The organism is Chryseobacterium jejuense (assembly GCF_900100075.1).
GTDB lineage: Bacteria > Bacteroidota > Bacteroidia > Flavobacteriales > Weeksellaceae > Chryseobacterium > Chryseobacterium jejuense.
On the sequence record NZ_FNEG01000004.1, the window covers coordinates 519,042 to 634,384 of the forward strand.

The window sequence follows — 115,343 nt, forward strand, 5'->3', positions numbered from 1 at the left end:
AGTTCAGATTAACACGCCTGAAAAGACAATGCCTTTTTCAGACCAGATCGGAAACTATCAAAGAAATAAAGGAATCCCTTTACAATCTTACGAAAACAGTAAAATCTATATCGTTGGAAGCGGGATTGCAGGAATGTCTGCAGCCTACTATTTCATCCGTGACGGCCATGTTCCCGGTAAAAATATCATCTTCCTCGATCAATTGAATATCGAAGGGGGCTCTTTAGACGGAGCCGGAAATGCAAAAGATGGGTATATCATCCGTGGCGGACGTGAAATGGATATGACTTACGAAAATCTTTGGGATATATTTCAGGATATTCCTGCCCTGGAATTACCTGCACCTTACAGCGTTCTGGATGAATACCGCCTTATCAATGATAATGATCCAAATTATTCAAAAGCAAGATTAATTCATAATCAGGGAGAGATTCAGGATTTCAGTAAGTTCGGGTTGGAGAAAAAAGATCAGCTGGCTATTGTGAAACTTTTATTGAAGAAAAAAGAGGAACTTGATGATCTCAGCATTGAAGACTATTTCTCAGAATCATTCCTGAACAGCAATTTCTGGTTCTTCTGGCGTTCTATGTTCGCTTTTGAAAACTGGCATAGTTTATTGGAACTGAAGCTGTACATGCACAGATTCCTTCACGCTATTGATGGAATGAAAGACTTTTCATGCCTTGTATTCCCCAAATACAATCAGTATGATACCTTCGTTACTCCGCTAAAAAACTTTTTAGTAGAAAAAGGAGTACAGATTCAGTTTGATACTCTGGTAAAAGATCTTGATGTTCATATCAACACAGAAGGAAAAACAGTAGAAGGGATCATTACTGAACAAAATGGAGAAGAAGTGAGAATACCAATCGGTAAGGATGATTATGTGATTGTAACTACCGGATCTATGACAGAAAGTACTTTCTATGGTGACAATACAACCGTTCCTGAAGTTACTATAGATAACAGCAGCGCCGGACAAAGTGCAGGATGGAAATTATGGAAAAATCTGGCAGCCAAATCTGAAGTCTTCGGGAAACCTGAAAAGTTCTGTAGCCATATTGAAAAGTCTTCATGGGAATCTGCAACGTTAACATGCCGTCCTTCAGCATTTACTGAGAAGTTAAAAGAATTGTGTGTGAATGATCCTTATTCCGGAAAAACAGCTACCGGAGGTATTATCACGATTACAGATTCTAATTGGGTGATGAGCTTTACCTGCAACAGACAGCCGCACTACCCTACTCAACCGGATGACATTCTTGTAGTGTGGGTTTATGCTCTACTGATGGATAAAGAAGGAAATTACATCAAAAAAACAATGCCAGAATGTACCGGGAACGAAATTCTTGCAGAATTATGCCATCATCTTGGAATGACAGACCAACTTGATAACGTTATTGAAAATACAATCGTCCGTACAGCATTTATGCCTTACATCACCTCTATGTTTATGCCTAGAGCTCAGGGAGACCGTCCAAGAGTGGTTCCTGAAGGCTGTACCAATTTAGGATTGGTGGGACAATTCGTTGAAACCAATAATGATGTGGTCTTCACTATGGAAAGCTCTGTAAGAACAGCAAGAATAGCGGTATACAATCTTCTTAACCTCAACAAACAGGTTCCGGATATCAATCCGTTGCAGTATGACATCCGACATTTATTAAAAGCAACTCAGGCATTAAACGACTATAAGCCATTCCTTGGAGAAGGAATTCTAAGAAAAATTCTTAAAAACACTTACTTTGAGCATATATTGGTTGACCGTCCTGAAGAAAAAGAGGAACATGAGTCTTTCTTCATGGAACAAGTTGGTAAATTCCAGGAATGGATTAAAGGCGTGAAAGGTTAAAACTTTAGGCAATTAATATTGGAAAATGCAAAGGCGCAAGAAAGTGCTTTCAAATTATTTTCATATCTCTAATTCTATGTGCCTATGTGGTAAAATAAAAATTAAATTATTTTTTGAACCACATAGACACATAGCTTTTTATATAATGATTTTCAAACCATTAAGTAAATATTAATATTTTAAGGGAATTAAGAAGAGTTTTGCTGTAGGTAACCCTACTTAAAGATATCTTTGATCCTATCTTAATGATTCAAATGATAAGAATAAAAAAACAGGACCTATTTCTAAGTCCTGCTTTTATTTTTATAGATTCCTGAAGTTATTAAGGCTTATAAGAATCTTTTAGGGTTACTGTACGGTTAAATACCAACGCATCATCCGTAGAATCCTGATCTTTTGTAAAGTATCCGATTCTTTGGAACTGAAGTGGTTCTCCAACGGCAACATCTTTCAGGCTTGGTTCAGCAAAACCTTGAATTGTAGCGACAGATTCAGGGTTGATGAAGTTTAAGAAGTCTACATCTTTTTCAGCATCCGGCTGCTCTACCGTAAACAATTGGTTGTAAACTCTTACTTCTACAGGGATTGCATGTTTAGCAGATACCCAGTGAAGTGTTCCTTTTACTTTTCTTAAACTTTCTTCTGTTCCGCTTCCAGACTTGCTCTTCTCATCGTAAGTAGCATAGATGGTAGTGATTTCTCCATTCTCATCTTTCTCTACTCTTTCAGCTTTGATGATATATGCTGATTTTAAACGAACTTCTCCGCCTAATTTCAGTCTGAAGAATTTATTATTAGCTTCTTCTTTGAAGTCTTCACGCTCAATGTATATCTCTCTTGAGAAAGGAATTTCTCTGGTTCCAGCATTTTCCTGTTCAGGATTGTTTTCAGTTTCTACCCATTCTTCTTTATCTTCAGGATAGTTTTCAATCACTAGTTTTACAGGATCTACTACTGCCATCACACGTTTAGCTACCTTATTCAGGTCTTCACGTACACAGAAATCAAGCAACTGAATCTCGATAAGGTTTTCTCTTTTCGCCACTCCTACTTTATCAATAAAGTTTCTGATAGCAGTTGCAGTGAATCCTTTTCTTCTCATTCCTGAAATGGTAGGCATTCTTGGATCATCCCATCCTGTAACTACTCCTTCAGCAACCAATCTTTGCAGCTTTCTTTTGGAAGTAATCATATAGGAAACATTCATCCTTGCAAATTCTCTTTGCTTGTTTTTCACCTTTCCTTCTTCGTAAACCTGGTCTAAATACCAGTTGTACAATGGTCTGTGATTTTCAAACTCCAAAGAACAAAGTGAATGCGAAATCTGCTCAATATAATCAGATTCACCATGAGCCCAGTCGTACATTGGATAAATTTTCCAAGCCGTACCTGTTCTGTGGTGAGGTTTATTCAAAATTCTATACATAACAGGGTCACGCATATTCATGTTTGGTGAAACCATGTCGATTTTTGCACGAAGAGACATTGAACCACTTTCAAATTCTCCGTTTTTCATCCTTGCAAATAAATCTAAAGATTCTTCAACAGGACGGTTTCTGAATGGAGATTCAATTCCTGGTTCTGCAGGATTTTTTCTTTGCTCAGTAATTACATCAGATGGCTGCTCATCTACGTAAGCTTTTCCTTCTTTAATTAATTGTACTGCCCAATCGTAAAGCTGCTGGAAGTAATCGGATGCATACAAAACTTTATCCCATTTGAAACCTAACCATTCAACATCTTTCATGATAGAATCTACGAATTCCTGTTCTTCTTTTTCAGGGTTCGTATCGTCGAAACGAAGGTTTACGGGAGCATTGTATTTTTCACCAAGACCAAAGTTGATGCAGATAGCTTTTGTATGTCCTACATGCAGGTAACCGTTTGGTTCAGGTGGAAAACGGAAACGGATCTGATCTTTGTTCAAACCGTTCGCCAGATCATCTTCAATAATTTGCTCAATAAAATTGAGTGATTTTTTTTCTTCTTCCATTAAAATAGCTTTTGTTTTTATAGCAAAAAAAGTGGTACAAAGTTACGGAAAAATAAGCGTTTTTGAAAATGATAATTTTTAAGTCTTATGTATTGTAATTCAGTATTTTTCATTAATTTAGGAAAAGCTAAAACCATCGTACCAAATTATCGCTTATGGCTGTTTATATCTTAAGCAATCGGAAAATTGTCCGTCATAAAGGTGAAAAAGTAGACTCTTTTTCCAATGACGAATATTCAATTCCTAATTTCAGAATTGCAAAATGTGATTTTGATAATTATAAGGAACCTAGTCCTGCGGCCAAAAAGAAAAAAGATTACACCAACAGAAATATTCTGAATTACAAACTGTTCTCCGAACCTGAAAAGCAAGGTTATGAAGAGGTTTTGGAAGTTCTTTTGAGTGAAAAAGGGATCAAAGAATCATCATTAACAGCCAATAATCTTGGCGGAACCCAACGGCTCTTCTACGAACTCTATAAAAATATGTCTGCTACCAAAGACAGAAGCGACGTATTGATATTCATCCATGGTTATGCTTATGATTTTGATGATGAATTAAAAGCCATGATTGATCTTAAAAAGCTGTTCATTGATAATCCCTCCTCTCCTGTTGAACATATTTTATTTGTGAGCTGGCCTGCTTCCAGCAGCATTGTACCCTTAACTTATTTTGATGATAAAGCGTCCAGTATTAATTCCGGAACATCATTGCTAAGACTGTTTTATTTTTACACCCAGTTTTTAAAAGACATTTTCTCTAATCGTGATCTTGTTCCGTGTAACCAGAGAATTCATATCATGACACATTCTTTGGGAAACAGAGTTCTTCAAAGTATGCTGTACAGTCTTAAAAGGGAAAATATTCTCAGAGTGATTGACCAGGTGATTCTGCTGAATGCTGACGTTTCCTATAAGGTATTTGAAGACTCTGAAGATTCTTTCAATAAACTACCTTTGCTTGCCAACAGAATTTCTATTTATCTGAACAGACAGGATCTGATTCTGGGAATTTCACAGTACACCAAGAATATACTTACGCCTAGATTGGGTAAAAACGGGCCAAGTGACATTACTCCTTATAAAGATATCGTTTCTATCATTGATTGTACTTTCGTGAAAGATGATGTATTGAACAGCTTCAGGTACGAAGTTGGAAATCATTGGGGATATCTTTCCAGTTCACAGGTACAGAGTGATATTTTTCAGAATTTATATGGGATAGATAGGAATCTTATCAGCAATAGAACTAAGGATAACGAAAATATTTTCACAATTATTTCTTAATGATTAATTAAAAAAAACCTATAAAATCACCCCAATGTTAAAGTTACCACAGACCTGACAAATGGCATAATGATTGCCAATTCAAATAACAGAGAATTACAATTTTTTTATCATGAAAAAGATTAAAAAAAGGTTTTCTTATATTTTAACCTATATAAAGAAAGCTATTTTCGTAAAAGATGTGATTTAAATAAAAGCAACAACCCACAAAAAATACATTATCCGACCCTAAAATTACTTTAGCTTCTAAATATTTCCGGACTACCCCTAATAATTCCTCCAAATAACTTGCAGGAATATTTTCACATGACTGGTCATGGATTTTCTGGTTTAACATTTATAATGATGAGTTAATCATATAAATACATTCACAAAAATCATTATAATTATTTATAAAGAAAATAGTATTAATGATGATAATTTTATCAATAAAAACCAAATCAATGATCAATTCACGGGTCAGATATTTTATTATTTTCAAAAAAAATAAAATATTCATAATAAAATACATTGCTATGAAGTTATACAAATAGAGTATTGGAAAAAAACAAAATCTCATCGCTATTTAAAATTTACTGCAATGCGTTTGATAAAGAATTCATTCAAAAGAAGCAATTAGATACTCGGATACAATTAGTTAACAAATACGCAATATAGAATGAGATACTTTTTTGACCATAAAGTTTATTTTTGCCAAAAGTAAATTTAGAGACTGTATTTAACTATTTTATTGAAAATAGGAAACATACTTTCAGAGGGAAACAAACATAATCTTATGCACAACTAGGGATTAAATCAATAGTAATCACTTTTAAATATAAAAATATAGCATTATGAACAAAACGGTTATTAATGTTTACATTCCATCAGGTTTATTTTTATTGTATTTACCATTATTTTTATTAACCTTAATCCTTTTTTTTCTTTATAAAGAGGATGCACTTAATACAGTTGCCTATGTTGGTATTCAAGAAAATTGGTTCTTTTTTCTGAATTCAAAGTTATCCAAATATCCGAATCTTCAATATAACTTAACTCAGTTGGGAGATGCCCTAGTACTTTTGCCATTTTTATCTATTTTCGTAGTATATGTTCCAAAAATCTGGCAGTCTCTATTTTCAGCATCACTTGTATCTGCCTTATTCTGTAATCTTTTTAAAAAATTGTTTATTATACCAAGACCGGCAGCTGTGTTTAACAATGACAGCTTTGTTATTATTGGAAAAACATTAGCTGGACATAACAGTTTACCATCCGGTCACTCCATGACAATTTTTGCAACACTTACTATTTTAATGTTCGGATTTATGCCTCAAAAATTGAAATATCAAACCATTTGGTGTATTTCCCTCATTATAACAGGCCTTATCATAGCTTTTACAAGAGTTGCTGTAGGTGCACACTACCCTCTTGATGTTATTATTGGTAGTATTATTGGATATATTTCAGGACTTTTAGGTATTCTTATCAATCAGAAATATAATATTTGGGAATGGGTCAATAATAAAAAATACTATCCTATTTTTATAGCATTATTCAGCATTGGTATTATTATTCTGATAAACAAGATCATTAATGAAAATTTAATCATCTTTTATTTATCATTGATTACCTTAGTAACATCACTCTATATCATCACCTATTCCTATGTTAAAAAATAATTTGAAATTATTGAATTTTGCGCTCTTAATGAGCTCTTTTAATTTCATATTCTTTCATATTCCCTTTTTTACCTTTGTCTTCAGTAAAGTTGATTACAAAAGTTTGAACGGCGTTGCAATCATCATAAGTTTGATCATTCTCATGTTAGTTGCCAATGCTTTTGTTTTTTATCTTATATTTTTTCTATCCAGAATTGTTGGGAAAATTCTATTGATCCTTACCTTTATCATAAGTTCCATTTCAGTCTATTTTATCAATACCTATAGTGTTATTATTGATGAGAGTATGATTGGTAATATACTCAACACCAATTATGAAGAGTCAAGTAGTTTTTTTTCCATAAAATTAATTTTCTATATTATTTTTCTTGGTATACTTCCCAGTATTTATATTATCAAGGTCAAAATCATTAATGTACCGTTAAAAAAGTTCTTAATTACATCTTCGTTGACTTTGTTATTCATAGTTATTGTAGCATTTGCGAATGCAAGTAATTGGTTGTGGATTGATAAAAATTCAAAGACATTAGGAGGACTTGCTATGCCTTGGTCTTATTCTGTCAATACCTCTCTTTTTTACATTCATGAATACAAAAAAAACGAAAAGGAAATTTTATTACCACCTGCAACCATACAAAACAATGAAAAATCAGTTGTTGTTTTAGTTATCGGAGAATCAGCAAGAAGCCAAAACTTCTCGTTGTATGGATACGGAAAGAACACCAACCCATTGCTTTCCAAAGAACAAAATTTACACAGCTTTAAAGCTACATCTTGCGCAACATACACCACTGCGGGTGTAAAATGTATTTTGGAGCACACCAACACAGATGAGCTGTATGAAATTTTACCAAATTACTTATATAGAAATAATGTAGATGTTATCTGGAGAACAACGAATTGGGGAGAACCACCGGTTCATGTTAAAAATTATCAAACAAAAGAAAGCCTGTTTTCAAATTGTAAAGGTGAAGATTGCAATTATGACGGTGTACTTTTAAGCGGGCTTAAAAAGCAGATCGCAGCAAGTACAAAAAATAAAATACTAGTCATTTTACACACAAGTACAAGCCACGGCCCAACATATAGTAAAAAATATCCATCCCGGTTTGAAACTTTTAAGCCTGTTTGCAATAGCGTTGAATTAGGTAATTGCTCTCAGCAGGAGCTTATCAATGCCTATGATAATACAATTGTTTACACAGATTACCTTTTATATAATGTCATTGAAGATTTAAAACAATTAAAAGATTATAAAAGCACAATGCTTTTTGTTTCGGATCATGGAGAGTCTTTAGGAGAAAAAAATCTATATATGCATGGAATGCCTATCAGTATAGCCCCTAAAGAACAGTATGAAATTCCTTTTATAGTATGGGTATCTGAAGGTTCTAAGCAACTCAAATCTAATAAAACTTTATCTCAGAATCATGTTTTTCATAGTGTTTTAAACTTTCTCGGTATACAAAGCCCGGTTTATAATGAAGAGATGAACATTTTTAAATAATTATTGCATTCAATTCTTTTTCACAATATATTTTAAACAATCATTGTAGTCTGAAAATAGGTAAATGAAAGAAATTTTGCATCCTAAGTCTTATTATCTACATTAAAATAACTCACCATTTAGTTAAATATTCATAAAATATTACATAAAACATTGTGTAATTGAGAGTTGTTTTCGATATTTACTTATCAAACAAATTAAAATATTTACAATGAAAAACCTTAGAAAATTAAACAACGGAGAATTAAAGAGAATTAATGGAGGAAGACCACCTCTTGGATGCAATAGCTGGAATCCAACAACCAGATGCTGTAGAGCTTGGGCAGAAGGCTATTGTGGTGAGACCTGCCCAGATTCACCTCCACCATATTGCTAATCAAATTTAAAATCTTTCTATTTTGAATCAATTCCCTCTTTTTTGAGCTGTAACCGGATTCAAATTTATTTACAAATAAAGCTCCAATGCCTAAACTTTGTGGCATTGGATTTTTTATTCCATTCAAAAATCAAATCTAACTACTAAAAATATCAATCATGAAAAATCTAAGAAAACTTCAGAGAGCACAACTAAAGATGGTGAAAGGAGGAGACATTCCTATTGGCTGTAACACATGGGATAATGGAAAAAGATGTTGTAGAGAGTGGCAAAGTGAATACTGCAACAGTCCTACATGCCCGGATGCCCCACCACCATTTTGCAGTTAATCTTTCCCACCACCCAATGACAATATCAATCAAAACTAAATATCAATCATGAAAAATCTAAAAAAACTAAGAAAAGGCGTGTTAAAAACGATTAAAGGAGGAATAACTCCTCGTGACTGCATGAGCTGGGACGTAAGGTTAAGATGCTGCAGGCAATGGCTTCCAGAGGCTTCAGATAGACCTGTTTGTCCCGATAGTCCATTTTAATTTTAACCATATTGATTCTTTTCATATTCAGAATTAAACAAACCAACTTTTTAAAATATTTATTATGAAAAATCTAAAAAAACTAGAAAAAAAAGAATTAAAAGCCATTAATGGAGGAGATATCATAGAAATTCCAATGGGCTGCGACAGATGGGATTTTAGAGCCAGATGTTGTAAAGAGTGGGATGCTGCGTACTCAGGTAACAGAACCTGTTAATTCATTTCTATATTTTGAATCCGGCTCATGTCTGAGACATGAGCCGGATTCAAAATGATTAATCAATAAAGTTTAAATATCTAAAATGGATTGGATCTTTTATGAAACATCCATAGAAGTTTCTCTGCTTAATAGTTTTCATTCATTAAGCATTTACCAATTAATCAAAACTCAATATTAGCTATGAAAAATCTTAAAAAATTAGAAAAAAGAGAATTGAAAAACCATTAATGGAGGAAATATTCCGGTAGTACCTATAGGATGCCATATATGGGACGCTAGAGCCAGATGCTGCAAAGAATGGGATTGGGAACATTCAAATAATCCAACTTGCTAATTCAATTCTATATTTTTGAACCACAACAGCTCATTTCTGAGATCTAAACTGGATTCAAAATTATTAACAAATAAAGCTCCAGTGCCTAAACCTTGCGGCATTGGACTTTTTTTTGTGAAGGTATATTGCGCAATGGCATTTAAACCAATATTGCTTTCTAACGCCGATGTAATCCACCAGCCAATATTCTGTGCTTCTGCCATAGAGATCCACTCATCAGAACCGGCAAAACCACCAATTAATGCAGGTTTCAAAATGATATACTGTGGTTTTATCGTTTCCAAAAGCTTTTTCTTCTCTTCAGGATCTGTAATTCCGATCAATTCTTCGTCCAAAGCAATCGGTGTAGGTGTTTGGGCACACAATTCTGCCATATCATTCCAATTTCCGGCTTTAATAGGCTGTTCTATAGAATGGATATGTAGGTCTGCCAACTGTTGCAGAACTGTTACAGCTTCTTCTTTATTGAATCCACCATTAGCATCCACACGCAGCTCCAGCTGCTCTTTTGAAAATTTCTCTCTTAATTTCTGAAGAATAATATGTTCAGATTTCCAATCAACTCCAATTTTTAATTTGATGCAATGAAATCCTTTTTCAAGTTTATCCTGGATCTGTTCTTTCATATACCCAACATCGCCCATCCAGATCAACCCATTGATTGTAATGGCAGATTTTCCTTCAGTAAACTCACTTGGAAAATAAAGATTCCCACCTAATTTTAAGTTCTGAACAGCTTGTTCATATCCAAACCATAGAGATGGAAAATCTTTTAATTCTTCTTTCAGTAAATCCGGATTTTGGTCAATGTTTTCACACAGCCATTTTAATTTTTCTTCATAATCCGGTCTGTCATCAAAACTCAGCCCTCTGAAGATGGCACACTCTCCTATTCCTTTCTTTCCATTTTCTGAAATTTCAAGGATAAAGGTTTCCTTATCAAGCAAAACGCCGCGAGATGTTCCACTCGGGCGTTTGAATTCTAATACATATTTAAAATAGGATGCTTTCATTATTTTACGCTGTCAATACGCATAAATTCTTCTGCTTTCTCCACCATATCGATGCTTCCACAGAAGAATGGAATTCTCTGGTGAAGTTCTGTAGGTTCTACTTCCAGAATTCTTCTGAAACCATCCGTAGCTTTTCCACCTGCCTGTTCTGCAAGGAAAGCCATTGGATTACACTCGTATAACAATCTTAATTTACCATTAGGAGCTTGGGAATAAGAAGGATAGATATAAATCCCGCCTTTCAGCATATTTCTGTGAAAATCTGCTACCAGAGAACCAATATATCTGGAAGTATACGGACGGTCTCCTTCTTCCATCTGGCAATATTTAAGATAATTTTTTACGCCTTGAGGGAATTTGATATAGTTCCCTTCGTTAATGGAATAGATTTTACCTGTTTTTGGAAAAGTCATGTTGGGATGAGAAAGATAATAAGTTCCCAAAGATGGGTCTAGTGTAAATCCGTTCACTCCATTTCCTGTTGTATAAACAATCATGGTAGAAGAACCATAGATTACATATCCTGCTGCAATCTGATTTACTCCTTTCTGCAAGAAGTCTTCAAGTTGTACAGGAGTTCCCGGTTCTGTTACTCTTCTGTAAATTGAGAAAATGGTTCCTACGGAAACATTCACATCAATGTTTGAAGATCCATCCAAAGGATCAATCAACACTACATATTTACTTAAATGACCATTTTCACCACATTTAATATCAATGAAATCATCATTTTCCTCAGAAGCAATACCACAAACAACCTCTCTTTGAGATAGAGCCGTAATAAAAATTTCGTTTGCAATGACATCCAATTTCTGCTGCTCTTCACCTTGAACGTTTTGGTTTCCTGCTGCTCCTGTAATATCTACAATTCCGGCTTTATTTACTTCTCTGTTAACCACTTTCGAAGCCAATCTTATTGCACTTAGAAGACGAGAAAATTCACCTGTTGAATACTGAAAATCGTCCTGTTTATCGATAAGAAATTCTCCTAAAGTCTGTAATGGTTGATTTGACATATTTTTCTTTTTACGTTTTCCCAAATTTCGGAAAATTTATTGCATTAAGAAAATTTAATTACAAAAGAGCCTACATCTTGTATATCAACACAATACATACTAAACAAAACATAATATCAGATATCAGCCTGTGATTGTTCTTCCCATTTCGTTATCCCAGACCAATGAAAAATTCAGATTCTTTATTTTAATGGAAAGCACAAATGGAGAATGAAAAAACAGACCTGTCCTATTGTACTTATTTTGAATGAGGGTATTGGGTTTTGGCTAAAGCCAATTGAATTTTTATTTTTACTTTAAATGGGCTAAAGCCCATTTCTGGTGAATTCCTTATACTATGGATTACAATTTTAATCTCCAGTTCAAAAAATAAATATCAAATAAAAGTATGGATTAAATAGGATACCAGATTCATCCTAATTCCCTCTATTCCTGCGTTCAACCGTTGCCAAATATTTCATTCATGGGGATTTTAAGGAAATCTTAATTCCTTGGTTTCATCAGCCTATTTCATATCTCGTTGTAAATTTATAATTTTGACGTCCGTAAAAAACTCATGTAATTTTTATCTAACAATTTTATTTTTAACAATTTAATGAAAATTTTCAAGTTTGGTGGCGCGTCTGTGAAAGACGCCGACAGTGTGAAAAATGTATCCATGGTTCTACAAAGCCAGGGATTTGCCAAATGCTTGCTGGTCATTTCAGCAATGGGCAAGACGACCAATGAGTTGGAAAAAGTTGTAGAACTTTATTTCAAGAAGGATAACTATCAAACTGAGATTGAGAAGATAAAACGAAAACACATTGAGATTGCGGAGGGTCTTTTTCCTGAAAATCATGCGGTTTTTGCTGAAATCAATCTCTTTTTTGACGATATTGATTCTTTCTTAAGAAGAAATAAATCTCCTAATTACGACTTCGTATATGACCAGGTAGTAAGCTGTGGGGAAATGATTTCTACCAAAATCGTAAGTGAATACCTGAATGAGATCCAATTTACCAATCAGTGGCTGGATGCCAGAGATTATGTTAAAACTGATAATTCCTATAGAGAAGGTACTGTAGATTGGGCAAAAACTGAAGAGTTTATTTCCAATTTGAATCCTGAAATCTGCTATGTAACGCAAGGTTTCATTGGTTCTGATGACAATAACTTTACCGTAACATTAGGAAGAGAAGGTTCTGACTACTCTGCTGCTATTTTTGCATACTGCTTAAATGCTGAAGCCATGACGATTTGGAAGGATGTACCTGGAGTAATGACCGGAGATCCCAGAAAATTCAATGATGTAGCTCTGCTTTCCAATATCTCTTATGAAGAGGCTATTGAAATGGCTTATTATGGGGCAAGCGTTATTCACCCAAAGACGTTACAACCGCTGCAGCAAAAAGACATTCCTTTTTATGTAAAATCCTTTGTAGATCCTACCAAAGCAGGAACTAAAGTAGGCGCTTCAGACAAGAATCAGCAGGAGGAATCTTATATTCTTAAAGAAAATCAGGAGCTTTTAAAGATCTCTACCAGAGACTTCTCTTTCATCGCAGAAGACCATATGAGTCTGATATTCGGACATTTATCTAAATATAAGATCAAAGTTTCCCTAATGCAGAATTCTGCCATTTCATTGGCTTTATGTCTGGAAGATAAATTTAACAACCTTGAAGAGCTTAATGAAGAGCTTCAAAAAATTTTTAAAACCGAAGCAATTAAAAATGTATCTTTATTCACAGTAAGAAATGCGAAGATGGATCACATTGATAGATTTTACCATGAAAAAAATGTATTATTGGAACAAATTTCCAAGAATACTCTTCAAATGGTAACACAATAATATTAATTGCGACTAAACACACATGAGTTTAATTTCGAAAAACGATCTGATCAAAGCTTCCGGCTTAAGTAAAATTGGGTTTCTAAAGAATCCAGTAGCATCTGCTGTGATGAGCATTGCTAAAATAAATGAAGTAAATAAATTATACGACAAATTAAAAGATAAGGAAGGCAAAGACTTTTTCGACTCATTTGTAAGAGAAAGAAACCTAAGCTATGTAGCTTTTGAAGAAGATCTGGCAAAAATTCCGAAAACAGGACCGTTTGTTCTGGTTTCCAATCATCCGCTGGGTGCTATTGACGGAATTTTGATGTGCAAGATCTTATCAGAGGTTCGTCCGGATTTTAAGGTAATGGGAAATTTCCTTTTGGAAAAGATCAAACCTATGGAACCGTACGTAATCTCTGTAAACCCTTTTGAAAACAGAAAAGAAGCTTACAGCAGCTCTTCAGGAATGCGCGAAACACTGAAGCATTTACAAGATGGAGGCTGTGTAGGTATTTTTCCGGCAGGAGAAGTTTCTAACAAGAACAATCCTTATGGAGAAATTTTAGATAAAGAATGGGAAAAAACGGCACTTAAGCTTATCAGAATGGCTAAAGTGCCCGTTGTTCCCATGTATTTCCATGCAAAGAACAGCCGCCTTTTTTATCAGGTAGCTAAACTCCACCCAAGCTTACAAACGTTGATGCTTCCCGCAGAAATGATGAATGATAGGGAGAAACCTATCAGAATCAGGATTGGGAAACCAATTTCTGTAAAAGCAATGGATGAGATGGAAACCATCGAAGAATTGGGAGAATTTCTGAAACGTAAGGTTTATATGATGAAATCTTACTATGAAAAAAGAAAATCTCTTGCCCAAAGTATTAATCTTCAGAATCTATCTGTAAAATTCCCTTTGCTAAAAGAGGAAAATATTGTGCAGAACATCATAGATGAAACTCCTGTTGAAGACATTACAAAAGATGTTGACAAACTTAGAGGAACAGACAAAATGTTGTTCAGCAACGGAAACTACGAGATCTACTTTACTACTTATGAAGAAATTCCTTCCATTATGAGGGAAATCGGACGTCAGCGAGAATTGACTTTCCGTGCGGTAGGAGAAGGAAGTAATCTTCCGTTTGACCTTGATGAGTATGATAAGCATTATCACCACCTGTTCCTTTGGGATAATGGTGAGAAAAAACTGGCTGGAGCCTACAGAATGGCTCTGGGTAGAGAGGTAATGAAGAAATACGGCATCAAAGGCTTTTATACAAGCTCTTTATTTGAATTTGAGCAGGACATTCATCCTTTCTTTAAAAAGGTGATCGAAATGGGCCGTGCTTACATCTGTCAGGAGTATCAGCAGAAGCCTCTTCCACTCTTCCTTTTATGGAGAGGGATTGTGCATGTATGCCTTAGAAATCCTGACCATAAATTCCTGATGGGAGGTGTAAGTATTTCCAATAAGTTCTCTGAGTTCTCCAAATCTCTAATGATCGAGTTTATGCGTTCCAATTATTTTGATTCTGCGGTAGCTCAGTACATCACTCCGAGAAATGAGTATAAGGTAAAACTTCGTGAGCGAGATAAAAGTCTTTTCTTTGAGGAAATGGAGTCTGATCTTAATAAACTGGATAAGATCATTGATGATCTTGAACCTGAGTTGAGACTACCTGTTCTGATTAAAAAATACATCAAGCAAAATGCTAAAGTAATTGCTTTTAATGTGGATCCAAACTTTAATGACGCAATTGACGGATTGATGTATATCAGAATCAGTGATCTTCCTGAAAGTACGATTAAACCGGTATTGGAAGAGATGAGCGAGCAAATCAGAAAAGAGCAGGAAAATAATCCAACTGATAATCAATAGGTTTTTAGTTTTTATTAAAAAAAGCACGATGAATACTTGCTTTGTATACTAAAACTTCCTACTTTTGCATCACTTTAAAACAACGAAGTAAGTCAAACAAAAATATAATGGTTTCTTAGCTCAGTTGGTAGAGCAATGGATTGAAAATCCATGTGTCCCTGGTTCGATTCCTGGAGAAACCACTTTAAAACCTCTGATTAGTCAGAGGTTTTTTTGTTTTCTGAATAGACCTCAATTATTTATGATGTTTGGCCGTGTCTTCATTTAATCGTATTTATTTTTGTTGTTTTTGATTTTTAAAACGCAAAGATTATTATTCAATCTGTTTTATTTTTAAGAGAGCTAAGACTACGACTTCGTCGTTGATGAAGGTGTATGGCTAAATGATTGCTTAATTTGATGTTTGATTTTTTTAAAACACAAAGGTGATTATTCGAACTGTTTTATTTTTAAGGGAGCTAAGAATGCGACTTCGTCGTTGATGAAGGTGTATGGCTAGATGATTGCTTAATTTGATGTTTGATTTTTTTTAAACGCAAAGGTGATTACTCAATCTGTTTTATTTTTAAGGGAGCTAAGATTACGACTTTGTTGTTGATGAAAGTGTATGGTTAAATGATTGCTTAATTTGATGTTTGATTTTTTTTAAAACGCAAAGGTGATTATTCGAACTGTTTTATTTTTAAGGGAGCTAAGATTACGACTTCGTCGTTGATGAAGGTGTATGGCTAGATGATTGCTTAATTTGATGTTTGATTTTTTTTAAACGCAAAGGTGATTACTCAATCTGTTTGATTTTTAAGGGAGCTAAGAATGCGACTTTGTTGTTGATGAAGATATCTTGCTAGATGATTACTTAATTTGATGTTTGATTTTTTTTAAACGCAAAGGTGATTACTCAATCTGTTTTATTTTTAAGGGAGCTAAGAATGCGACTTCGTCGTTGATGAAGCTTACATGGCTAGATGATCAATTATACGTCATGTTTTATATTGACCTTCTATTTAGTATTCAAATCGATACCTTTATCAATATTGAATTTTAAGCTTTCAATACCACTTCCAATGAAAATAACAAGTTCATTTTTCATTTGATTTACTTTTATTTTATCCAATATTATTGATTCATCAATGATTGTAATTTCTTTTTTCCCCAGAAATTTCATACCTGTTTTATCATAAAAATAGATATAGAACAGATGTCCGCTTTCTAAAAAAGAATCAATGATGATCACTCTATTATTACGATCTCCATATAAAAAAGTCTGATATCCTAAATCATCTAACCCGGTACTATTATAATCATGAAAATTTACGCCCTTAATAGAAAAGCTACTTGATTCTTTAGAAAAAGAAATTGAAATTTTCTCTTTTTTATTACTGCATTGTTTAGCATTATATTCTTCTCCAAAACACTTCAACTCTAATTTTTGAAATTCAACATCTTTATCATGTAAACGATCTAAAGCATTATTTTTAGAGTTATTCTCTTCCTTATTTGTTGAAGGTTTTTCACTACATGAAACTGTAATAAAGAAAAATAATAATACAATTAAATTTAAGCTGTTTCTCATTTTTATCATTAAAAATTCCTTATTGCTTTTCTTTTGAAATTTTAAATCCTTTAGCTTCAGGTTTAGTGATTATATCGGAATCTATCCATTCAGACTGGACGTAAAAACTTCCATTATCTTCTGTCAAAATAAACTCAGGATTCATACTTTCTCCAAGAGTATAGCCATCTAGATTCTTTTTATATTTCAATACTAATTTATTTCCTTCTTGTGTTGCAGTAACCTCATCCTTAAATCCTATTTGATAGCCACTTCCTGATCCAACAATCTGTTCACTATTAATAATAATCTCCAGATCCCAGCCTGCATTCATCCCTCCTATTTTTCCATAATCAAAACGTGTATTATAAACTCCATACCATTTTTTATCAATATTGTCATTATGGGATATTGTGGTTTTTGATTTATTTATGATAGTAGTATCATTATAGCTGTTGTTTTTTACTAACTTATTGGGAGTAGATGTTTTGATATCTTTACATGAAAATGTAATAAAGAAAAATAGTACAATTAAATTTAAGCTGTTTTTCATTTTTGTTATTAATAATTACCCTTTCTTGTTATTTGTCAACTTAGCCAATTGGAATAACAAACATACTATTGAATGGCATTTAAAAGGTTTATTTTAAATATTCACTCTTTAATCAGAACATTTTTTTAAACTAACTATTTTTTCATATTGATTAAATGGATTTTCCTTTTCAAATCTTTCTTTTAATTCTTTATCAAATAAACCTAACCATGAGAATTTTAAAAGCCCATCATTAACTATTTCGATAGTACATACCGTTTCACTATTTAAGTAAGCTGGTGAATCATAATCCTGAGCTCCTAAGCCACTCATTTTTTCATACTGATAATAAATTTTGTTTTTTTCTCTCTTAAGTTCTTTCAATGTTATATAATATTGATTCGTCTCCATTGAAATTACCACACTTGATTCTTTAATATCTATGTTCCTTTCTGCGGGACTACAGTTAACTGACCAAAGCCCGGATAGCTGTTTTGTATTAGGAATTGCATTCTTTTTGGAGAAGAATTTTTTATCATCATTTTTTATTTTTTCATTTGTACAAAATGAAAAAGAAGTCAGAATAAAGATGGATAGAATAAAACTAGGTTTCATTTATATTTTTTTATTATCCTTTACTTTAAGGCGGACCAAATTTGTCAAATTCCTGAGCGTAAGAAACCATCTCTTTTACATTAGATAAATTATAATAATTCTCTGTTTTCAATTGACTCTGGAGCTTCACCCATAATGTTTTAGGATATACCAAATAACAAAAGCTTAGAATGTTTCCCCACATTCCTTGATGCCAATTTTCCGGTGATTCTTTCCAAAATTTCTTATGTAACGGATCAGTAGTATTAGATGCGTAAGCGATGATTTTTATTAATTGATCTTCTGTCCATTGTCTTTCATTTCTATTATAATATTGGATGATTGCATGAGTTACATATTTCTGTAATGCAATTACATAAGTATTATCTGTTGCTGTGGTATAGGTTTGAATATAATTGAGAATTTCCGTATTGATCTGAAGATTATTGTTTGAATCTTTAGTGAAAATCAATTGATCTGTAACATTTTCCGATGATGATACATTTTGCTTCATCATCTTTTCTAGCTCATTAGAATCAGAAAGTTTTGATGTATTATTTTTATTACAGTCTAAATCTAAAGAATTGATATACTGATAAGCATTTTTATTTTTATCCCAGATAATGTAGAATGAGGATGATTCGGGAATTCTTACTACTATTGTTTCTTTGCCACATACATTTTCTTTGGAAAGATAACTCCATATTCCCTCATTATATTGGTCATAAATAACTGTTTGAACTTCATCATCAGCATATTCCCCATTTTTCCGTATGATTAAAGGCTCTGGATTTCTAGATTTTTCATAATTATTGAAAACAAGAAGAAAAGCATAATTGTGATCTTTTACTTCATCATATCTTATTTTTTTACTCCTTGCCATAATAGCAATATCTTTATCGCCATTACCATCAAAATCCCCTTCCAATACTAAAGGACAGTTTTTCAATTTAGACAGAGTTTCTTTTTCTACCTTCAATTCATTTATTTGCACAAGCTCCCAAGTGGCTTTATTTACCCTAAAATAATCTGCAATAACGGAAGGAATTTCACAACTGTAATTCTGATTATCAGCAAGAGTTGCTGTATTATTAATGACAGAAGTATTATCATTTTTCTTACAACCGATAAATAGTAAGTAAAAAATTATTGAAATGGATAATACTTTCATTCTGTAATTTTAAAAATATTAATAATAAAGATGATGTTTTTCCATTTCTACCTCTAGAGATTCATCCAGATAATACAATGAATCCTTTTTAATCTTTCCATCGGGTAATATTGTACTTTGTTTGTAGGAAACAATATCCCATTGTTTATCTTTATCATAAGAGAAAAAACGAGCCTGCCATATTTTATTTGTTTTCTCATCAAAGTAAGACAAACAAGTGTATACATCTGAAGAGTATCTTATATTATTACTACTCCTGTAAAATTGAAGGGAATCTACTTTTTTATTATCAACAAAAGTATAAAGAAGTATCCGGGGATTATTTTTATCCAACGGATTTCCTTTTATCAATTTAATCGTAAGATTTCCTTTTTTAAGATTAGGAAGATTATCTTTTTCAGAATCAAAATATTTTTGCGGGTAAAGATCACTTTGTTTTTTAAGGATATTATATCCGTTCTCACCTGTAATCAACTTAAAATAATCTGATTGGGCCATTGTTGAATCACCAAAAAAATAATTGGTATTTTGTTCACTACTTTTGTCAGATATTCCATTCTTTTTACATGAAATACCTAAAAAGAACAAAAGAAAAATAGCACAGAAAAAAAGAATGTTTTTATTCATATCATCTATAATTTAAGGTGGACCAAATCTGTCAAACTCTGTAGCATAAGAAGTCATTTCCTTAAGGTATGGTAAATTATAATAGTTCTCTTTTTTAAATTGTTTTTGAAGGTTAGGCCATAAATTTTTAGGATATACAAGATAACAATAACTTAAAATATTTCCCCACATTCCATTATGCCAATTCTCAGGTGATTCTTTCCAGTATTTTTTATGAAGAGGATCTGTTGTATTGGAAGCGAAAGCTATAATTTTAATGAGCTCCTCTTCTGTCCAAACGCTTTTCTTCTCATCAAAAAATTTAGTGATTTCATTTGATACATATCGCTCAAGAGCTATTGTATATCTGTTTTCAGTAGCAGTGGTGTTTTTTTGAATATAGTTGAGGATTTCCGCACTGATATTGAGTTTATTATTTTTATCTTTTGTGAAAATTAAATAATCTGTAACTTTTTCAGGAGTTGAAATATTTTTTATCATCAAATCATTTACTTCTGTACTAGGATTCGATTTAATATCTTGATTTGAATTGGTCTCAGAAAAATCAAAATTATATTCTTTTAGTTTGTCATTTTTTCTCCTTTTTTCATTAGAACTCCAATAATTTTCTCGTATAATAATATTTTTATCATTAATAAAAATTTTTTCTATGTATGATTCTTCAGTTGTTGGAGTAAGACAAAGTTTTTTTGCTTGTTTTCCTATCTTAGTGATATATATTGCAGGAAAGAATTCCGATGATTCATTTGGAGTTACATCTTGATATAAAACAAAATCTTGTTTATTCATTGTAAATTTCCCAATAAAATATATTTTGGAGATATTGTCCTGCTTTCCTATTATATTTGAAACTTTTGCATATTCATATATATCTTTTTTTGCAAAAGATTCTTCCACAAATTTATCATAATCCTGTATTTCAATTGTATAAGGTATTTTAATTTCTTTAATAAAACTTAAATCCTTTTTTGAATCTTGACAAGAGATTAATATTATACTATATAAAAAAGTTAGAACTAGAGTAAGTTGTTTCATTTTTGAGTCGTTTGTTTTGCATTTGATTCTACATTTCTTAATTCACTAATAGTTGCTATTGGATCAAGTCTATCTAACAATCCTCTTCTGACATCCAATTTGGTTCTTACTTCAAAGTGTAAATGCTGTGCTTTGGTTGGAAAACTACTGGCATTTCCTGACTTACCTGACAGAGCAATTGGATCACCTGCCTTAATCTCCTTATTAGTATATGCTGAACCAGATAAATGAGCATATGTGAAATAATAAGTAGTCCCTTTATATTTACCTTCTAATATAATAACTTTTCCATAATCTCCAACATTCCCATCAAAAACAATCTTACCTGAAACACATGCTTTTAGTGGAGTTCCAGACACTGCCCATAAATCTATTCCCTGATGTATACCACTTTTTCTTCTTGGAACTCTTCCAAATTTACTTGCAGCAGTATCCCAATCATTATAATTAGTTCCATACCAACCTCTAATTTCCATTATGTCTAAAGGATTATGCCATTTCGTGTTTTTATCTTCATTAGATTGTATTTGAGGTTTTACTTTTGGGCATTTATCTACTTCAAAAACTACTTTAGTTTTTTTATAATGATCCTTTCTTTCTTTTTTTGAATCTGTATATCTATTAATAATATTAATAATCATATCTACAACTTCATCATCTTCCTTTTTTCCTGTATTATCCGCAGCTGAATACATATCATCTTTAAACCAATCTGCAAGCCCTGTTAACGCTGCCTCTAAAGGGGTCATGTGCCCAGCATCTCGGCTAATTACCTTAGAAGAACTGTCATATCTTTTATAAATATCCACTCCAGAGTCAGAAGCATATTCTCTTATTTTTTCCTGAATAGCTTCATAATTACTTCTTCCTGTAATTTGTAGCAACCCTCTTCCTCTAAAATTCCACCCATCATTTCCTGTATTTTTAAAATTCTTTCCTGTTTTATATTGCGTTCCATAAGCAAAATTGGCAAGAATAATCTGATTAGCTTCTGAAATTGCAGGTCTTGGCGGCCTATGCTGTCTTCCGTATTTTTGAGCAATTACTTGTCCTTCCGAAGTTGCAAATGCCTTTAAATTACCATCAAGATTATCTTTATAATAATTAAAAGTCTCTCCCTCTAATCCAGGTTCTAAAGACGATCCTGCTTCCTGAATGGACTGAGCAAAGAAGTGTGCCTTTCTTGCACATGTATCTAATTTAAACACTTTACGGTATTTGTTTAGTGCCTCAGCAAGCTGTTTTAATATCGTATCATCTTTACAATTGACATATACCTGCTTCAACTGTTCAACTGTTATTGGATCTGAACAATTTTTGCATTCACCATTTGGAGTAAGATTTTCAACCTGCTCATTTCCAACCGTCACCGCTCCCGTATAGCTCGCTTCTTTAATCAGGGTACTCTGAGGAATTAATATGGTATTGCACAGGGTCTCTGAACTGCTACCATCTAATAATTTATTTTCTTTTTCGTCATAAATAACGGCATAATACTTTTTAGTTTTCTTATTCTGTTTGGCTTCTTTAAGCTTCCCCCAATTGATCTGAACAGCCAGACTTCCATCTTCTGCTACAGTTCCGGTAGATTGCAGTTCTTTACATTCTTTATCTATGGACCAGTTTATATCTTCAAAGATTTTTACTATTAGTTTTGTTCCTTTTGGATAGGTGGTATTGGCGTAAGTCCAGCTTAAAACATCATAATCTACAGGGTTATGGCGAGCTCTTCCGTTCTGTTCCCCTATAATGGCTCTATAGACTGATTTTTTATCGTTAACACTAAGATATTTGCTTGTTTTTTCCAAAGGAGTGATGTCCTTTAAAATACTTTTTTCAAATCCTAACAGCTTTGCTTTTCCGTACAACTTCACTTCCGAAGATAATGAATTGGTTGTTCTGGTTTTCATCTTTGGAGAAAGTTCAATTCTGTGGGAGGCAAAGGTTTTATCATCTTTTCCTGTAATTTTCAGCTTATTTTCAGTATTGGAATAGCCAAAATCATCACCTGTCATATCATCAGAGTCATAGATAGCAAGTTCTATTTCTTCTCCTTCAATATTTTCCCCTTTTACACAGAAGTCTACTTTCTGTCCCCAGGCAGCCTGACTGATTTCGCTGCCGCCGAAGTCATTCCAGAATCCTTTTGTTATTTTGGCTTCTACTACATTTAATGTTTGCTGAACTCCTTTCCTGTTGTTTATTTTACATGAAACAGGAAGAGTCCCTTTTACTTTCGGAGTAATGGTGATTGATTTCCCCGTTACTTTTGAAGAAGCAACACTCCAGTGGATGATTTCATTGGGAAGAAGATCTGCAAATACCATTTTATCTGCTGTTGCAGTGATGGGTTTTCCTAATTTGGGAACTCCGCTTAGGGTAAAACTTACTACATCATTTTCTTTCACTTCAAAACGCCAGTCATCTTCCTCATCTCTTCCATTTTTCCCTGTGGCGTTCGCTGTAATACTGTAAGCTTCTATGACATATTTTCCTGGAGTCATAAGGCTGGATCCTGGAATTGTTATGTTTTTTCCTGTTCCGATAAATACTCCGTTCAAATTCCATTTAATCTGCGAGGCTTCATCAGAGGTAAGCCCATAAGGAGAATTATCCTCACCAAACTTGTATTTCATTTTGGAAACACTGAATGACATTGATGTTCCCGGCCTCACTATTTCAGCGCCATGGCTAATGCCTAACACAGCATTTCCTTCTGTTTCTCCGGAGATCTTTTTTTCAATAGCTTCTCCATTTTCATTAATATATTGGGCAATAACGGTATACTTAGCCTTGGAATTTACGGGAGTAAAAGTAAGGGTGTTTCCGCTTAACTGAACGCCCTCGGTGATGGTATTCCCTACTCCATCCTGTACGGACCATGTAAGTTTTGATTTTTCCTGTTCAGTAAGTTCCTGGATAAAAAATTTCGCTTTAAAAACCGAAGGAACTCCTTTTCTGAATTTTCTGTTTTTAGAGGGATCAATACGGGACGTAAAATCTGCTGAAGTGCATTCAATATCAAGCAGTGTATTTTGAATCACCTCAACGTCAATGGAACATGTTGGGTCACATTTATCATATTTTCCTTTTTCAAATTCAGCTTTTTTAGGTTTACCGTAGCCTTCAATCCTGAACTTCCCAAAATCGGCAAAACTTTGTGAAAATTCTACCCCGATTTGTTCTCTCAGAAAAAGTCTGTTGTCTTTTTTTCCCTGATGGTCACTGTACACTATCCATGAAGTAAGCTGTTTATTCCCGCTTTTCAGATTGGCTTTAAAGGAAACTTCTTCATATCTGCGAAGATAAACTACCTCGTTTTTATTTTTGGAATCTAGTTTTTCAAAATTGGGCCTATCTTCCACCTCTGTTAAAGAAATAGAAGTCACCACAGGATATTCTTCTTTTTTCTTGGGAGGTTCTATTGCCGGATTTACCATAGCAAGTTCTACCGGATTGGTATTGTCTGCATGAGCATTGCTTACCGCGTCCGTCTGCCCATGAGTCGCGATGGTAATCACTCCCCCCATTGTGCATTTCAATTCTGAGATTTCAGTAAGGGTATTTTTACCCATCACCTGGGTACTTTCGTATGTCTTATCCCATTTGGGAGCCGGTGTTAAGGCACAATCATAATATCCTCCGCCGGGCATAGGTTTCTTTAAACATTTTCCAAAAGTAGCCATAGGAGGAGTAAAACTTTTATCTGCTTCTGTAGCCGCAAGCTTTCCCTCCTGATCGTTCAGTACAATAATAGAATGGGAAGTGACCTGTAAATTGGCTTTTTTCTTATTAGCAGATTGGTCGCAGATACATTTTGCATTATGTACAATAAAATATTTCCCGTCATGCTCACTTTTAGAAGCCTGCTGATCTTTCTTTTCCTCATCTTCTTTTTTCTTTTCCTCGTCCTGTTTCTGCTCTGCATTTTTTTGTTCTTCTTCAGGATCAGGCAGCGGAGTTTCGCCATTCATTTCATAAATTTCCTCTTGTGGCGGCGTTAAAAGTTTGAACCCGGCATAAGGAGTAGCCGAAGTTTTCTGAGCTGAACCAGCCTGTGCATTATGATATTCCTGAAGTTTTGTCCAGTCTTTGATACCCAGTTTTTTGGCAATATCCTGCAGCGTTTCTCCGCTCTGAACAGTATATGGGATGGATGCTGACATATTGTTATTTTGTTTCGATGGTGATAGTATGCTGGTAATAAAATTTATCTTCTGCTTCTATACAGACATTGGTTTCAGCTTTTTCAATTCTTCCGGTTTTACCGGTATAGCTAATATTATTTTGAAAATCTGTATATAATGAGAGGTTCTCCTCGTCAAAACTGACGTAATATTCATGTTTATGAATGTACCTGATGATATCATCCATCATATCCTGAGCATTGTCTATTTTGGGTTCAAATGACAATGTATTTTTTTCTTTCTGATATTCTGTTTCCCCTTTCCATTCGGCAGCTCCTATTGGAAGGACTTTCCAGGAAGTTTCATACTCATTATTAGGGTTAAACTTTTGTAAACTGCATTCCAGAACTCTCATAAAATGAAACTGTCTGATAAAATAGATCAGTTTTTCATCAGTTTGTATGGCATTAAAGAAATGAGTCCGGATATGCTCTACCGCCTCTCCACTATAAAGATCATGAATCGCAATGTCTGCTTTTTGAATCCGCTTTCTGATCTCATCAATATTTTCAATGGTAAATCTATATTTGATTATTTTACAAACAATAGGAAACAGAGCTTCTATGTAAGTATTCGAGATCTCAAGAAACTTAGTGTCTATTTTCTGACCGTTAACTTTAAAATTTGACCTTTGAATTGATATTTCTTCAGCATCTTTTTTTCCAGGCTCTATAAAAAGAGTATAGGATAACTCTGCATCATGCTCTACTCCACCTATTTTCATAGTGCATTGATCCTGCACAGAATAGGTAGAAACGGGAAACAGGTCTGATACTGATTTGGTCATATTTTAATTCATTTTATTATTTTTCATAGATCTATACAGAAAAGGAATCTTCTTGTATTGGACTTTATTTCTCCGCCTCTATTTTTATAATATTATCATCTCCTATCTCCTGTGGCTCATCATTTATCATATACATTATATTTCCCCCCTGATTTTTTGACATGATTTTAAAGTCATTGATTTTGTATACGGATGTATTGATTTTTAACTCATAACTCCTATCAATGTAAAATCCAGATGCATCTTTAAAAGAAAGCAGCAGATACGGAGCTTTATTTAAGTTGTCATACTGTTTTTTCACCTCAACATTTTTGCTGTATGTTTTTATTGTTTTACCATCTTTTATCTCTGTGAGAGAAATAGTATTAACTGGTATTTTATCATTCCATTGATAAACATATATTTCATTTTTAAGATGTCTCTCCTGCGAACAGGCTGCACACATTAATGAAATAAAAAAAAGGGTGAAAATTTTATAACTAATACATTTCAATGTACCCATAATAATTACTTTTAAATGATTTGCTATTGAGCCCAGGCTTTTTTATCATGGCCTGTACATCTTTATCTGGTTCAATTTTTCCTGCGAGAGAAATATATTCACCTGACTGAGGATTTCGTCCCCAGGTGAATATCTTGAAGCTAACTGTTTCTACCTTATCCAGATCAACCGTTACATTCTGATCTGAATCATAAAAAGCAAGATCTCCTTCATACACCACCCAGTGTGAATCATTGAAAACATCCACCAATGAGCTGTAGCTGGCTTTGTTATAGATCATATCAGCATCAATCATCATGAGGATATGCCGTCCTTTTTTATGCAGGCTGTCTATGGTTAATAGTTCTTTAAAATCACTGTCGGAGAAGTAATCATGAACTCTACCGCCAATTACGGTTTTCTTATCATTAATACTGGTATAACTAAGTCCATGGGCTGTAGAATTACCGAATCCTCCTACCTGTTTACCCATTCTTGTGAGCATATCCGGCCAGTTCACGGCTTTTAGCATATCTAATTTTCCACTTTCTTTTCCTTTATAAATAAGGTTTCTCGTACTTTCTTTACTTCTTGTAGTAGCCAGAACCAGCCAATCTACTTCAAACATTCCCATACTTCTGAAGTCCTGGGTTCTCTTAGGATGCACATCATACATTTCCAGAGCAGCAGGATGCGGCGCAATGGTATAGCTGTCGAGGGTACATTCTCCGGTTCTCAGAAGATCTTTTACAATTTTCAGATAACGGTTGGGATCTTTTTTAATTAATGCGTTATAAAGAGCAGCCATTCCACATAATGAACTGCTGGCCTGTTTTATTTTCCAGGGTTCTTTGGCTCTTTCTTCCGCTTGCTTTTCTACCAGTTTTCTGTCAAAAAATCTAAATCTGTTGTGATGCCATACTTTCAGATATCCTTCTGATTCGTCGTCGTTGATATAGGCCATCACATGAATCATTCTTCCACAGATATCTTTTTCATTCAGATAAAGATTGTATTCTTCTCCGGTTACTGTGGAATTATGTTCTATCCATTTATTTTTTGAAATACTGTGGTATTTAAATTTCCATTTGATTTTTTTCTTGTCCTGAGGCGCTAGGTTGGTATAGCCATTTACGATGAACTTATATGTTTTTCCAAACACGACTCCGTCCTGGTTAAAGTTTTTTCCCGTACCATCATTATCTGAGCCTTTTTCCAACGCAGTCATTAGCTTAATACTTTTGACCTGAGTAGGCTCAATACCTTTGCGCTTGGTATCTTTTTTCTTGTCAAATTCTACTCCTGGCATAATTACGGTTTATTTAATGTTAAATCCGGTTGTATTGATTAAAAACTCAGTCTGAAATACTTCCCTTTCTGCTCGTAAATAAAAGAGAACAGCGGCTGATTTTTTTCTCCGTTTACAGTATATACGTATTGATCGGAATTCCGATGGTATCCTGCTTCATCAATTGCACGAATAATAGCTTTCAGTGTCCCTAATGTAACCGTGTTTCCTTTGATGGTGATACTCCCGGACTGTGATGTTTTACTTACCGCAGCTGCAGAAATCTCTTCCTTAGATTTTGCATTGGGAATATTGAGGCCTTTTATTTTAAAATTATCTTCATCCAATTCATATTCAACAAGAATATCATCTGTTTTAGGCTCACCGCTAAATTCTCCGGGAGCGTTATAAAAAATAATATTGCTTGCTGAAGTTGGAAGACTCTGGCCTGAAAGGTATTTTGCAGCTTCTTCTTTAGTAAAACCGGCAATTTTGGTATTGATAGAATCTGCAACCTTTTTGGAAGTCAGGATATCCTTTTCTGCAAAGTCATTGATTCTTTTTATCCCATCAGTACTGTCCTTAAAATTGAATACGTAATTTCCGTAAACATCATTAATGGAGGTGTATTTTATTTCCATATTTTTTGCAGGATGTTTCATACATGCTGTAAGGTTGATTAATAATAGTATGGCTAAAAAGTATGGTTTCATAGATCTATGTCAATTACTACGGTGAATGGTTGATATTTCGATTTGTCTGCTGCATTTTTAAAGTGTTGCAAACAGAACATGGCTACTAATCCGGGAATCCATTGTTTTTTCATTCCTTTTGCTCCTCCGTCTTCCCAGCCGGCCCCAAAGGTATCCAGGAAAGAGACTCTATCAATTTTAACTTCTACTTTCTTGCTTACCTGGTATTCATACAATTTATAACTTGCGATACAACCCTGAATTCCACCTACAAAAGTTGCAATCTCGTTCACCCAGGGATTGATTCCTTCTTCTGCTGAATAATAAGGCAGTTTTGTAGAAAACTGATAAATTTTAGTAGGACTTTCGCTGATAAATTTCTTCTCTTTATAACGTTTTTCAAGCTCGGCTTGTAATCCTGTAATGAATGCAGTTTTGAATCTGTCTGAGTCTTTTACTTCATTAGAAGGATTAGAGCCTGCAGCAAAGGTAAAGGGCTGTCCTTGTCCGGTAAAAAAATGATTCGCAATAGACCTTCCGTTTTTTCCGAATCCATCTTCTATATCTGAAAAACCAACCAATGTAGCTTTCAGTTCTGTTTCAAGATAGGCTTCAGGGTATGATTTGGTAAGATTTACATTAAAAATATCATATTTGGTCATTCCATTGGCTTTCATTACTTCTTCAGAAGGTGCATCTCCATACAGACAGTCATAACCACGGTTTCCCTGACGATTTACCATAATTGTCTTTCCATTTTCATTAATCCAGTATCCTTTATTCACAACTCCTCTGTCGACAAGAATTTTTTTATCTTCAGGATCAGCCTGACCACCATTTCCTAACCCTTGAAGTATCGCCCGTTTCTGACTGGTGAGTTCAAGGTTCTGTTTGGTAGCTTCAATAATTACTTCTCCTGATTTTTCGTGAGACACCTTGCTTAGAGAAGTGTAATTATTGGCCACCTGTATATTGATATTATCTGCTTTTTTTACAATAGCCATAATGATCTGCTTTTGTAGTTATTTTAATGAGAATTACCCTTTTCTCCACTCTGGGATTTCACCGTTTTTTCACTCTGAAGAATCATATTCTCTTTAGTACTTACTACCGTTACTTTTTCTGCATAAGAATCGCTTTTCTTAGCCTGAATATTCCTTTCATTTTCAGAGATTTCAGTTCTCATATCCGAAGATTCATGGATGTTTCCGGTGGCTGTCTGCATAAGATCTTTCCCTGCTGTATCAATCATATTTACCCCTGCATTGGACACGATATTGACATTAGCCGTTGCAAACATGCTATTCCCAGCAATGGAAGTAATATCCTGTCCTGCCGTCATTTTAATATTTTTCCCGGCTGTAAAAGTCATGTCATTTGGGGCATTTACTACAATATTTCCTTTACCGTCCATGAAATAGGTATTCCCACTAGGATCTTCAATATAGATACTGCCTTCTTCATCATTAAAGATCACTTTATTTCCGCTGCGTGTTTGTATAGATTTTATATGGTTATTAACCCCGCCGCCTAAAGCTACTGCTCCATGGAACATTCCTCCCATGGCAAAAGGAAAATCGGGATGATGATATTCAAAACCTACCATTACCTGATCGCCCACTTCGGGAATGGCTACAAAACCTCTATTCTGAGTAATAGCATCGGTTCCTCCGGCATCAGGGCTCATCATCCGGATAAAATGAGTGGTATCATTAAGCTGCCAGTCAAACTTAACCTGTATACGTCCCTGGTTTAACGGATCTGTATTAGAAACAACCGTGGCAATCTGAGGTTCAGCCTGCGGAAGACTGAATTCCGGAGTGGGAATATATCCTGTACCTTCTGCAATGGCTTCAAATTCTCCAGAATAGTATCCTCTTGAGTTTACATCATGAATAACTTCAGTAATCATCAGTTTCGTGAAATAGGAGGTTTGGCTGCTATTGGATTTTCTCATTTCAATATCTGCAATACAACCCGGATGTAAAAATGGAACAGTTGTGTTTCCTGCCACTGTAAATACTTCTACAGCAGCACTTCCTGCAGCACTTTTTTGAACATCATCTACATTCAGGAACATATTCGCATTCATTGGTGATGGGTTTAATGATCTTGTTTTGTAAATATTATCATTAAGTTCATAAGCTTTAGAAGCTAGTTGTCCCAGATGTTTAATGTCTGCTGTAGAGCTTAGTAATTTCTCATTTTTACTGCTGTTATAGCTAAAAAATTCAGGTTTTGTATGTACCGCTTTAAGCTCAATACAAATATCACTTACGTTACTTCCATAAATGAGTTTTATAGGAGGTTCCCCGGGAGGAAGCTGTCCAAAGTACAGCACTTCCCCATCATAATAAAACTGTTCACCATACGTCTCTGCTAATCGGGCAAGATAATTGTAATGGGTTTCTTTATATTGAGCACTATAGTTGATATAGCTTTTGTTTTTCGTATTTATTTTATAGTCATACTTACCGGAATTCAGGGTTTCTTTAAAGATTCTGTCTGCAATAATTGAAGTATTTACAGACTGATCTCCCCCGAAGCTTTGGGTATGGAAGGCTGAATCCATTAGAATGGTAGGGCTTTTTCCTTTTAAAACAATATTCCCTAAATTCATTTTTTCCTGGCTAAAGGCAACCTGCGTAATAAGCCCCACGAATGTTCTTTCAGGGCTTTCATTTTCGTAATCTTTATATTTGAATACAACTGTAAGACGTTTTCCTAAAAATTGCTGGGCTTCTTCTAAATTATGGTCCTGGGCGCCACCAAAGGTATCATGAGCAAGGGTAAGCTCAAAATGATGATGTTTACGAATACTTTGCTGTAAACGAAAGTGTTTAAAATACTTGATAATTTTACCTTCAATTACAATATCAAGTTTTACCACACGATTGATGCCCGGAATATGATTTTCAGATATTTTATCAGAATTCGAAATATTTTTATTCATGTTATTTTGGGTTTTTAGTGTTTTTTTATCAGTAATGAATGTTTTTCACAAGTCAACCATCTACCTATAAACAACCCATCATCATGTATTTAAAAATAAAATCACAGTCTAAAAAGAATGGAATGCCATTCTTGATACCGGATTAGTATTTTACCTTCGCTTGGTTAATATGTAAAAAGAGATCTGATCTTACAGCCCTGAAATGTCTATAGATCTTAATTTGTAGTAATAAGCTTTATAGCCTGATTCTTCCTGAATTTATTTTTGCCATGGTCATACGTTTTTATCAATTAATATTTTGTGATTGTGGTTGTTATATCACCAAATTTAGAAGTAATTATCTAACCGAAAGCACTTTTTCTATTAAATCTGAAAAAGTGTCGTAATTATACTACTAACACTTGTTAGGTTTTAATACTAATTATAAATCAACATTTTATAGAACATTGTGCTTATTTTACACCATCAGCAGTATTTAACAAAATAAGATCTTTTGAAATGTTTGGATTTTTGGGTTCATTCTCCTGATCCTCTCCCCCATCTTCAAAAAAATATTCTTTCCCATCTTTATCCAAAAGACTGATCTTAAGTTCATTATTTTTCCGAACAGCCCGGAATTCATGAGAGTTTGTCCATAGATCTGCTGAAAGGGTTGTATTTAAAGAGACAACTTTCACATATTTAATGGCATTGTTATTAAACTCATAAACAAAGTAAGTAGCATATTCTTCCGTAAAACCGGGAAACAATAAAATGCCTGACGAGGTTGCAGCATTATAAAGAAAGTGAGAATCTTTCTCTGCTATTTCCCAGGAACTGTCATAATAAAAATTGACATTACAGAACTTCCAGCCCTGGATCATTTTATCTGCATTTTTATACTGAATATAAGCTCTGTCTTCAATATATCTGATCTTAAAAGTGTAATCTTTAAAACTAAAATCAAAGCTTTGCATAGGACCTTCTGCATAATTGCTTACTTTTTTAATCTTCTTAATTTCGCTATAGAGCATTAAACCATTGTCTTCTGTCATTAATCTTTTAAAAGCACTGCTATCTGCTACAACGGTACTGGAATCTACTGCAGCAACATTAGGACTGACTTTATTCGGTTTTGATTCTTTTTTACAGGAATAAAAAATACTGATCAGGCTGATTAATACAAGGAGCTTTTCTTTTTTCATATTATTAGTTTTCAGATCGATAAACATCACTAAATATAGAGGTATTTATCTTATTTACTGGCTGTTTGAGTGGAAAGATAAATAATTGACTTATAGTTCATCCTCTTCGATTAATTCGTTTAAACAAAAACCCCTCAAAATTAAAATCTTAAGGGGCAAATATTTATAAAAATCAACAGAATAGTGTATTCTATTGTGATTCAGTAATTTCTGGCCATGCAAACCCTACTCCTCCATGGTGGTATCTTTCAGTTTCAAGATAAAAAGAATTTACTCCCTGAAGCCCAACTCCGGCATAATAAACAAATTTATCAACATGCTCTTGGTACTCTCCAAACTCACGATACTCAGCATGTAGGGCAATTAATTTTGCCAATTCTTCATTATGGATACAAAATGCTTGCTCACAGGCATCTTTTAGTGAAAGGCTATATTCTTGCTGCAAAACAAAAACCAAGTTAAAAACCTCTGTTCCTTTTGCCATTTCTTTAGGCAGAGAGTGAATATCATTTTGCCATGCAACAACCAAGGTCATATGAGATATCATTTTCTGAACAACAATATGTTCAAAAATATGTTCTGGAAGGACAAGACCTGATTCAATTTCACCTAAGATCAGATACGGACGCATAAGAACAGAATACTCACGAATTGTTTTAAAAAGTGTAAGAGATGGTGGGCGCTGTGCTATTTTATAAGGATACTCCAATTCAATTCCATATCTAAAGGATTGATAGAAATAATAAATAAAACGCTCCACCCAGATATCCGGCATTAAAGCCCGAAACTCATCTCTTATTAATGCCATATGTTGATAGAGTGCATTTTCCTCCGGTTTAGGCTGATCACCTCTAAGAATGTCTACACACCTAATCCGTAATTGTTGGATCTCTTCCAAAGAAGAGTTCTCCACCTGATCGTCAAGAGCAACATACTGAAGCATAAACCTATTACATGGAATAGTTTGTTCATAAGTTAGATCAGGCCACATCCGTGCCGTACACATATGCAGCTTCATTTTTTTATATATCTCACGCTGTTTTTCCGTCAGGAAAGTGTAGTCGTTATCAATCCATCCATCCATATCTTTTCCCATTTGTTCGGCATGTGGATTAATAAGATCAGGCCAAGGGTAATGACCATGTGGCAAATAATCTTTTGAATTATATTCTTCTGGTTTCATACTATTTTTAGTTCTTGAATTATATTGATTATAAGTTTATTTCTCTTTATATTTTGTTCAGCTTTTCCCGAAGCTCAGCAGCATTGGGAAATTCCATCATGTTATAGCGATCTAGTTTGGTAGAAATATTTTTCCATCCACTAAGTACCATACTCATGTAGTGCACCCAATTGACCACTGCTTCCTGCCAGATTCCAAAATCAGGAAGAGAAGATTGTAATTCTAAAAATTCTTTCAGGTCTTTATTATGTAGTCGCAAATCTTCAAGACATGCTTCTTTAAGAGACATTTGGCGTTCGTTCTGAATCACTTTTACAACGTTATAATAAATACTCCCTGTTGCCTCATCCTTTATTACTGATTGTACTTCATTAAAAAAAGTTACCAAATGACAGGCTAATGCCTGTAAACGTTGAATCACCGGATGGGCATGAATTTCTGGAGGAAGAGTAATACCTGTTTCCACTTCCGTAAGCTGAAGAAAAGGGTATAAACATATTGAGTTCTCACGCAGAGCAATACACTCTGACACACTGGGATAGGTTTTATTTTTCTTATACTTCAACTCAGTTTCTAACCCTAGAAAATACTTACTTATCATTTGTGTGAAACGGGAAATTGATTCTTCCGGAATAAACTGTAGCAATTCCGATCTTAGGGAAGCCAACATCTTTCCTAAAGGGATTCCTGAGTCTTCACCACTTATCTCTCCTTTTAATACAGCTATTGATTGCTCATGTACATATCCAATATCTTCAGGCTCACTTTCTTCATAAAGATCATCATTATAAAGAGTCCAAAGCATTAATCTACAAATAGGCTTGAATCGTTCGGGGGTTGCAGTAGGAAACCATTGAGCAGCAATATGTGCCGTTTTAGTTTTCTTGTATTTTTTGCGAAGATCAGGATTTTGCTCATAAAGCCAAAGGTATTCACCATCAATCCACTGATTCTCGGTAATCTCCTGCAACTGTTCAGCGTAGGGATTTTTTAATGTTGGGAACGGGTACCTAAACTCCTTGTACAGAAGTTCAAGTGTACTAAATTTTTCTGTATTCATGATTATGGTTTTTAGCGTTAACTAACTGATTACTAAGATAAAAATAATCTAAATACAATCTTAATTTATTTCACATAATATTGATATTTAACATTAAATTTTATTACATTTCCATATTTAAACATAATAAAATACGCATTAATACTCGAAAAAATATAAATACACTCACTGCTAAAATCATTGATGTTTTTTAAGATTTTGGTTTCAAAACAATCTTCTTAGAAATTAATTAAAAAATAACAATGAATTTATTTTATCTAAAAAATTTACACAAAAGCTTGCATCATATAATAAAATAGTATACTTTTGCACCACTTTAAAAACGACAAAGTAAATCAACAATATAATGGTTTCTTAGCTCAGTTGGTAGAGCAATGGATTGAAAATCCATGTGTCCCTGGTTCGATTCCTGGAGAAACCACTTTAAAAACCTCTGATTATTCAGAGGTTTTTTGTTTTATAATAATCGTTACCTGAATACCCCACTGTCTCCTTCTATTGGATAAGCCATCTTTCACAGTGAAAATATCCTGTCCATTCTTTACTTTTCTATCTTTGAATAATTGTATGTTTTTGTGAACTTTTTATTTAAAAACTTTTTTACATTTGGAAAAAACGAAAAAGTCACTACATCTTTTAAATCCTACATTTTATGAAAAATTTAATTCTCCTTTTTTTATTATCTCCATTGGTGTGCATGGCCCAATTAAATTATAAGGATCTTACTTTTTTGGCCCATAATAAAATTGATAAAAACATTGAATATATCAAACACAAAGGCTACGTTTTCAGACAAGAAAAAACAACAGGAGATGGTACAAAACAAGTTTACTATGAAAAAGGAAAGCTAAGCAGAACAATGGTTGTCATGCGCGTATTAAATAACTTAAGCGTTGTTATTTCTTATGTCCCTGAAGAGCAAAATAATTTTGAAAATATACAGAATGAAATCAATAAAACAGGGTTTAATCTGATAGATTCTACTTCAAGTGACAGAGATTCCTGTTCCTCTTATCAATCAAAAGAATATTTTACCAAGCTTTGTGAAGTACAATTTCCCGGAAGCACTGAAAAATCTCACAACATTACTTTTTACAGAAAAGATATTTCCTCAAACAATTAAATATAAAACAAGATCAATAGGATTCTTAAAAATTCAAAAAATCACACAAGTCCTTTCCATTAGGCAAATCATTGACAGATAAACCATTGCTCTATAACAAAAGACTCAATACTATATTTTTTCAAAAAAAAGTGGTTAAAACTTGCATGGTATCGCAAAATGTTATACTTTTGCAACACTTTAAAACAACGAAGTAAGTCAAACAAAAATATAATGGTTTCTTAGCTCAGTTGGTAGAGCAATGGATTGAAAATCCATGTGTCCCTGGTTCGATTCCTGGAGAAACCACTTTAAAACCTCTGATTAGTCAGAGGTTTTTTTTGTTATATATGATAAGTACTATTGATAAACAATAAGCTCCCTCAAATTAATTTGAGGGAGTTCTTATTTTGAAAAGTGTTAAATGATACTATTTTTTAATAATAGCTTTCAGGTTTTCGATTTCTTTATTCTGAGAGATAGCATAGAGTGTTAATTCTTCAATTTTCTGAAGTAATTTGATTTGAAAATCCCCTAAAGACAATCCATTATCCGTCATTTCTTTTGCAGAAGGAATTTCCGGAAGATGTTTTTTTTCTGTGATAAATTTTTCAAGATCATTAATTCCTCTTAAATTATAATCGGAAGCAAAAACATGATCTGCTGTAGGCGTGGCAGAAACAAGAAATTCTTTGGCTTCCAACTTGCCTTGAACAGCAACATTACCGCTTTCTTTCCAACTCAAAACATTAAATTCAACATCCCCTTTCTTAACTCCTAACGCTCCTCCTGTCCAGCCATAAAGAAAAGGGCCATCCAGCAGAGAGTTATCACTATTGAATCTTTTATATTTAAGACCATGAGCTAAATCATTACCACCTAACTGGATAGGAAATCCAGCAGCAATATTGATTCCTCCGGCAACATCAAGTTTAGCCTGAGGGCCGATGGTTCCAATCCCTACATTTCCAGTATCCGTAATAATCATTCTAGAACCATAATTATTTCCATCAGCAGAATAGCTCCAAAACTGTAGTCCGTCACCATATCCATCAGTCATATTATAGATTGTCCATCGTTGGGCATTATTGGGTGCTGTTTTATTAGGATTCTGTAAAACGACAGATCCCCCTTCACTACTATTGACTTTTGATGTAATTGCTCCTCTTACATCAAGTTTCTCCTGAGGATTATCTGTACCAATTCCTACGCTTCCATTATAATATACAGAATGCTTCCTCTGCCCAGCCAATGGTTTAACATATATATCCGAAAGCCTAGCCTGGTCTACAAATGCTTTATCATAAGAGAACTGTTTGATTCTTAAAGCATATGGGTTTCGATTGGTATCTGTATGATAAATGGTGAATTTATATTCATTTCTTGCTGAATCCCATACAATATCTCCAATGTAAATATTATCTAAAATAGTTCCTGCTGCTTCTACAATTCTTGACGTTGTGGGATACCAGACACCTCCATTAGGATTAAGCCCGATCTCAAATTGTTTTTTTATAATACCAACACTTGTCTGATGCATAAACGTACCTGTAATTTCAATTTCCAAACTTCCATTCAGATAATTATTTCCTAAAAGAACATCCACTGCCAAGTCACCTTGCTGATGAGGAAATTCGACATATAAATATTTATGTTTATAGTTATCAGGAAAAATAGTTTTATCTTCTAAATTGGCATAACTATCTATAAAATCTCCAAACTGACTTTCAGTTGGTCTTTTCCCTGCTTTGAAATATTCTTTTAATGCTGCAATTGTTTTTTTTGCCATAATTTTTGTTTTTTGGTGAATAGTTCCTCCTTTTTCTTACTGTAGGGAGGAACTATTTTGTTATTATTAATTGTGTGAAAGGTTAATTAAGGTCTTACAATGAAAGTTCCCTGTAAAATCATTCCATCTGTTCCGTCATGAGAAATTCCACCGACATCCGTCCATGTTTCTTCTTTGTATATCGTAAGGATCTTTTCTTCAGTACTGAACATATTAGAGGTATTCTGAGCTACCATTTTGAAGTGCTGATAAAGGACTCTTCCTTCTTCATCTTTAATCTTCATAGGATCCAGACCCAATTTTTCTACAGGAAGGAAAAACTCATTTCCAGTCATATCAAATGTTTCTGCAAAGAACCATTCTTCTTTATTGGTTGCCGGATTATTCCCATACAGATACAATTTGGCTTTTGAAGTATCTTTTTCATCTGTATCTATTCTGGCAATTTCTTTCCAGTTCCCTACAGGGCCCATTTTATACAGGTGGTATTTCCCTTTATAACAAACCTGATCCCAGGATAGGATTACCCAATTGATCACATCCGATTCTACTGGCTCAGAATGGTATCTCAACACTGGGGCTGGTGGATTATAGTTTTCTACCAGCATAGTTACCGTAGTCTTTGAAGGTAACGATGGGGCCTGTTCCTGTACATTCTTAGCAACCGGAGGTGAAACAGCATAATCTGTTGTGGTATACTCCACTTTTCTGGAGGCTACTACACGATAGAAAAGTGCATCTCCATAAGGTTTCTCATCCAGATCTTCAAATTCGTCATACACCTTCCATGATCCGTTTTCAGGATTCACTTCTACATCAGCAATCTTCACGTTTTTAATGTGTTTCATGCTTAATATGGAATCTGAATCCAGTTTGTTAGTTGCCCTGTAAATAGAGATTTCATTGATCTTGTGTACATCTGTATAAGAATTGATTTCAATTCTTACTTTGGCTGAAATTCCTAATGTTGCATTGTCTACAACCGGCAATAAACTTAGAATCTTTGGTGGTTCAGCAGGATTGGTATTAACCAGTTTAATAGGTCCCTGGAACTTACTGAACTCACCCATCTGCATTTGATTTCCTAATTCTCTTACTCCGTAGAAGTAGAAGTTATCCGAAGCACCATCAAGGGTAAAATCGGTAAACAGTGTTGAATGAGCAGTTCCGCCTTGTCCCTGACTGTATATAGCTGCCATTGGTGCCATGTCAAAGTCTTTATGATTCGTAGGCAGTAAATACCCTGAAGCATCCCTGATATTCTGCTTTTTATTTTTAGGTCTGTGTCCTTTCAGACTGTTGAAATTAAAATTATGAATCTGCTGATAAATAAGAGGCACTTCTGTAAGAGGCAGGAAACAGTTGGTCATTGCTTCTTTGATAAAATGTCCTAAACGTAATTCATCCGATTCACCTGGAACAGCTTCAATCACAATTTGTTTAATCAGGTACTCGCCATTTTTCCACTTTATTTCATCCAATTGCTTAGCATATCCGCTCTGCCCTACTTCCAGTTTAAAATGATCATTGTGATTTTTAATAAAATAATTAATGGCATCAAAGAATATTTTACTGTTCGGAAGTGGCATGGTGAATTTTACAGGACCGTCTGGTGGAAGTGCTTCAAATGTTGTTGCATTTTTATCACAAAGCATATCAAAATCCACAAAATTCATCCATCTGTCATTGAAAAACTCTTCATCATTACCTCCAAGAGCATTAAGACTGTTTTTAATTTCCTTAATCTTCTCCGGTTCATATAGGGAAGCCAGTAATACTGCATTATTTGCTCTGAAAAACTGTACTGAATATGGTTTATGATCATATTCTGTAATAAAGCTATAGGTTGATTTCCCGAATTTATCCGGCCTTGTTGCATACTGAGAACCTTTTGGCTTTCTTGGTTTCTTAGGTTCTACAATTCTATTGGCAAACATCACGGCAGGAACACTGAACTTAGATTTGTATTGAATTCCCTGCATATCCACATTGTCGTGATCTACACTTTTAAATCCAAAGATCGAATATCTTACATCTTCATTTTCAGAAGGTAAAACAGCATCCTCTACTAAATTGTTAGCTTCATTCTTATACAGGTACACCCTGTAAGAAGGATAGTAATTAACTTCCAGATCATTTCCAATAACCGGAGCTGTAGGAAGTGCAGGTGGGGCTTTCGGAAATGAAGGCAACGATGGCACGTAAGCAGGGTCATAGTCAAATACAGGTAAATGAGTATTGCTGTCTTCATGGAACCTGAAGTTTTCATCATATACATAGACTACAAGATCCTTAGGTTTTCCAATATTTTCTATTTTCACCACTTTAAAAATAGATCTGGATTCTTTAGGCTTACCAGCATTGTAATTTTCTCTGGTAAATAGCCTAACAATTCCATTCATCCATTCTACAGAGTTCATAGTATCTGAAAACTGTGCATGCTGAGCCAGCTGGAACCCTGGGAATGTTATTTTATAAACTCCCTGATGGACCATAGGATAAGGAAGTGGATATTTAATGACTTTCTCCTTACTATTCTGATATTTTTCAATTTGTTCAAAATGTTTTTCCACTTTGGCTTTTTTCCAGAACCCTCTACTCTTTTCAAGGAATCTCTGAATGGATCCGTCTGATTGCTGTGTATGAATAATCTCTCTGTGGATTTTCCAATCATTGGTTCCAATTTTCACTTTCAGTGAGTTTGGATTTTTTGGCCCCCAGGTTGGTGTATTCTGCATATTTTCAGTAGCGTTGAACAATCCTTCAGTACCGGGACTGAATGCAGGAAGTACAAGACTGCTCTGATCGATGACTGGTGAAGTACCAGAAATAATAGCGGCACTTGGTGCTTTTTTAAACACTGTAAATTTCAATCCTGAAGGTTTTACTTCAATACCGTTGATGATATAACTTTCACCATCCAATAAGAAAATACCTCCGATAAAATCATTGATCGTTGTTCCTGCCGGAATCTCTGATCTTAAAATATGTTCCGGAATTGAAGGCTGCGCAGGATTAGGAGATCCCGCAGGAATAGTTCCTCCTGAACTTGGAAGAATATAATCTACAGTTTCAATCTCTGCCAAAAGTTGATTACTTGGGTGATGCTGTATATTTGATACTTTCGCAGAAATCTCTTTCATGGTATAATTTCTGTAGAAGATCTCCACTTCATCTGCCATTACTTCTTTATCATCCGGAAAAATAGCATTCGGATCCAAATAATAGTCTTCATCCAACGTAGAATCAAATGGAATAGGATATACAATTTCATCCTGATAAATATGATGATCAAAGCCTAATCTTACCAATGTTTTATCTGTACCTCCAATTGCACCTCTGCGAATCTGCTCTCCTTCAGAAGTCAATGTTACAGGATTTTCTTTCTGGATAAGGAAAGCTGTTGTTGCCGTTGGAGGCAATAACCTGTTATTGGGTTTAATTTTGGTATCAATTGACAGTTCTTCACCTCCAACCTGTGCTCTTGAGAACCAGTTGATTCCATATCCTTTATAAAAGTAAGTTCCACTTTTATCCTGCTTATGCATATATAATGGAGCATAAGTATTCGGAATCTGAAGAGGCAATGTTTCAAAAGAATTAGCCTGGTCATCTACGTTATAATATTTTGTATCATGGCATAATTCCGGCTTGATCCAATTAAAATCATCAGTTTTTCCAGGTTCTACCACACGGTATTCAAGACCTGCATATACAGGAACCGTAAATGAAGAGGCATCAAATTTCTGAGTTGATCCAAAGAAAGCAGGGTTTACTTCAAGTTCAGGAATCTGGTGATTATAAATACTGATGTAACGGTATTTTCCATTATGAGAATATCCCTCTGCATTATACAATCCTGCAGACTGTGGATTATCAGAATCCATTCCTTTATTCAGTTTCAACAGTTTTACAGGCAAAGAAAGTCTTTCAATTTCTGTAGAAACAGGAAGAGACATAGAAAGTAACTGATAGCTTTTATCCTCCGAATTGATATCCAGATTTTTATTGGTATAATATTCTGCGATATAGATATATTCGTTTCCGAAAACTTCTTCTTTGATATCAAGATATCCTAATCCCAGCATTCTTGCTACGTGGTAATCCAGGGCAGCAATATTTAAAATATCCAGATTGGAAACCTGCATATCCCCTTCCTGAGGTGCATCTGTACTCACCTCAACCACCTGTTGAGAACCTGTAGGTGATAGGTTGATAGAAATGGTTTCATTCCCTTTTGGATTCTGCTGATCATTACTCAGCTCTATATATCTTTGAACTACTGTTTGAATATCTCTGTCTAAAGGACCGGTAGAATCATGTTCCCATTTTTTATGATAATTTTCAGTATTTACATAAGCTTTATCATTATATCTTAGCCATGCTCCATGAACAGGGTTCTCGTTAGGTAAAGGGTCTAGCCTTTCCAAAGCTACCTCTCTTTTATCAGTAAGGGAAAATTCTCCCATCAGCTCCCATGCGTTAGCCTGATTTCTACTGATGATAAAATCTGAATAGAATTCAAATTGAATTTCGGTAATCACACAGTTAGCAGCTCTGAAACGCAATGTTTTCCCGTTTTCTGCATTGAAATAGGTATGGGCAAGGTCATCAACATAAAGTGCTTTTCTGTATGAAAGCTGCTGCTGAGAGATGTTATTCGGCCCTTCTACAGAAAGTGCTTCCAAATCCACTCTTGAATTCGACTGCAGCTGATCCGTTTTAAAACTTGCAGCAAAGAAAATATCTGTTTTACACAAAACCTCAATAATTTCTTCACCATATAACTGCATGAATTTAAGAGGATCAGACATCGGATCTGCAAAAAGTCTTGCCTGTGCGTATTTTATTTTATTTTTAAAATAGACATAAAAAATTCTACTGTCATTATTAAACTTATAGACCCACATCTTCTTATTGTCATCAATAAGCTGAGGTATTTGTACAAGCTCTAAATTGAAGATTTTCCTTTCATAAGGTGCTCTGTATACATTGACAAAGTCACTAGGTTTGTTGAAATTGCTTTTGGTACCTGCCAGTTTTCCTTTAGGAAGGTGATTTTCTCCTAATTTACCTCCGAATCCCCATCTCAGGTGGATTCCTTTGGTACTGTCCTCTCCTTTGGATCCTGCAGCCTGAAGGTAGAAATTAGGGGTTTGTAATCCTGAAAATTCATTGAAAGTGATCTCTGTTCCATTGCCACCATTTCCATTACATGCATCTCCATCAGTACGTAAATTGTCTGTAATATTAAAATCAAAATCCTTTTTCTGTACATCTACACTGACACAACGATAAGGAGCATTGTTGAGTTTAAGATCTTTTTCTGACAACTGAAATTTATTATTCTGAGAAGTGTTACAGGTATTAATTGTATTGTCTACAAGTCCTGTAAAACGACCATTATAAAAACCTCTAATTGTCACTTCATTGCCATTAATTTGATCAATAATAAGCTCTCTACCATTAGCTTTTTTAACCCAGATTGGATTATAACCAGATACAGGATCTGCATATAGAGAAAAGCTAAAATTTTGCCCATTATCTACGCTAGCATAGAAAAAGTCTTTTCCAAAGGTAAATGTTGCCCATTTGCCTTCCCAGGCTCCATATAAAAACACATTCTTATTAGCTGATACCAATACAGGAATATTATTAACTCTCCCTGACATATATACCTCATATGAAATCTTAGCTCGTCTGCAATAAATTCCATTCAGTACGATAGGTGTTCCGCCTGTTGAAACATATACAGCAGTATCCACTGGGGTATTCACCTGTCCGGATAAACGTATTCCACGTTTCACTCCATCGGTAGTTTCTTCATTTGCGCTGATAAAAACCAGCTCACTGTAAGTACTAATCCCAGTAACGTCCAGGGTTGCCCCTGAGTTACTGTTATTAATAATATCTGTTCTTGACTCTATATCTCCATCCCAACCTAATAAAAGAGTTCCACAGATCCCTGTTTCTATATCTTTAAAAGTTAGATAAACCATTGAATCGACAAATACTGCAGCATACATACGGCTATCATCGGTTTTGATGGATGGAAAGCTTTTACACCATAATATTTCTCCATTTCCTTTGATTCTCATCACAACTGGAGTTGTGTAGGAAGTTAGTCCTATCACAGCAAAATCACCATCTTTGAAAGGCAGTACTTTGTGAAAAGTAGTACGTGCTGCCTGAATAGGTTGAAAGGTTTTACTCCATTGTACATTACCAATTTTATCAAGAACTGTAATCAACCCGGATACGTTTCCTGATACATTTCCTGATGTATTTATGGCTCCTACCTGCATTACATATCCCTGGTTATTCGCAGAAGAGTTAACTACTGCACTAGAACCTGAATAATTATAATTTTTAAAAAAACTCATTTTAGATTTAATTAATTGTTTAGTTTTAATTCGTTGATTGTCACTCTGCTTTCCGTAACTTCAGTATAAGCTGATCCATCCCATGATTTATACATGAACTGCAGTTTTAATTTCTGATCCTGGATCTTATTGCTTTTATGCACCACTAAAATCTGAGAATAATCTTTCGCATAGATGAGCTGGAAGTTATCATTATGCTTGTTTAAGGCATTAAGAACCTTAAGACATTCCTTCATATCATCCAGTGGAATTCTCGGATCATTAAATGGTTCCGGGTTTCTTATCAGTAAAGCGACCACATCATTATTGGAATTCACTATTTTGACAAATTCTGTATGGGTAGGAGGATTTAATGGTTTTAGTCCCATAACTCCTTCAAAAGCACGGTCAAACGGCTCTGAATAGGTATTAGATAATGCTTTTAAATTTGGATTTTCAGCACCTTCTGAAGCTAAAATATAGAGATCATTAAGCTGTTGTTGTTTAAGATCTGCTTTCACTTCATATATAGCCTCTTTCTGTCCTATCACTACGTTTTTATCATCGTATTCTTTCAGTTGATAACTTTCTACCTGCTCTTTAAAGTCCCTGTATCTTGAAGTTCTGAATACAAACTCATGGATCTTCTGGTTCTCTTCGTATACTTTTTCCGGATCTTCCGTTGTAGGGGCAGGCTGCGTCTTATACTTCCCGTCTCCATCATCATCAAAGGCATTGAAAACCATCGCTGTGTATAATTTTTCCGGATGCAGATCTGTAAGCTCTACTGAATACTTATATGATTTTGGCTTAACAGGTTTTCCCAGATCAATGCTACAAGCTATACCAGAGTTCCCTTGGTTAACATGATTCACATAGTTCAGCATCTGCTGAATACCCAACGGTAGATTTGGATCATTTTCACTCCAGTCTGGTATCACTCCTGGTACAGTTTCATTTTTCTTCCAGTCTTCAGGTAGAGGATATGGAATACTCACATTCGTTATAGGATCTTTGATCACCATATTGATGCTTCCCATAATTCCCTTCACTCCCATTTCTGGATGTTCAGACCAGTTCTTAAGCATATTATAGATATAAGGCTTGGTGAAGAAGAATTCTATTTTACATTGCTTATGACCATAGAATAATGGTTTTGACATTAAAAGATCTCCGTCTACATTAGGATATGATTTTTTTAGATCGATATATGATTTTAGAGAAGTAATAGGGTATTCATCTATATTTTTCTTTTTATTTGTCAGATTTCCATCAGCATCTTTAAGTTTTTCAATGTATTTGTCATTTTTCTTCTCAAAGTGTCCAATAGGTCCAGCTGTTTTAAAGGCAAAATAATAATCAATGATATGTGGTGTATCCCCGTTTACATTATCTTTCAGTTTAAGATTGATATAGTATACACTGTTTGGTCTCCAGACTGGCTGTACCACCTTACTCATTGCTTCCTGCATCAATTGCATATCAGCCTGTACAGCAGGTTGTGATGGGATGGTCTGCTGGTATTCATGCTCTTCCGCTGTAATCCATTTCACTTTGTGGAATAAAGTATAACAATTCGTCACTGTATTTCCAGGATCATTATTGTCATCTGTGCAACCACAATTCCCAAGATTAAAGATGATATCACTGATTTTTTTAGTCAGCATCAATGCTTCTGACATTGTAGCACCAGTTGTATTCAAATGCATCTTCAATTTTTCTAAGAGATTTTTTAATTCCGGATTATTCTCAATCAAACCATAATCGATATTTGCACTATCAAAATCATAGATATTTTTGATAAAGACATCAAAACATTTTCGATTGCTACGTAGCTCTGATACATCGTCACCTCCATAATTCTGAATACAAGTATTCAGTTGTTTCATAAGATTGGTAAGGAAATTACACAGTCTCGTATCTTTTACACATGACTCTTCCTTTGGAACACACCCACAATCAGGAGTAAATTTCAGGTTAAGAGGTTTCTGAGTCGTTCTACTCACTTTAATGATCACTGCTTTAGTAGTATCTTCTTTCGGATAATCACTTGAGTAGCAAATATCAATACCATCTGCTTTATCTGTAATTTTTGTAATAATACTATTATGCTTAATTACCTGAGAACTAAACCTGGCAGGTAAAAATAAGAAGATTACAGAATGGGTATTGAAGTCCACAAATGGCGGAGTATCTCCTCCTGTTATCATTTTATATGGAACTTCATAATCTGCCCATTTAGTTGCTACCTTAGACATGTTAAAGTTCACTACTCCATTTCCGAATCCGTTATAGTTATTTTGCACATGCATTACGTTAAAATCAAGCTCTTTACACTCAGAAATAGTACAGCCTCCTGCTTTCAGTTTTACCAATATCTCAAGAAGTCTATCATATTCCCTCTGTTCTTCCTCAGAAAGAATAATGCGGGTTACTTCACCCGTTGTATTGGCGATTGCATTGGCCCAAATCTGATCTATCTGTGCGTTGATATCATCGATCTCCTGCTGGTTGACATTATATGGTATAATTTCAATCTTGCTTACATACTGACCTCCATAATTAACTGAATTATAAGCAAGCTCTGATCCCAATTCTGCTTTAGTCTTGGTTACTTCTGCAATCAAAGCATAATTCTGATAAACCGCATTAGAGAATACATCTTTATAATATCTGATGGTCACCTTACTTGCCATAGTAGAAAGTAATAACCTTACTTCTGCAGAAGATTCCGGAAGCAGAACAACCATTGTATTTCCATTGGTCATCTTCAACGACTTCGGCTCATTATGTGGATTGGATGCATTGGAAACCACCATATAGTCTGTATCATCTGATACTGTTCCCAAGAGGTTGTAATACGCTCCATTAATTAAGTTATACGGAGCTCCTGCCGGTTGGTTATAAACCGTTCCTACAGTTTTGTCCAACACATTAGACTCATGCCATACCTTTTCTGTTTTCGTACAGAATAGAGAAGAAGCTGTAATTCCGTATTGCTCAGGAATAAACCATCCCGGCTGTGCAGAATCTAAGAATGAGAATGGTGTAGACGCCAAAATTCTGATGGTATCATACTTTCCATTTATTTTCTGCCAGAATCCTAATTTAAATTTATCAATATTACCGATATTGTTTGCCTCAGTGTCAGTTAATACTGCTCGGTAAGGATTATATTTGTTCCATGCAGTTCCCTGTTTATTAAGAATTTTAATCTCTACATCTTCAAGGGAATACTGATGTTTCACCTGTCGAAGTACGTGACCTCCCGGCTGCGTTTTATGAGGTGGGATCAAATCTGTATATTCAGTGGCTCCGCTGGTATGTCCTCCAATTTTCTCACCTGCAGCTGCAGTTGGAATAAGCCCTTTTTCAATTTTAATATCGATATAGGTATCCAATGGAATTGTAGGCAGTTTTTCGTGATCTTTAATTGCTGGCAATGGAACATTATTAACCTGTACCACAGGAAGATCAAAGGTTTCATTGGTCAACATATGAACTCCTTTCACCGCATTTTTCAGTCGTTCTACTTTAGGGTAATCAATATGTGGCGGATCTGATTCATGCGTAAGAGGAGGAACTGCGCTTGTATCTACATCAGGATTTTTCTCCCATTTGATGCTTAAATTAACTTTAAACTTAATTTTAAAGATCCCCAACCTGACTTTGAGTTCTAATTTAAGTTGTGCCAAAATCAGGAACGGTAATATAAGTTCTACTCTGAAATAAATAGAGACAAATAATGACACACTTACAATGAAAAGATTGATCTCTGCTCCCCCTTCCACGTAAATATATCCTCCTACCTGAGGTCTTTCAAAACTGATGTGAGCCCCCACTTCAATAGCGGCGTAAACTTTTACAATGATCAGATTCAGGTTAAAGTCTACCCTTGCTCCGGCTTCAATTCCTTTGGCGGCAATCATCAGATAAGATTCTGCCCGGATATTCACCGAGTCTTTAAACAGACTGGCTCTGATTGGTTTCTCTCTTGTTCCGAAATTGACATACCATGGTTTTTGGTTTTTAAAGAAGAAGCCCATCTGAACTTCAGCCTTAATGTCAATAAATGAACCGTTATTTTTGTTGAGCTGGAAGTTACCCCCTGCTCCAATTTCCAGTGAATTGTCACCTACAATTACGTATGCATAGAATGGCGGAACTTTAGGGTCATCTTCAGTCAGTCCAAGACGTTCACTGATGATCGTTAATCCGGCATCAATCGCGAACATACTCGGTACTGAAAGCAATACCATTGCACGCAATGAGGCAAGACGACCATCTAAGGTTGCCAGGGAAGCTCCTGCTCCAAAAGAGAATGGTGCGCTATACTCCTGCGTATGCTGAGGTCCGATAAATTTATCCGTATTGATTCCTCGCTGCGGATGTACATAATAGTCGTACCAGCTATTATTTTCGGTCATTCCGATGGCCTTTTTATGGGCAATATATCGGTATCCGATAAGTCCACGGAACCCAAAAATACCAAATGAACCTAATGGAATAACAAATGGCAATTCAACGCTTGCATCTACCAGGAAACCCGGATATTTAGGGTCAAAAGCCATTTCTGCAGAACCGGAAATATTCATTTTCGGCAGCTGAAGAGAAACTTTCCCTCTATATTCTGTAGATACCCCTGGCTCTGGGATGGTAAGAGCTCCTTTGATAATGGCTACTGCAGACGTTGCACTGGCCGTTCCCGGAATGACAAGATCCACTTCAAGGGTTGAGATATGGAAATAAGAATCTTTATAATCTCCTTCACTTCCTCCGTATTTCGCAACCATTTCATCATTATCAGCTGTATAATAATATTTAACGCCATTTCCTCTTACATCAAGGCCTAATGGGTTGATATTGATCCCGCCATCAAATCCGATATAATTGTAGGTACGCATTTTATCTTTATACATACGCTGTACGGTTCCCATATGGATGGCTGTAACTGCCATACGTACCGGTCCTAAGTTCAGATGAAGGTTGGTTGGAATAATAGAACTTCCACCGGCGATTTCAAATTTACCATTAGCATAGTAACGGATAGCAGGTAAATCAATTCCTTCTTTTCCTAACAGCCTTTCTCCAAATGTGTCTTCAGGGAAAGTAATTTTGGTATCTGCTTCAATATAGAAGTTGTCATTTTTCTTCCCAATTTCTACTCTTTGCAGATTAAATGTAAGGATATCGAAAAGATTCATTGGCAGACCGAAAGGCAGGATAGCAGCAGAAAGTTTGAAATTTTCTTTGCTTTCCCATTCTCCAACGACATCAATGATCATGTCCTGACCATTATAACCTTTGAATTTTTTGATTTTCAGTCCAGCATGTAATGAAGAACGCACCACTTGCCCCTGGTGGAAATCAATATCAAATTTACTGAATCCTAATTCCCATGATTTGTCGGTATCTTTTCCAAGGTTAAACCATAAGGTACGGTTATCATTATCAAGACTATCCATAGACAGACTTGCCAGGAATTTATAATAGTCTTCTTCTTTCTGGAATTCTCTATAATCTCCTGCAACGGTTCTTAATCCCATTGGATAAACAAACTTAAGTTCAGAAGGCGATGCCAAACCGTTCATGAAATTCTTCAATTCATCCATGCTATGAATAGCTGTTTCATTAGAACTGCTCATGGATTTCACTTTCAGATTAGTATAATCAAGTGTAAAAAACTTACTGAAATAATCAACAACTGTTGTCTCGGTTCCTTCAGTTTTAACGGCGTAAGTAGGTCTAATGGCAATATTCCCTGAAAGTCCTCCGGTTCCGATCAGCATATGATTGGCTGAGATACCGATGGTCTGCTGTTTATTCCCTTCAGGATTTTTCTTTTTAAACCATTTTTTCGGAAGGAAAATCTCGGTGTATTCCATATACACCCCCATAAATTCCTTGGGTCTTCCGTCTGCATCAGCTTCAGCAATATTTTCCGTTCTGCTGAGGTCAATTTTCAGGTTGTGAATATCAATCACAAAACCTGTATTACCGATCTGAGCAGGATTGCTCATATTCAGAACCAGATCCATATTATAACCGAAACCTTTTTCAGTATCTGCATAGAATAAAGCTTCACCAAAGCTTATGGTTACTTTTTTAGTATCATCTTCTATAACCTCTAAAGGGGCAGTCGGGTGCTTTAATGGATTTACAGGCTTTAAAATACTTCTTGGAAATTCGATCGCTGCAGAAAGTATTAAGGTGGCCTTAAATTTCGGAATTACCACTTCTTTGATGAACTCATCAATATCCTGCGGCATCAGGGATTTAAAGAATGTTTTTACTTTATTTCCTGTTTCCTGAAGATCACTAGTCAGAAGATACGTTGCAAAAGCAACTAATGAAGCATATTTTCCTGCTGATTTGTGAAAAATATCCTGTACCACTTCTGTAACTGTTGTAGCATTGGATGGTAATGTAAGTCCCAAATTCTGTGAAGCATTAATATCCTTCACAAATTGCATCAATGGGGTAATATTCTGATCCGAAGGTCTTACAAAAGTATTCACAAAATGGGCAATCGCCTGTTCTTCTGTTACGTTGAGCACTCTAAGCGCTACCTCGAAGATCTGTTGAGGTTCAAAGGAAAAATTTCCTAAGCTGAAATAGCGTAAATACGCCAGGATCTTCCATTGGTATTCAACCGTAATAGGGAATGCAGAAATTTTGGAATCATTGTCTTTAAGATCCGGATTCAGAACCAAAGCGATTCCTGTTCCGGGAATTTCGATATCGATTCTTTTCGAAACGATCGATAAACTGTAAAAAGCCGAGTCTCCTTTTGGCCCTTTACTATATTGTAAATCTTTATAGTAGATTGTGTCGAGGAGGTTGGTAACCCCATCTTTTATAAATCCCAGAATGTCCGGGATGTCGTCTTTTGTAACCACAGAGGATAACCTCGGGTAATACCTGTGTGTTACCGGTGTTTGATTTGACATAAAAATAGTTTTGTGTTTGGGTGAGTGGAAGGCTTTCGTTTAGGCAAACAAAAGCCTTATTAAGTAGGATTTACTTAATTTTCCCGTGGTGTTAGAATGTTTCAATCGAGTTGACAGGCTATCAATTTATGATTAGATCACCATAAAAAATAATAAAACAAGTTTTAATAATTCATTTTGTAATTTCATTATTTGATGCTATAGATTAAGCAATGTCAATTTCTATATATTCGTTTGTAGCAGTCCAAGTACCATTTAACATTTGAATAAGTGCATTTACGATTTTGATAGGACCTGAAATAGGAAAAGGATGAGTATAATAATATTTAAATTCATTATCCTCAGTTTGTATATTTTGTAATTCCTGAACAGAAATATACATTCCTTTACTATTTAGATCTAATTTCACATGTTCTAAAACCTGAATTAAAGTTTGAATATCTGAACTACTCTCTATAAGTCTTCTCCATCCCAATGACATTGATCCAGTAGTATAACCATCTATATCAAATTTCATTTCTTCTAATAATTGATTTTTATTTGTAAGATTATATTGAGATTTTATTAATTCTTTATAGATATAATGAAAAACTAATTGCATAAAGCTTTCTTCTATCCAAAAACCTTTATCTTCTTTATATGACATTTTACTAGTTGGCATAATTTAATTTTATTAATTTATTATTAAAATGAGAGAAATTTAGTGAAATAAATTGATCTATGAAATTTTTAAAGTAGTCACTTGGTTGTCCCATAGCTATTGACATTTCATCAAAATATTTATAATCAATTACCACAAAATTTAAGGCATCCTTACCAGTAATTGGGTTAGAAATTTTATTAAAATGCCCTGCAATTGAACCTAGAAAACCTTCTTCTACTTTTGTAGCTAAATCATATTCACCTAAAAATTTTGGATAAAATTTTGGATTTAAAACTAGATTACGATGTTTATGAGTTATTCCTAACGGATCTAGTGTCTTATTATGATAAATACCTCCTTGCATAAAAATATCTCCGTTTTGCCTTCCTGTAGGAGGAAAAGCTTTTCCTCCATAAGTTAACTCTACATTTATAAAGCTGTCTGTTTCATGTACTCTGTAAGTACTTGCTGTTGCTCCATCATAAAAATCTGGCGGATTTAATTCTACTCTTCTGTTATTGTAATAATCAACATTATGTGTTGCCTCTGGAAACTCTAATAACCTCTTCATTTTATTTTCTGCAGTGATAATTATTGATTTTCCTTCTTTGTTAATAACAGTACAGGTTCGTAACATTTCATATCCATAATCTGAAGCCTTTCCATATCTTTTAGATAGAATTATCAACTTATCTACATCAGTAGGAGACCCCATTTTTTTAAAAGCATCTGCTAACTCTGGATCTAATTGAAATCGCATCCATCCTTTTAAAATACTAGAATCGCTTTTAAAAGCATTAAATAATGTAGCATTTCCATTTATAATATGTGGATCATTTAATATAGACCACCTTTTAGTATATTCAAGAGGTTCTAAAATATTTCTAAGAGGAGGTTCAATATAAAACTTTTTAATAATTTCATATTGATCCTGGTTAATTAACAAATCAATATCTTTTCTATCTTTAATAGCCATATTAAATAGACTTTTCCAATTATCAATAGATACAGGATAGTCATTTAATTTTTTAAATAAATCAGGATTTGCTTTAGAAAATTCATTTAAAAAGATTTTCTGAAAATCAACACCTCCGATATTTGATAATTCAATAAACTTATCATATAGCTTGGGATATTTAGAATGCAAACTACCTTTAATTGCTGTGATAGCAGCTGCTTCGGCTCCAACAAGTTTATCAATCAACGATTTTACCTCATTGGGAACTGCATTGTAAAGAGCAGGATTAGATGCTATTTTGTTTGCTGCTTTTGTTGCTTTTGTTCTTGCATATAATGTTGCACCGGCACCTAACATTGTTAACCAAAAGAAAAGGTTTGCTAATTGCTTTGCCGCTTCACTATTACTTGTGGTTGCTATATAGTTCATAGCATAAAAGCACATTGATACTGTAATGGTAATTACTTCAAATCCAACTTCGGCTCCCCTTAGTACCAATACAGCCTCATTAGAAGCCGCGGTAGCCCTTAATGCTTTACCGATTTTAACTGCATACTTAAGATATCTCAGGTCTTTTATGACACTTGCTCCTCCGGATACAAAAAATAATAATATTTCTGTAGAAACATCAATTCCTAAAGACCAAGCTGCATTAATATCCTTAAGCCTATCATATTCTTCACAATAATAATATACAAAAGCTGGCATAATAGGATCTTTAGGAAGAACATCTTTTAAATCTTCATAATCTTTATATCCTACTATATTCACAGGCTGGTAAAGATGTAAATACATATGTTCCTTTTGAGCTGGCCAAGACTTTGGATCTCCCACTTCATTTCCTATATAAACCCCATCTTGATTAACTGAACGAAAATTATTAGTAATTACTCTTGTAATGTGAACAATTTCATTATCAAGCTTTTTATCTATATAATAATTATTTTCAATCTGCTGAGAAAGCCCTATCCCAGGGCTATCACCCGGATATTGGGGAGGAAGATCTATTGTTCCAAATTCGAAAGTGGCAAATGTCTTTTCATCTCCATCTGGTTTGTAATATTTATCTCCTTCCGAAGTTTGGAAAAAAGCATTTGGATTAGTTCCTTCTCCAGTAGGAGTTATCCCGGATGGAATATACCTAAAATCATATTTACTATTTTTCCAAATCTTATACAATGCATAAATAAAATTTCTTCTATTTTTTTTACCTTCAGCAAAAAAACCAACTACAGGCGAAATTTGTTGAATATCGTGATCATCAAACAAGTTGAATAATGCCTCAAAATTTGTTCTCTTTCCATCTTTTCTTTCCAATAAAAAATCTAGAAACTTTTCACCATCAGTGGGAGAGAGATAAAACGAATGTATAATTTTTAAAATATTGGACTCAACTTCTCTAGAAATACTCTTTTGTCCAACATAATTTTTAATTAAATTAAGCCTTTCCGTTACATTCAATAAAGAAATTGCACTTGATGGTAATACAATGCTTAAATAATCAAATCTACTTTTATCTTGTTCACTTAGCACAGTTGTGCTCCAAGTATTAGGCAAGGAGTTAGGAGCTTTAAAAAACTTTATTTCACTTTTATAAGCAAGATTTTGATAAAAGTTCACTAAAGCATTATAATAATTATGGAACGGTTTATACAATCCTTGATAGAACTGATCCATATTAACATCAAAAGGTAATTCTTTTGTATTTGCTAAGTCTTTATATCCCCAATCAACCAACAAATGAGCAATCGTCTTATCTGTTTTCGTAAAATAACTTGTCGTAATTGGAGATGCCTCATCTATATACTTATGAACATCTTTATCGGCCGGTATATTTTTTATAAAATATAAAATATCTGAAAGTTTTTCAATTGCTATAATATCTAAAACCTCAAGAAAGATTTTATTAATTCTAAAACAAATTTTAATAATTCCCTCATATAATACTTCTTTATACGAAGAAGATATATTTAATGAATCAATTCTATTTTTAAAATTCTTCGTGAAAAAGTTTCCTTCTTCTATACTTGAATATGAAAACTCCTGATCTCTATCTTTTCTAATGATTTTACAATAATTAGGACTACTAATATCTAAGTTTTCCAGTGGATATTTACTTACATCTTTAAAATCTAATTCTGTGTTATTTATTTTAAATTCATAATTTGTGTAAATAAAATATTTTTTATAATTATCTGTTTTACTCCCAATTAAATCAACTCTATCATTTTTGAATAAGTCACCTTTTTTAGCAAACTCAAAATCTTCAAACCAATTTTCAGGTTTTAATAGGTTATCAATCTGGTTTTCATTTTTCCGATAATTTTCATATGCTAAATTCTTACAATAGCCTGTTTTAAATTTCTTATGTTTACGGTGTGATTCTTCAAAATCAATTTCACCCATATAAACATAATCAGTTCCATTATAATTAAAGGTAAGCAACTCTCCTTTTATATTATATCCTGTAGGTGTTACTTGATAATTTGCACCATTTATTTGAGGAGATTTACCCTTTAGCCTGACAGGTATCCCATTTTTAATTGTTACTACTGCTGTTTCCATTTCTTATGATTTTATTTTCTCATAAACATTACTATCACTTGCTAACACGACTAAAGGCATCCATTTTGCATATTCATCAGTAGAAAAAACCAGATTATCTGTAGTTGTTACATAAATTTTTTGATCTGGGCTTACAACAGTAAGTTTACCTTCTTGTGTTTCCCCAATCACAGATAAATTATATTTTTTATATTGGATCTTTTCAACAGATGTATAAAAGGTATTTTCATCTGAAAGTTCATTTTTGAAGTAAAATTTGGGATTATTTAATTGTTTATTTTCTATGATATCAACTAACTTTTGATTTTCAAAATCAGTAATTCCCAATAATTTTTTACTAGGAAGAGTACCTTCTTCTACTTGTAAAGACAGACCATTCATGATATTACCTTCAGAATCAGTATAAATAACTTTATTCAAATAATAAGGACTTTCAGGACGATAAAAGTTGTTTATTTTGTCACTATATGTAATAGTCCCACTATTACTATTATCCTGATATGCAGTTCTACCTTGAAAGAATCCACTAACATTCTGACGAATGTTATTTAATAGTGTTTCGTATGTAACCCTCATTAATGTAGTTGAATCGTCTTTAGATACGAGGTCTTCTACTCTTTTTGTTGTTACTGTCGCGATATCCTTTCCTTTTAATTCATTATCAAAATCAATGAGTAATAAATTTTGATCAATCACATAATGGACCTCATTACTCGATTTTGATTGAATACGAGGCTTGGCATTAATTAATCCGAAAATATCATCGATATCTTTCAAATTCCAAATCTCTTTTTCGGGAGTTGTGTTTGGAGTCGAAGGAGTGATTTCTGTCAATAAAGGAATTACTTTCCCTTCATAAACTAGCTGAATAAAGGAAGCTATATTAATCCCATTTGAAGTTTTAGAAATATCAAATACAATGGGTTTGGTAAACTCTTCATCACTAACGTTTTCTTGTAAAAGATTTTTTTCCCTAATAAAATAATCTTCGTGGTTAGTAACACTATTCAAATTTCCTTGTTTAACATATAATGCAGATCCTTCTTTACTATCTGTTGTCAATTTAATCGCCAAAGAAGATACATTATCTAAAATCTGAAGAGGCCAATCTTGTTCAAAAACTTTTTCTGAAAGATTATTAATCGTTGTACCTATTTTAATATTATTACTATTATCTGGGTTTACACTATGATTCCCATAGAAGTTGTAAGATCTTTGTCTGCTACCCTGAATATATAAATACGTTGTTCGCGCTGTCAAGAAACTCTGAATCTGATTATAAATAGCATCAGGAGTTTGCAGAACAGAGTTATCACTCATATGGATCTTCCCTTTCCCTTGGGTATGCAAACCATAAAAAGCTGCAATATCCAGGAACTGGGTGGCTGTTTCTCTGATCAGTTTCTTTTGAAAAGCATTGCTACCAACAGCCTGATCTAAAACATGGTCAGGTTTGCGGGCAAAAGCCAGGTTCAATTTAAAAGGATTAGGATCGTTCGCTACTGTATAATCCCCTTCATTCAAGACGATATCAATTCCCAGCTCTCCCGAAACATTTCCAAGATGAGTTCCTCTTGGAATCATCGGCAGTTCAAAAGCTTTTTTGGAATCTACCTCAGTAGTGGTGGTTCCGGTAGTTTGAACTTTCGAGATCTTAAGGAAATAATCATCAATTAGATCTTCTGCTGACTGATTCGTTCCTGCCGGATACCCGATATACTGAGCAGTAAACGGAGGAACAGTAATTCCCAGCATATTATAGAGCCCTGTAAATTCTTTTCTGATGACATCTACAAAACCTGTTACTCCTGTTCCATTATTGATGATGAGATTATTGTCAAAGAAATCTAATCTGTTCAGACCTCTGTATACGATATATTTGATCGCTAATCCTTTAATCGGCTGACTAAAAGGCTTTAGGATCGCATTTACTTTAGTGGAATCTGTTCCACAAGGTTGTAAAAATACCTGTCCCTGGCAAATAGTATATACTTTGCCAGTGTAGTCGCTTATTTTGGAGGTGGTCCTGAATACAGTACCATTAGCTCCAAATTTTCCGGCAGAGCTTTGCGAGAACTGCTTTCCTTTCTCCAGGAAGAAGAAAGATTCCGGCAGAAGATCAGGCCGCACGTTAAGCCCTTTGCTGTCGGGAGCTGTTGGTAAGCTTCCCGATGGAATATTTTGTGGCATTTTTGTTATTTTTGGTGTTAATAAAAGATAAGACGACAGTAATGATAAGTCTGGTAAAACTGAAAAGGACTCCGAACCCTTAAGGTCAATGAAGGCTTTAAGAATAATAAGCCTGGTTATTTTTTAAGGAGCGTTTTCTTAAAAATTCAATTTGATATTTCTTCATACATCTTAACTTCTTCAATAATTTTCTTATTCAGAGTTTTTCAGATTTCTTCAACGATTCAATGAGAAGAGGTTTGTTTTTTCCGGAAAAGACAAAACCCTTCCTGTACAATCATTCCGGGTGATTGTAGTATTGATTTTCACGGTGAAATAATCCCGGGATTATTGGGTGAAAATTACATATCCGTCTTTATCTTTTGGTAAATTTTGTAAGTTTCTCCAGGATGCTTTGATCTTTCGTTCGCCTTTCCAGATGAAGCTTCGCTCAAAATGGAGCAGGTTTCTAAAGAATATTAACCATTGGGTAATTCTTACTTTTGCTCCCCCGATAAGGGCTTCATCACATTCTTTTACTATCTGTGTGATTTCTTTCCTTATCAATGGATGGAGGTTTTTTATTTTGTTTTCATTTGGTTTATCCATGGATGGTTATGATTTTGTGATTTGATGTTTGATTCTTAAGCAAAGCTATTTGGGGTTGACGCCAAAACTTGACGTGTTATATTGTGTGATAAAAAAATGTAAAATTGTTTACTACCACAGGTATGAATCTTTATCATCTGATAGATTAGAAATGGTAAACATCCTTAGGATAAGCGCGTGTACAGTCATTATAGCTTGTTATTTAATTCTGAAACAAAAGTATAGGTCCTCAACGTCAAAACTTGACGCATTATATTTTTTTCGGGAAAATTTATCAAAAAAGTAGAATTCACTGAAATTGGTTATTTAATTAGACTGGAAGAGAGAATTTGAAGGTTTCTACTCTATTGTAGAAACAAGAATCCGGCAATAGAAGAATTAATCTATTGACGGATTCAATTATTTTGTATTGCTATTCAGTTACTTCTTACATTTACTATAATCTGAAATAATCTGTATCAGGTTTTGTTCATTTTTAAGATCAAAGCTTTCCTTTTTTAATTGATCAGAGACTGTTTTACAATCTTTGAGATAATCTGCCAGCTTTTCTGAAAGTTTGTCGTTTGATCTGTTATCAAGCATTTGTCCTTTAGGCTGCAGGTCTGTTTTGATGACATACTTCTGCAGCTCTACAGGATCCTGTAGTAACATAATCTTATTCTCTTTAGCAATCAGTTTGTAGAAGTAAGAATTATTTCCGTACATACTTCCATAATTCTGCAACTTCTTCATGAATTCTCCTTTTACATCCAATCCATAATAACATTCTTCATTTCCATTTTGGGAAACACAGAAATGCACTCCTGAGTCGGCATCATATATTTTGGTTGCCATACTATTCATCCCTGGTAATCTTTTCTTCAGAGTTACACGCTGTCCAAACCGATCTGCTCCGTCCTGAGGTAATTTTTGTCCGGTTCTTTCCGGATCCAACATTTCAAACCAAACCGTAATCGTTCCTTCTGTTTTCTTTCCTGATTTCTCAACCAGATATCCAGGAACATCATATAAATTGATGCTCCGGTTCACGGCATCGTTCATTTTTGCATGATGAAGCTCCTGATTTTTATAGTAAGCTTGATGCTCCAGGGTATACCCTTCAATAAAAAGATTAGCAACAAACTCATTGATAAATGCATAATCTGAAGGGGCATAAGGTCTCGTTGCTGTAAAAGTAAATTCATTATGATCAAAGGTTCTTACCAAATACGTTTTCAATCCCTGATTAGTCTGATACATAGAAGCCACCTTCACACCGTCCAGATCACTTACTTCAAGACATGGTCCTGCATTGTTGAATCCTGCACAATTAAACGCTTTTGAATATCCAATAATTTTAGATTGGTAGCCTCCGCTATTGATAAGAATTTCTCCGTTTGACCCCATTCTTGGATTATAAAGACTTCTGATGTTATCCAGTCTACTCTTTCTTGCATTATCCTCAGCAATACTATTGGTCTTTGCAGCCAGATATTTATCCCCCAGATTTTCTCTTGGAGTGGTAAAGAATTTTTCCAGTTCTGCTTTATCAAACCCATTTTCATTGAAAAGATGGTATTTTACAGCCAATTGATGGGCTACAATTTTATCCACCTTAAATGAGGTAGTGAGTACTTCATAAGGAATCTGAGTTGTTTTTCCATCTGCAGACTTCATATCCAGATAATATAGAAACTGCTCTTTGGCCAGGGTAACTCCTTTTAAGTCGGCATCAAAAACCTTCTCATTAGCCAGATTATAAAACTCAAAATGATCTCTGTAAGGCGACTTCAGGATTCCCACTTCCTTTTCATTGAATAGAATCTTATCTTTTTTCAGCTGTATCTTTTGTGAAAATACTATGCCTGAAAACATTAAAGCAAGAAATAAGTATATTTTCATAGTTCCGTTTTTAATCAATTAGTTTTAGGTGGAAAAATACGAAAAAAAATAAAGAGAAGAGAAATTGGAAGCTGGAGGTTATTGTTGTACGGTGAACTCTTATTTGTTGTTTGATGAATCCTAATAATGGTAATTAAAAATTAATATAATGCTTGAAAATCAAGAATATAATGATACTATTGAGATTATTCGTTGGAATGAAAAAATATAAAATAGTCACAAAAGATTTTCATCTTTAGTGGTCTTTTCTGACATATTATTTTGAGCTTCTAAAGTGTTAAAAAAATAAAGCTCTTGTGCCTTTTGTGGTTAATGCAAAGATAACTGAGAAAATAATTCAGAAATATGATAAAAAAAGGAGTCACAATATTGAGATTCCTCCTTCGTCGGAATGACAAAGTGTAAAAAATTAATAAAAGACTTAATTATATACTCTAACTTCAAAAACTTCCTTCTTCCAGCATCAGGCTTCCTGTCCTCCTAGTTCTTCAGCCAGTTCAGACATTCAGCGATCTGCATTTTACTGATAAAAACCTCATCACTTACTTCAGGCTTGGGAGAAAGTTTTAATTCTACTTTCTGACTTGAATGTTTAATGATTTCTGTAATCGCTTCTTTATTGATGATAAACTTTCGGTTTACTTTAAAGAAAACCTGTGGATTCAGTTTTTGGATAATATCTTTAATGGTATCATCAAAAATATAGGTTTGATTATCCATTGTAGTAAGGAAAAGGTATTTTCCGGAAGCAAAGAAGTAGGCTGTATTTTGCTCGTCTACAGATTTCAATTTATTGCCTTCTCTTACCATGAAACGTTTCATCATCTCAGTATCTTCTCCCTGGCGCAAGGTAGAAATGGATTTCAATAAAGGTTCCGGATCGAAATTATTTCTGATGGAAACAAATTTCTGTAATGCCTGATGAAGATCTTCTTCTTCAAAAGGTTTCAGCACATAGTCTATGGTAAAATGTTTGAAAACCCGCATTGCATACTCATCAAATGCTGTAATAAAGATGATGGGAGTAAAAAGCTCTACCTGCTCAAAGATTTCCAGACTCATCCCGTCGCCAAGATGAATATCCATAAAAATAAGATCTACAGAGTTATTTTCAAAGAAGTCAATTGCCTTTTTTTTAGAACGAAGAACTTCTATTTCCGTCACGGGAATGATGCTTTGTTTATCCAAAAGATCTTTTAGATAATTAACAGCCAGCAGCTCATCTTCTATAATGGCAATTTTCATAAATACAAAAGTACAAAAAAACCGCTAGAACGGTTAAATTCTAGCGGTTTCAGGGGTTGTTAATATGAAGTATTGTTATAAATTAGGATTATTCTTCCTCGCACTCATTGGATATTCTATTGTATATCTCGGATCATTCTGCTGAAGAATATAGTCCTTACCGTTAATGGTATGTTTAATTTCTTTCTGGTTAGCTCTTCTCAGATCAAACCATCTGTGTCCTTCTGCTGCAAATTCTCTCGCTCTTTCATCAAGGATAAAATTCATGAAGTCTGCAGTGTTCATTGGAGTTATTGTATTCTGAACAACAGTAAAACCTTCCGGAGTATATCTGTTTTTAAGAACTTTTGATAAGATTTCCTTTGCTTCATCAAGTTTGTTCAGTTTTAGAAGAGCCTCCGATTTTATGAAATACATTTCTGTAGTTCTGAAGGATACTTTAAATTCTGAGCTTCCTTTTTTAATGATTTTATACTGGCTTCCATTTTTTTCAAAATAGAGTTTAAACCTTTTATCTGCAGTGTTGTTGAATTTTGACATCAGCTCAGAAGATGCAAAAGATAAGTTCTGTGCAGCACTGTCAAATACATCATCCAAAGCCATAATAGATTCTACAGACATATAATGATGAGGCAGTGTGCTGCTTGCATTCAGGTCAACCAAGTCTCCTTTCATCGCTAATGCCTGCTCTGCGTAGGATAACGCTTTGTTCCAATCATTCTGATAAAGAGCTGTTCTTGCCTGTAAAGCAACTAATGCAATCTTAGAAAATCTGTAATTGATTCCGGCAGTTTGCTTTTGTTCTACCATAAAACCTTCTGCCTTGCTCATATCTGCATGAATCTGGTTATATACTTCCTGCACGCTGGATGGTTTCAATACAGCCTCAATATCCATTTCAAGACTGATAGGAACTCCTCTGTCTGAAGAAGCTGTAGCACTATTGTATGGTTTCGCATATAAATTCACCATATCAAAATAAGCATAAGCACGCAGTGCATAAGCTTCAGCAAGGATTTGTCTCTTTTCAGGAGAGTCTGCCATTGTTTTGCTTCCTTCATTGATGATCTGATTCAGATAAAAGATCACTGAATAAAACTTCACCCATGGAAACTCTGCTGTTGCAGAATCATTGTTTGTGTCTTTCCACATTGCAATTTCACGGTATACATTGAAATCGCTAATATTTTCATTGATTGTTACCTCATCGGTACGAAGCACTGATAAAGACTTGTGAGCAGGATATTTTGCATAGGCTGATGTAAGAACTTTACGGTAATCTTCAACAGTAGTTGGAATTACTTTTCCTTCAGGTTGAATATCCAAAAATCTATCACATCCTACAGTGGTAAAACTGATAACGGCTAATGCTATAATAGTTGTTATTTTTTTCATTTTTTTAAGTTTTAAAAAGAAACATTAAATCCTACTGTAACCGATTTAGCAATAGGCTGTGCATAAATATTACCATACGTTTCCGGATCAAAAAATCCTTTATATCCATTACTGAATACAAACAGGTTACGTCCTTCCACGCTCAGTCTAAGGCTATTGATTCCCATAGGAGCCGTAAACTCTTTTGGTAATGTATAACCCAGACGAATGCTGCTGATTCTTAGATAACTTACCTCCTTAGCCCATATATCAAGCAATCCATATGTATTGGAACGGTTACCCGCAAACCATTTATTAGCCATCCAGCCATTTGGATTAGCATCCATATCCGGACTTGTAATTCCCGGTAATGAACCTCCAGCTTCGTTAACTTCTCTTGTATAATTTCTTCCTCTGTCCAAATCCATTCCTCGGTAAGAAGGGCTACGCATCACCGTCTGCTTAAAGTTGAATGTTGCAGCAATAGTCAGATCAAAATTCTTCACTTTAAAGTTGTTGATGATCCCTCCTGTAAATTTAGGATCTCTGTCTCCTACGTAAGTAAATAGGTTTCTCAGTTCTTTGTTTGTTAATTTTGTATCTACAAACTGCCCGGGAAGGAAGTCTGCATATACGTCATACAATTTGAAGAACTCTTCGGCAGATACCTTTTCATTTCCTTTCCAGAATAATGGATTTCCATAGGCATCCATTCCTGCAGTTTTTAAAGCAAACACTGCGTTTACAGGAAGACCTTCTCTGGATGGAAGCATCGCATTGTCACGAGGCTGCTCACTTAGCACATTACTCTTGTTATGAGCAAAGTTGATGGTAGTAGACCACTTGAAGTTTGCGTTGTCTATGTTTCTGGTAGATAAAGCCAATTCAAAACCTTTGTTCGTAAGGCTTCCCCAGTTCATCATGGTATATTCAAATCCCGACTCAAGCGGAGTTTCCTTCATACTGATCATATCTGTTCCTTTTCTGCTGTATACATCAGCAGTAAGATTGATACGGTTTTTAAACAACCCTAAGTCAAGACCAAAGTTGACATTTGTTGTTTTTTCCCAACGAAGTTTATCGTTTGGCGGGCTGATTACGTTAATTACATCTTCTCTCATTCCCGGAAGAATATTGGCATAATTGTATTCACCAATAAAGAATGGTGAAGTATTACGGTCAATATTTCCCTGAAGACCATAAGAAGCTCTCAGCCTAAGGTTGGAAACAGGAGTTATATTCTGCATAAAGTTTTCCTTCGTTACCAGCCATGAACCTGAAACAGCCCATATCGGAAGATATTTATATTTTTTGTTGACCCCAAATAAGTTGGTACCATCATATCTTACACTTCCAAAGAACGTATACTTCTGATCGTATGTATAGGAAGCCGTAGCAAACATGGATGCATAAGCATTCTCTACTGGTGGCATTTCACGATACGTTTCGTACTTTTTCTCTGCTGCAAAATTGGAGCTAGGGAAAGCAATCGGAGTTGCAGTTCTTGTATTTTTGTTATATCCAAAAGCTCTGGTAAGGGTTGTATTATCTTCTGTCTTACGAAGCTCTGTTCCTGCCATCAAATCAATTTCATGTACAGAATTGATTTTAGTATTGTAGGTTCCCTGTAATTTCCAGTTGTATTGGAAGAAATCATTATCCCAGTTTTGTTTAACGTCTCCGGCAGGTAGGAAATATTTATATCCTCCGTCTTTATAATAACGGGTTCCTTCCTTCATCTTTCTTGTAAAATACGTCTCCTGTCCGGCATATTTTTCCGTCTTATTGGTATCATACTGAATCCCCAACTGAGAAGTAAATTTCAGATTTTTTGAAACTTTATATTCTAAATCTAAAATAGCCTTTAATGAATGGTTTTTCAATGTATAACTTGTATTCTGTCTTTCTTCTAAGAAGTTGAAAGGAATATACGTATCTGCGAAACCATCGATATCTTTATCATATCTGTAGCTTCCATCCGGGTTGAACGGATTCATGTATGGATTGGCATTTCTTGAATAATTAATCGGGCTTGCTGCAGCATCTGCATCCGTCATAAATGATTCTTTCTCACTTTGAGTACCAAAAACAGAAATCCCAGCCGTTAACTTATCACTTAACTTATAATTATTCTTTAAAGTAAGGTTATAACGTTTAAATCCAGTACCAATGGTTGTACCTTCTTCATCATAGTATCCTAAAGAGAAATAGTAATCTGAAGTTTCTCCACCTCCGGAAATACTCACTCCATATTGTTTATTGATGGCATTTCTGTACAACAATTTACCCCAATCAGTAGTGTTATTTCTTAACGCATTGATTTGATTACGTGTGACTGGAGTTAAGGCATCAAGTCCACCATTCCTAAAATCGTTAAGCTGGCTGTTTTGAGTTAAAATCCTCATCACTTCTCCTTTGTCTGCACGGTAAGTAAGATCTGCACGTTTGGCAAGCATTAGTTCAAGATCTACTTTCTCTGATGCATTCATCAGGTTTAATTTTTCAAAATCAGGACGAGCGGTTACGAAAGTATCTGCAGAGAAATTTAATCTCATGGTTCCTTTCTTTCCTTTCTTCGTGGTGATAGAAATTACCCCATTTGCTGCTCTTGCCCCATAAATTGCTGTTGCTGCAGCATCTTTCAGAATGGTAATATCTTCAATATCATTCGGGTTTAACCCTGCAATAGAGAAGTTCTGAAGCTGATCGATATTATCCTTATCACTGAAGTTGGGCACATCATTTCCTTCTAATGGAAGACCATCAATTACCCATAGCGGATCCTGCGGACCAGATAAAGACGCTGTTCCACGGATTCTGATTTTCGCAGGTCCTCCCGGAGATCCTGTTTCCGGAGTAACCACTACCCCGGCAATCTGTCCGGATAGCATCTGGTCTACACTCGCAACACCAGCCTGGCTGATGTTATCCATTTTTACCGTAGCAACCGCTGAAGTCTGTTTACGTTTCTCTATCTTTTGATATCCGGTAATGATAACTTCCTGAATTTTATTTTTATCTGAAACTTCAGGTACCAATCTTACCGTATAATTGGTTTTATCTTCATTAATCAAAATAATACGGGATTCATATCCCGGAAAGCTTACCAGAATAGATTTTGTATCTACCGGAATTTCCAGTATAAATTTCCCGTCTTTATCGGCTACTGTACCTACTGATACACTTTCGATAATTCCCGTAAGATCCGTTTTAGTAGAAACGGATTGTGTTTCTATTTTTACAGATGCTCCTGCAATTACGCTGGAAGTATTACCGTCTTCTATCTTTCCTGTAATGGTCTTCTTTTCCTGAGCCAACGCAACCTGGGCCGCTAAAAGAGGTAAAAGGATTAGAGTTTTTTTCATTGCTGTTTATTTGTTTAAAGCCTCTTCAATACGAATAATTAAGTCTGTGTAATGCGCTCTTGAAGCGTCATCACCTCTGTATCTGGTGTTGTTCATTATATTCAGAACTTTTTGAAGCTCTGCTCTCTTGTACGTCGTAACTTCAGATACTCTCTTCATGGATGAATAATTGATGTTTCTAAGGTTTTTACCTTCTTCATGATAGTTGCAGATCATTGGCATATTCAGCGTCTGATCTGTTTTCAATGTTTTTACGGCTGTTTTTTCGAATAATTTGTTCACCGAAACAATCAATGCATCCACGTAATTCTTCTGGGCCATTTTCTCAAGCATTGTAAGGCTTCCTTTCTTGTTAAAAATGGCTGTTCTCACTTGTTCAAATAAGTTTTCTACAGTGTAGATCTTATCTTTAGAACCTGACACCTCATGCTTTAATTCGTTCTCAAGAAGTCTAAGCAATCGGTCATCCATAAACAGGGAATAGATATTGGCATACTGCATTCCTCTTGCCAGGGTATATGGCGTCTGTTCAAATGGTCCCATTGGTGAATTTTTCACCGAATAGGTCTTTTCCGTAATTGGATTAAAGAATAACCATTCCGGAAGGTGAATTGAATTTTTAACCAAATAATCAACCGCTCTTCTCTGGGTTTCAGCAGGAACTGCTTCATAGGCTTTTTTCTTGTTTCCGAAAACTGTATTGTTCAGATAAATACCACCTACATTTGCCATTACATGTCCTGTATACAGATCCCATTGTCCAATAACACCCATGTATAATTTACCTGCATCCGTATAATCTTTTCCGTCTTCATAGGTCCATTTTAAAAGATTATTAGATACAACTTTCAGGTTTTTCATTCCGTATTCGCTGGCTTTCATGGCATCATCACCCAAATCTTCCGACTGTGAGCGTGGATCTATGGTTTCAAGGTAGCTCTGCTGTTCACCATAGAAATACAATGGATCATCTTCATGTTTATCAATCAGATTTTTTAATGCTCTTTTCTCTGCGAATTCATCCTGATACCAACGGTATCCCCATTCAATAGCATACTTATCATAGATTCCAATTTTTGGAGTGATGGCTGTAACACCATCTTCCGGCTGGGCAACGTAGTTGTAACGTGCATAATCCATGATGGAAGGTGCCGTACCACCCATTTTATCTGTAAATTCTTTGGAACGAAGCGATTCTACAGGGAATGCAAAAGAAGATCCCATATTATGCTTTAGTCCGAAAGTATGTCCCACTTCATGAGATGATACAAAACGGATAGCTTCTCCCATATATTCATCACTGAATTTATTGGCTCTCGCTTTCGGATCGATAGGGCCTATCTGAATTCTCATCCATTCCTGAAGAGAAGTCATTACATTATGCCACCAGATGATATCCGCTTCAATGATCTCCCCACTTCTCGGATCCACTACAGATGGTCCCATCGCGTTAGACTTTGGAGACGCTGCATAGGTAATCACAGAATATCTTACATCATCAATATCAAAATCTTCATCTTTTTCATCCGGCATCTTAGCAATCACTGCATTTTTGAAACCTGCCTGTTCAAAAGCAACCTGCCAGTCATGAACTCCGGCAATGATTTTCTCACGCCATTGTTTTGGTGTTGAAGGATCTATATAATAAACGATCTGTTTTTTAGGCTCTACGAGTTCACCTCTCAGATATTTTTCCTTGTCTTCGTCTTTAGGCTCCAGGTTCCAACGAGTGATGAAAAATTTCTCATCCATTTTCTGCTGCTGGTCATTAAAAAACCAATGCTTTTCACTAAAGAATCCTACTCTTGCGTCTGCAATCCTTGGTTTCATAGGAATTTTAGGAAGCAATACCAGGTTACTGGTTACTCCAAGTGTTACCGGTAAATCTACTCCACCTTCATTTACAGAAGTAGTTAATTGAGATTTCACCACAAGGTTTTCCGGGAATGTTTTTACTCCATCAATAAAGGAAAGACTTGATTTTACTGATCCGCCAAGACCTACATTAGCCAACACATCATTAAAGCTTTTCTGATTTCCGTCAAAAACCTTATTCACTTTAATGGCTACCGAAGTAGAATCATTGTTCTGGGCTTCAATATCAAAAACCTCAATGACAGATCCTGAAAAGTTATCTTTAACAGATTTTGTAATGGCATCATTTTTAGGAGAAGATACCTTAGCTTCAGAAGTTCTTACCCATACCTTTTTAGCCACTCTGTCTCTGTGAAAAGAAATGATCTTATTTTCATAATTCATTCCTTTGTTCAAACCTGCCTCATTCACCTGTAATGGCACCTGAGAAAGCTTGTTCACTACCAAAAACTGGCGTTCCATCAAACTGTCAGGAATTTCAAAATAAAGGTCTGTTTTTACCTGAATAGTATTGAAAAGTCCTTTTTTATAAGTCCCTTTCTTAATCAGTTCGTCAATTTTTTTAGCTTTTTTTGATGATGAAACATCAGCTTTTTCGGTTTTGTCCTTGGTCGTTTTTACAGTATCTTTTTTCTGTGCAAGAACTGCCGGCGATGCCATAGCTAGTCCCAGATACAGTGCAAGCCTGTAATTCTTCATTAAAATAGTCCGATTCATTCCAAATAGTAAATATCTTAGTTTCAGCTGGCAAAGCTATAGGTATAGTGAATTATATAGAGTGTTTTAGGGAGTGAAAGGTGATTATTCGGGAGTGAATGGATTTTTCCATTTTATTTCATTAATGGCAAAAAACATATAAACTTTTCACCATCTACAGAAATATGAAGCGGATTTTCTCTAAAATACTCATAAACCTGATTCAAATAATCAATTCCGAATTTTTCTCCCTGCACTCCTTCCGTTTTGGGCTGATAGGTATTCTTTACTGTGATCCCTTTTCTTTCTACTTCTATTGTAATTTCCAAAGGTTGATCTATTGTCGCAACATTATGTTTTATAGCGTTTTCCGTGACAATCTGAAGAGATAAATAGGGAATTCGTTTCTTTAAGCTTTCAGGATCTTTTACGATAAGCTGGAAATTCAGTTCTTCATCAAACCTACTTTTCAAAAGCTCCATATATTTCTGAATAAAATCAATTTCCTTGGAAACAGGTACTATATTTCCCTTTGGTGGAACAATCAGGTATCTGTAGATCTTCGAAAGATTCATTGTAAACTTCTGGGCGTTCTCCTTATTAATTCCAATCAACATATATAAAGAGTTCAAAGAATTGAACAGAAAATGCGGGTTGATATTATTCTTAAGCTGCTGCAACTGGTTAATGACTTCCGCTTTATGCATTTTTTCATTCTCTATCAATAGCAGATTTTTCTCGGACTGTATCTTTTCTTTTTCCTTATAAGCTATACTGGTAGACCTCTGGAATAAAATGAAAACAGTAACAATCATAAATAAAGCCGCCAGGAATATATAAACCGTATAGGTTTTTACTTTATCGATATTTTCATCCGTAATAAAGTTGACATAATTTACCACTGCATATCCATCAAAATTGTCCGTTTTCAAAGGTTTTATAAAGCGAGTGACTTCCATTGCCAAATATTCTGAGTTGGCCAACCCTTCTGTATATCCTGATTTTACATTACTGCATAAAGTGTCTTTTGCCTTAATATCTGTAAAGTTGAAAATATTCTTCCCGATATACTTTTTTTCAGGATGGGTAATACAGACTCCTTCTTTGGTAAAAACATAAGCATAGGTATTGGAGCTTTTATCTACATTGGTAAAATATTGATGAAGATCATCCAAACTTACAGTAGAACCATAATACAGAACATTTTTCTGCGGCAATACTAGAGAGTCATAACTTACCCAGAACATACTGTCTTTACGGCTTATTAAAAGATCTTTGAAGTGACCGGAACCACTATTTTTTATGGCAATAGATCCTCCTTCTTTATTTCTCTCCTTGAAAATACCGGATAATGGATTATTACTTTCATATTTTCCTGTTTTACTATTGTCGTAATAATACCAACTATAGGTTAGCAGGTTTCTTTTTTTGTTTAAATCATTTAAAACCAGAGAATAATCTCTATAATTTTTCAATCCGTCTTTTTGAATCAACTCACGAAGCAGATATTGATAATCTTCAATATTCCTGAATTCGCTTTCCACAGATTCATATTTTCTGAAGAAAGTCTTTTTCGCAAAGTCTTCATTATTTTTACGATTATCTTCGGCAATTAAATGACTTAAAACAGCAAAAGCCACAACTGCAATCAAACAGGTGGATAAAGCGGCAACGTAAATAGATTTTTGGGATAAGGCGTGTTTAAAGCTAATATTCAATTTCTTCTGCATTCTATTTTCTTACACAGAAAACCTTAACAATGCTGGAGTAAAGCCTATATTTTTTAAGATCGCCTCTGTAGATAAATTATTCGTTTGCAAAGATATAACAAAGATCTCAGGACCATTTAGTGAATTAAAATTATCTTAAAATTTGCTCTGAATATGACTTATTTCTGATCAAAAATTCAGAAGAAAAGTAGCTTTGTTAAAAAAAACAAAAACTGTCACCATTGTGACAGTTTCAAAACTTTCAGGATTTCAAAACTTTCTACAAGCTTTTTAATAATTCTTCAGCATTCAGAACCGTTGCAAATTCTTCATTTAAATTGGCCAATGCCATAAGATGAACCAGTTCTGCATCATATTTTTCTCCATGTATTCCTATTCTATCAAAAGCAGCTGTAGCATCTGAAATAACATACGTTTCATATCCGAAGTTTCCTGCCATTCTTGTTGTTGTAGAAACACAATGATTGGTTGTAATTCCTAAAATCACTACTGTATTTATTTTCTGAGTGTCTAATTTTTCTTTCAGATCTGTTCCTATAAAAGCACTGTTGACGTTTTTGGTGATAATATATTCACCCTGTTGAGGTAAGACGTTCTCATTAAATTCAAATCCCGAATTAGACTCATGCAATTTAGATTGAGGATTGGCTGAACTGTGTCGGATATGAAATATTGGCAAATTTAATTCCCGCCATCTTTCCAGTATTCTCCCACTTATTTTTTCTGCATCTTTATTATTTCTATTGCCACCCCAATAGTTTTCATCAAAAAATCCTTTTTGAATATCTATTAGGATTAAAGCCGGTTTTTTTTCTCGCAATTTCATTTGTTTTCATTTTTATTTGAATAATTTACTCATCATAAATTTTTTATATTCATTGGTTAAAGGGCAGTCAAAAAGATCGAATACATGCACTGCTCCGGGAACCACCCATAATTCGGTAGCAACACCTGCCTGATATAAAAGTTGGGAAAACTCAATTCCTTCGTCTCTTAAAGGATCAAGCTCACAGGCCACGATGGTAGTTTGAGGCAATGCAGAGAAATTACGATAATGAGTAAGGTCTGAATAGGTAATACTCTTATTCCTATTTTCTTTCCCAAGAAAATGCTGCCATGCTATTTCAGCATACTTTCTGCTCCATAACGGTGAATCTGTAAATTCCTGCATAGATGGTGTATTCAATCCGTTATGAATAACCGGATATAATAAAAACTGATGTTTTATATTATCAATATTCTGATCAGCCGCCATCTGAGTAACTGCTGCTGCCAAATGTCCTCCGGCACTCGCTCCGGAAATAGTAAGATTTTCAGGATCAATCCCCAATTGAGGCCCGCCATTATCTATCACCCACTTTAAAGTATCAAAACCATCCAAAACAGGTATAGGAAACTTATGTTGAGGGGTTAATCTGTAATCTACCGATACAATGGTTGCCTGTAATCCATCTGCTATTTCAAACATCTGGCTGTCCACCTGCTCCGGCAAACCAAAAACATAACCGCCGCCATGAAAATAAATCAACGTTTTATTCCTGTTGAATTTTTCCGGCTGATAAATATGCAATCGTATTTCTTCCCCATCCACTGAGCTTGGAATGAAAATGTCTTTCACCTTAATATAATCCGGCCGTTTAACAGGATTAGCTTTTGAAAATTCTATTCTTTCCTTTTGGATCACTTCAGGAGCGTTCAAAAATATATTCTCATCAAGTTCCAACGAGTACGGAATACTTTCAATACTAGCTCTTAGCTCTTTATTAATTCTATTTAAATCCATAACATCATCATATAAAAAATCTATAAGAATAGGATATATATCCTATATTCTGTGTTTAATTTGTAAATTTAAATCATCAATGCTGTATAGCACAAGTGTACAAAAGATTGTATGAAGCGAACAAAAATGTTAGTATGAGTATTAAAGAATCATCCACCAATAACGAGAATAAAAAAACAATGGAATCCTGTTGTTCCGAAATATATGCCGTTAACCTGATTAGCGGACGATGGATTCTTTCCATCTGTTATCAGCTTAAACAGGAAAGGCTGAGATTTGTTGAGCTAAAAAACAGAATTCCTAATATTTCCGAAAGGATGCTCACCCTACAGCTGAAAAAAATGGAACAGGAAAATCTCGTGATAAAAACAGTGTATGCTGAGGTTCCGCCCCGAGTGGAATATGAATTATCTGAAATAGGAAAAAAATTGCTTCCGGTGCTCAGCCAGCTTGAACTTTGGGGTAAAGAACATAAAGAATCTAAGAAAAAGGACTAATCATTTTATTATGGTAAAAAATAAAATAAAGTAACTCCACTCTATTCAAAAAAAATCAGGACCTAAAGCTGGAAGTCTTAAAATTAGTTAATATCAACATTCAAATTCCGATTCCATCTTTTATATTTTGAAAATTATTTATCTTCGCTTCAAATCTTATTTGAAAATGAAGAAGATCATCTCCGGGATATCTATTGTTTGCTCTATCATCATCTCTGCTCAAGAGACTATACAGTTTCAGGAACTACCATTTAAAGAAATTATAGCAAAAGCCAAAAAAGAAAAGAAGCTGGTTTTTATTGATGCGTATGCTTCCTGGTGTGGACCATGCAAAATGATGGAAAAAAATGTTTTTCCTCAGAAATCCGTGAGAGAATATTTCAATACCAACTTCATTAATGCAAGATTTGACATGGAAAAAGGTGAAGGAAGAGATCTTGCTGCCAAATTTGGAGTTAGATCTTACCCTACTTATCTTTTCCTGAATGGTGAAGGCGAACTTGTTTCCAGAAATACAGGCTATATGGAAGAAAGTATGTTTGTAGCGATGGCTCAGGATATCAATTCACAGGGAAATAAAAAAGGTTCTCTGAAAGAAAGGTTTGCTAACGGAGAAAAAGATCCCGATTTCCTGATCAATATTATGAAGCTTAATTCTGATACGGATTACGAGTTTGCAAAAAAAGCCTCTGAAAGATATTTTGAAAACAAAAAAGCAGCCGATCCTCTTTCAAAGGAAGAAATAGGATATATGTTATTTTTCCTGAAGTCTACAGAAGATTCCAATTATAAAGCCTTTGCTTCCAGAAAAGCAGAAATTATTAAATTTCTTCCTGAAGAAACATACAACGAATTTGATGGCCAGTTAAAGCTATCAAAAATCGTAGAACAATCCATTGATGATAAAAACAAAAAAATCAATGATGGGTATTTTATGAAAATGGCTGAACCCTTGGTAGGAAAACAAACCGCCGTTACAAAACTCAGCCAGACCAAGCTTCATTACTACGAGTTAAATGCTAATTTCCCGGAATACGAAAAAGCAGCTTTGGATTACTATAAAAATCCAGAAACTTTCAATCCTGATGAGCTTTTAAGAGCCGCATGGGTATTTGCAGATCATGTACAAACACAGTCCTCTTTAAAAAAGGCAACTGAATGGGCGGAAAAGTCTGTAATGAGAGGAGAAACTTCAGAAAACACCTATATCTTAGCTAAACTTTATTTATTAACAGGAAATAAAGATATGGCAAAAAATTACGCTGAAATGTCTAGAAACATGGCCGTTCAGGCTAACCGAGATTCCAAATTAGCGGAAGAATTATTAAAGCAAATAAAATAAACACTTGATGAAATACAGAGTATTAATGGGAGCTTTGGCATTCCTGAGCATAGGTTCACTAAAGGCTCAGGAGCAGGAACAAAGCGAAGAGAAAAGTTTATATGTAAAGGGAAATGCTCTTTTTCTACCAATAGGTATTTTCAATTTAGGTATAGAAAAACAAATTAGTCCTAAATATACCCTTCAGGGAGATGTCTTTATCTCACCGTGGAAGTCTTTCGCGGGACATGAATTACAATATTATTCTGTTTCAGCAGAAGGAAGATATTATTTCAAAGAGGCTTTCAAGCATTGGTATATAGGGGCTAACCTTTCTGTTGCTGCTTACAAAGCTTCAAAATGGAACTATTGGAATGATAATATCACTCAAAAAGATGACGGAGAATATATTATGAATTCTAATCTTTATCAAAAAGGATATTCTATCATGTTAGGAGTTACGGGTGGATATCAGTTTCAATTGTCTGAACGTTGGAATCTTGACCTGTATGCTACGATAGGTACTGCACAAAGTTTTTATAAAGGATATGACAGAACCACAGGAAAACGTTATGACTCTCCAGAGAATTTTAACAAAAGTGGTGAAATTATACCCTACAGAGGAGGTGTAATGATCTCTTACAAATTTAAATAATACAATGAAGCCATTCGGAAAAAATCATATTATCATTTCAGTGATCACTTTTGTGATCCTATTTTTAATGAATTATCTGGGAAATGATCTTCCAGACAAAACACAAAGAGCCTTGTTAACTGCCTTTGCAGGTGTTGTAGGTTTAACGATTGGACTCTTTATATTAAATAAGGGCAAGAACGATAAAACTCCACCCCAAAATTTTGATTAAAAAGTTGGAAGACGGAAACTGGAAGCTGGAAGTTATTTTTAGTCATATTTTTTTGTGACCATCATAACTTCCAGCTTTCAATTTTACAAATCAATATCTCTTCTTCTGGATTGATATTTATGATTAATCTTCGTATACTACATATCGGGTTCTGATCTTTTCAAAATCTTCAAGATCCTTCTTCCATGAAGATTTAATCTCCGGAATTGATTTTCCGGCAATAATCTGCTTTCTGAATTCATCAGTTCCGGAAAGAGTATCAAACCAAAGATTTTTCAAAAAGAAATCCAGTTGAGGATTTTTGTAGTTCTGATATGCCTTAATCACCCATTCAAGGTTCAGTTCTCTTAAATCCTTAGAATAGTTGGACAGATCTTCTCCATAACATAATTTACCGTTCAAAAATGGATCTTTAGCTCCGTAACTTGGTTTTGGAGTAAACTTATAAGGAAGGCTTTCCGTCCATGGTGAACCATAAATCTGGAAAGGTTGATCTGTACCTCTTCCCACAGAAACCTGAGTTCCTTCAAAGAAGCATAAACTTGGATATAAATTGATGGCTTTATCGTTGGGTAGGTTTGGAGATGGTTTATCCAACATCGGATACCGTTGTTTTTTATGGTAATTCTTCATCTGGACCAAAGTATATTTCGCCTGAACTCCATTTTTCAGCCACTTTTCTCCATTCACCATTTTTCCGTATTCACCAATAGTAAGACCATATACTACCGGAACTTCATGCATTCCCACGAAACTTGTCCATTTCTTTTTCAAAACAGGACCGTCAGTATAGCCATCATGTGGGTTAGGGCGATCCAGAACCATTACTTCAACGTTATTTTCAGCACCCGCTTCCATAAGATAAGTTAGAGTAGAAATATAAGTATAGAATCTTACCCCTACATCCTGAATATCAAAAACCACAAGATCTATTCCTGCCAATTGTTCAGGTTTCGGCTTTTTATTACTTGCATACAGGGAAACAATTGGAATTCCGGTCTTCACATCTACTCCGTTTTTCACTTTGGCTCCCGCATCTGCATCACCTCTGAAACCATGTTCTGGTGCAAAAATAGCTTTAATCTTCACTCCGTTTTTCACTAAAAAGTCCACCAAATGAGTTCTGTCACTCATCAAACCTGTCTGATTCGTCACCACACCAATGGTTTTGCCTTCTAATAAAGGTAAATACAGCTCAGGTTGATCTGCCCCGGTTTTAAAATCCGGTTGAACTTGAGTTTGAGAATAATATTGATTGAATACTCCTAAAAAAATTAGGCAAATCAGAAGTAAATTTTTAATTTTGAAATCTAAATTCATAAGCTTGAAGTTTCCTTTATATTTCTCTAGAAAAATAGCATTTTCCAAAGATAACAAAAATAACCTTTCTCGGGTTATCATCTTCATTGGCAGGCTTTCTGTAGCACTGGGAATCATTGTTTCCCTGATTACTGTAGCCACCGGATTCGGTTCCAAAAAAGCTATTAAAGAGAGACTCGCAGATTTTAGCGGACATATCACAGTAAGATCTACCCGATCCAATTCTTCTTATAATACCTCGGTTTTGGATAATCAAGGATTAAATATTGCTAAGATTAAAGAACTTCCGGATGTAGAAACCACTCAAAAATATGTAACCGTTACCGGGATAATGCGTAATGAGCATAATTTTGCCGGAATTATTTTTAAAGGAATCGGAAAGGATTTTGACAGCTTAAGGTTTAAGAAATTCCTTATTGCCGGAACTACTCCCAAGGTAACAGAAGTAGGCTTTAATAATGATGTGGCAGTTTCACAAAAAATAGCCAATGATCTTCACCTTAAAGTTAATGACAGTATTGTTACGGTATTTTTAAAAGCCGACCAAAAACCTCTTTACCGTAAGTTTAAAATTATCGGAATCTATAGAACAGACATTAAACTTATCGATGAACAGTTTGTGATTGGAGGAATAAACCATGCAAGAAAGATTCAGGATATGAAACCTGATGAAATTGGAGGCATTGATATTTTCCTGAAAAACGTTAATGATATTGACAAGGATTTCCCGGACATTGAAAAGCTAATCGGTTATAAAAACTATGCTGAAAAAGCTACGGAGAAATTCCCACAAATTACAGACTGGATCAGTATTTTCGATACCAATATCGCGCTTATCATCATCATTATGCTGATTGTAGTGGTTATCAATATTATTATGGTTCTACTTATCCTGATTATTGAAAGAACCAATTCCATCGGTTTGCTTAAGACCTTAGGAGCAAGTAATGCACAGATCAGAGCTACCTTTATCAATTATACTCTTATCATTATGATCCCGGGGCTTTTATATGGTAATGCTATTGGATTGGGATTAATTCTTATTCAGAAATTCTTTGGGGTTATTAAACTTAATCCGGAAAATTACTACGTAAGCACCGTTCCGGTAGATCTTAACCCTATTGCCATTGTTTCCATTTCATTAGGAATTTTGGCTATATCTGCTCTTGCCTTAATTATTCCGAGTTATCTGATTAGTAAGATTTCTCCGGTGAAGGCTATTAAGTACAATTAACCTTATTATTGGTTTTTAAAAATTAAGCTTTTAATCATTTGTTTTGAGCTGTAATCGCGCATGATCTCAATACGGATAATTTTAAAAGCATTATCTTTGCACCGCATATAAAACATTTATGAAATACGCAAAAAATATCCTTGAAACTATAGGAAACACACCATTGGTAAAACTTAACAATGTACTGGGTGAAGATTTTCCAGCATTAGTTTTAGCAAAAGTTGAGACATTCAACCCTGGAAATTCTGTAAAGGACAGAATGGCTCTTAAAATGATCGAAGATGCCGAAAAAGACGGCAGACTAAAACCTGGAGGAACTATCATTGAAGGAACTTCCGGAAATACAGGAATGGGATTAGCATTAGCTGCTATCATCAAAGGTTACAAATGTATCTTTGTTACCAACTCCAAGCAATCTAAAGAAAAGTGTGACATTCTTCGCGCTGTAGGTGCTGAAGTAATTGTTTGCCCTACTGATGTAAAACCTACGGATCCACGTTCATATTATTCAGTATCTAAAAGACTGGCTAAAGAGACAGAAAACGGATGGTATGTAAACCAATATGACAACTTATCTAACAGAACAGCTCACTATGAGTCTACAGCACCTGAGATCTGGGAACAGACAGAAGGGAAACTAACTCACTTTGTAGCAGGAGCTGGAACAGGAGGTACCGTTACAGGATGTGGAACATTCTTCAAGGAAAAAAATAAAGATATTAAAGTAATTGGTGTTGATACATACGGTTCTATTCTTAAAGAATTCCACGAAACCGGAGAATTACACTACGATCACGCTTATACTTATATCACTGAAGGAATAGGTGAAGACATCATTCCTGAAAACTATGATATGTCTGTTATTGATCACTTTGAGAAAGTAACAGATAAAGACGGAGCGATCTATGCAAGAAAACTGGCTAAAGAAGAAGGTATTTTCTGCGGATATTCTGCAGGAAGTGCTATTGCATCATTGATTCAGATGAAAGATCAGTTCACTAAAGATGATGTTATCGTAGTATTACTTCACGACCATGGTTCAAGATATGTAGGTAAAATCTACAATGACGAATGGATGAAAGAAATGGGCTGGCTGGAATAAGCGAGAATACAACATTATAAAATAAAAATCAGAGCAAAATGCTCTGATTTTTTTATGATTTAATATTATCTTTTAAAATGGTCTTGAGTAAAGAATAATCTCTTTCGCTCATTGATTTTCTGGGAAACATATAGCTGTATTTTCCTTCAAGGGAAATAAAATCATGATTGCTGTCAAAAAACTCAAAGTCTTTCCATTCACTGGTTTCTTTCTCTCCATCAATATTGACTGTAAAAAAATTCTGCTCAATTCTGATTTCATAGATCTTACATTTTTCCAATGTGTTCAGGTAATGATTAACCTGTTTTTTCCATCTTGAAACCTTATTAACACTTACGGATAAGTAAACTGCACAAAGCAATAAGATAAAGCTGAAAAAGTATAAAATTCCCTGGCTTTCTTTACTGAAACTATCCTTCAAAAGCAATGCAACCAGTAAAATGATAGCTGCAGCAATTGTTGTTATTGTTTTACCTTTAGTGGTAGGAGAAAAAAGCAGACTGCCCTGATTTCCGTTAAAATAAATATCTTCAAAAATCTTTCTCTCAGGTTTTAATGTAATCACTTTTTCCTCATTCATAATACATAGTTGCTTTAAAAAGCTACAAAACTAAGCTAAATATCTTCATATTGGTCACTGATTGCTGAAAGTTTGTTCATCAACTCTCTGTTTCTTCGTTTTAAAGCCTCCAGCTTTTTCAACATATTATGAATAACTTCCAAACCCGGAAGATTAATTTCGAGATCATAATGCCAATTGGCAAATTTTTCCAGATCCGGCAGGTCTTCATACATCAGATAATGAATATCATCTTCAACATGAATAGTCAGCAGGCCATAATCGACAAGCTCATCAAAAAAGGTGATTTCTATATTGTATATTCTTACGAGTTCTTCTCGTGATATTCTTTCACTCATAGCCTAGGAATTTTTAAGTTGTTCAAAAAGGTCTTTCTGCTTATCGGTAAGATTGGTAGGCATTTTCACTTCGTAGGTTACAAAAAGATCGCCATGCTCTCCTTCTTTCTTATAGACAGGAAAACCTTTTCCTTTCAGTCTTACAGTCATTCCGCTTTGGGTTTCCGGCTTTACTTTAAGGTTAACACTTCCATCAAGTGTATTTACCTTTACGTCTCCTCCTAAAACTGCGGTATACAAATCAATAGCAACCTTGGTTTTAAGATCATCCCCTACTCTTTCAAAATCAGGATCTACAGGAATATTGAACATGATATAGAGATCTCCGTTTGGACCGCCATTCACGCCCGGATTTCCATGGCCTTTTAATTTTATTTTCTGTCCATCATAAACTCCGGCAGGAATTGTAATTCTTACTTTTTTGCCATTGATCTCAAAAGTTTGCGGATGAGTTACTGCAGCATCTCTAAGATTCAGGGTTAATTCTGCCTGTACATCTTGTCCTTTGAACTTTCCTGAAGCTCTTCCTCTCGAGCTTTTGCCAAAGCCACCTGTTCCTGCTCCTCCAAACATATTTTGGAAGAAATCTGAAAAATCTTCGCCTTCACCAAAGTCTGCACCAGAGTAACCACCATTGTAGTTTTGCTGCTGATACTGTCTTTGCTGCTGCTGTTGAGCTTTTTCATATTCTTCACCATGTTTCCAGTTTTCTCCATACTTATCGTACTTTGTACGGTTTTCCGGATTACTGAGAACTTCATTGGCTTCGTTCAGCTCTTTGAATTTTCTTTCTGATTCTTTATCATCAGGATTAAGGTCCGGATGCAGTTTTCTGGCCAATTTCCGGTAAGCCTTTTTGATGTCATCCTGGGTTGCGCTTTTATCTACGCCTAAAATTTTATAGTAATCTATATAAGCCATAGAAACGATGTTTACTCAAATTTATGAATTTTAGGTCTGAAAATTGCATAACGAAGTGTTAAAAATAAACTTATCTTTGATAAAAACCACCACATGAAAGAGGTACTGAAAAACTACTCCGGAATTATATTTTTACTCCTGGGAATCACTATAGGAAGCATTATAGGAATTGTTGCTCCTGGTTTTGTAGAATACATTAAACCTTTGGGAGATATATTTCTGAATCTTCTTTTTGTAAGTGTTGTACCTCTGGTATTCTTTGCAGTATCCAATTCCATTGCATCTCTGGAACAGCAATCTAAATTTGGGAAGATCATTCTCATCATGGCGCTTACTTTTCTGTTTTTTATCCTGACAGCTGCTATTTTCACCATCTGTGCCGTGTATCTGTTTCCGGTTTCCGGGGTTTCCGGAAGTTCTGAGATGATTACAGAAGCGGCAAATGAGGACAGCTGGGGAAATAGAATTGTAAGCTTCTTTACTGTGGGAGAATTCACTGCTTTGTTTTCCAGACAGAATATGTTGGCCCTTCTTATTTTTGCTTTTATGACTGGTTTTGCAGCCCGAAAAACAGGAGATGCCGGACAGCCTTTCAGGGTTTTTATAGCCTCTGGATATGAAGTAATGAAGGAACTTCTTTTATTGGTGATGAAGCTGGCACCCATTGGTTTGGGAGCTTATTTTGCCTATCAGGTTTCTACATTAGGACCACAACTTTTTGGTTTTTATGCTAAACCATTAGGGTTGTACTATGTTGCCGGGATTATTTATTTCTTGGTCTTCTTTTCCATTTATGCATTTATGGCGAGTGGGCAGAAAGGAGTAAAAAACTTTTGGACCAATGCGATTTACCCTACTCTTACTGCGATAAGTACTTGCAGCAGCTTTGCAACTATGCCTGCCAATTTACAGGCTGCTTCTAAGATCGGAATACCCAATTCCATTGCCAATTTGGTGATTCCTATTGGGACTACGCTGCATAAAAACGGATCTTCCATGTCTTCAATTATAAAAATCTATGTGGCTTTTTTAATTATTGGAAAAGATTTCTTTGATCCTGCCAACTTGCTTTTAGCATTGGGAATTACAGTTTTTGTAAGTATTGTAGCTGGTGGAATTCCTAATGGTGGATATATTGGGGAAATGCTGATGATCTCGGTGTATAAATTACCTCAGGAAGCCATTCCGGCAGTGATGATTATCGGAACATTGGTAGATCCTTTGGCTACAGTTCTTAATTCTGTGGGAGATATTGTCGCTGCAATGTTTGTCAACCGGTTTGTCAAGGAGTGATGATGGGTATATCCTAAAACTTATTCACTGCGTTGTACAGGCTCCAGATTTTCATATTCATCAGGCGTAAAGAGTCTGTATTGTACTTTGAAAGTCTTTCCCAGAGGAGTTTCCAATGAGAAGCCTCCGGGTCCAAAGCCATCGGTAACATCCAGGGTAAAATGGGAGTATTTCCAGTATTCGAAAAGATCGCGATCTATCCAGAATTCATGTCCGTTGATGGTTCCGATCATGGCATCATTCATTCTTGGAAAAAAGCCTCCTTTTTCGAAGCATTGCGGCTGTGTACCTTCGCAGCAGCCTCCTGCCTGATAAAACATCAGTGCACCATATTTATCTTCAAGTTCATGGATGACTTCAAGGGCTTTTTCCGTGGCAGAAAGTCTTGCTATTTTTGTTTCCATTTTTTCTTATTTACTATTATTTTTCATAAAAAAGTCCGGCAAATATGATTTGCCGGACCTGCTCACTCATCATGTCTAAATTGAGCCTGTGATTCTGTCATTGAAGTCCCCTTCATCTTTTAGCAAATTTGGGTTTCCCCATTTTATTTTAATTATTGTCAATGATTTCTTTTTTTGCGTGAGGGATAGTAAGGGCGGCGAGGCACGAGCCGGTGCGCAATGTAATGAAGCACCGAAACGAAGTGAAGCCCTGCATAGCCCGACCGTTTGCCCTGGGAAAAGCCAAGGCAATCGGGCACGTCCTACATAATATTAAAAGAAACCTAACTTATTCTTGTTATAGGAGATCAGCATATTTTTGGTCTGGCGATAATGATCCAGCATCATTTTATGATTCTCCCTTCCGATTCCGGATTGTTTATATCCTCCAAAAGGAGCTCCTGCAGGATACGAATGGTATTGGTTTACCCAAACTCTTCCTGCTTCAATCTGACGTGGAATATTGTATAGCTGATGAGCATCTCTCGTCCATACTCCTGCTCCTAATCCGTAAATAGTATCGTTGGCAATTTTTACCGCTTCTTCTTCATCTTTAAAGGTAGTAAAGGCTAATACAGGCCCGAAGATCTCTTCCTGAAAAATTCTCATCCTGTTATTTCCTTTGAAAACCGTAGGCTGAATATAGAAACCGTCTTCCAGGTCTTCTCCAAGATGGTTAACATCACCTCCTACCAGCACTTCAGCGCCTTCATCTACTCCTAACTGGATATAGGAAAGTATTTTTTCTTTTTGAATTTTCGAAGCCTGCGCTCCCATCATCACGGTTTTATCCAGTGGATTTCCTACTTTGATAGCTTTTACTCTTTCAATCACTTTTTCGATAAAAGCATCTGCGATACCTTCCTGAACCAGCAGTCTTGAAGGGCATGTACAGATTTCCCCCTGATTAAGGGCAAAAAGAACCGCTCCTTCAATAGCTTTATCAAGAAATTCATCATCTGCATCCATTACTGAATTGAAGAAAACATTAGGTGATTTTCCACCTAGCTCCAATGTTACAGGAATAATATTTTCTGTAGCGTACTGCATTACCATACGTCCTGTAGCTGTGGATCCTGTGAAGGCTGCTTTGGACACTTTAGGGTTCGTTACCAAGGCTCTTCCTAATTCTGCTCCGAAACCGTTAACAATATTAACAACTCCTGCCGGTAACAGATCTCCTATGAGTTCCATCAGGATCATGATAGAAACGGGAGTGCTTTCTGCAGGTTTTAAAACTACGCAGTTTCCAGCAGCTAATGCCGGAGCCAGCTTCCAGGTTGCCATAAGGATCGGAAAGTTCCATGGAATGATCTGTGCGATAACTCCTAACGGTTCGTGAACGATTAAGGAAACAGTGTCTTTATCCAGTTCATTGTGAGATCCTTCTTCTGCGCGGATGACAGATGCAAAATATCTAAAATGATCTATAGCCAATGGCATATCTGCAGCTAATGTTTCTCTTACTGCTTTACCGTTATCAATGGTTTCTACTGTGGCAAGGTATTCCAGATTCTGTTCTATTCTGTCTGCAATTTTATTAAGAATGATACTTCTTTCTGTAGCTGATGTATGCTTCCAGGTCTGAAATGCTTTATCAGCTGCATCTACAGCAAGCTCTAAGTCTTCTTTGGATGAATGAGCCACTTGAGTAAAATTCTTACCGTCAACGGGTGAAACTACATCAAAATATTGTCCTTTAACGGGTGGAGTGAACTTTCCGTCAATATAATTATCATATCTGCTTTTGAACTCGGGACGCTGTAACAGCGTTGTTGATCTTGGTTCTGTAAGAGTGCTCATATCAGTATTTATTTTAATTTTTTAGATACTGCCAAATTACACGGATGCGTGAAAAACCTATAGCACAATCGTATAAAAAAGGTGCAAAATAGTACACAGCACAATTTTATTATTTTATTAACAGCAACGTTGGAGCAAATTTTCTATATTTGATTTATCGGCTATCTCAAAATATTTAGAAATGAACAACAATAGTAAGATTTTATTAAATACTCCTGAATTACGCAAGGAAAACCAGCTATTAAGTCTTGTTGAAAATCAGACAAAGTTCAATCTAAACAATTGTGAATTCAGTATCTACGAAACACATAAGGCAGCTTTCGGAGTGAAGCTTCATTTTGAAAATATTGCATTTACAGCCATGTTAAGGGGTAAAAAACACATGAAGCTAGATAACAAGACCAGTTATTTTGATTATTTTCCGGGAGAAAGCATTCTGGTAGCCCCCGGTGAAACCATGGTTATTGATTTTCCTGAGGCAGATGAAACTCCTACGCAATGCATTTCTTTAAGTTTAAACCCTGATTTTATAGAGAATTCTCTTAATCATTTAAATTACCATCTTCCAAAGGTAGATGAAGCCTCCCAATGGAATATTCAGCTGGATGAGTATTTTCTTTTTAACAATCAGGCGCTGGCTTCTGCCACCAACAATATTATGAGAATAGCCATGGATGATAATTCTCAAAAGGATATTATGGCTGATTTCGCTTTGAAAGAACTCCTTATACGACTTATGCAGACACAGGCCAGAAGTATGGTGGAAAGAAATATTGTGAAAAATAAATCGAGAATTGGATTTGTTGTTGATTATATTAAAAGGAATCTGCATCAGAAACTATCTATTGAGAGTATTGCTAAGCTTGCCTATGTGAGCAAATCGAACTTCTTTAAGATGTTCAAAGATGAATTGGGCACTTCTCCGAATGATTTTATATTACAGGAAAGAATCAGTAAGGCTAAAGAGTTACTGGCTACCCAAAACAGTATTAAAGAAACAGCTTACCAGACCGGATTTTCGGATACTAATTATTTTACCAGGGTTTTTAAACAACTGGAAGGAGTAACACCGAAGAGTTATCAGAACAGGATGATTATTCGAGAGTAGTGATAGATATGAGGTTCGTGTTCCGGAACCGCTTAGTTACTTTTAAGTGAATTTCAAGTAAAATAAAGAAGAGCCCCATTTTCATGGAGCTCTTCTTATATATATTAAAAATGTTATTTCTTAATACTTATCATTCTGTTGAATGTTTGGGTTAGCCTGAACAGCATTGATAGGAATTGGCCATTGCCATAAATAACTATCTGCAGCTAAAGTCTGGGTAAGCGCTTTTGATCCGCTACCATCAGCAATATCTCCTTTACCTGATCTTTGAACAGAAAGACCTAGTCTTTTTAAGGTATACCATCTGTCATTTTCAAAAGCAAGCTCTAATCTTCTTTCTTTCAGGATAGCATCTAGAAGAGCCGTTCCAGCTTCTGTTCCAGGAGTAAATGCAGTATATCTTTCTTTTCTCAGCTGGTTTAGTAAAGTAAGAGCTGTTCCCTCATTACCTGATCTGTAAGATGCTTCTGCTACGTTCAGTAATACTTCAGCAGTTCTCAGATATTTAACTGGAACAATGTTCACTGGTCCACCGTTACCTGCATATTTTGTAATGTGATTGTACATTTTTTTGTTGTACAAAGCTGTAGTAAAATAAGTAGTTTTTCTTACGTCATTAGCAGCAAAAGAGTTGAAGAAAGCATAATCTGCAACAAATTCTGATCTGTATTGACCGTCGATTAACTGGTTATAAGCAACCCCTACTGTATTACGCTCAGGTGCTGCGTTTGAGATCTGGAATAAAACTCCGTCAGCAATTTTAGCCAATCCTTCGTTTTCTTTCCAGATACTGTTAAAGTTAGCCAATGTTGTAACACTTGGTGAAAGACCTAATGCTAGCTGACCATATTTTACAGTATTAGCATAGTCTCCCTTGTAAAGGTACACTCTTGATAATAATCCGTATACAGCAGCTTTACTGAATCTTCCTTTATCAGCGTCATTCTGAGTAATTTTATCAGCAGCAAATAACAAGTCATTAATTACTTTTGTATATGACTCATCTACTGATAAACTTCTGGATGAATTATTATTCAAAGGCTTAAAAGATTCAGAATAATAAATACCGTATTGGTTCTTTGCTGATGATTTCTGTGTAGGGATTACAGAGTAAGCTCTTAAGATATCGAAATGAGCTGCTGCTCTGATTGCTCTAGCTTCAGCTTCTATATTATCTTTTTGAGTACCAGTTACTACTCCGTTATTTAAATAAGAAAGAACAAAGTTAGCTCTGCTTACTACCGCATATGCAGCACTGAACAAACCTGTTGTCTGTGAATTATCTGAAGAGAATTCAAAGTTTGAAGCTGCAGCATTAGAGTTTCTTCCTCCATCTGAAATAATAAGGTTATCTGTAGTAAGGTCACCCATAATAAGCTGGTTACCTGTATCACTTGTGTAATAACCTACTCCTTTAAATGCAGTATAAGCTCCATCTAAAGCCTGTCTGAATGACTCAGGTCTGGTCATAGCTTGTTCTTCAGCTTCATTCACAGATGAAATCTGATCCAAATTTCTTTCACAAGACGTTAACGATACAACAACAGTCAACGCAGCTAAACTTATTTTTATTATATTCTTTTTCATAAAGCTATTCAATATTAAAATTCTAATTGCATTCCTACCATGATCGTTCTTACAGCAGGATAAGTATAAAGGTTATATGATCCAGGAACGAATAATGATGTAGATTCAGCAGATCCTACAGAAATTTCAGGTTCTCCATGGAAGCTTGTTACTGTAAATAAGTTCTGTCCCATTACATACATTCTCAGTTTATTAATTGGAGAATCATCTCCAAGAATTTTTTTATCAAATGTATATCCTAATGTAAGGGCTCTTAATCTTAAGTAGTCTGATTTCTCAATCCACTGATCAGAATCACGCAAACCGTTAGAGTCTACTCTTTGTAATACATCTGTATCACCTGGCTTTCTCCACATATTAGCAGCTGACTGCGCCATGTTTCTTCCTGCTTTAGCCTGAGTTGGATCATTAGCCAGTAAATACATGTTGTTATATGTATAACCTCCTAACTTGAATGTAAAGTCTGCACTGAAGTCGAATCCTTTATATTGAAGTGTAGTTCCGAAACCTCCGAAGCTTTTTGGGAAAGGAGTTTTATCTGTAATTGGAACTGCATTGGAAGCACTGTATGTTTCTGTAATTTTTCCGTCTTTATCGTAATATTGAGCGTTTCCGTTTGCTGAGTTTACTCCTGCAAATCTAACGTTATAGAATGCGTACGGAGATTCACCTACTTTAAGATAAGTATATCCAAGGTTTCTTTCAGTTTGTCCGTCTGCAAGTTTATCAAGAGTTGATTTCTGGAAAGAGATGTTAGCACGTACAGTCCATTGGAAATCTTTCTTTCTCATAACGTCTACGCTTAATTCAGCTTCAAGACCTTTCTGAGTCATATCACCAGCATTGATATATTGGTAATATGAACCTTCCTGCTTATCTAATGGCACTAACTGAACGAAATCTTTTCTCTTGTTTTGGTAAACTTCTACGGAACCACGAATTCTTCTCTTCCACATTGTAAAGTCAACCCCTGCGTTAGTTACCGCATTAGATTCCCATTTCAGATTCTGGTTACCAACGATGTAAACTTTTTCAGTACTGTTATAAGTTCCAGGGAATAAAGCTGCGTTATTTCCGTATAAATCGAAACCAACATTAGCTACATTGTAATAGTCAGATAATGAACCATCATTTCCGGTTGTACCGTAAGAAGCTCTCAATTTCAAGTCGTTGATGAAACCACCTTTCATGAAGTCTTCTTTGGCAATGTTCCAAGCAGCACTTGCTGACCAGAAGATCCCGCTCTTGTTATTAGCTCCAAATCTTGAAGAAGCATCTCTTCTTAATGACCCTGTTGCTAAATATTTACCTTCATAGTCATAGTTTACCATACCCGCTAAACTGAAAAGGGTATTTCTAATTTTAGTTCCAGTAAATGTATTTCTGTCAGAAGGAGTCGTGATAGATGGAACACTAAGCGTAGTAGATTTTAATCCATAAGCACTTGCATTCGCTGTTTCGGTGAAGTTATCGTTATATTCGATAAATCCTAAGAAATCAAAATTATGTTTTCCGAATGATTTCTTATAATTTAATGAGTTGTTCCATGTATAGTTAAATCCATAGAATGTATTTTTAGCCAATGAACCTGTAGGGATCTTGTTGGTAGTTAAATCCAGGTTAGATCCTTTTTTCATCCATGTAGTCCCCATGTACCAGTCATAAAGTCCGTTGAAATTCGTTTTGAATTTCAATCCATCCATGATCTTATATTCTCCGAATAAAGTTACTGGGATTCTTAATCTCTGGTCTTCTGCTCTGTTATTACGGATTTGCTCTACAGTGTTTGAACCCGCTCTCATTTTTTGATTGTAGCTTCCGTCTGGGTTATAAATCGGCTCGTAAGGAGCATATTTATACATTGCCGCGAATGGGTTCTGTGTATTGTTTCTGTCTCTGAAGTTTTCTGTAACCTGATACTGAACTCCAAGGTTAACTCCAACGTTTAACTTTTCGCTAAGTTTATTGGTAAATCCGAAGTTACCTGTATATCTCTTAAGTCCGTCTATATCTCTAAGAATACCATTATCAGAATCATATCCTAATGAATAATAGAATGTACTTTCTCTAGATCCTCCTTGTGCACTGAACAAATAAGACTGAATGCTTGAAGGTCTCAACAAGTCTTTTTGCCAGTTGTGATCATAAACAGCAAGTGCATTAATTTCATCCTGAGATCTTGGTGCTACACCTAAGTAACCTAACTCATTCTGGTAGTTCATTAACTCTCTGGAATTCATCATCGTGAAATTCTTGTCTTTCAGTTTTTCACTGAAACCAAATTTACTTTCAAATGAATAGTTAGTTTTTCCAACTTTTCCAGCTTTAGTAGTTACTACAACTACTCCATTTGCTCCTCTCGCACCATACTGAGCCGTAGCCGCAGCATCTTTAAGAACGGAAATTGATTCTACGTCTGCAGGGTTGATTGCACTGAACTGTCTAGCAGTCATATACATACCATTCACTACATAAGTAGGTTCAGAAGATCCACCAACACCGGCAACCCCTCTTACCATAATGGTAGCAGCAGAACCTGGCTGTCCCGTAGCACTTTGTACATATACCCCTGAAGCTTTACCTTGTAAAGAGTTTCCGATAGATGTTGTAGGAGAAGTTCTTCTGATAGCATCTCCACTTACAACGGCCTGAGCCTGGGTAATTTCATCTGCTTTTTTCTTCTGATATCCAGTAACGATTACCTCATCGATCTTATTCTCCTTCAGAATAGAATCATTCTTAGATTTTTGCGCATAGGCAGCTTGTCCTAAAAAAAACAAAGCTCCAGCACTTAATACATGTAACTTCACATTCATATTAACAGATTTTAATATATTCAAGGGGACAAATATGTTAATAAATATTAACACCGTCAATTTATTAAAACCTTAAAACAGTCCTACAGAAAAGGAGTATCCGCACTTAACTCTAAAAAATAATAAAAAAAAACTTCAATTATATTTGAATTTTTAAAGAATATCAAAGCATTTTAAATATTAATGAAATTTTAACCAAAAGTGAAATAAAAATTAATGTACATCAATTTAAAACAACAAGTGAAAAAAATTAACAACAAATAATCATATTAACGAAAAAAATAAAACAAATCCATTCTGTTTTTCAACCAAAACCAGCAAAATGATGAATACTTTTTAGCAAAAAACCATAGAAAACAACCTGATAAAAATCAGGAAGACTGCCTTTTTAGGCAGTCTCCATGAAAATAAAATTAAAAATCTGTTAATATATGATATCTAATATTCAGTTTAAACCAGCATAGTTTTAAGAATGTTTTGTGACTTTATTTTTGTCATTAATATTATATTTTTCATTAAATAAATTATATTGTTTCATCTCTAAGACTAACATTATTTACTTCATAGTTACATTCATATATAATACTTCTTCATCCTTCAGTAATTACAATATATACCTTCATAAAAAGGCAATCTGAAATTAAAAACGAAAAGGCCACCTTATTGAGAAGGCAGCCTTTTCTAAAAATATATTAAAATTTGCTTTTATATCTTAATAACCAGGATACTGAGATAATAGTGTATTAGTATTAAGTTCAGCCTGAGGTAATGGAAAAGATTTAAACTGAACTTTAGACGTGGTAAGTTCTACCTGAGTCTGAGAATTTTTAAAACCTAAACCATTTCTTTTTAGATCACTATATCTAAATCCTTCCAAGAACATCTCAATATCTTTCTGCATTAAAATTTCTTTTAATAAATCTATTCCTGTTCCTGCGTAAGCATAGTCGGCATCTCTATAAGTTTTCACCCAGGTATTCAATTTAGCTAAAGCAACTGTAGGATTAGTATAATAAAGAGCCTCCAACTGATTAAAAACAGCTTCAGTCTTTCTTAGTACAACAATATCTCTATCTGCTGCAGTATATTTCATAACATCTATTGGCTTAGGATTATCTCCTAAAGTCAATACATATCCTGTATCTCTGTACCAGGTTCCCCTTCTAACATCTTTGGCTCCCATTTTACTAAAAAAGGTCTGGGTAGCAAAGTTTTGCTTATACCTCCCTGTAGATGACCATGTAGCTGTAATACCATCATTAGCTCCTGGTAAATCAAGCGCATTATAGTCTATCTGAAAAATGGTTTCTCCATTACTCTCTCCGGTTACAGAAAAGAAGTCTGTAACCCCTGAAGCAGACAACAAACTATAAGCTGGATTATCAAGAACTTTCTGTGCATAGGTATTAGCCTGTGCATAATTTTTAGTTGCAAGATAATACCTTGAAAACAACATATCTACTGCCGCAGTAGTAAGTCTCCTATTCCCATTTGTCACACCCGTACCAATTTTGGTACTTGCATTAGTTAAATCGGCAAATATCTGATCATATACCTGTTTTACACTAGATCTTGGAAGATTGACGGCCGGTTTAAATTCTAACGGTAAAGGAATTCCAACCTCAGGATTTGAACCATTAAAGTTATCACTAAATAACGATACTAGTGTAGAATAAGCCATTGCTCTCACTGCATAAGCCTGACCAAACTGATTCACAGGTGATCCTGGTGTATTGGGGTCATCAGGAATCTTACCTTCATAACTAAGTACAAAGTTAGCATTAGCAATAATTTTATATAGGGTAGCCCATAAAGTTCCCAAATCTCCACTGTTTTGCGTATAGAAAGTTAGGTTAGGATCTCTCGTTGTTGAAAACCTGTTTGAATTCACTATAGCAACAAAACCGTTATCTCCCAATAATTCTTGTAAAGTCGGGATCATAGCACCATAAGAGTTAATCGATCCGTCATTGTTTGTCTGATATAAATTATACAATCCGTTCACTGCAGTATTCAATACCTTCTCATTCGTAATTGCTTGATCCAAAGGAAGAGTAATTGGTGGTAACTCTTCCGAGAATTCACTTTTACAAGAGCTTACCACAACTCCAGTTAATATTATTAATAAAACTTTTATTTTTTTCATTTTTTTAAACTTTAAACAATTAGAAATCAACCTGAATACCGAAAATAAACTGTCTCATATTAGGCTGTGTCATATCAAAAACCCCCAGATTTGACACCGTGTAATCAAAAGCATTCGAGTTCGCTTCAGGGTCGAAACGTAATTTTTTATCAAATGCATAGGTATATAAATTAACTCCTCTTACGTAAGCATAAATCCCTTTAACACTAGGAATATTAAGCGTTGAACCTTTAAATGTATATCCTAATTCAATATTTCTTAACCTGATATTATCTCCTTTGTATAAATATCTGGTGGAACTTGAATTGGAAGACCTATTCCCATTATACACTTGTTTTGGCCTTGAAGCAGTAGGATTGGAAGGGCTCCAGGAATCATATAAAGATTCCCATGTTGTATTCACAGTTGGATAAGCTCCATCCGATTCATACACAAATCCCCATCTATCCCATACAGAATAATCTCCCTGATAAGTAATCATAAATGACAATTTTGCCCCTTTATAAGTAAATTCATTGATTAAACTGGCAACATGCGTAGGCAAAGCTTTCTGTCCTGTAAATGACAGCTTTGCTTTATTCACATCATTAGTTGTAGCTGTTCTTGATTCATCAGTATACCAAAGCGGATCTCCATTTGAAGGATCTACCCCTGCCCATAATCTTGTATAAAATTCAGTCGGGTTATGTCCAGGGAAAAATGCCTTTACCCCAGGAATAACAGTTGGCGTAGGATCTCCTTTTATATAAGTAACCTTGGAATCATTATAAGAGTAATTGGCTTTAATATCCCAACTAAATGATTCTGTACTTTTTCTATACCCTAATAAAGCTTCAAATCCGTTAGATTTAACTTCTGCCTGGTTTCTGATAACCGTGCTAAATCCCGTAGAAGGAGAAATCGGCACATCATATACCTGATCAGGATTAATATTAGAATACACATCAAAACTACCATAAATACCTCCCATTGCTCCTAATGAGAAATCTAACCCAATATTTCTCTTTTTAGACTTCTCCCAAACCAGCCCGTCCGGTGCTCCTGGAGTTAGGATATACCCTGCATTGGTCTGCAGATAATTACCCACCAAAGTATACTGCGGATATTTAGCATATGGAGATGCAGCTTGATTACCATTTTCTCCATAACTCGCTCTAAGCTTCAATGAATTTACATAGGTTGGTAAGAAATTCATCTTTCCTAAATCGAAACTCACACCAACTCCAAAGAAATTCCCTCCTTTTGTATACCCTGAATAAGTATCTCTTCTCGCAGATCCTGTAATGGTAGCAAATTTATTATAGGTATAGGAAGCTCTTGCAATATAACCTACAAGTGTCCATGCATCAGTTCTTCCAGTTGCTCCTGTAGCGTTAGCCGCCGCATCAGCATACCTGATTCTTGTACCAGCCGGAAAACCTCTTTTTGAAAGCGTATTATATTCCAGCGTCCTTCTTGTGGATTCCATCCCTACCGATGCAGAAATATCATGTACTCCAGCAAATGTTTTGTTAAAGTTTACAAAGTTATACCAGTTCCAAGTGAAGAAATTTCTAATACTCTTGAAGTAATATCCATTACCATTTGCATTGGATGGCTCATATCCGTCTCCATAGTCAGGATTCCAGTAAATAAATTCATTACCTGCGGTATTATCAATTCCAAAGTTGGAATTAAAAGTCAGATAAGGTAATATTTTATAGTCAACATTTAATGAAGTAAGTACTTTATCAAAAGTTCCTTTTGTAAGGTTTGTTCCTGTTAACGCCAATGGATTAAACTGAGGATTCAAATACACAAGGTTCAGGTTATAATTCCCATCACTCAAATAAGGATTTTGAGTTGGTGAAAGAAGAGTTCCTGAGAAAACCGGATTTGCATAAGATGAAGCATCTGATGGTCCAGCCTGTATTGTTCTTGACAGGTTAGTTGAAAAAGTAATATTTAACCTATCAGTAGCTTTCCAATTAGCTTTCAATGTTCCTGTATATCGATCAAAAACTGCATCATATGATAACCCTTCCTGTTTCAAATATCCTAATGATGCGTATAAAGTAAAATCTTTAAAGCCTCCTGAATAACTTAAGTTATACCTGTTAGTGATTGGAGAGTTTCTTCTGGTCAACCTTCTCCAATCGGTATCCGTTTTACCATCCCATTTCAACACCTTAGTTCGGCCGTAGTCCGTAGCCTCCTGAACATCTTTAAAACCATCTTTAGGATCAGTAACAGGATATCTATTATAAAGAGCCTGTCCTAAATAAGTCACATGCTCCTGAGCATTTAACATATCTAATTTATCAAAAGCAATATTGGATGTACCTATTTCACTGATAAACTGCAGGCTGGATTTCCCTTTCTTACCTGATTTTGTAGTAATTATAATTACTCCATTTGCTCCTCTGGAACCATAAATTGCTGTTGCCACACCATCTTTTAGAACCTGCACATCTTCAATATCCGCAGGGTTGATTAATGATAATGCATTTTGAGTAGTTAAAGCCCCAGAAATATCACCAGACTGAACTGGCACTCCATCAACAATATATAACGGATCATTACCTGATGTCAATGAAGAAATTCCTCGAATCAAAGTTATCGTTGATGCTCCAGGCTGTCCGGAGCTTGCGCTTGACATTAAACCAGCCACAGTTCCCTGTAGAATATTATCAATAGAAACTGCAGAAGGTTTTTCGAGAATATTCCCTGATACTTTAACTAGAGATCCGGCAGATTGTTCAGGAGTCATTTTAATCCCGTAAGAACCAGTAATAACAACTTCATCAATCTTATTCTCTTTAGGAATGGTATCTTTCCCAGCTTTTTGCGCAAAAGCAGCCTGTCCTAAAAAAAACAGCGCTCCAGCACTTAATACACGTAATTTAACATTCATTATTTAACATATTTTAATATTCAGAAACAAATATGTTAATAAGAAACAAGGATTCAAATAATAAAATTCTACAAAAAAAACAAATTAAAGTTAATATTATTCATTAAAAATGAATTTTCATTAAAAAATATAAATCAATAAAACCAAATAAATGAAAATAATAACATTCAATTTAACTTTAACATAATATTAACAACAGTTAAATTTTTAAGATTCATTCATTAAAACATCAAAATAAATGAAAAATATTAATCATAAATTAAAATATGATGAAAAATATTAAATATCACAAATAAATGATATATATAACAAACAGTCAATTGTATTGAAAATTAAAAAATAAAAACACTTAAAACATACATAACAATAAAGCATCTTGTGAAAAAGATGCTTTATTGTTAATTTTAAATCCATGTTATTTTTGATAAAAATAATATCTTGATCCAACTAAAACAGGACTTTCAGTTTCTATGGAAACAAGACCAAATCCCTTATAATCCGGGTTCACAGATTGGCTCAATTGCTTTCTGTGAAGCTTTTCATAGGTTTCAAAATCAATAGCCTTTCTATGATTCAGATTTTCGAATAAATTCCACTTCTCTACCACTGTTTTCCAAGTAACAGATACCTTACCGGCAAACACTTTTGATTTAGAACCACTACCATATCCAAGGAATCCTATTTCTTTTCCTGAAAGGTCTTCATTTTCGTTAAAAGAAGTTTGCAGTCCGGAAAGGAATGCCATAAAAATAGAAGCAGTATACATATTCCCTATTTCTGAAGAAGCTCTTTGAGTCTTTTCAATAGCGGTACTGATCAGTTTTAGATAATTTTCAGATTTAGCAACAGCTTTCTGCTCATCCAAAGTTTCATAAGAAATTCCATTCTCCAGGCTGTAGATTTCTGTAAAGACTCTTTTACCATGGAAGGCATATGGAAGATGGAAAATAATGTATTTCCAGTTTTCGTAAGGTTTTTCTTTACCTGTATTCTCTTTATAATGCTGATAAGCCTCTCTGATTCTATCCTGATAACACTGATTGGAATACTGTCCATCAAAAACCGGCTCATCTGTGAAAATCTCAATTTTATCAGGATACACTTCAGGAGCTCCTTTCAGTTCTTCTTTTTTATATTGTCTTCTTGGTTTGAAGAAATCAAAAACACTTTCTGTAGCAACTCCCCAGTTATTTTCAATTTCAAGAAGATCTGGTTTTGCAGAGATCAAAAGGGCAACTGCTCCACCACCTTGTGTATATTCTCCAGAGGATGCTAATTCATATTTTGCATAATCACTGGCAATCACTATTGCTTTTTTTTCAGGATTTACTCTTACAAAATCTAAGGCATTATGTAAGGCATCTACTCCGCCTACACAAGCAAAAGTCATATCTACAACATCACAGTTTTTAAATACTCTTTCTCCAAATTCTCCTTCTAATACCTTTTCAACCATCTGCATTGCATAAGAAGCCGTTGGTTTTGCCGCATCTACAGCACTTTCTGTACCCAGATAAATTCTTGAAATTTCTTTAGGATTGACCTGGTAATCCTGAATGAGTCTTAATAATGCTTCTGCCGCAAAGGTTGCAGCGTCTTCATGCACATCAGGCAATCCCATTTTATGAAGTCCTAGCCCCTTCTCCAATTTTGCCGGTTCTATCCCTCTTTTTTCCGCTAAATCTTTAATTTCCAAATATAAAGAAGGCACATAATAGCTTGCCGCTTCAATTCCAAAACTCATAATTTTTTAAATTTTAAACGAATTTATGAAAGATAACGCAAAAAACAGCAGTAAAAACAGCTGATTTTTGTAATATTATTAAAAATAAATAAGAACCAAATAGATATTACTAAAGTCCCTTTCTACACTTTAAATCCTGGATATAGAACTTGTAAACCCTCCGAATTATTCATCTATAAAAAGAAAGCCGGCAACTTTGCCGGCTTTATATCTTACTTATAATTTTCAATGGTTTTGTTGATAACATCAATCTGTTTATTAATGCTGGCTGCATTCTGTGGATTCTGTTTCAGTAATTCCATTTTCTTACTTAACCCATCCTTCAGCATTTGTACCACCATCATTTTAGCTTGTGGATTATCTCCTATCTGATTTTTGGCATATCCTAAAATCTTAGTTACACTTTCAGTAGCTTTTAAGTTATCGGATGACATAATCCAATTATATCCTTCTTCCGCAGACTTCCCTAATTCTGGATTCTGGAATTTGATAAACGGATAAAACGCTGCTAATGGAGCAATTTTTGGCATTTGAGAAACCACTTTATTTTTTACAACAATGGGAAGCAGCTGCGCCTGCAACTCATCTGAAGCGCCATCCATGTCTATTTTATCAGCTAATGAATTAGCTTTTGACGGATCGATAGCTAAAATCCCCCCCAATGAGCTTCTTTTTACTGCATTGGAAACAGCGCTCATTCCTTTTTCAAAAAGTGGAAGGTATTTTTTATCTTTTGTTTTAGCTAAAGCAGTAATTGCAGCAGCCTGTGTTAATGTTTTAGGATCATTAGAAGCCAGTTTTTCAACATCAGCTCCTAATGCTTTCATTTGTTCAGCGTTGCTAAGATCTACTAATTCCAAAGCCTGAATTCTTACTCTAAAGAACGGATCTTTCAATGCTGCTGCCAATAATTTTGTTACAGCAGGACTTTTTCCTACCTGATCTTTTATTCCTGTTAAAGCATTATATTTATTTTTAAATTCTTTAGAATTTGTAAACTGTAAAAGATTCTGTTCCGGAGTTTTTGTATCAGTAATATCTGCCAATAAAACACCATCTGCATTGATATTCACTAAATCCGGTGTTTTGGAAACATCAAAGTTGAATGTATTCTTCGCATCAGCTTTTACCCAAACATTGTATCTCTTTGGTTTTCCATTATCATACACATCAATTGCCAAAGGAAATTCAAACACCTGATCCTGGGTCTGATTAATCGTAACAGCCACCTGTTTTTTTACAGGTTCAAATGTAAATGAATAGTTGACCTTCGGGTTTCCGCTTCCAAAATACCATTGATTAAAGAACCAGTTCAGATCTTTTCCGGAAACTTTTTCAAAAGAAAGTCTCAACTGATGTGCTTCTGCATTCTGATATTCATTTGTCTTCAGGTAGTCGTTCATCCCAGCAAAGAAAGCATCATCTCCTAAATAGTTTCTCAACATATTCAGAATTCCGCCTCCTTTCTGATAGGTTACCAGATCAAATACATCTTCTCGGGATGCATAATTGAATCTTACCAGGTTTTTATTAAAATCAGATGGATTATGGATATACCTGTTCACATCAGTCATCAGATGATAATCAGCCTGATCTTTTCCATATTTATGTTCGTTCCAAAGGTATTCAGAATAATTAGCAAAAGATTCATTCACTGTAAGATTACTCCAGCTTTCTGCGGTTACCAAATCTCCAAACCAATGGTGGAATAGCTCGTGAGCAATGGTGTCTTCCCATGTATTTTCATCGATAAGCTGTCCCGGTTTTTGAAGAATATCACTTCCGTGAAGGGTTGCTGTTGTATTTTCCATGGCACCACTCACATAGTTTCTTCCGGAAATCTGCGCGTATTTTGCCCACGGATAATCGTAATTCATTCTTTTAGAGAAGAACTCGATCATTTCTGGTGTATTTCCATAGATCTGTTTAGCATAAGGTTCGTATTCTTTCTCGATATAGTAATCAACAGGAATGTTTTTCCATTTGTCTTTTACAATAGCATACTCTCCTACTCCCATGAAGAAAAGGTAAGTAGAATGTCTTTTATCCATTACCCAGTGATCGGTTCTAAGTCCATTGGATTCTTTTTGAGAGTCTTTCAGGATACCATTCGAAAGGGTAACATATTTATCAGGAACCGTCATAAAGATTTCCTGAGTTGTTTTTTGATTCGGTTTATCGATAGTTGGAAACCATGCAGAAGAAGCTTCCGTTTCTCCTTGTGTCCAAATTTGTGTTGGAAGTTCTGGATCTGTTCCCTGAGCATTAATGAAATAAAGACCTTTGGCATCATTAATGGCCATACTTCCCTGTTGTTTTACTTCGTTCGGACGGGATGTATATTTGATATAGACTGTATAATCCTGATTCTTCTGATAGGTTTTATCCAGTGTAATTTTCAGGACATCATCTTTATATTCGTATTTTAAAGGAGACTTTTTACCATTGTTATCAAGAGCTACTTCATGAATCAACATTGCTTTGGCATCCAGAATCAGCTCATTAGTAGGATAGAAATAGGGTGAGGCTGTCAACCATTCTTCCCCATTCATCTGTTCTTTCTGATAATCGAAGTTTACCTTCAGTTTTGTATGTTTCAGTTCTGTTACCTTGGTATGGGTAGCTCTGTACACTTTTTCTCTTCCTGAAGTTTCAGTTTGTGCTGATACATTGGCGGAAAACAAAATTCCTAATATCGCAATCGATAAAATGGCCTTTCTCATCTGTCTACTTTATAATTTTAGAGTTATTTTTTTATTATGATATCGAAAATATCATTGACTAATGTTTCGTAGTCACCGGTTTTCAACTGCTCTTTTGTTTTAGCAAAAGCTTTTTTCAATTCACTTTCCGGATTTTCATCGTCAACAATTTCTGCAGAAGCAACCCCTTTTAACTGAAGAACAATATTTTTCAGTATTTCAGGGTCGGCATTCTCTTCAATATTTATCTTTAAATACTTCATAATTTTTGTGATTAGATTTATAATTATCCCTTTTGTTAAAGGACTAGAGTCAAGTTCTCTCAAATTTAAAACTTATTTTAGAAAGAATGGGTCTGTAAGTGACTTTTTATTTGAGAAGGAATGAAGGACTGAAAGATGGAGGATATTATTGAACGAAATATAATTTTCAGCTTTTATCAAATCATTCTTTCTTATGTGTTGAGGGAATAAAAAAAGCCATAGACTCTTTATCTCAATCCTGAAGTACATTCGCAGATCTTCATTCTGTATTAAGATGACAGGAAACAATCAATAATAAAACTCTACTATTTTTCTCTAATAATCTTCCCATTTTTATACAGAAATATCATTTCACATTTCGTCTGTCTGTCAGCATTAAAAATAAATATCTTTTTAGGATCAATACCATTTATTTCAGACAGCATTCTACATTCCCAGTTGTTATAAAAGATAGGTTCTCTAAGGATAAAATGTGGATTGGTTTTCAGTTCTGTGAACATATCATACCTCAAACAAACTACTCCATTTTCAATCTTTTCAGCTTTTAACGTTTTGCTCAGTTCATTAAACATTTTATCATTAAACCGGCTGGCATAGATCCAGGCATTTTTCACACTCATATTAGTGGTAAGTAAAAGGAAAGCAAGTCCTGCAAAAAGGGAACTGATTGTTTTATTTCCCAACTTCAGCTTAAAGGACAAATAAATGATTCCTGAAATAACAAAGAGTGTATAAAAAAGCCTGATGGCTCCAAGACTTCGGTTATCAAAGCCAAAAAGTGTCGGAATATAGGATGAAACATAAAAAACGCTTACTGCAAGTACTATTGATATAAGAGAAATCAACCCTATGCTTTTAATGTCTTTTAATTTACTTTTAAAATCATAGCCGGAGAAGACTTTATAGATAACTGAAGACATTATCAAAGCCAAAACTATTTCTACAATATGAAGATTTTTAAGATTTATTAATCCTTTATATGTTCCTACAAAAATATCTTTGAAAAATAATTTTGCTGTAAAAATGGTCACCTGCACTACTCTTTTCAATTCGAAAATTTTCCCGACTTCATCTCTTTGGTAAGAATGAGCAAATATTGCCGGCTGAATGACTTTTCTGAAAAGAACAATTGATCCAATAGTGAGCAACAGAAAAATAATTCTTTTTTTACTTTCCTTGATTAAATAAAGATTTAGCAAAATCAATGGCAGAAAAATCTCATAGCTTAATATTGAAAGTATAAAAAACAGAGCACTGAACAGAATGTTTTTACGAACATAGACATAGTAGATGCTCAGACTAAAAAATATTGTTGCCAGGTTTGAATTCAGCATGATTGGAGAAAACTGAATACTTGTGCCGATTAAAGAGCATGAATACAGCAAAGTGATAAGACTCGCCAATTCTTTTGACAGAATCTTTTGTACCACCCAATAAACAGCAAGCAATGAAAGTGGAAAAAACAGTATTCCTAAAAGATAAATGGACTCATTATACTTTGAAAGAAAAACCAAAGTTCCTGTGATAAATCCAGATACCGGCCTTGCGGCCATATTGGAAGAATCAAGGTAGGAATAAATATAACTAAAATAAGGCTTAGAAATATGCCTGGCGTTATAAGCTTCTTTTAAGTCATCTGCTACAATGATCTTTTCTGTGAAAACAGAAAGCCATATATAAATATTGTAAACAACGATCAGGATATTCAGAAATATCAGATATATATTGTTTAATTTTTTTCCCATATTATTTTTTCAAAATTTGTGGTGAAAATTAAATTCTCACAAACTTCAAAAATAATAGAAATCTGTCAATAATAAAAGAGTTGCTATGATATTAAATTGCCACGGGAGCCTTAATTCCCGGATGTGGATCATAGTTTTCTAAGGTAAAGTCTTCAAAATCGAAATCGAAGATATTTTTAACATCAGGATTTAGTTTCATCGTAGGAAGTGCCCTAGTTTCTCTTGAAAGCTGTCTGTTCACCTGTTCAAAGTGGTTATTGTAAATGTGAACATCTCCAAAACTATGAACATAATCTCCTACTTCAAGATCACAAACCTGTGCTACCATCATCAATAACAATGCATAACTTGCAATATTGAAAGGAACACCTAGGAAGACATCTGCACTTCTCTGATATAACTGCAATGATAATTTCCCGTCTGCTGCATAAAACTGGAATAATGCATGACAAGGTGCCAAAGCCATATTTGGAATTTCAGCAACATTCCAGGCGGAAACAATCAGCCTTCTGGAATCCGGATTCTTTTTGATCTGATCTATTACTTCTGTGATCTGATCTACAATTTTTCCGTCTGCTCCGTTCCAGCTTCTCCACTGTGCTCCGTAAACAGGTCCTAAATCACCATTTTCATTGGCCCATTCATCCCAGATACTTACTCCGTTATCTTTAAGGTATTGGATATTAGTATCCCCTTTCAGGAACCAAAGCAATTCATAGATAATGGATTTTAAATGCACTTTTTTAGTGGTTACCAATGGAAAGCCTTTTGACAGATCATATCTTAACTGATATCCGAACACACTTCTGGTTCCGGTTCCGGTTCTATCGGTTTTATCAGTTCCATTGTCTAAAATATGTTGTAAAAGATCCAGGTAATTTTGCATTTTGAAAAGGAATTTATGGGTCAAATTTAGTAAAAAAAAAGCACCCAGCCTATGGATGCTTTTTATAAGATGTATATCTGTTTTCTATTAAACCAGTGTATATGCTACACTTTCAAGTTATTAGAACAACAGAAGAATTATAATACGGAAACGCTAATTTTTTCATTATTTCCATTGATTGACTTCAGTTGGCCATATCTGTTTTTATCAATGAATTTATCATTTGAATAATCCAGTCTCACTGGGCCAAATTTGATAAGTTTTTGAAATTTACTTTCATCAATAATATCTTTTGTTCCATAATCAATAGAAATATCACCTATCGTTTTCAGTTTTCCCAATCTGCTGTTATCAATAACATCATTTGACCAGTAATCTACGGTAAGATTTCCAATTTTCTTTACCTTACCAGCTTTCTCGCTGGTAAAAGCAGAATCTTCCCAATAGTCTACAGAAATATTACCTATACTTTTCAGTTTTCCAGCTTTCTCGCTTGTAAATGCGGAATCATCCCAGTAATCTACTTTAACATTCCCTATACTCTTAAGCTTTCCATATTTAATTTTATCAAAAATCTGATTATCATAGTATTCAAATTTACCATTGAGATCGGGAGCATTAAAATCGGAAATTGATCCGTCCGCATTAAGGGTAATTACAAAACCATCTACCGTAAGCTTTACCGTTTCCAGATCATATGTTCTTGAGGAAACTGTGGCACGAACTTGTGCATTGATCACCAAGCTGCCTAGTAAAAAGGCTAAGAGAAGTAAATTTTTAAATTTCATAGTATTAAAGATTGATTTACCAAATATGTTCAATATCCTGATTGATATTGTTGATGGTAAATGTCTCTCCCATTTTCTTGCCAAACATAGCCTTTACTAAGGGAGATTCTGCAGAAACTGTCATAATCTTTTGATTTTCAAAAAGAATTTCTCCCATGGAAGCAGAAACATAAAATAATCCCTTATTGGTTTTCACCAAAGCCCCATTTTGAACTTTCTCAGAAGGATCAGAAGTTATTTTTTGCAAAATTGCCTGTTGGTTCAATACTTCATTAAGTTGTCTCTGCAGATTATTGATTTCCTGTTGCAACATTTCCCTACCGGTTTCGTACTTATCTCCCATTGAACTTTTAGTGTCATTATTGGAAGCACGGGTTTCTGCAATCAGATTTCCGAAATACTGAATTTTGTCTGCTAACTTAGCTTTAACTATGTCTATTATTTCTTGTTTGTTCATTGTAATGCTGGAATATTTTATTGTGGACGGAGAAAACCACCCCATCAAAATCATAGATTTTGACACCCCTCCAGCGGAGGGGAATATAGTACCATTTAAAAACGGGTTGTTGAAGTTTTATAATTTCCGAGCCCAATTATTTTATTTTTCAAATACAGCGTAGTCTGAAATTTTGAAATTAAAATCTTTGCCTTCATCAAAGTTTCTTTTCGTTTTTTCAAAAATATTTCTGAAAGTTCCTGATAGATTTCCGTCTTCAATACTAAAGTCTACAGGTTCTTTTGACATGTTTAAAACAACCAGGACTTCATCTTTCCCATTTTTTCTTACGTAGGCTAGAATTTTGTCACTAGCAGTTGTATTCAATAAATAAGTGGTCACACTCGGATCCCCACCTCTTAAAGCAGGATTAAAAGCTTTAAGATCTAATAATGTTTTATAGAAATCGGCCACCTGATAGGTTTTGGTCCATTTAATCGGGTCTTTCTCAAAAAATTCCAGTCTCTTCATATTGGGAAGTTCCTGACCTGAGTACAATAACGGAACCCCATTCCATGTAGCGGAGAATACGGCCATAGGTTTTGTAATGACTGCGTATTTTTCATATTCTGTACCATTCCATGAATTTTCATCATGATTAGCCGTAAACCAGGCTCTCATTGACTTGTCTCCGATTTTGGAATATTGCACCAATAAGTCCTTCAACTCCTGAAGCGGCTCATTCTTTTTATAATAATCTGCTGATTTATGCATCCATTTCCAGGAATAGCTGGCATCGAAAACTTTTCCATATTCCGGACTTTCCAACTCATCAAATTCTCCCAGCCAAAAAAGTGGTTTTACTTTTTCTACTTCCGGACGTGCCTGTTCCCAGAAATCAACTTCCACCCATGAAGCAAGATCACATCTAAAGCCATCAATGTCAGTTTCTGTTATCCAGAATTTCATAGCATCAATCATAGCCTGACGCATTTCCTGATTTTTGTAATCCAGTTCAATAATATCATCCATTCCGGAAGCAATGTGGAATTTTCCATCCGGATCTTTCAGGTAAAATTCAGGATGAGTTTTGGTCCAGACATGATCCCAACCGGTATGATTGGCTACCCAATCTATAATCACTTTGAAACCCAATCTGTGAGCTTCATTCACCATCGATTTAAAATCCTCCATGGTTCCGAATTCAGGATTGATAGAGGTATAATCTGAGGCAGCATAAGGACTTCCCATGCTTCCTTTTTTATTTTGCTGAGCAATTGGAGTGATAGGCATAAACCATAGGGTTCTTACTCCCATCGCTTTCAGGCGGGGCATTTCTTTTGCAAATGCTTTAAAAGTTCCTTCCTGAGTATATTGTCTGATATTTACTTCGTAGATATTGGTATTGTGTTTCCATTCTTTTGGCAGTTCTGTCATCCTCTTTGTATTTTTTTGAATGGTACAGGAAACAATTCCCAGACCAATTATGGCTAATAAAATTAATTTCTTCATTAATCTATTTTTAACAAAAGTAAGGATTGTTTTTCAGGGAAAAAGGCAGAAATGGAAAATTACAAGTGTTCATTTTGAAATAATACAGGTTATTAAAACAATTGGCATATGGCAAATTTTCCGTTATCTAAAATTAACAGGTTGATTGGAGTAAAACCACAAAAATAATTGAACCATTAAGATTTTTAAGAGGATAAGAAATGGTAAGGGAACAGCTAAAGCTATTGATTAAGCTGTATCCTAAATTCATCTTTGATGAAACTTAACTTATAATCTTCATTTTTCTTAAGGGTTTAAGTTTATGCTGTTTTTTGACGCAAAGTTTTTAATAAGTTCTTGTTCTATTTTTAGGGAGCAAAGCATGGAATCAATTTCATTGATTCTTTCTAAGCGGATGTGAATTGTATATCTTGATATAATATAGGCTTTCGTTTAATAAAAAAGCCCCGGACTAATAATCCGGGGCTGTATTTTTTATGTATCTACATCTTATCTTTCATCATCATTGTCTTCTTCATCATCAAAGACATCATCGTTGTAGTCCTCTTCTTCGTCATCATCGAAGCTGTCATCTTCATCTGAAAAGTTTCCACCTGTTCCGAAATCATCTTCAAAGCTAAAATCATCATCCATAAGAGGCATTGCTGATTTCTTTTTACCTCCTCCAGTGTTTCCACTTTTGCTAGGCGCTTTCAAAGGAACATTTCCAAATCTGAAAACTGTAATAGGATAAGTAACTCCTTTTTTCTCGTCAATGATTTCTACAAGTTCACAATAAAACTCCCAAAGATCAAGAAGTCCATATTGAAACTGTGCTTTGTCCCCAACATTTTCAAAGGCTTCATCAATGTACACATCTGACATAATCTCGCCATCACCATCATCACTCATATCTTCGAGTGGGACATTTTTTACGATTGTTCCATCACTCTCTAACAGATTAAAAGCAGAAAGCTCTTCTCCTTGCAGATTGAACGCACTCTTAATTCCTAAATGTAAATTCCATAATGTTTGTTTTCCCTTAACTTCAATATCACGGAAAATATCCTCTTTCGCATCTAATATTACGCGGATTTTGTAAACCATATCAGTTTCTTAAATTACTTTTTTGCCTTTATAATTATGATAAATCTCTGGTGCAAATATATAATAAATGACATGTGACAAAAAAATATTTCAGGATTTTTTAAAATATTTTTTTTTCTTACATTTTGCCGAAGTTATTTACTTTTTTCGAGCATAAAACTGAACTTCGTTCCTTCAAGATACACACTTTCTACAGTAATGTTTTCGTTATGAGCTTCAAGGATATGCTTTACGATGGCCAATCCTAATCCGGAACCGCCTTCCCTTCTGCTTCTGCTGGTTTCTACACGGTAAAAACGTTCGAAGATTCTTGGAAGAATTTCAGATTTTATTCCCATTCCGTTATCAATGACTTCAATCAATACTTTATTTTTTAAAACACTGGTCTTAACAATCACTTTTGCTTCCTGTCTGTTGGCATAGTGAATGGCATTGGATATAAGGTTAATAAATACCTGGGAAATCTTTTGTTTATCGGCCTCTACAAAAATTTGTGGGTGTAAAGTCTGGATCTGTAATGTGGTATTATGTTTTTCAGCTTCAAATTCAAGAAGTTCAAAAATTTCCTTGATCAGAAGATTGACATCAAATTTGGAAACGGTAAGGTTAATTTCTCCTGCTTCAAGCCTGTTAATCATATCAAGATCTGTAACAATGGCAATAAGCCTTTCTACAGATTTATCAATTCTTTCCAGGTATTTATCACGAATGGTAAGATTATCCACACCTCCATCTCTTAAGGTTTCTACATAACCCTGAATAGAAAACAATGGCGTTTTAAGCTCATGAGAAACGTTACCGATGTATTCTTTACGATAACTTTCCATTTCCTTCATCATATCAATTTCGGTAGCCCTCTGCTGATTAAGGTCCGAAAATCTTTCTCCCAGTTCTTTAATGGTTATATTTTCATCATTATCATGAACCATTTCCTGAGGAAGAATCCCGGAAAGTCCCTTTACCTGCTTTCTTCCGTAGTAATTGAAGAGAAGTTCCAATACTACACAGTTGATAATAAAGATAAGAACAATACAGATTAAAAGACCCGTCTTGAATAAAGGGGTCTCATAATAGATATCTTTAAGTGAATCGAAAACGACCACTAGAAACAGCATCACCAATGTCAACAGACAAGAGGCGACAAGCGTAAGCCTGTAAAATTTCAATTTTACAAAGTTTTAATAATTGTACGTAAAAAATAAGGTATTTAAAGAGTTAAACGATAAGTTTATACCCAATCCCTTTTAAAGTCTGAATTGTATTAATTCCTAACTTTTCTCTTAATCTTCTGATGTGAACATCAATAGTTCTTTCTCCTACAATGACATCATTACCCCAAACTTTCTCAAGAATTTCTTCTCTTTTGAAAACTTTTTCAGTATTGGACGCTAAAAGATAAAGTAAGTCAAATTCTTTTTTAGGAAGAAGAAACTGCTGTCCGCTCTTGGAAACTCTGAAGTTATCTTTATCAATGATAAGATCACCAATTTCGATTAATTTAGCATTATCAGAAACCTGAGAGGTTAATTGTAATAGTGCATTTACTTTAGAGATCAGAATTTTCGGTTTAATCAGCTTTACAACATAGTCGTTAGCTCCTGCCTGGAATCCCGCCAACTGAGAGAATTCTTCGCTTCTTGCAGAAAGAAAAACAATAAGTGTCTTTTGAAGTTCTTTTACTTTACGAAGTTCCTGACAGGTTTCAATACCATCTTTTTCAGGCATCATTACATCCAGTAGAATCAGATCCGGAACAATTTCCTTTGCTTTTTCTATTCCTTCATTACCATTGGTAGCTGTATAGATATCATATCCTTCTTTTTCTAAATTGTAAGACAGAATCTCTAAAATGTCCAGTTCGTCGTCTATTAAGAGTATTTTCTTTTGACTCATTTCAAATTTTTACTGTTTCAAAGTTAATCATTTTTGAATGATAGATTAATAAATTAGTTATCGTTCATATAAAGTTAACAATAATACCCTTTTCTTAATGTTTAGTTAAGAAAAAATTAAATTTTACTAAACCATTTACCCCATCAAACTTTTATTCCTTTGCACCGAAAGAAATCTAGTAATAAAGCAAGTAAAGAGAATGAAAATTAATAAACTTAGCATTGCAGTCTTATTTTTATCCGGATCTGTATTTTACGCGCAGGAAACGAAGCGGGATACATTAGCAAAGGAGAAAAAAATTGAAGGCGTAGTAATCCAAGGAAGCAGCAATAAGAAAACTGAAACTGCGGTATTAGGAGAACAGAAAAAAGCGATTATTCAAAAACAGGCTGTGAGTGCTGAAGAGATTTCCAGAAAAGGGATCTCCAATGTAGAGCAAGGACTTACGAAAGTAACAGGGATCACTACAGTAGAAGGAAGAGGTCTTTTTGTAAGAGGTCTTGAAGAGCGATACAACTATTTATTAATTAACGGTCTTGGTTCACCATCTAATAACCCTTTCCAAAAGATTATTGCATTAAAGCAGTTTCCAACGGATGTTGTAGGTAAACTCAACATCTATAAGACTTTCAACTCCAACCTTTACGGAGATTTTGCAGGGGCAACTTTTGATATTGAAACCCTTACGATTGACAAGCCTTTTACAAAGGTAGAATTCAGTGTAGGAGTAAATACATTGAGTACTTTCAGAGATAACTTTAAAGTGGCTGAGGGGGCAGATGGAATGAATGGGTATATTGGATTGAATTCTAGGGATAGAAAACTGCCAAACGAGATTAGAAATGCAAGACCTAGTACATATAATTTCAGTAAAGATCAATCCCTTAATTCTTTTAAAGATTCCTGGAATGTTAATAATGTAAAATCACTTCCAAACACAAGTATTGGCTTTACTACAGTACAAAAAGTAAAGGCAGGAGAAACAGGAACTTTGGGTGTTTTGTTTTCTTTAAATCAAGGTTCGAAGTTTACATATAAAGAAGGAGCAAATAACCAGTATAGATCTCAAGGGGAAACAGATATTATTTTTAATAATAATCTAAATAGAAAACAGTATGTCTATGAAACAGAATCATCTATTTTATTAGGATTAGGATATAAAAATAAAGGAACAAACATTAACTTAAATGCCATTTATTTACAGAATTCTGCCAATATTATTGAAGACAATTTCGGTTATAAAGATCAAAAAATACAGAATAAAGATGATGGTTTCTTTAGAACCAATCAATTAGATATATCTAGATTTTTAGATCTACAATTAACTGCTTCTCAAAAGATCAATGATAGAAATCAAGTAAAAGGAGGAATTAGTTATGTAATCAATAATTATAGTCAACCAGACAGAAAGATTTTTGATGGTAACCAGATTAACCTAAAAACCCTACAGAAATTACCTGATGGACAGCTCTATTTAAGATACGGATCTAATAACTTAATTCGTCAGTATCTTGATGTTGATTCAAGATTTTATGGTTCTGCATTTGCTGAATATTCGTTATCACTAGGAGAAAAAGGTGATAAAAAGGAATATCCTTTACAAATTGCCTTTGGATATAATGGATTTACCGATTTTAGAAAAAATTCTTATCGTTATGTTTTTGGTTATCCTAATGATATTACAAATACCGATGTAATTATTGATATTGATAAACCTGATGCAATGTTTAATCAATCAATTGCAAATGGACAAGTACATTATAGAGAAGGTAGTGATGTATCACAATACTATTCCAGCATATATCAAATAATAAATGGAGGTTATGTTAATATCAATTACAAACCCAATGAGACTTGGGATATTTTGCTAGGAGCAAGATATGAAAAGGATATGACACTAATTCGTTATTATGATACTCCTAGTGCGTCTGAAAAAACAAATCTTGATAAAACAAGAGATCTTTTCTTACCATCTTTATCCGTAAAGAAATCATTGAATAGCAAGAATAATTTAAGATTTTCCTTCAGTAAAACTGTTACCAGACCTATTTTGATTGAAACAATGCCTATTGAATATATCAGCCCAGATAATGTTTCTATTATAGGTAACCAGTTTATTAAATCTAGTGACAATTATAATGTTGATTTAAAATGGGAATATTTCCCTACCAATAAGGAAATGTTTGCTATAAATGCTTTTGCTAAAAGAATTAATAATCCTATAGAACGTTCCTTAGCTCCATCTGCAAATGCTACTGGTACAACAATTACTTTCTACAATGCTGAAAAAGCAGAACTTTTTGGGGTTGAACTAGAAGGAATTTTGAGTTTAAGTAGAATATCTGAGTCTTTACGCAATTTCACTTTTGGAGCAAATGCAACTTTTATGTATTCAAATGTTGAAAGGAGTGAGCAACAATACAAAACAGAAAAGCCTTATTGGATAACAGATCGTTCTAATTTGCATAAAAGAGGTTTACAAGGTGCTTCACCATATACAATTAATGCTGATTTAAAATATGAGCATAAAAACAAAAAAAATCTTAGTCAGATAGTATCATTAGTTTATAATGTATCTGGAAGTAAAATTTATGCTACAGGAGGAAATGGTACTGATAATTATTATGAAAAGCCATTCCACCAGCTAGATTTAGTGTATCAAAATCAATTAACAAAAAACTGGAATGTAAAGTTTGCCGTACAAAATATTCTTAACAACAAATACAGAGTATTAATAGGTGATAAAAACTATGCTCCATTAAATACTAATGGAAATAATGTTCTTACAGATTATTATAGAGGTGTAAATTTCAATTTAACTGTAGGATATACATTCTAATAATTCAATAAAAAATAAAAATAAAGTATAAAAATGAAAAGAAGAGTTTTATCATTACTATCGTTAACAGCCGTGTTAACATTAGCCTTAAATTCATGTACTATCGAGGTAAATGATGGCTTAGGAGACGGTACTACAGTTACTACTCCTGGAACAACTGAAAGTGTTTTAAGCGGAAGCGGAACCTTATCGGGAACAATTAGAAAAGATATTTTAATAAAAAAAGGAAATTATACGTTAGATGGTGTTGTAAAAGTAACTAACAATGCAACAATCACTATAGAAGCAGGAGCTACATTCAATGTTGTATCATCAAAAACAAGTGGTCTAGTAATTCTTCAAGATGGTAAAATTAATGCTGTAGGTACAGCTTCAGAACCAATTGTATTTACAACCTCTACCAAAACACCTGGAGACTGGGGAGGAATTACTCTATATGGAAATGCACCAATTAAGGCTGTAAATGGAAATGCACAGGCTCTTTCTGAAGATGGAAATAATGTTTATTATGGAGGAACAGATCCAAATTCTAATTCTGGAACAATGAAGTTTGTTCGTGTAGAATATGCTGGAAGAAAAATTGGGGATGGTACATCTGAAACTAACTCAATGACATTTTACGCTGTAGGAGCAGGAACAACTTTAGAAAATCTTGTTACGTACAAAGGAACGGATGATGGATATGAATTCTTCGGAGGAACAGTAAGTGCCAAAAATATTATTTCCTATGGTAATTATGATGATTCATTTGATTGGCAGGATGCTTGGAGTGGACAAAACAACACAAATTGGTATGCGTTCCAAACCGGTATAGGAAACTTCGGTATGGAAATCGAAGCTTCTGGTAATGCAGATAATACAGCTCCAAAAATTTCAAATATTACTTTAATCAGAGATAACAATACAAATCCTGAAGCTGCGAATTCTCCTGAAATTTCAGCAATTCAGTTTAAAAAACATGGGACAGGTATTTTCTCAAATGTTTACATCAGTGGTTATAAAAATATTGGAACTCAAAAGGCTTATGCAGTATTAATCCAAGATGATGCAACAAATACAAGCCAAGTAGCTACAGGAAAAGTAAAAGTAGAGCCTCTTACTTACCTTAATTCAGATAATCCTTTAGTTTGGGGATATGCTCAAACAAATGGTGGTAAAACTTTTACAAATACAGCAACTGTTACAAAAGTTTCTCTAGTACCAGGAGCTTGGACTACTGTAGACGGAGTAAATCTTTTAGCAGCTTTACAATAACTAGTTTCTTCATTTCAAATAAAAAAAACCATCAGAATTTTCTGATGGTTTTTTTATTATTATATGATGGTATATTAAACCTTAGTATTCATAGTTGTTCGTGAGTATTACCCGTCTTATTTTATGTCTAACTGGCTGGGTAAAAGCTTTATTATTTTTAGTTTTCAATAGAGTCTTAACAATGTTCTGATTTAATACATCCATTTCAACAATAAAATCTAAATATAAATCTAACCAATAGTTTCGCTGATGTTCAATTAATTCTTCAAGGATTAACCGGATCGGAAAAATATCCGATAGTAAAACATGGTTTGTTTGAATTACCGTTTTGAGTTGTGGAACTACAGTTTCTATATTTTCAAAAATGATATAAAACGGAACTCCATAAAAGGAACCTAAAGTAACTTCTCTTATTATTCCTTTATGGATAATCTTCCACTTCTCTCCCAAGTAATAACACTCATATTCCTGTTCCAGGATATTAATTATTCTCTTTTCCATTCTATATCAAAAATTGAAATGCATATTAATGACAAATCAATTATTCCACTTTACTTCTGACAGTTCATTTTCTGCGTGCTTCATTGCTTCGTTAGAGGATAAAAAAGGAACAATAGCGCCTCTGGATGAAATATTACCAAATTCATTGAGCCAGTAATCCCCAAAGTGTAAATAATAAACAAGACCTGCAGAATTTAAATAAGGCTCACCTTCACTGTACCCTTCTTCATAAAACTGGTCCCAATCCTGCTCCACTATGATTACTTTCTCAAAATGCGTCCCAGCATATCTCCAGCTTCCTTCTTTTATTATTTTCTGCATTATTTTATTTGTTGGGAGTAACTACTTAAACAACTTATCATATCAATATTTATTTATATGAAAGGGATACTAAAATTTCATCATGCTTTAAATTCATCTGATGATTAAAAATACGATCGTCTAATCCCCACTTATTAATTCCTATCAATAAACTATAAGCCACGATATAAGATTTTTCTTTATTGGATTCTATTTCAAAAATTTTCCCTTCATATAAATCAAATTTTTCTTTTAAATCTGATCTGAGATTTTCTCTTTCTACAACAGAAATTGATATAGAATCCCATGTGGTTTTTAAATCCATGTACTCTACAAATGAAAACTCGAGGTCAATATTAAAGGATGTTTCTTCTGAATAGTCTTCCATATCATCATATTGCATAACGCTTCTTATTAACAAGGAACTATGGCTTACAGTATATGCCCAGATTTTGAATTTTCTGTTTGAACAAAATATCATAATAAAATCATTATTTAAAATTCACGAACAAGAATCTTAATCCCTCCAATCAATATATTCTTGCTCACTTTTTATCTCTATTGAAATTTTGTAATTATTTTTTATAATGTGTAGATACCAATCATCAGGTAAGACCACATCAAAACCCAGCACATACTCAGCTAAATCTTCCGGCCATATCCAAAAACCATCAGTTAGTAATAAAAATTCTCCATACCTGTCAGTATTATTAAAAAATATATGGGGAAAATTAAATTTACTGGATGCTGCAACAATTCCACCTGAATTCAGATAATTAACCAACTTATCTTTATCATATGACTCATTTATTAGCTTATTTCTATAAGAGTTTATTGAAGGTGAATCACTATAGTGACTTCCATACTCTTTCCAAAATCCGAATTCTTTATACACGGTTCATTACTTTTTCAATGGACTAAATTTAATCATTTCCATTCACGTTTAGCAGCTCTTCATCTCATAAATATTCATTATCCCAAACAAAAACAACCACCGGAAAACTCCGGTGGCTGATTCACAAAAAACAAGTGTATAAAAAATATATACTACGTAAATTTTAATTTCTCCAGAACAGATTCCCGTTGTGCATCAGGGCTTCTATGGTAGATATTCTGGAAACTGCTTCTGCTGAACATGAAGCATCTGCAAGAACAATAGCGGCTTCATCGCCGGCTTTAGGCCATTGCTGATTTCCTTTATCATCCAAAGGAAGAATACTTTGAGTAGCAAATTGTAAGGCTCTTGATAGTGCAAATTCAGTGGCATAACCATACAGTTCTGCAATCAGATTGGCTTTCTGCAACATACTTCCGGATCCAAAAGTACTCCAGAAATCCTGTACATTATCATTCCCGATCAGAACATTTACCCCATGCTTTTTCATAGTTGGGATCGGCATGATGGTCTTTTTAAACGGTACGGAAGAAGCAATTCCTACTTTTCCGGCAGCCAGTCTTTCTGAGATTTCTTCTGCTTCTTTTGGAGAAAGGTGAGCCAGCGCAAAAGCATGACTTACAAAAGTTTTTCCCTGAAGCGCAGGGTTTTCAATCGCTTTATCAATCAGATAGTTGATCGTCTTCATTCCAGACTCTCCTACTTCATGTAAGTGAATATCAATTCCTTTATTATGATCCAACGCCAATTGTACGGTGAAGTCCATTACTTTTTCGATGCTTCCATCAAGGCTAAATGGGTCTACTCCACCAATAAAAGCAACACTTTTTAATTTTGCAGCTTCTTTCATTAAAGGAGCTGACTCTGTATAATACACCCCATGCTGTGGAAAAGCAACCAGTTCGGCATTAAAGGAATCTTTTTTATTTTGAAGCGCCTGCTCCAAGTTCTCCAATGATTTTAATCCTGAAGTAGGATCAATATTGAAATGCGTTCTTGCAAAGTGAGCTCCGTAATGCTGTAACAGGCTAATCAATTGCTCTGCTCTGTCCACTGAGGTTTTCAACAGCTCAGGAATGATTTCCTGTTCATAGGCGATCATATCCTTTACCGTTTTTCTTTTTGGAGAAAGTGCCTGCCAAGGGAGACCATACCATGTTTTATCCAAATGAACATGCATATCCCTTAAAGCAGGAAGCATCAGATATCCTTTGGCATCAATAGCTTTGGAAGCAGGATCATTGGCTTTTACTGATTTAATTTTTCCGTCTTCAATTTCGATACTGAAAAGGTCTGTTTTTGTTCCGATAACCTCTTCATTTTCGTATTCAAAACCTGTTTCCAGGCGTACATTTTTAAGGGAATAGTTTCCTTTTGCTGTTAATTGATAGGGAAATTGCATGTTTTAATATTTTAACCCTACAAAATTACACCAGGTTCTTCTGAAAACCGGTGTATCAATTATGTCTTGTTTTGTATAAATTATTCCTTAAATTGGGACGGAGTCATTCCTGTTTGCATTTTGAAGAATTTTGAAAAACTAGCATGGTCATAAAATCCAAGATCATACACAATATCCTTTACAGACATTTCCGAAACTTTCAAAAGACGCTTCGCTTCCAGCAAAATACGATCCTGAATAAGAGATGACGCTGAAGCATTGAGATTCTTTTTACAGACAATATTCAGATAATTAGCAGAAATATTCAGCTTATCAGCATAAAAGGAAACAGATCTTTCGGTTCTGAAATGTTCGTCAATCAAATGTAAAAATTTAGAGATAATCGGGTTTGAATTATATACTTCAAAATCCTTAAAGGCTCCTTCCACCGTTTGGCTAACCAATAAACCGATCAGCTCACTTCTCTTTTGAATCAGTTCCCAAAAAACTTTTTCACTCTTCAACTCTTTCTGGATGGCCTGGAATTCATACAGAAATGTTTTAAAAACCTCATCAGAAAGATTAATTACGGGATGGTTCTGATAATAAGAAGCAGAAAATCTCAGTGATGGCAAAAAACTTTCAAACCAATCCCTGCTAATCATTAATTGATAGCCTACCGTTTCTTTTTCAATCACCCATTGATGCACCTGATCCGGAAAAACAAGATGAATCTGATGATCTTTCACCTCATATTTCGTAAAATCTATGGTATGGGAACCTACTCCGTGTTCAAAAAGATTGATGATAAAAAAATCATGTTTATGGGGATCATCAATAGAGCGTGCCCCGTAGAGTTCATTAAACAGCAAATTGCAGCCTTTAAGCTGGTTCTCGCTAAACTCCTGAATCCCTAAAATGGGAAAATGATCTGTA

The 115,343-nt window shown here is 34.7% G+C and carries 82 protein-coding genes and 3 tRNA genes (2 of these 85 cut by a window edge); 23 read left to right on the plus strand and 62 right to left on the minus strand.

The window, feature by feature from the left end; all coding sequences use genetic code 11:
* Nucleotides 1-1,852: the 3' portion of an oleate hydratase gene (locus BLS98_RS14645; protein ID WP_089737237.1), read on the plus strand. Its footprint begins 89 nt before the window's first position; 1,852 of the gene's 1,941 nt are visible here — the last part of the coding sequence; its start codon lies off the left edge, out of view; the stop codon is at nucleotides 1,850-1,852.
* A 322-nt stretch (nucleotides 1,853-2,174) separates the two neighbouring features.
* Here BLS98_RS14645 and BLS98_RS14650 read toward each other — a convergent pair whose 3' ends face one another.
* A complete protein-coding gene (locus tag BLS98_RS14650; RefSeq protein WP_089737238.1) occupies nucleotides 2,175-3,845 on the minus strand; it encodes a glutamine--tRNA ligase/YqeY domain fusion protein in 1,671 nt (556 codons plus the stop codon).
* A gap of 155 nt (nucleotides 3,846-4,000) precedes the next feature.
* On the opposite strand from BLS98_RS14650, the gene BLS98_RS14655 reads away from it, so the two are divergent.
* The 5 genes from BLS98_RS14655 to BLS98_RS23375 all read left to right on the plus strand — a co-directional run bounded on the left by BLS98_RS14655 (nucleotide 4,001) and on the right by BLS98_RS23375 (nucleotide 9,004).
* Complete coding sequence (locus BLS98_RS14655; protein WP_089737239.1) at nucleotides 4,001-5,131, plus strand: alpha/beta hydrolase; 1,131 nt, start codon at nucleotides 4,001-4,003, stop codon at nucleotides 5,129-5,131.
* An 833-nt stretch (nucleotides 5,132-5,964) separates the two neighbouring features.
* Nucleotides 5,965-6,792 carry a phosphatase PAP2 family protein gene (locus BLS98_RS14665; RefSeq protein WP_089737241.1) on the plus strand — a complete coding sequence of 276 codons (828 nt, stop codon included), beginning with the start codon at nucleotides 5,965-5,967 and terminating at the stop codon, nucleotides 6,790-6,792.
* The gene (gene eptA, locus BLS98_RS14670; RefSeq protein WP_089737242.1) at nucleotides 6,779-8,299 is read left to right on the plus strand and encodes a phosphoethanolamine--lipid A transferase EptA; all 1,521 of its coding nucleotides are present in this window, start codon (nucleotides 6,779-6,781) and stop codon (nucleotides 8,297-8,299) included. Before BLS98_RS14665 ends, eptA begins: the two co-directional genes overlap by 14 nt.
* A gap of 211 nt (nucleotides 8,300-8,510) precedes the next feature.
* The gene (locus tag BLS98_RS23370; protein WP_167356235.1) at nucleotides 8,511-8,675 is read left to right on the plus strand and encodes a hypothetical protein; all 165 of its coding nucleotides are present in this window, start codon (nucleotides 8,511-8,513) and stop codon (nucleotides 8,673-8,675) included.
* Between the two features lie 158 nt (nucleotides 8,676-8,833).
* Complete coding sequence (locus tag BLS98_RS23375) at nucleotides 8,834-9,004, plus strand: bacteriocin-like protein (protein WP_167356236.1); 171 nt, start codon at nucleotides 8,834-8,836, stop codon at nucleotides 9,002-9,004.
* A 91-nt stretch (nucleotides 9,005-9,095) separates the two neighbouring features.
* Here the strand turns inward: BLS98_RS23375 and BLS98_RS23380 are convergent, their stop codons facing one another.
* Nucleotides 9,096-9,236: a hypothetical protein gene (locus tag BLS98_RS23380; RefSeq protein WP_167356237.1), complete on the minus strand. Its 141-nt coding sequence runs from the start codon at nucleotides 9,234-9,236 to the stop codon at nucleotides 9,096-9,098.
* A gap of 39 nt (nucleotides 9,237-9,275) precedes the next feature.
* Between BLS98_RS23380 and BLS98_RS23090 the strand changes: the two genes are divergently transcribed.
* Entirely contained in the window at nucleotides 9,276-9,428 is a 153-nt protein-coding gene (locus tag BLS98_RS23090; RefSeq protein WP_111994773.1) for a bacteriocin-like protein, read from the plus strand.
* 333 nt (nucleotides 9,429-9,761) lie between these two features.
* Here BLS98_RS23090 and BLS98_RS14675 read toward each other — a convergent pair whose 3' ends face one another.
* Both BLS98_RS14675 and fbp read right to left on the minus strand, forming a co-directional pair.
* Complete coding sequence (locus BLS98_RS14675) at nucleotides 9,762-10,778, minus strand: o-succinylbenzoate synthase (RefSeq protein WP_089737243.1); 1,017 nt, start codon at nucleotides 10,776-10,778, stop codon at nucleotides 9,762-9,764.
* A complete protein-coding gene (fbp, locus tag BLS98_RS14680) occupies nucleotides 10,778-11,794 on the minus strand; it encodes a class 1 fructose-bisphosphatase (protein WP_045499772.1) in 1,017 nt (338 codons plus the stop codon). The genes BLS98_RS14675 and fbp overlap by 1 nt, the downstream gene beginning before the upstream one ends.
* Before the next feature lie 595 nt (nucleotides 11,795-12,389).
* Between fbp and BLS98_RS14685 the strand changes: the two genes are divergently transcribed.
* From BLS98_RS14685 to BLS98_RS14695, 3 genes are all read left to right on the plus strand, one after another.
* Nucleotides 12,390-13,628: an aspartate kinase gene (locus BLS98_RS14685; RefSeq protein WP_089737244.1), complete on the plus strand. Its 1,239-nt coding sequence runs from the start codon at nucleotides 12,390-12,392 to the stop codon at nucleotides 13,626-13,628.
* A gap of 22 nt (nucleotides 13,629-13,650) precedes the next feature.
* Nucleotides 13,651-15,492 carry a lysophospholipid acyltransferase family protein gene (locus BLS98_RS14690; RefSeq protein WP_089737245.1) on the plus strand — a complete coding sequence of 614 codons (1,842 nt, stop codon included), beginning with the start codon at nucleotides 13,651-13,653 and terminating at the stop codon, nucleotides 15,490-15,492.
* Between the two features lie 109 nt (nucleotides 15,493-15,601).
* Nucleotides 15,602-15,674, plus strand: a tRNA-Phe gene (locus tag BLS98_RS14695).
* Nucleotides 15,675-16,492: 818 nt separating this feature from the next.
* Here the strand turns inward: BLS98_RS14695 and BLS98_RS14700 are convergent.
* The 16 genes from BLS98_RS14700 to BLS98_RS14775 form a co-directional block, all read right to left on the minus strand.
* A complete protein-coding gene (locus BLS98_RS14700; protein WP_089737246.1) occupies nucleotides 16,493-17,065 on the minus strand; it encodes a hypothetical protein in 573 nt (190 codons plus the stop codon).
* 19 nt (nucleotides 17,066-17,084) lie between these two features.
* Complete coding sequence (locus BLS98_RS14705) at nucleotides 17,085-17,597, minus strand: hypothetical protein (RefSeq protein WP_089737247.1); 513 nt, start codon at nucleotides 17,595-17,597, stop codon at nucleotides 17,085-17,087.
* A 108-nt stretch (nucleotides 17,598-17,705) separates the two neighbouring features.
* On the minus strand, nucleotides 17,706-18,191 hold the full coding sequence (locus BLS98_RS14710) for a hypothetical protein (protein ID WP_089737248.1): 486 nt from the start codon (nucleotides 18,189-18,191) through the stop codon (nucleotides 17,706-17,708).
* A gap of 25 nt (nucleotides 18,192-18,216) precedes the next feature.
* Nucleotides 18,217-19,341 (minus strand): hypothetical protein, encoded by a 1,125-nt coding sequence (locus BLS98_RS14715; protein ID WP_089737249.1) that lies wholly within the window; start codon nucleotides 19,339-19,341, stop codon nucleotides 18,217-18,219.
* Between the two features lie 18 nt (nucleotides 19,342-19,359).
* The gene (locus tag BLS98_RS14720; protein WP_089737250.1) at nucleotides 19,360-19,968 is read right to left on the minus strand and encodes a hypothetical protein; all 609 of its coding nucleotides are present in this window, start codon (nucleotides 19,966-19,968) and stop codon (nucleotides 19,360-19,362) included.
* Nucleotides 19,969-19,980: 12 nt separating this feature from the next.
* On the minus strand, nucleotides 19,981-21,003 hold the full coding sequence (locus BLS98_RS14725; RefSeq protein ID WP_089737251.1) for a hypothetical protein: 1,023 nt from the start codon (nucleotides 21,001-21,003) through the stop codon (nucleotides 19,981-19,983).
* Nucleotides 21,000-25,169: a PAAR-like protein gene (locus BLS98_RS14730; RefSeq protein ID WP_089737252.1), complete on the minus strand. Its 4,170-nt coding sequence runs from the start codon at nucleotides 25,167-25,169 to the stop codon at nucleotides 21,000-21,002. Before BLS98_RS14730 ends, BLS98_RS14725 begins: the two co-directional genes overlap by 4 nt.
* A 4-nt stretch (nucleotides 25,170-25,173) precedes the next feature.
* On the minus strand, nucleotides 25,174-25,977 hold the full coding sequence (locus tag BLS98_RS14735; protein ID WP_089737253.1) for a hypothetical protein: 804 nt from the start codon (nucleotides 25,975-25,977) through the stop codon (nucleotides 25,174-25,176).
* A gap of 64 nt (nucleotides 25,978-26,041) precedes the next feature.
* Nucleotides 26,042-26,479 (minus strand): hypothetical protein, encoded by a 438-nt coding sequence (locus tag BLS98_RS14740; RefSeq protein WP_139166129.1) that lies wholly within the window; start codon nucleotides 26,477-26,479, stop codon nucleotides 26,042-26,044.
* A complete protein-coding gene (locus BLS98_RS14745) occupies nucleotides 26,457-27,767 on the minus strand; it encodes a hypothetical protein (protein WP_089737255.1) in 1,311 nt (436 codons plus the stop codon). Before BLS98_RS14745 ends, BLS98_RS14740 begins: the two co-directional genes overlap by 23 nt.
* A gap of 38 nt (nucleotides 27,768-27,805) precedes the next feature.
* Nucleotides 27,806-28,459: a hypothetical protein gene (locus tag BLS98_RS14750; RefSeq protein ID WP_139166130.1), complete on the minus strand. Its 654-nt coding sequence runs from the start codon at nucleotides 28,457-28,459 to the stop codon at nucleotides 27,806-27,808.
* Nucleotides 28,456-29,442, minus strand: a complete 987-nt coding sequence (locus BLS98_RS14755) for a hypothetical protein (protein ID WP_089737257.1) — start codon at nucleotides 29,440-29,442, stop codon at nucleotides 28,456-28,458. Before BLS98_RS14755 ends, BLS98_RS14750 begins: the two co-directional genes overlap by 4 nt.
* A gap of 23 nt (nucleotides 29,443-29,465) precedes the next feature.
* Nucleotides 29,466-31,391: a type VI secretion system Vgr family protein gene (locus tag BLS98_RS14760; protein ID WP_089737258.1), complete on the minus strand. Its 1,926-nt coding sequence runs from the start codon at nucleotides 31,389-31,391 to the stop codon at nucleotides 29,466-29,468.
* Between the two features lie 452 nt (nucleotides 31,392-31,843).
* Nucleotides 31,844-32,575 carry a hypothetical protein gene (locus BLS98_RS14765; RefSeq protein WP_111994774.1) on the minus strand — a complete coding sequence of 244 codons (732 nt, stop codon included), beginning with the start codon at nucleotides 32,573-32,575 and terminating at the stop codon, nucleotides 31,844-31,846.
* Between the two features lie 190 nt (nucleotides 32,576-32,765).
* The gene (locus tag BLS98_RS14770; RefSeq protein ID WP_089737260.1) at nucleotides 32,766-33,758 is read right to left on the minus strand and encodes a terpene synthase family protein; all 993 of its coding nucleotides are present in this window, start codon (nucleotides 33,756-33,758) and stop codon (nucleotides 32,766-32,768) included.
* 46 nt (nucleotides 33,759-33,804) lie between these two features.
* Nucleotides 33,805-34,818, minus strand: a complete 1,014-nt coding sequence (locus BLS98_RS14775; protein ID WP_089737261.1) for a terpene synthase family protein — start codon at nucleotides 34,816-34,818, stop codon at nucleotides 33,805-33,807.
* A gap of 348 nt (nucleotides 34,819-35,166) precedes the next feature.
* Between BLS98_RS14775 and BLS98_RS14780 the strand changes: the two genes are divergently transcribed.
* From BLS98_RS14780 to BLS98_RS14790, 3 genes are all read left to right on the plus strand, one after another.
* Nucleotides 35,167-35,239, plus strand: a tRNA-Phe gene (locus tag BLS98_RS14780).
* A gap of 231 nt (nucleotides 35,240-35,470) precedes the next feature.
* On the plus strand, nucleotides 35,471-35,941 hold the full coding sequence (locus BLS98_RS14785) for a hypothetical protein (protein WP_139166131.1): 471 nt from the start codon (nucleotides 35,471-35,473) through the stop codon (nucleotides 35,939-35,941).
* A 215-nt stretch (nucleotides 35,942-36,156) separates the two neighbouring features.
* Nucleotides 36,157-36,229, plus strand: a tRNA-Phe gene (locus tag BLS98_RS14790).
* 121 nt (nucleotides 36,230-36,350) lie between these two features.
* Here the strand turns inward: BLS98_RS14790 and BLS98_RS14795 are convergent.
* From BLS98_RS14795 to BLS98_RS14865, 15 genes are all read right to left on the minus strand, one after another.
* Entirely contained in the window at nucleotides 36,351-37,709 is a 1,359-nt protein-coding gene (locus tag BLS98_RS14795) for a hypothetical protein (RefSeq protein WP_089737263.1), read from the minus strand.
* A gap of 86 nt (nucleotides 37,710-37,795) precedes the next feature.
* Nucleotides 37,796-44,092 (minus strand): hypothetical protein, encoded by a 6,297-nt coding sequence (locus BLS98_RS14800; RefSeq protein WP_089737264.1) that lies wholly within the window; start codon nucleotides 44,090-44,092, stop codon nucleotides 37,796-37,798.
* A gap of 11 nt (nucleotides 44,093-44,103) precedes the next feature.
* Complete coding sequence (locus tag BLS98_RS14805; RefSeq protein WP_089737265.1) at nucleotides 44,104-51,021, minus strand: hypothetical protein; 6,918 nt, start codon at nucleotides 51,019-51,021, stop codon at nucleotides 44,104-44,106.
* 205 nt (nucleotides 51,022-51,226) lie between these two features.
* A complete protein-coding gene (locus tag BLS98_RS14810; protein ID WP_089737266.1) occupies nucleotides 51,227-51,682 on the minus strand; it encodes a hypothetical protein in 456 nt (151 codons plus the stop codon).
* Nucleotides 51,672-55,187, minus strand: a complete 3,516-nt coding sequence (locus tag BLS98_RS14815) for a hypothetical protein (RefSeq protein WP_089737267.1) — start codon at nucleotides 55,185-55,187, stop codon at nucleotides 51,672-51,674. Before BLS98_RS14815 ends, BLS98_RS14810 begins: the two co-directional genes overlap by 11 nt.
* A gap of 3 nt (nucleotides 55,188-55,190) precedes the next feature.
* Nucleotides 55,191-57,377 (minus strand): hypothetical protein, encoded by a 2,187-nt coding sequence (locus BLS98_RS14820; RefSeq protein WP_089737268.1) that lies wholly within the window; start codon nucleotides 57,375-57,377, stop codon nucleotides 55,191-55,193.
* Nucleotides 57,378-57,704: 327 nt separating this feature from the next.
* The gene (locus BLS98_RS14825; protein ID WP_089737269.1) at nucleotides 57,705-57,965 is read right to left on the minus strand and encodes a hypothetical protein; all 261 of its coding nucleotides are present in this window, start codon (nucleotides 57,963-57,965) and stop codon (nucleotides 57,705-57,707) included.
* Between the two features lie 420 nt (nucleotides 57,966-58,385).
* A complete protein-coding gene (locus tag BLS98_RS14830) occupies nucleotides 58,386-59,846 on the minus strand; it encodes a hypothetical protein (RefSeq protein WP_089737270.1) in 1,461 nt (486 codons plus the stop codon).
* A gap of 480 nt (nucleotides 59,847-60,326) precedes the next feature.
* Nucleotides 60,327-61,091 (minus strand): LytR/AlgR family response regulator transcription factor, encoded by a 765-nt coding sequence (locus BLS98_RS14835; RefSeq protein ID WP_089737271.1) that lies wholly within the window; start codon nucleotides 61,089-61,091, stop codon nucleotides 60,327-60,329.
* Nucleotides 61,092-61,166: 75 nt separating this feature from the next.
* On the minus strand, nucleotides 61,167-62,486 hold the full coding sequence (locus BLS98_RS14840; RefSeq protein WP_089737272.1) for a RagB/SusD family nutrient uptake outer membrane protein: 1,320 nt from the start codon (nucleotides 62,484-62,486) through the stop codon (nucleotides 61,167-61,169).
* Nucleotides 62,487-62,497: 11 nt separating this feature from the next.
* Nucleotides 62,498-65,830 carry a SusC/RagA family TonB-linked outer membrane protein gene (locus BLS98_RS14845; RefSeq protein WP_089737273.1) on the minus strand — a complete coding sequence of 1,111 codons (3,333 nt, stop codon included), beginning with the start codon at nucleotides 65,828-65,830 and terminating at the stop codon, nucleotides 62,498-62,500.
* 6 nt (nucleotides 65,831-65,836) lie between these two features.
* The gene (locus tag BLS98_RS14850; protein WP_089737274.1) at nucleotides 65,837-68,422 is read right to left on the minus strand and encodes a zinc-dependent metalloprotease; all 2,586 of its coding nucleotides are present in this window, start codon (nucleotides 68,420-68,422) and stop codon (nucleotides 65,837-65,839) included.
* A gap of 113 nt (nucleotides 68,423-68,535) precedes the next feature.
* Nucleotides 68,536-70,131 carry a histidine kinase gene (locus BLS98_RS14855; RefSeq protein WP_228425236.1) on the minus strand — a complete coding sequence of 532 codons (1,596 nt, stop codon included), beginning with the start codon at nucleotides 70,129-70,131 and terminating at the stop codon, nucleotides 68,536-68,538.
* 259 nt (nucleotides 70,132-70,390) lie between these two features.
* Nucleotides 70,391-70,957, minus strand: coding sequence for a cysteine hydrolase family protein (locus tag BLS98_RS14860; RefSeq protein WP_089737275.1), 567 nt, complete (start codon nucleotides 70,955-70,957; stop codon nucleotides 70,391-70,393).
* A 12-nt stretch (nucleotides 70,958-70,969) separates the two neighbouring features.
* Complete coding sequence (locus BLS98_RS14865) at nucleotides 70,970-71,914, minus strand: alpha/beta hydrolase (protein ID WP_089737276.1); 945 nt, start codon at nucleotides 71,912-71,914, stop codon at nucleotides 70,970-70,972.
* A 134-nt stretch (nucleotides 71,915-72,048) separates the two neighbouring features.
* On the opposite strand from BLS98_RS14865, the gene BLS98_RS14870 reads away from it, so the two are divergent.
* The 4 genes from BLS98_RS14870 (at nucleotide 72,049) to BLS98_RS14885 (ending at nucleotide 74,598) form a co-directional block, all read left to right on the plus strand.
* On the plus strand, nucleotides 72,049-72,411 hold the full coding sequence (locus BLS98_RS14870) for a winged helix-turn-helix transcriptional regulator (protein WP_089737351.1): 363 nt from the start codon (nucleotides 72,049-72,051) through the stop codon (nucleotides 72,409-72,411).
* Nucleotides 72,412-72,577: 166 nt separating this feature from the next.
* Nucleotides 72,578-73,753: a thioredoxin family protein gene (locus tag BLS98_RS14875; protein ID WP_089737277.1), complete on the plus strand. Its 1,176-nt coding sequence runs from the start codon at nucleotides 72,578-72,580 to the stop codon at nucleotides 73,751-73,753.
* 7 nt (nucleotides 73,754-73,760) lie between these two features.
* Nucleotides 73,761-74,387 carry a DUF3575 domain-containing protein gene (locus BLS98_RS14880; RefSeq protein ID WP_089737278.1) on the plus strand — a complete coding sequence of 209 codons (627 nt, stop codon included), beginning with the start codon at nucleotides 73,761-73,763 and terminating at the stop codon, nucleotides 74,385-74,387.
* Between the two features lie 4 nt (nucleotides 74,388-74,391).
* Nucleotides 74,392-74,598 (plus strand): hypothetical protein, encoded by a 207-nt coding sequence (locus tag BLS98_RS14885; RefSeq protein ID WP_089737279.1) that lies wholly within the window; start codon nucleotides 74,392-74,394, stop codon nucleotides 74,596-74,598.
* A gap of 123 nt (nucleotides 74,599-74,721) precedes the next feature.
* Here BLS98_RS14885 and BLS98_RS14890 read toward each other — a convergent pair whose 3' ends face one another.
* Nucleotides 74,722-75,918, minus strand: coding sequence for an exo-beta-N-acetylmuramidase NamZ family protein (locus BLS98_RS14890; protein ID WP_089737352.1), 1,197 nt, complete (start codon nucleotides 75,916-75,918; stop codon nucleotides 74,722-74,724).
* Between the two features lie 4 nt (nucleotides 75,919-75,922).
* On the opposite strand from BLS98_RS14890, the gene BLS98_RS14895 reads away from it, so the two are divergent.
* Together BLS98_RS14895 and BLS98_RS14900 are read left to right on the plus strand one after the other, a co-directional pair.
* A complete protein-coding gene (locus tag BLS98_RS14895) occupies nucleotides 75,923-77,152 on the plus strand; it encodes an ABC transporter permease (protein ID WP_089737280.1) in 1,230 nt (409 codons plus the stop codon).
* 118 nt (nucleotides 77,153-77,270) lie between these two features.
* Nucleotides 77,271-78,254, plus strand: coding sequence for a PLP-dependent cysteine synthase family protein (locus BLS98_RS14900; protein ID WP_089737281.1), 984 nt, complete (start codon nucleotides 77,271-77,273; stop codon nucleotides 78,252-78,254).
* A gap of 52 nt (nucleotides 78,255-78,306) precedes the next feature.
* Here the strand turns inward: BLS98_RS14900 and BLS98_RS14905 are convergent, their stop codons facing one another.
* The 3 genes from BLS98_RS14905 to BLS98_RS14915 are packed head-to-tail and all read right to left on the minus strand — an operon-like array spanning nucleotide 78,307 to nucleotide 80,093.
* Nucleotides 78,307-78,834 (minus strand): hypothetical protein, encoded by a 528-nt coding sequence (locus BLS98_RS14905; RefSeq protein ID WP_089737282.1) that lies wholly within the window; start codon nucleotides 78,832-78,834, stop codon nucleotides 78,307-78,309.
* A 35-nt stretch (nucleotides 78,835-78,869) separates the two neighbouring features.
* Complete coding sequence (locus tag BLS98_RS14910) at nucleotides 78,870-79,172, minus strand: chaperone modulator CbpM (protein WP_089737283.1); 303 nt, start codon at nucleotides 79,170-79,172, stop codon at nucleotides 78,870-78,872.
* Between the two features lie 3 nt (nucleotides 79,173-79,175).
* A complete protein-coding gene (locus BLS98_RS14915; protein WP_089737284.1) occupies nucleotides 79,176-80,093 on the minus strand; it encodes a DnaJ C-terminal domain-containing protein in 918 nt (305 codons plus the stop codon).
* A 93-nt stretch (nucleotides 80,094-80,186) separates the two neighbouring features.
* Here BLS98_RS14915 and BLS98_RS14920 point away from each other — a divergent pair, with 93 nt between their 5' ends.
* Nucleotides 80,187-81,386 (plus strand): dicarboxylate/amino acid:cation symporter, encoded by a 1,200-nt coding sequence (locus tag BLS98_RS14920; protein ID WP_089737285.1) that lies wholly within the window; start codon nucleotides 80,187-80,189, stop codon nucleotides 81,384-81,386.
* Nucleotides 81,387-81,406: 20 nt separating this feature from the next.
* Here BLS98_RS14920 and BLS98_RS14925 read toward each other — a convergent pair whose 3' ends face one another.
* Nucleotides 81,407-81,790: a DUF779 domain-containing protein gene (locus BLS98_RS14925; RefSeq protein WP_089737286.1), complete on the minus strand. Its 384-nt coding sequence runs from the start codon at nucleotides 81,788-81,790 to the stop codon at nucleotides 81,407-81,409.
* A 312-nt stretch (nucleotides 81,791-82,102) separates the two neighbouring features.
* Nucleotides 82,103-83,632, minus strand: a complete 1,530-nt coding sequence (locus BLS98_RS14930; RefSeq protein WP_089737287.1) for an aldehyde dehydrogenase family protein — start codon at nucleotides 83,630-83,632, stop codon at nucleotides 82,103-82,105.
* Nucleotides 83,633-83,813: 181 nt separating this feature from the next.
* Here BLS98_RS14930 and BLS98_RS14935 point away from each other — a divergent pair, with 181 nt between their 5' ends.
* The gene (locus BLS98_RS14935; protein WP_089737288.1) at nucleotides 83,814-84,740 is read left to right on the plus strand and encodes an AraC family transcriptional regulator; all 927 of its coding nucleotides are present in this window, start codon (nucleotides 83,814-83,816) and stop codon (nucleotides 84,738-84,740) included.
* Between the two features lie 120 nt (nucleotides 84,741-84,860).
* Here BLS98_RS14935 and BLS98_RS14940 read toward each other — a convergent pair whose 3' ends face one another.
* The 15 genes from BLS98_RS14940 to BLS98_RS15015 form a co-directional block, all read right to left on the minus strand.
* Nucleotides 84,861-86,327: a RagB/SusD family nutrient uptake outer membrane protein gene (locus BLS98_RS14940; protein WP_089737289.1), complete on the minus strand. Its 1,467-nt coding sequence runs from the start codon at nucleotides 86,325-86,327 to the stop codon at nucleotides 84,861-84,863.
* A 14-nt stretch (nucleotides 86,328-86,341) separates the two neighbouring features.
* Nucleotides 86,342-89,143 carry a SusC/RagA family TonB-linked outer membrane protein gene (locus BLS98_RS14945; protein ID WP_089737290.1) on the minus strand — a complete coding sequence of 934 codons (2,802 nt, stop codon included), beginning with the start codon at nucleotides 89,141-89,143 and terminating at the stop codon, nucleotides 86,342-86,344.
* A 712-nt stretch (nucleotides 89,144-89,855) separates the two neighbouring features.
* Nucleotides 89,856-91,289, minus strand: a complete 1,434-nt coding sequence (locus tag BLS98_RS14950; RefSeq protein ID WP_139166132.1) for a RagB/SusD family nutrient uptake outer membrane protein — start codon at nucleotides 91,287-91,289, stop codon at nucleotides 89,856-89,858.
* A gap of 19 nt (nucleotides 91,290-91,308) precedes the next feature.
* Entirely contained in the window at nucleotides 91,309-94,182 is a 2,874-nt protein-coding gene (locus BLS98_RS14955; RefSeq protein WP_089737292.1) for a SusC/RagA family TonB-linked outer membrane protein, read from the minus strand.
* A gap of 415 nt (nucleotides 94,183-94,597) precedes the next feature.
* Complete coding sequence (locus tag BLS98_RS14960) at nucleotides 94,598-95,926, minus strand: hydroxymethylglutaryl-CoA synthase family protein (RefSeq protein WP_089737293.1); 1,329 nt, start codon at nucleotides 95,924-95,926, stop codon at nucleotides 94,598-94,600.
* Between the two features lie 212 nt (nucleotides 95,927-96,138).
* Nucleotides 96,139-98,649 carry a M1 family metallopeptidase gene (locus tag BLS98_RS14965; RefSeq protein WP_089737294.1) on the minus strand — a complete coding sequence of 837 codons (2,511 nt, stop codon included), beginning with the start codon at nucleotides 98,647-98,649 and terminating at the stop codon, nucleotides 96,139-96,141.
* 23 nt (nucleotides 98,650-98,672) lie between these two features.
* Entirely contained in the window at nucleotides 98,673-98,891 is a 219-nt protein-coding gene (locus BLS98_RS14970) for a hypothetical protein (RefSeq protein ID WP_089737295.1), read from the minus strand.
* 305 nt (nucleotides 98,892-99,196) lie between these two features.
* Entirely contained in the window at nucleotides 99,197-100,636 is a 1,440-nt protein-coding gene (locus BLS98_RS14975) for a hypothetical protein (RefSeq protein WP_089737296.1), read from the minus strand.
* Nucleotides 100,637-100,727: 91 nt separating this feature from the next.
* Entirely contained in the window at nucleotides 100,728-101,522 is a 795-nt protein-coding gene (locus BLS98_RS14980; protein WP_089737297.1) for a thymidylate synthase, read from the minus strand.
* A gap of 137 nt (nucleotides 101,523-101,659) precedes the next feature.
* Nucleotides 101,660-102,310: a hypothetical protein gene (locus tag BLS98_RS14985; RefSeq protein WP_089737298.1), complete on the minus strand. Its 651-nt coding sequence runs from the start codon at nucleotides 102,308-102,310 to the stop codon at nucleotides 101,660-101,662.
* A gap of 16 nt (nucleotides 102,311-102,326) precedes the next feature.
* Complete coding sequence (locus BLS98_RS14990) at nucleotides 102,327-102,767, minus strand: hypothetical protein (RefSeq protein ID WP_089737299.1); 441 nt, start codon at nucleotides 102,765-102,767, stop codon at nucleotides 102,327-102,329.
* A gap of 141 nt (nucleotides 102,768-102,908) precedes the next feature.
* Nucleotides 102,909-104,258, minus strand: coding sequence for an alpha-amylase family glycosyl hydrolase (locus tag BLS98_RS15000; RefSeq protein ID WP_089737301.1), 1,350 nt, complete (start codon nucleotides 104,256-104,258; stop codon nucleotides 102,909-102,911).
* A gap of 489 nt (nucleotides 104,259-104,747) precedes the next feature.
* Nucleotides 104,748-105,344 carry an IS1096 element passenger TnpR family protein gene (locus BLS98_RS15005; RefSeq protein WP_089737302.1) on the minus strand — a complete coding sequence of 199 codons (597 nt, stop codon included), beginning with the start codon at nucleotides 105,342-105,344 and terminating at the stop codon, nucleotides 104,748-104,750.
* Nucleotides 105,345-105,478: 134 nt separating this feature from the next.
* Nucleotides 105,479-106,510 carry a sensor histidine kinase gene (locus BLS98_RS15010; RefSeq protein WP_089737303.1) on the minus strand — a complete coding sequence of 344 codons (1,032 nt, stop codon included), beginning with the start codon at nucleotides 106,508-106,510 and terminating at the stop codon, nucleotides 105,479-105,481.
* 49 nt (nucleotides 106,511-106,559) lie between these two features.
* Nucleotides 106,560-107,237, minus strand: coding sequence for a response regulator (locus BLS98_RS15015; protein ID WP_089737304.1), 678 nt, complete (start codon nucleotides 107,235-107,237; stop codon nucleotides 106,560-106,562).
* Nucleotides 107,238-107,436: 199 nt separating this feature from the next.
* On the opposite strand from BLS98_RS15015, the gene BLS98_RS15020 reads away from it, so the two are divergent.
* Both BLS98_RS15020 and BLS98_RS15025 read left to right on the plus strand, forming a co-directional pair.
* Nucleotides 107,437-110,076 carry a TonB-dependent receptor plug domain-containing protein gene (locus BLS98_RS15020; protein WP_089737305.1) on the plus strand — a complete coding sequence of 880 codons (2,640 nt, stop codon included), beginning with the start codon at nucleotides 107,437-107,439 and terminating at the stop codon, nucleotides 110,074-110,076.
* A gap of 33 nt (nucleotides 110,077-110,109) precedes the next feature.
* Nucleotides 110,110-111,330, plus strand: coding sequence for a hypothetical protein (locus tag BLS98_RS15025; protein ID WP_089737306.1), 1,221 nt, complete (start codon nucleotides 110,110-110,112; stop codon nucleotides 111,328-111,330).
* 81 nt (nucleotides 111,331-111,411) lie between these two features.
* On the opposite strand, the gene BLS98_RS15030 is transcribed toward BLS98_RS15025, so the two are convergent.
* The 6 genes from BLS98_RS15030 to BLS98_RS15055 form a co-directional block, all read right to left on the minus strand.
* On the minus strand, nucleotides 111,412-111,831 hold the full coding sequence (locus BLS98_RS15030) for a hypothetical protein (RefSeq protein ID WP_089737307.1): 420 nt from the start codon (nucleotides 111,829-111,831) through the stop codon (nucleotides 111,412-111,414).
* Between the two features lie 36 nt (nucleotides 111,832-111,867).
* Complete coding sequence (locus BLS98_RS15035; protein ID WP_089737308.1) at nucleotides 111,868-112,152, minus strand: hypothetical protein; 285 nt, start codon at nucleotides 112,150-112,152, stop codon at nucleotides 111,868-111,870.
* A gap of 49 nt (nucleotides 112,153-112,201) precedes the next feature.
* A complete protein-coding gene (locus BLS98_RS15040) occupies nucleotides 112,202-112,519 on the minus strand; it encodes a hypothetical protein (protein WP_139166133.1) in 318 nt (105 codons plus the stop codon).
* Between the two features lie 129 nt (nucleotides 112,520-112,648).
* The gene (locus BLS98_RS15045) at nucleotides 112,649-113,026 is read right to left on the minus strand and encodes a hypothetical protein (protein WP_089737310.1); all 378 of its coding nucleotides are present in this window, start codon (nucleotides 113,024-113,026) and stop codon (nucleotides 112,649-112,651) included.
* A 163-nt stretch (nucleotides 113,027-113,189) separates the two neighbouring features.
* Entirely contained in the window at nucleotides 113,190-114,428 is a 1,239-nt protein-coding gene (locus tag BLS98_RS15050; protein WP_089737311.1) for an amidohydrolase, read from the minus strand.
* 80 nt (nucleotides 114,429-114,508) lie between these two features.
* A protein-coding gene (locus BLS98_RS15055) for a helix-turn-helix domain-containing protein (RefSeq protein ID WP_089737353.1) crosses the window boundary here: on the minus strand, nucleotides 114,509-115,343 show its 3' portion. It continues 11 nt past the right edge of the window; 835 of the gene's 846 nt are visible here — the last part of the coding sequence; its start codon lies beyond the right edge, outside the window — the gene reads right to left on this strand; it ends in the stop codon at nucleotides 114,509-114,511.

What these genes read in the sequence shown, in the direction of transcription:
- BLS98_RS14650 (WP_089737238.1), bottom strand. Translation starts at nt 3,845, where the DNA reads ATGGAAGAAGAAAAAAAATCACTCAATTTTATTGAGCAAATTATTGAA.
- BLS98_RS14655 (WP_089737239.1), top strand. Translation starts at nt 4,001, where the DNA reads ATGGCTGTTTATATCTTAAGCAATCGGAAAATTGTCCGTCATAAAGGT.
- BLS98_RS14665 (WP_089737241.1), top strand. Translation starts at nt 5,965, where the DNA reads ATGAACAAAACGGTTATTAATGTTTACATTCCATCAGGTTTATTTTTA.
- eptA (WP_089737242.1), top strand. Translation starts at nt 6,779, where the DNA reads ATGTTAAAAAATAATTTGAAATTATTGAATTTTGCGCTCTTAATGAGC.
- BLS98_RS23370 (WP_167356235.1), top strand. Translation starts at nt 8,511, where the DNA reads ATGAAAAACCTTAGAAAATTAAACAACGGAGAATTAAAGAGAATTAAT.
- BLS98_RS23375 (WP_167356236.1), top strand. Translation starts at nt 8,834, where the DNA reads ATGAAAAATCTAAGAAAACTTCAGAGAGCACAACTAAAGATGGTGAAA.
- BLS98_RS23380 (WP_167356237.1), bottom strand. Translation starts at nt 9,236, where the DNA reads ATGAAAAGAATCAATATGGTTAAAATTAAAATGGACTATCGGGACAAA.
- BLS98_RS23090 (WP_111994773.1), top strand. Translation starts at nt 9,276, where the DNA reads ATGAAAAATCTAAAAAAACTAGAAAAAAAAGAATTAAAAGCCATTAAT.
- BLS98_RS14675 (WP_089737243.1), bottom strand. Translation starts at nt 10,778, where the DNA reads ATGAAAGCATCCTATTTTAAATATGTATTAGAATTCAAACGCCCGAGT.
- fbp (WP_045499772.1), bottom strand. Translation starts at nt 11,794, where the DNA reads ATGTCAAATCAACCATTACAGACTTTAGGAGAATTTCTTATCGATAAA.
- BLS98_RS14685 (WP_089737244.1), top strand. Translation starts at nt 12,390, where the DNA reads ATGAAAATTTTCAAGTTTGGTGGCGCGTCTGTGAAAGACGCCGACAGT.
- BLS98_RS14690 (WP_089737245.1), top strand. Translation starts at nt 13,651, where the DNA reads ATGAGTTTAATTTCGAAAAACGATCTGATCAAAGCTTCCGGCTTAAGT.
- BLS98_RS14700 (WP_089737246.1), bottom strand. Translation starts at nt 17,065, where the DNA reads ATGAGAAACAGCTTAAATTTAATTGTATTATTATTTTTCTTTATTACA.
- BLS98_RS14705 (WP_089737247.1), bottom strand. Translation starts at nt 17,597, where the DNA reads ATGAAAAACAGCTTAAATTTAATTGTACTATTTTTCTTTATTACATTT.
- BLS98_RS14710 (WP_089737248.1), bottom strand. Translation starts at nt 18,191, where the DNA reads ATGAAACCTAGTTTTATTCTATCCATCTTTATTCTGACTTCTTTTTCA.
- BLS98_RS14715 (WP_089737249.1), bottom strand. Translation starts at nt 19,341, where the DNA reads ATGAAAGTATTATCCATTTCAATAATTTTTTACTTACTATTTATCGGT.
- BLS98_RS14720 (WP_089737250.1), bottom strand. Translation starts at nt 19,968, where the DNA reads ATGAATAAAAACATTCTTTTTTTCTGTGCTATTTTTCTTTTGTTCTTT.
- BLS98_RS14725 (WP_089737251.1), bottom strand. Translation starts at nt 21,003, where the DNA reads ATGAAACAACTTACTCTAGTTCTAACTTTTTTATATAGTATAATATTA.
- BLS98_RS14730 (WP_089737252.1), bottom strand. Translation starts at nt 25,169, where the DNA reads ATGTCAGCATCCATCCCATATACTGTTCAGAGCGGAGAAACGCTGCAG.
- BLS98_RS14735 (WP_089737253.1), bottom strand. Translation starts at nt 25,977, where the DNA reads ATGACCAAATCAGTATCAGACCTGTTTCCCGTTTCTACCTATTCTGTG.
- BLS98_RS14740 (WP_139166129.1), bottom strand. Translation starts at nt 26,479, where the DNA reads ATGGGTACATTGAAATGTATTAGTTATAAAATTTTCACCCTTTTTTTT.
- BLS98_RS14745 (WP_089737255.1), bottom strand. Translation starts at nt 27,767, where the DNA reads ATGCCAGGAGTAGAATTTGACAAGAAAAAAGATACCAAGCGCAAAGGT.
- BLS98_RS14750 (WP_139166130.1), bottom strand. Translation starts at nt 28,459, where the DNA reads ATGAAACCATACTTTTTAGCCATACTATTATTAATCAACCTTACAGCA.
- BLS98_RS14755 (WP_089737257.1), bottom strand. Translation starts at nt 29,442, where the DNA reads ATGGCTATTGTAAAAAAAGCAGATAATATCAATATACAGGTGGCCAAT.
- BLS98_RS14760 (WP_089737258.1), bottom strand. Translation starts at nt 31,391, where the DNA reads ATGAATAAAAATATTTCGAATTCTGATAAAATATCTGAAAATCATATT.
- BLS98_RS14765 (WP_111994774.1), bottom strand. Translation starts at nt 32,575, where the DNA reads ATGAAAAAAGAAAAGCTCCTTGTATTAATCAGCCTGATCAGTATTTTT.
- BLS98_RS14770 (WP_089737260.1), bottom strand. Translation starts at nt 33,758, where the DNA reads ATGAAACCAGAAGAATATAATTCAAAAGATTATTTGCCACATGGTCAT.
- BLS98_RS14775 (WP_089737261.1), bottom strand. Translation starts at nt 34,818, where the DNA reads ATGAATACAGAAAAATTTAGTACACTTGAACTTCTGTACAAGGAGTTT.
- BLS98_RS14785 (WP_139166131.1), top strand. Translation starts at nt 35,471, where the DNA reads ATGAAAAATTTAATTCTCCTTTTTTTATTATCTCCATTGGTGTGCATG.
- BLS98_RS14795 (WP_089737263.1), bottom strand. Translation starts at nt 37,709, where the DNA reads ATGGCAAAAAAAACAATTGCAGCATTAAAAGAATATTTCAAAGCAGGG.
- BLS98_RS14800 (WP_089737264.1), bottom strand. Translation starts at nt 44,092, where the DNA reads ATGAGTTTTTTTAAAAATTATAATTATTCAGGTTCTAGTGCAGTAGTT.
- BLS98_RS14805 (WP_089737265.1), bottom strand. Translation starts at nt 51,021, where the DNA reads ATGTCAAATCAAACACCGGTAACACACAGGTATTACCCGAGGTTATCC.
- BLS98_RS14810 (WP_089737266.1), bottom strand. Translation starts at nt 51,682, where the DNA reads ATGCCAACTAGTAAAATGTCATATAAAGAAGATAAAGGTTTTTGGATA.
- BLS98_RS14815 (WP_089737267.1), bottom strand. Translation starts at nt 55,187, where the DNA reads ATGGAAACAGCAGTAGTAACAATTAAAAATGGGATACCTGTCAGGCTA.
- BLS98_RS14820 (WP_089737268.1), bottom strand. Translation starts at nt 57,377, where the DNA reads ATGCCACAAAATATTCCATCGGGAAGCTTACCAACAGCTCCCGACAGC.
- BLS98_RS14825 (WP_089737269.1), bottom strand. Translation starts at nt 57,965, where the DNA reads ATGGATAAACCAAATGAAAACAAAATAAAAAACCTCCATCCATTGATA.
- BLS98_RS14830 (WP_089737270.1), bottom strand. Translation starts at nt 59,846, where the DNA reads ATGAAAATATACTTATTTCTTGCTTTAATGTTTTCAGGCATAGTATTT.
- BLS98_RS14835 (WP_089737271.1), bottom strand. Translation starts at nt 61,091, where the DNA reads ATGAAAATTGCCATTATAGAAGATGAGCTGCTGGCTGTTAATTATCTA.
- BLS98_RS14840 (WP_089737272.1), bottom strand. Translation starts at nt 62,486, where the DNA reads ATGAAAAAAATAACAACTATTATAGCATTAGCCGTTATCAGTTTTACC.
- BLS98_RS14845 (WP_089737273.1), bottom strand. Translation starts at nt 65,830, where the DNA reads ATGAAAAAAACTCTAATCCTTTTACCTCTTTTAGCGGCCCAGGTTGCG.
- BLS98_RS14850 (WP_089737274.1), bottom strand. Translation starts at nt 68,422, where the DNA reads ATGAATCGGACTATTTTAATGAAGAATTACAGGCTTGCACTGTATCTG.
- BLS98_RS14855 (WP_228425236.1), bottom strand. Translation starts at nt 70,131, where the DNA reads ATGCAGAAGAAATTGAATATTAGCTTTAAACACGCCTTATCCCAAAAA.
- BLS98_RS14860 (WP_089737275.1), bottom strand. Translation starts at nt 70,957, where the DNA reads ATGAAATTGCGAGAAAAAAAACCGGCTTTAATCCTAATAGATATTCAA.
- BLS98_RS14865 (WP_089737276.1), bottom strand. Translation starts at nt 71,914, where the DNA reads ATGGATTTAAATAGAATTAATAAAGAGCTAAGAGCTAGTATTGAAAGT.
- BLS98_RS14870 (WP_089737351.1), top strand. Translation starts at nt 72,049, where the DNA reads ATGAGTATTAAAGAATCATCCACCAATAACGAGAATAAAAAAACAATG.
- BLS98_RS14875 (WP_089737277.1), top strand. Translation starts at nt 72,578, where the DNA reads ATGAAGAAGATCATCTCCGGGATATCTATTGTTTGCTCTATCATCATC.
- BLS98_RS14880 (WP_089737278.1), top strand. Translation starts at nt 73,761, where the DNA reads ATGAAATACAGAGTATTAATGGGAGCTTTGGCATTCCTGAGCATAGGT.
- BLS98_RS14885 (WP_089737279.1), top strand. Translation starts at nt 74,392, where the DNA reads ATGAAGCCATTCGGAAAAAATCATATTATCATTTCAGTGATCACTTTT.
- BLS98_RS14890 (WP_089737352.1), bottom strand. Translation starts at nt 75,918, where the DNA reads ATGAATTTAGATTTCAAAATTAAAAATTTACTTCTGATTTGCCTAATT.
- BLS98_RS14900 (WP_089737281.1), top strand. Translation starts at nt 77,271, where the DNA reads ATGAAATACGCAAAAAATATCCTTGAAACTATAGGAAACACACCATTG.
- BLS98_RS14905 (WP_089737282.1), bottom strand. Translation starts at nt 78,834, where the DNA reads ATGAATGAGGAAAAAGTGATTACATTAAAACCTGAGAGAAAGATTTTT.
- BLS98_RS14910 (WP_089737283.1), bottom strand. Translation starts at nt 79,172, where the DNA reads ATGAGTGAAAGAATATCACGAGAAGAACTCGTAAGAATATACAATATA.
- BLS98_RS14915 (WP_089737284.1), bottom strand. Translation starts at nt 80,093, where the DNA reads ATGGCTTATATAGATTACTATAAAATTTTAGGCGTAGATAAAAGCGCA.
- BLS98_RS14920 (WP_089737285.1), top strand. Translation starts at nt 80,187, where the DNA reads ATGAAAGAGGTACTGAAAAACTACTCCGGAATTATATTTTTACTCCTG.
- BLS98_RS14925 (WP_089737286.1), bottom strand. Translation starts at nt 81,790, where the DNA reads ATGGAAACAAAAATAGCAAGACTTTCTGCCACGGAAAAAGCCCTTGAA.
- BLS98_RS14930 (WP_089737287.1), bottom strand. Translation starts at nt 83,632, where the DNA reads ATGAGCACTCTTACAGAACCAAGATCAACAACGCTGTTACAGCGTCCC.
- BLS98_RS14935 (WP_089737288.1), top strand. Translation starts at nt 83,814, where the DNA reads ATGAACAACAATAGTAAGATTTTATTAAATACTCCTGAATTACGCAAG.
- BLS98_RS14940 (WP_089737289.1), bottom strand. Translation starts at nt 86,327, where the DNA reads ATGAAAAAGAATATAATAAAAATAAGTTTAGCTGCGTTGACTGTTGTT.
- BLS98_RS14945 (WP_089737290.1), bottom strand. Translation starts at nt 89,143, where the DNA reads ATGAATGTGAAGTTACATGTATTAAGTGCTGGAGCTTTGTTTTTTTTA.
- BLS98_RS14950 (WP_139166132.1), bottom strand. Translation starts at nt 91,289, where the DNA reads ATGAAAAAAATAAAAGTTTTATTAATAATATTAACTGGAGTTGTGGTA.
- BLS98_RS14955 (WP_089737292.1), bottom strand. Translation starts at nt 94,182, where the DNA reads ATGAATGTTAAATTACGTGTATTAAGTGCTGGAGCGCTGTTTTTTTTA.
- BLS98_RS14960 (WP_089737293.1), bottom strand. Translation starts at nt 95,926, where the DNA reads ATGAGTTTTGGAATTGAAGCGGCAAGCTATTATGTGCCTTCTTTATAT.
- BLS98_RS14965 (WP_089737294.1), bottom strand. Translation starts at nt 98,649, where the DNA reads ATGAGAAAGGCCATTTTATCGATTGCGATATTAGGAATTTTGTTTTCC.
- BLS98_RS14970 (WP_089737295.1), bottom strand. Translation starts at nt 98,891, where the DNA reads ATGAAGTATTTAAAGATAAATATTGAAGAGAATGCCGACCCTGAAATA.
- BLS98_RS14975 (WP_089737296.1), bottom strand. Translation starts at nt 100,636, where the DNA reads ATGGGAAAAAAATTAAACAATATATATCTGATATTTCTGAATATCCTG.
- BLS98_RS14980 (WP_089737297.1), bottom strand. Translation starts at nt 101,522, where the DNA reads ATGCAAAATTACCTGGATCTTTTACAACATATTTTAGACAATGGAACT.
- BLS98_RS14985 (WP_089737298.1), bottom strand. Translation starts at nt 102,310, where the DNA reads ATGAAATTTAAAAATTTACTTCTCTTAGCCTTTTTACTAGGCAGCTTG.
- BLS98_RS14990 (WP_089737299.1), bottom strand. Translation starts at nt 102,767, where the DNA reads ATGAACAAACAAGAAATAATAGACATAGTTAAAGCTAAGTTAGCAGAC.
- BLS98_RS15000 (WP_089737301.1), bottom strand. Translation starts at nt 104,258, where the DNA reads ATGAAGAAATTAATTTTATTAGCCATAATTGGTCTGGGAATTGTTTCC.
- BLS98_RS15005 (WP_089737302.1), bottom strand. Translation starts at nt 105,344, where the DNA reads ATGGTTTACAAAATCCGCGTAATATTAGATGCGAAAGAGGATATTTTC.
- BLS98_RS15015 (WP_089737304.1), bottom strand. Translation starts at nt 107,237, where the DNA reads ATGAGTCAAAAGAAAATACTCTTAATAGACGACGAACTGGACATTTTA.
- BLS98_RS15020 (WP_089737305.1), top strand. Translation starts at nt 107,437, where the DNA reads ATGAAAATTAATAAACTTAGCATTGCAGTCTTATTTTTATCCGGATCT.
- BLS98_RS15025 (WP_089737306.1), top strand. Translation starts at nt 110,110, where the DNA reads ATGAAAAGAAGAGTTTTATCATTACTATCGTTAACAGCCGTGTTAACA.
- BLS98_RS15030 (WP_089737307.1), bottom strand. Translation starts at nt 111,831, where the DNA reads ATGGAAAAGAGAATAATTAATATCCTGGAACAGGAATATGAGTGTTAT.
- BLS98_RS15035 (WP_089737308.1), bottom strand. Translation starts at nt 112,152, where the DNA reads ATGCAGAAAATAATAAAAGAAGGAAGCTGGAGATATGCTGGGACGCAT.
- BLS98_RS15040 (WP_139166133.1), bottom strand. Translation starts at nt 112,519, where the DNA reads ATGGAAGACTATTCAGAAGAAACATCCTTTAATATTGACCTCGAGTTT.
- BLS98_RS15050 (WP_089737311.1), bottom strand. Translation starts at nt 114,428, where the DNA reads ATGCAATTTCCCTATCAATTAACAGCAAAAGGAAACTATTCCCTTAAA.